Genomic DNA, 91588 nt, shown 5'->3' on the forward strand with positions numbered 1-91588 from the left:
GGCGCTGGACGCTATCGGCAACATCCAGCGGGGAGCATAACCGGTGGGTGCTGAGCTTCGCTCAGGCGGCCCGCTCGTTGACGAAATCCACCAACGAACCAATACGCCACCCGAGCTTCCGGGCACCGAGCCGCACGGGTGTAGGCACCTTGCCCTCACGTGTCAGGCGTAGCCAGTGCGCGAGGCTGTAGTTGCAGAAGGCGGCGGCCTCCGCAGAGCCGACCACCCGGCTCATAGCGATCTGTGAATGTGCATCAGCCGGGGGGCTCGCACTGGCATGTGCCTGATATGACATGGCTTTCAATCCTCACTTGAGCGCCGTAAGAGCGCATAGCGCAGTATAGTTAAGCACTCGCAAAGTCATGTCAATCCACGTTCTTCGATCATCTATTTATTCCTGTCGATTGAATTTCCCGAAATTCAGTTCCTAAATACGGAAATTCAATCCCACATTAATTCGCGTGCTATTTTTTGCACGTGCTCTGCCCAAATATTTAATGCCGCCCGCTTTTCCGTGGCATAGGTCGCACGGTTATATACACCTGCCACACCTGATTTTGCCGCACCAGAAATATGATTTACCAATGCCTCGACCACGTGCGGCGCAATTCCAAGCTCTGAAATTCCTGTCACCATTGTTCGGCGCAAATCGTGCAGTCGCCACGGGGCTATTCTAATCCGGGCATCGAGTGAGGATTTGGCATTCGACCACCCCTGAAATGCACCTTTGCCTTCGCCAAAAATCAAATCTCTTTCCTCAGCACCTGCCGTGCCCGACACCTCCCGCCGCGGGGCATCCTGCAAGATCGCTACTGCTGCTTCTGACAGCGGCACGTCGTGGGGTAGGTTATTTTTTGTTCGTGACGCTGGCAGACGCCACAGTGCTTTTCCTGTCGTCAGGTCTAGTTCACTCCACCGCATTGCGCCGACTTCTTCGCGACGCTGACCTGTAAGAATTAGAAGGCGCACGATGCGTCCGTAATCGTCCTTCCCGCATCCGTGCCAAACGGCTACTAATTCCCGGTCATTCAGAACCCGGTCGCGGCTCTTTTCCTCGACTGCCCTGCCGGTGGCGATGACGGGATTTGCCTCGACTTCCCCCGCTCGCATCGCCCAGGTGAAAAGTGCCGACAGCGTTGCACGGGCTCGATTAGCAGCGAACGGCCCCCGTGACGTTGAGATTTCGGCGATGCGAGCGGCGATATCACGGCGTGTGACGGCATCGATGGGCAAGTCTCGAAATGGTGCCCAGTGCTGCACGATATGGCGCTCGACTTCCTCGAAACTGCGGGGGCGCAATTTCGACTTGGCTTGTGCGAGGTAGCGCGTGGCGACGGCACCAAAGGTCAGTGCCACACGTGCTTGATCCGCGGCTTTCTGGGCCTTCTCAGCCTGAGGATCGGTTCCCAATTGAACGGACGCCAGCACCCTTCGGGCATGCTCACGTGCCTCGTCAGGGGCCAGTGTATCGACCGTGCCGAGGGTAATCCGCCGCTGTTTGGTGCCTGCCCTGTATTGCACGACCCATGTGCGCTTACCTCCAGCCCTGATCCGCACCCCGAACCCTGACAAGGCTTCATCAAATACGAGAAGCTCGGATTTCCCAGGTGGCAGTGCGAGGCGGCTGACGGACTGCCGGGTGAGACGCATTGTGTGGGCTCCATCATTAATGCCGGAAAATTCGGTGCCGGGACTTATGACGGGCTGGGAAGCACATGGGAAGCAGCGATGCGCTACGGTATGCCGGCTTAAAAACCCATATGCTACTGCTCAACTGAGGGTTCCAGGGGGGAAATAACGAAATATCTCAGTCAAAATTCCTATAAAGTTCCAAGCGGCGACATAGCCCGAGACTACGAATCTGGGGGTCAGAGGTTCGAATCCTTTCGGGCGCGCCATTCATTCTCTTGCCGTTGCTTGGCAAAAATTTCAGATAACATCAGGATCTTGAGAGGCGCAGCCAATCCGGCCGCAGCTCCCGGCTCTCTGATGCAGCCGTCGGTCTGACTGAGGGCCCGATCGGGCTGAGGGGAAGCGCAGGCTGGAACCGGCGCGTCCGGCGGCGCTAGCCTCTTCGGAGAAGAGGCCGACGGCCCGGGGGCCGATCACCAGACCATGCCACCGAACATTGCCCATCCGCAGGACGTTTCTTGAAGCCGCCCGAACGATGGCGGCGAGGAAACGCTTCAGGAGATGGCTATGCGAAAGATCGCCTTGGTCGTTGCTGCCGGCGTGCTGGCACTCGGCGGCACGGCTGCAGGGGCAGCCGACAATTCGGCGAAGGGTGAAGGCCGTATGCAGGGCTCGCCGAACGCCGCCGGATTCGACAAGAAGGACACCACGGGTACGACGAGTCCGGGCGCATCGAGCCACGCGCCGGGCCAGGAGATGAAGCAGGACGGGCGCATGCAGGGCTCACCCAACGCGTCCGGCTTCAAGGGTGACGGCTCGGGTTCGTCCTCGGGATCGAGCGGTAGCCGATAATTAGGGCATCGGGTCGGGTGCGGCCGGCGGCGTGCCTGGTCCAGCATCCGGCCGCGAGGAGATCCCGAGAACGTACGCCCACAGGTCTCTGCCTCGCGTGGACCGACCCAAGGGCCAATCGGGCCGAGATACCGCCCGCAATGCGCCTTCCTCGGGCAGAGCGCCATCGCAGCGAGCTCCTGAATGGATCCCGGGCAGCCGCGCCCACCGCTCCGGAGGCGCCCTATTTCTCCTCATCGCGAGACCGGCTTCCTCATCCTCCCGCCGGCGGGGAGGGTGGCTCGGCCCACCGGCGGGCTCGTGGCGGGGAAGCGGACAGGGGCGTGCTTTGCATAATTCATCCGCAAGGCTTATCCCGAGCTCGGCCATATCGGCGGCCGATTCTCCGAGGAGTTTGGATGACCACAGACAAGCAGCCCGATCGCACTGCCGCGTCGCTCGCCTTTGTCTCTGACCGGAACTACCCAGAAAATCTCGATCACACGCCCGATCAACCCATTACCGACGAACAAAACACCGAAGAGCACCATCAGAAGGCGAACGCTTCGCCGACGAATGCCTTCGAAGGTTTCGGCTCCTTCTCGAGCTGAACCGGCGCCGAGGACAGGCCCTGGCGAGACGTTACGAGCGCGACGCGCGCCGCCCGGTCCGGCCCCCCTGCGAGACCATCATCCTGGCGCTGAATGACCCTGCCGCAGATGCGTATCCCTGCGGCAGGTCCGGGGCGCCCCTCGGCAAGGCTTTGTGGACCGCGCTACGCGCGACGGCATCGGGCACAACCGCCGTCACGCGAGCTCGGTGCCGGATGACGAGGGCGGCGCGGTCTCGACCAAGGTGGTGCGGATCGTCCCGTCCGACATCGATCCGGTCAACCGCGCCGTGTGGCCGAAGCCCCGTCCTTTGCGAGATCCCGGGTGTCCCAAGGGCCGCAAGGCCCTTGGCGAGTGTTCAGGGCAGAGCCTGAAACCGGGAAGCCGCGACTACTCCGCGGCACGCGGAAGTCCCTCATCGACCATCCAGACCGCGAGGTCTTCCCGCGCCCGGTCGGTCAGCGCCCGCTTCTTCAGCGCCGCTTTTTCCGGCCCGCGCAGGCGCCTGCCCGTCTCGTTGCGCGGCATCCGCTCGAGCGGCGGGAACAGCCCGAAATTCACGTTCATCGGCTGGAAGGAGCGGGGCGCATTGGCCTCCGCCGCCTCGCTCGCCGCGACGTGGCCGCCGGTGATGTGGCCGATCAGAGCGCCGAGCGCGGTGGTCGGGGGCAGGGGGGCGAGGGCGCGTCCCTCGGCTTCGGCGAGCGCGTAGCGGCCGGCCATCAGCCCGACCGCGGCGCTCTCGACATAGCCCTCGCAACCGGTGATCTGGCCGGCGAAGCGGAGCTGCGGCCTCGCCTTCAGCCGCAGGGTGGCGTCGAGCAGGCGCGGGCTGTCGAGATAGGTGTTGCGATGCAGGCCGCCGAGACGGGCGAACTCGGCGTTCTCCAGCCCCGGAATCGTGCGGAAGATCCGGACCTGCTCGGCGTGGCGCAGCTTGGTCTGGAAGCCGACCATGTTGAACAGGGTACCGAGCGCGTTGTCCTGGCGGAGCTGGACGATGGCGTAGGCCTTCACCGTCGGGTTGTGCGGGTTGGTGAGGCCGACCGGCTTCATCGGCCCGTGGCGCAGGGTCTCGGGTCCGCGCTCGGCCATCACCTCGATCGGCAAGCAGCCGTCGAAATAGGGGGTCGTGGCCTCCCATTCCTTGAACGCCGTCTTCTCGCCCGCGATCAGCGCGGCCACGAAGGCCTCGTACTGCTCCCGGTCCATCGGACAGTTGAGGTAGTCCGCCCCCGTGCCGCCGGGCCCGGCCTTGTCGTAGCGGGACTGGAACCACGCCTTGCCCATATCGATCGAGTCGCGGTGGACGATCGGGGCGATGGCGTCGAAGAAGGCGAGCGAGTCCCGGCCCGTCAGCGCGCCGACGGCCTCGGCGAGTGCCGGGGAGGTGAGGGGGCCGGTGGCGAGGATGGTCGAGCCCCATGCCTCGGGGGGCAGGCCGGCGATCTCCTCGCGCACGACCGTGACGTTGGGGTGCGCTTCCAGCGCCGCGGTGACGGCCCGCGAAAATCCCTCGCGGTCGACGGCGAGCGCCCCGCCGGCGGGCACTTGGTTCGCGTCGGCGGCGCGCATGATCAGCGAGTCGAGGCTGCGCATCTCCTGATGCAGCAGGCCGACGGCGTTGCCGTTGGCGTCGTCCGAGCGGAAGGAGTTGGAGCAGACGAGTTCCGCCAGCCCCTCGGTCTGGTGGGCGTCCGTGCCGCGATGGGGCCGCATCTCGTGCAGCACGACCGGGCGGCCGCCCTCGGCGATCTGCCACGCGGCCTCGGAACCGGCGAGGCCGCCGCCGACGATATGGATCGGGTTCGTCATCGCGACGGGATAGAACCACGCCGGCCCGCGATCAATGCGGCCCGGCGCGAAGTCGTCGATCGGCCGCGGAGCCCGCCTCCGTGCTCAGGCCGCCCGGACGTTCGAGAGGAACTGCCCCATCTCGGCGCGCAGCGCACCCGACTGCTCGGCCAGCGCGTCCGCCGCCGCCGCGACGGCCCCGGCCGCGCGGCCGGCTTCGTCGGCCTCCGCGGCGACCGCGGCGATGCTCGCCGTCACCTCGCCGGTGCCGGCCGAGGCCTGGGCCATGCTGCGCACGATCTCCTGCGTCGTCGCGCCCTGCTCCTCGACCGCCGTGGCGATGCCGGTGGTCACGCCGCTCATGGCCTGGATCTGCCCGGCGATGTCCTGGATCGCCTGGGAGACGCCGCCGGCGGCGGCCTGGATCGCGCCGACCTGCTGGCCGATCTCCTCGGTCGCCCGGGCGGTCTGGGAGGCCAGCTCCTTCACCTCGGCCGCGACCACGGCGAAGCCGCGGCCCGCCTCGCCGGCCCGCGCCGCCTCGATGGTGGCGTTCAGCGCCAGCAGGTTGGTCTGGCCGGCGATGGTCGAGACGAGGCCGACCACGTCGCCGATGCGGTTGGCCGCCGCCGCGAGGGCGGCCATCGTCGCCTCGGTGCGGCCGGCCGCCTCCACCGCCTGCGCCGACATGCCGGCCGCCTGCTCGACCTGACGGCCGATCTCCTCGACGGTGGCGCCGAGTTCCTCGGCCGCCGCCGCCACGGCGTTGACGTTGCCGGCGGTCTGCTGGGCCGCGCCCGAGACGCTGGTGGAGCGGGCCGCCGTGCTCTCGACGGAGTGGCGCATCCGGCCCGACGAGGCCTGAAGTCCGTCGACCGCCTCCGAGACCCGGGCGACGATGGCGCCGACCGATTGCTCGAAGCGGTCGGCGAGGTCGCGCAAGAGGGCGCGGCGGCTCTGCTCCTCGCGCATCCGTGCCGCCTCGGTGGTCTTGAGCTGCTGCGCCGCCTCCTCCAGCGACATGTCGCGGATCGTCACCACGGCGCGGGCGATGTCGCCGATCTCGTCGCGGCGGCGGTGGCCCGGCACCTCGGCCAGGGGCTGGCGGGCGGCCAGCGCCTGGAGCGCGCGGGTCAGCGCGCCCAGCGGCACGACGATGGAGCGGGTGAGCAGCAGGCCGGCGAGGCCGGTGCCCGCGAGCACGCACAGGCCGATCAGGGCGAGCGTGCGCGACAGGGCGCTCGCCGCGCTCACGGCCTCCGCCTCGCTCTGCTCGGCGATCACCGCCCAGGGGGCACCGAGCACCGAGACGGGGGCGCTCGCCGCCATCTGGCCGCCCTCAGGCGTCGCGTAGGCGAAGCTGCCGCTCTCCCGCGCGCGCTCGGCCGGGATGCCGATCTCCGCCAGCGGAGCGCCGGCCCGCACGGCCCGGTCCAGGGGCGGGTTGGAGCGCAGGCGCCCGTCGGCGCCCGCCGCCACGATCTGCCCGGTCTCGCCGAGGCCCACGCGCTTGGACAGCGTCCGGTCGAACAGGGCCGGCGTGACGCGGAGCGCGATGAAGCCGATCCGCTCCGCCGCCTGCCCGGTTCCCATGGCCACGTTCGCCCGCTTGGTCAGCGCCCGGCCGATGAAGGCGGAGGGGCCCTCACCCACCGGATAGGCGGCGAAATCCTCGAACACGACCGCGTCCGCATCCTGCCCCTTCAGCCGCGCGGCGAGGCGGGCGAGGCCGCTGCCGGCGAGCGCCGGATCGTCGAGGGACTTGGCGAAATCCGCGCCCTTGGTGGTGGTGTAGGCGATACGGCCCTGTTCATCGACGACGATGAGGTCGCCGTAGCCCGGATCGGCGAGGAGGCGGCGGGCCACTTCCTGCACCTTGCCGTGGCGGCGGCCGTACATGGTGCCGGGGGCCTCGAAGGCGAGGCGCGCCTCGGGCGTCATCAGCTCGCGCAGGGCCGCCGTCACGGTAGTGTAATCGGCCTTGTCCGGGTCGAGCGCCTCGATCAGGTCGGGGGCGTTCGAGGCGACCTGCGGATGCACGGCGACCGACAGGAAGTCGGCCTGCATCCGGTCGGCGACGAGTTCGATCGCGTCGCGCCGCGCCTCGGCGGCGAGCTGCAGCCGTTCGCCCGCGGCCTGGACGAGGCCCGACTTGGCCGACGACCAACTCAAGCCGCCCATCGCCGTCGCGCTGAGAAGCGCAAGTCCGATCGTCGCCGCGGGCAAACGGGTGCTGATGCGCTGCAAGCTCGGCATGTCGTCGTTTCGGCTCGAATGAAGAGACGACGGGTTGTAAAATCTCGAATGTTAACGAGCCGCGAACTTTGCACATTCTGCCCGGTGTAAACCGAAGATCGACCCGTTCGATTGCCGCCTCAGACGCTCTCCACGCCGACCTCGACGCATTCGGCCCAGGTTTTATATCATATGATACGATCATCTTCGCACAATCTACAGGGTGGATTTCGGGCTCCCTGCGCGGTTCCGGGTGATGGGCGAGGCGGCGCCGAAGGAGTCCGCTCAAAGGATCCACTGGAAGTGGCGTGAACCGAAGCCCGGCCGCACGCCCGCGAACCGGCACGACCACTCCGGAAGACTTAAGCCGCAATTGCCGGCCGCTGCCATATCGCGGCGGGTCCGCCGACACCGCGCCCGCGCTACCGTCGCCCCTCGTTCCCCAAGATCCGGGTCGGCGAGATCCGGCTCAGACAGATGGAGCGGACGGCCATGGCGATCTCTCCCGACGGGGCGCTGCCCTACGCCGTCTACGACGGCTACCTCGTCTCGCTCTATCCCTGGCAGGGCGCACGCGTCGCGCTCCTGACCTCGTCCGGGAACCTCAATGGCGACGTCGTCGAGGACATCCTCCACCGGATCGACGCCGCCTACGACGTCTATCTCGCCATCACCGGGCAGGCCCCGGCGCCCTACAGGCTCTATAACGGCCTGCTCACGATCGCCGAGGTGCCGACGGCGCTCGAGGGGGCGGCGGACGCGATCGGCTTTCTCGGAGCCTCCGGCATCGAACTCACGACCTCCGCCTTCGATCGGCTCTATGCCGGCGCGGCCGAGGGCGGCACCTTCGATCAGACCGTCTTTTACGAACTCGGACGGAACTTCTGGTTCTACGGCCCGCAGCTCGGGAACGTGGATGCCTTCGTCACGGGATTCGCGATCGCCAACCGCTTCGTGTCGATGCAGGAGGCCGATATTCCCGGAAGCGCCTTCGGCGCACTGCCCTTCGGCGAATTCAAGCAGTCCATCCTCGAGGACTTGGCGCAGACGTTCTTCCAGAACGCGGACGTCACGCTCGCCACCACTTTGGGCGCGGCTTCCGGTGTGCCGAACCCCAACAACTGGGGTGCTGCGGACTTGGCCGCTTCCCTGCTCTATCAAGTCTACGAGGATTTCGGCCTCGACGCCTACGCGCGCTTCTTCCAAGAACTCGCCGGCCGTCCGGCCGCGGAGACGCAGGCCGCGGCCTTCGACAATCTGGTCGCGGCCGCCAGCGAAGCGACCGGGATCGACTACGGCTTCCTGAACAAGGGCGAGGGCGTCGCCTATCTCGTCGGCGGCCGGGACGCCGACCGGCTCGAGGCCGACGGCAGCGGCAACCCGGTCCTGGGCTTCGGCGGCGACGACACGCTGATCGGCACGGCCGGCGCCGACCGGCTGTTCGGCGATGCGGGCGACGACGTGCTGCGCGGGGGCGGCGGACGCGACCAGCTCGTCGGCGGGGCGGGCGACGACACCTACTTCGTCGACACGCCGGGCGACCGCGTGTTCGAGGGCGCGGGGCAGGGTACCGACCGGGTCGTGGCGACGAGCACGTACCGGCTCGCCGCCGACCAGGAGGTGGAGATCCTGCAACTTGCGCGGAGCACCGGCGGCGCCCCCCTGTCCCTGACCGGAAATACGTTCGGTCAGACGCTCCTCGGCAATGCCGGCGACAACCGGCTCGACGGCGGCGGCGGCGACGACCGGCTCGCGGGCGGGCTCGGCGAGGATCGGCTCACCGGCGGGTCAGGAGCGGACACCTTCGTGTTCGACACCCCGTCCGGCCGCGGCAATGTCGATCACGTCAGGGACTTCGTGTCTCGGGATGACGGGTTCCAGCTCGACCACGCGGTCTTCTCGCGCCTCGCCATCGGCGTGCTGGCGCCCGAGCAGTTCAAGCAACTCGGCCCGGCCAAGGCGGACGCCGACGACCGCATCCTCTACAGGCAGAAGACGGGCGAGCTGTTCTACGACGCCGACGGCAGCGGCAGGAAGGAGGCCGTCCTGATCGCCGTATTGGACAACCACGCCATCCTCGACCACACCGATTTCCTCATCGTGTGACGATCGTCGGGCAAGAGGCAGAGGGCCGTCAGTGCAGCCTCGGGCCGATCAGGAACCGGTCGCGGTCGACTGACGTGAGCGAGAGCCGCGTCAGGCGCCCGTCCCGGCTGACCGTGAGCGGCACCCGCACCCCCGCCTCGCCGAGTGCCCAGACCTGCCGGAAGAAGCCGGCGAGGTCGGCCACCGGCTCGCCCGCCACTTCGGCCAGCACGTCGCCCGCGCGCAGGTCCGCGGCCTCCGCCGGCCCCTTGTCGGCGGCGCCCATCACCACGACGCCGTCCTCGGTCTCCGTGGCGTAGAGGCCGAGCCAGGGACGGGGCGGGCGGGCGGCCCGGCCGCGGGTCTCGAGATCGGTGAGGATCGGCGGCAGGAGGTCGATCGGCACGACCATGTTGATCGCCCGGCCCGCCCCCGAGCCGCCCTGCTGCAGCTGCAGCGAGCCGATGCCGATCAGCGCCCCGTCCGGCCCGATCAGGGCGGTCCCGCCCCAGTGCGGGTGGGCGGGGGCGGTGAACAGCGCCTCGTCGAGGACGTATTCCCAGTAACCGGCGAATTCCTGCCGGGCGACGAGTTCGACCGCGAGGCTGTGCGAGCGCCCGCCCGCTCCGGCGATCACCGCCCGCTCGCCGATCTGCAGCGCGTCCGCGCTGCCGAGCCTGAGGGCGGGCAGGTCGAGGCGGCCGAGTGCCTGGACGAGGCCGAAGCCCGTCTCGCCGTCGTAGCCGACCACGTAGGCCGGCACGGAGCGCCCGTCCTGGGTGGTGAGCCAGACGCTCTCGGCCTCCAGCACGAGGTAGCCGATTGTGAGCACCAATCCGTCCTCGCGGATCACGACGCCGTTGCCGGCCCGCTCGGTGCCGAGCGTCTCCGCCGTGAAGGCGTCCGCCGGCACTCGGGTCGAGAGCGAGACGACCGAGGTCAGCGCCCGCTCCAGATCGTAGGCGTAATCGCCGGCCTTCGGCTGCAGGGCGGCCGGGATCCTGAATTCGCCGTGCGCGGACATGTCTGCACTTTCCCTGCGCCCCGCCGCCGTGCGCCGGAGGCTTTCCGCGAGGCGGATCGCATCCGGGCTGTCGGGCGGCGCTCCCGACACAGATAGGCGGCGCACATCACCCCGACACCCGTCCGGCACCGCGTCGAATGGCGCTCGCGCCGTGGTCAGGTCGAGGTGCTCCGGTCGGTGCGATCCGGTTGCGGCCGGGCCTGCGGTGAGCCGTCGGGCCGAGATCCGATCGCTTCTTCCGGGATGGCGGACCCGGGCTCGGCGCAGGGGCCGGATCGGGCCGCCGCCCCCCGAAAACAGACGAAGCCGCCCGGCCTTGCGGCCGGACGGCTTCGTCGCGCGGGGCGTGGGGACGCGGCGCGTCCCCGCTCCGATCGATCAGTACTTGCGAACCAGCGGGGCCGGAGCCGGGGCCGGAGCCGCCGCCGGGGTGTAGAGCGGGGCGACGATGCGGAACCAGCCGTCGGTGCTCTCGCGGACGCCGGCCGAGGTCACGACGTCGCGGGCGACGTAGGCCTGAACCGAGAACGGTCCGAAGTCGTAGCCGATGAGGCCGCCGAGGGCGAACCGGCCACCGCGACCGATGCGGCTGGTCGGATCGTTCACGAAGGCGAGCAGGTTCGGGTCGAGGTTGACCGTGCCGTAGCCGATCGCACCGATCTCGAACTTGCCGAACTTCTTGGTCGCGGTCAGGTCGAGGTTGAACGCGTCCGAGATCTGCACCGGGCCGAAGAAGGCCGGGATGCCGTTCGGGCCGTTGAAGCGGCTCGGGGAGTCGTAGAAGTTGTAGGTCAGGTTGGCGGTCAGGTTCCAGCCGTCGCCGGTGTAGCTGATGGCGCCGCCGACGCGGTAGGTGTTGGAGGCCAGGATGTTCAGGCCGCCGCCGCGACCGGCGTTGAGCTCGTTGAGGTACGAACCGCCGAGCAAGCTGACGCCGATGTTGCCGCCGAGATCGAACGCCCAGATCGCGCCGACGAAGGTGCCGACGTTGATCGAGGTGTCACGGCCGCCGGCCGCGCGGCTGAAGGTGAACACGGTCGGGGGGGCCACGACGAACTCGAGGCGGCCGCCGAACGGCACGTAGGGGGTCGCCCACACCAGGATCGGAATGTTGACGGCGGTGTCGACCGCGGTCGCGTTCGGGCCATCCGGGCTGCGATAGGTGAAGGTGTTGATCGCGTAGATGCCCTCGGGAAGCGGCGCACCGACGGCCAGACCGACCTGCTCACCGGGAACCGTGGTCGTCTGCGCCTGGGCGACGGTCGTCGTCATTCCGGCCGTGAGCGCGATCGCGCCCGCGGCGAGCCAGTTCTTCATCATTTTTCTCGTTCCTTCCCAAGGATTTCAGGCGTCCGCCCCGTAGCGCCCGCACCCCCTTACGCGCCCCTCGCTCCCCAGAGCGGGATGGCCGGGCCAGTGCCGGTGCCCCCTACGGCCGCACCTCAAGTCTCGACGTCGGGAACTATTCTACAGACCGGCCGCGAAAGACAGGGGATTGCCTTCAATCTCGGCAGTTCGGATCTCACCGTTGCGCAAAAGTCGCATTTTCGCTGCGGAGCAACGAAGCCCTTAACGATCCCTTAATGCTGACCATCTTCGGCCAACGCAGTGCCGCAAGCTGGATTCAGGTAAAATAGTACATTTTCCTCAAGCAATTGGCTCTCCAACCTGGCCGGGAGGCTTCGGCAGGGCGGGCGGGGCGATTACGCAAGTGCGAATGCGAGATCGGTGCCGGGCCAAGGCGGTCACACCCGGTCGCGGCGCGACGGACGAACCGGTCAGCCGGTCCGAATCGGCGTCCCGGCCCGGAGCCTCGACCGCTCCGGAACCGACCGTCATCGGGGTTGTGCCGTCCCCCTACTCCGCCGCCTGCCGGCCCGCGACCGCGCCGCGGCGGCGTGCGGCTCCTGCGGCTTTCGGCTTACCGTCGTCGGCGCCCTTCGCCGCCGTTTTGGCCGCCGTTTTGGCCGACGCCTTCGGCGGCGTTCCGGCGGGACGGCGCGCCAGCACCTCGCGCAGGAAGCGGCCGGTATGGCTCGCCGTGCTCGCGGCGATCTCTTCCGGCGTGCCCTGCGCCACGACGCGGCCGCCGCCGTCGCCGCCCTCGGGGCCCATGTCGATCACCCAGTCGGCGGTCTTGATGACCTCGAGGTTGTGCTCGATCACGACGACGGTGTTGCCCTGCTCGACCAGCTCGTGGAGCACCTCCATCAGCTTGGCGACGTCGTGGAAGTGCAGGCCGGTGGTCGGCTCGTCGAGGATGTAGAGGGTGCGGCCGGTGGCGCGCTTCGACAGCTCCTTGGACAGCTTCACCCGCTGCGCCTCGCCGCCGGAGAGCGTGGTCGCCTGCTGACCGACGCGGACGTAGTGCAGGCCGACGCGGGCCAGCGTCTCCATCTTCTCGCGGATGGAGGGGACGGCCTTGAACAGGTCCGCGGCCTCCTCGACGGTCATGTCGAGCACGTCGGCGATGGACTTGTTGCGGTAGCGCACCTCCAGCGTCTCGCGGTCGTAGCGCTTGCCCTTGCACACGTCGCAGGTGACGTAGACGTCGGGCAGGAAGTGCATCTCGATCTTGATGACGCCGTCGCCGGAGCAGGCCTCGCAGCGCCCGCCCTTGACGTTGAAGGAGAAGCGCCCGGCCTGGTAGCCGCGGGCCTTGGCCTCGGGCAGGCCGGCGAACCAGTCGCGGATCGGGGTGAAGGCGCCGGTATAGGTCGCCGGGTTCGAGCGCGGGGTGCGGCCGATCGGCGACTGGTCGATGTCGATGACCTTGTCGAGATGCTCCAGCCCGTCGATCCGCTCGAACGGGGCGGGGTGCTCCAGGGCGCCGTTGAGGCGCTTGGCCGCCGCCTTGTAGAGCGTGTCGATGATGAGGGTCGACTTGCCGCCGCCGGAGACGCCGGTGATGCAGGTGAAGGTGCCGAGCGGGATCTCGGCGGTCACGTTCTTCAGGTTGTTGCCGCGCGCGCCGACCAGCCGCAGCATCCCGCGGCCGGGCTTGCGCCGGGCTTTGGGCGTATGCACCGAGAGTTCGCCGGTGAGATATTTCGCGGTGAGCGAAGCCGGGTCCTTCAGAAGCTCTTCCGGCGTGCCCTGCGCGACGATCTCGCCGCCATGGATGCCCGCGCCCGGGCCGACATCGACCACGTAGTCGGCCTGGAGGATCGCGTCCTCGTCGTGCTCGACCACGATCACCGAGTTGCCGAGATCGCGCAGGCGCTTGAGGGTGCCGAGCAGGCGCTCGTTGTCGCGCTGGTGCAGGCCGATCGAGGGCTCGTCGAGGACGTAGAGCACGCCCGTGAGGCCCGAGCCGATCTGCGAGGCGAGCCGGATGCGCTGGCTCTCGCCGCCCGAGAGCGAGCCCGAGCCGCGCGCCAGCGTCAGGTATTCGAGGCCGACATCGACGAGGAAGGTCAGCCGGTCGCGGATCTCCTTCAGGATTCGAACCGCGATCTCGTTCTGCTTGTCGGTGAGCTTTTCAGAAATCTCCGAGAACCAGCGATGCGCCTCGCGCACGGAGAGCGCGGTGACCTCGCCGATGTCCTGCCGGTCGATCTTGACCGCGAGCGCCTCGGGTTTGAGCCTTTTGCCGCCGCAGGCGGCGCAGGGCGTCGCGCTCATGAAGCGGCCGATTTCCTCGCGGGAGGCGTCGCTCTCGGTCTCCTTGTAGCGCCGCTCCAGGTTCGGGATCACGCCCTCGAACGGCTTGTTGACCGAGTAGGAGCGAAGCCCGTCGTTGTAGTCGAAGCGTACCGATTCCTTGCCCGTGCCGAACAGGATCACGTCGCGCGCCTGCGCGGGGAGCGCCGACCACGCCACCGTGGTCTTGAAGCCGAAATGCCGGGCCAGCGCGTCGAGCGTCTGGTCGTAATAGGGCGAGGTGGACTTGGCCCAGGGGCCCACCGCCCCGCGCTTCAGGGTGAGCGCGGGATCGGAGACCACCAGTTCGGGGTCGATCCGCATCTCGTGGCCGATGCCGCCGCAGGTCGGGCAGGCGCCGAACGGGTTGTTGAACGAGAACAGCCGCGGCTCGATCTCGGGGATGGTAAAGCCCGAGACCGGACAGGCGAAGCGTGATGAGAACGTGATCTTTTTGGGCGTTTCCCCTTCCGGGGCATCCGCGAACTCGATGTCGGCGATGCCGTCGGCGAGATCGAGCGCGGTCTCGAAGGAATCGGCGAGGCGGCTGGCGATGTCGTCGCGCACGACGATGCGGTCCACCACCACGTCGATGTCGTGCTTGAGCTTCTTGTCGAGCTTCGGCACGTCGTCGATCGGGTAGTACTCGCCGTCGATGCGAAGGCGCTGAAAGCCCTTCTTCTGAAACTCGGCGATCTCCTTGCGGTACTCGCCCTTGCGGCCGCGCACCACCGGCGCGAGCAGGTAGAGCCGGGTCTTCTCCGGCAGCTCCAGCACCCGGTCGACCATCTGGCTGACGGTCTGGCTCTCGATCGGCTCGCCGGTGGCCGGCGAGTAGGGGATGCCGACCCGCGCCCAGAGCAGGCGCATGTAGTCGTAGATCTCGGTCACCGTGCCGACGGTCGAGCGGGGGTTCTTCGAGGTGGTCTTCTGCTCGATGGAGATCGCCGGCGAGAGCCCGTCGATCTGATCGACGTCGGGCTTCGACATCATCTCCAGGAACTGGCGGGCATAGGCCGAGAGCGATTCAACGTAGCGGCGCTGCCCTTCCGCGTAGATCGTGTCGAAGGCGAGCGACGACTTGCCCGAGCCCGACAGGCCGGTGAACACCACGAACCGGTCGCGGGGGATCGTCAGGTCGACGTTCTTGAGATTGTGCTCGCGGGCGCCGCGCACGGAGATGACGCGGGTGTCGCGGGGCGCCGGCGCCGCGTCGAACAGGGCGGAGAGCCGCGCGTCGGTCTGTTCCTCCGTGGTCCGCCGCTCGGTGGTCCGTTCCTTGGTAGTCCGTTCCTTGGACTTGGCCGCGGTCTCAGTCTTGCGGGCTTTGGCTGTGGCCATGGACGACAAATTCTCTGCGACGATCCGGGCGAACCGATGCTCTGCCCCCGATCCGTTCGGGCGGGCAGAAGGTGTGCCGCGCGAAGAACAGGTTTCGGGAACGGAAGATGGGTTCCGCGCGGTTTGAGACCACTAGAACGGAACGGGTACGACGGCAATGCCGGCCTGAAACGTTCAAGCAACGGTCAAGCTGGCGAGCGTCCAGAACAGGATCAGCAGCGCCAGCCCCCCGAGCCCGATGCGGCCCGCATGCAGGCGGCCCCAGCGTTCGACCAGGGCACGGACCGGCTGGCCGGCGGCGGACGATTCGAGCGCTGACGGTTCGAGCGCCTCCAGCCGCCGGTTGACCGGCATGATGACGATGAGCGTGTAGGGCCAGTTCGCCACGAGCACGAGCCCGCCCGCGAGGAAGCCCGTCCGCCCGGTGAGCCACCACGCCAGGGCGGCGCAGAGGAAGCCGAGGACGGCGAGGCTTCCCTGCATGGCGGTGCCGCCGTGATAGGCCCGGCGCCACTGCACCAGCAGGGCCGGTTCCGGGATCAGCAGGCGCGCCGGCTGCTCGGCGACGAGGATGTAGAGGGCCGCCCCCGTGAACAGGGCGGCGATGACGAGGGCGAGGAGGGCAGGGATCATCGGGGGCTTCCGTGGGAGACCGGACAGGAAACGACGATTTCCCATCCCCGGATAGCCCGCCGTGTTGAGCGTTGTTTGAGCAAAGCTAGCATCGAAATACTGGTTTCTCATCCAAATATTGCTCTGTTTGCACAAAAATTAAGCGATTAACGTCGGGAGAAATCGTTGCTTTACGCTCGCTCCGCACCTTCCGGGCGTTTTCGACCCGGACACCTGTCTCATGTCTCTGCCTCTTTCCCTCTCTGCCGCGCTGCCCTCCTCCCTGCGCGCCCGCATCGTCGCGGTGGCTCTGATCCCCTGCCTCGCCTTCGGCGCCGTTGCGGGGGTGGCGGTGACGGAGCGGGTGGGGCAGGGCCGGGCGATGGCACGGATGGAGGAACTGGCCGACCTGTCGGTCCGGATCGGCGCCTTCGTCCACGAGGCGCAGAAGGAGCGCGGCGCCTCCAGCCTCTATCTCGGTTCGAAGGGCAGCCAGTTCGCCCCGGAACTCGCCGCGCAGCGCCGGCTGACGGACGCGGCGCGCGACGCCCTCGTGAGCGATCTCGAAGCCGCCGGAGCAGGCGCGGATGCGGATTTCGCGGGCAAGGCAGCGACCCTGCGCAAAAAGCTCGGCGGGATCGAGCGTCATCGCGGCGCGGTGGATCGGCTGGAGGCGAGCGTGCCGGCCAACCTCGCGACCTATTCCGGCATCATCGCGGACGCCCTCGGGGTCGTGCGCGGAGTGGCGCAGACCGCCGCCGATCCGGCCATCGGCGCCCGGGTTTCCGCCCTGTCCGCCTTCCTCTCGCTCAAGGAGTTCGCCGGCCAGGAGCGGGCGGCCGCCTCCGCCGTGTTCGCCGCGGGCGCGATCGACCTCGCGGGCCTGCGCCGGCTCACCGGGCTGGCCTCGGACCAGGCGACGTTCGAGGGGCTGTTCCGCGCCGCCGGCTCCGCGGACGAGATCGCCGCGCTCGATGCGGCGAATGCGGCGGAGGCCGCCCGCGAGGTCGCCCGGATCCGCAGCCTCGCCCTCGACACGGCGCCGGGCCAGGTCCCCGCCTTCAGCGACGCCAAGGGCTGGTTCCGGCTCGCCACCCAACGCATCGACGGGTTGAAGGGCATCGAGGACCGTCTGACGGCCGCCCTGGCGCGGGAAGCGGGGGCGGCCCGGTCCCAGGCCGAGCGCACCGTGCTGCTCTGGGCCGGGGCGGCGCTCGCCACCCTTCTGCTCTCGGTGGCGCTGGCCTTCGGCCTCGGCTCGGCCATCGCCCGCCCCCTGAGCCGGATGGCCCGCGCGCTGACCGCGATCGGGCGCGGCGAGACGCAGGTCGAGATCCCGGTGAAGGGTCCGGGCGAGCTGCGCGCCATCGCCGCCGCGGCGCTGGCCTTCCGCGACAGCGTGGCCGAGCGCGCCCGCATCCGCGCCGCGCAGGAGCGCGGCGCGGAGGAGGAAGCCGCCCGCCGGCACGCGGCGATGATGGCGGTGGCCGACGGCTTCGAATCCCGTGTCGGCGGCATCGTCGAGGCGGTCTCGGCCGCCGCGCAGCAACTGGAGGGCGCCGCGCGGGCGATGAGCACGGCGGCGGGCCAGACCTCGTCGCTCAGCGCCTCGGCGGCGCAGGCCTCGGCGCAGGCGGCGCGCTCCTCCGACGGCATCGCCGCGGCGACGGAAGAGCTGTCCGCCTCGATCCGCGAGATCTCGGCTCAGGTCGGCTCCTCGGCGCTGGCGGCGAGCGCGGCCGAGGAGGAGGCCGCCCGCACCGCCGGCGAGGTCGAGCGCCTCGCCTCGGCCGCGAGCAGCATCGGCCAGATCGTCGGGCTGATCTCGCAGATCGCCGGGCAGACCAACCTGCTCGCGCTCAACGCCACGATCGAGGCGGCCCGCGCGGGCGAGGCCGGACGGGGCTTTGCCGTCGTCGCCGCCGAGGTGAAGGGGCTCGCCGCCCAGACGGCGCGGGCTACCGACGAGATCGCCGGGCGGATGGCCGAGATCGAGGCCGCCACCGGCGCTTCGGTCTCGGGGATCACCGGCATCGCCCGCACGATCCGCGACCTGTCGCGGATCTCCGGCGACATCGCCGCCGCGGTCGAGCAGCAGGGCGCGGCCACCGCCGAGATCGCCCGCACCACGGTCGAGACCTCGCAGGGCACGCGCCGCGCCTCGGACGATGTGGCGGGGGTGGCCCGCACCGCCGACGACGCCAGCACCGGCTCCGGTCAGGTGCTCGACGCGGCGAGCGACCTCGCCCGTCAGGCGACGGCCCTGCGCCGGGAGGTCGGCGGCTTTCTCGCCCAGGTGCGGGCGGCGTGACGGCCGCGTGACAGGGGAGGGGGCGGGCGGTGCGCTCGCCCCGCCCGCACGGCCTCAGCGCTTCGCGGCGATCACGAAGACGTTCGAGGGGGCGATCCGCTTCAGGAACGCCGTGCGGTGGTAGCTGATGTTGAAGGCGAGCATCCGGCTCACCGCCGCGTCGAGCGCGACGTAGCCCCGGCGGGCGTAGAGATGGCCCGGAACGACCCTGCGGGCGATCTTCGCCAGCGCGTTGGTCATGCAGGGGGCCTCCCGCACGATGTCGAAGCCGATGCGGTCGAGCCGGTCGTGCAGCCACGGCAGCGGCAGGCCGCGCTCGTTCCGGGTCAGGCCGTAGCGCGCCTGGGTCCAGTCGCCCATCGAGGTGATCGGCTCGCGGAAGACCAGGAGGCCGCCGGGCCTGAGGATGCGGTGCGCCTCGGCGAGCACGTGCGAGACGTTGGGGATGTGGTGGAGCACGCCCAGGCTCACGAACAGGTCGGCACCGTCGTCGGGCAGCGGGATGTCGCCGGAGGGAAGCGGCTTGATGAAGCGGGCCGGGCGTCCGCCGATACGGTCTCCCCACCACTCCTCGGCGGGCTCGATCCCGACGAAGCGCTCCACCCGGTCGGCCAGGGGGGCGACGTCGTCGCCCGCCGCGCAGCCCAGCGCGACGCAGGTGTCGAATCGGCGGTCGCGCAGCCGGTCGAAGCCGTGGAAGGCGTTGAGCGCATCGTACTCGTAGCTGTAGGAGCCGGACGCTTCGAGTTTGTAGACCTCGGTCGCGAGCCGGTAGAAGCCCTGCTCCTCCTGCGCGTACCAGCGCGCGATCTCCCCCGGCGCGAGATCATCGCCGTAGAGAGCCGATCCGTCGAGATACTTGGTATCGACCATCATCGTTCGAACGGCTTCCGGTGTGAGATCAATCGTTCGTGGCGCTCACGATGCAACCGACGACACGCTGACCTTGCATAGCCTTGACCTTGTCTGATCGCGGCCTTTCATAGGTCATCGCCCGAACCTGTGCGAGACTTTCACCGCATTATGGTTCCCGCACCATCCGGGTAGAATACGCGTCGCCCGCGGAACGCGCGTCGCATCAAGACCTTGCCTCTCACGGGATCCGGTGATCACGGGACAGGACTCGGTGTCTCGCCTCGCTCATCGCCTCGTTCAGTGCCGCGCCTCGCCCTGGGCGGGGGTGTTGCCCACGGCGTTGACCTCGTCGCCGGCCCGCGGCTCGACCTTGAGGTTCTGGCGCATGCTCTGGAGATGGTCGGTCACGACCAGCGTGCCGGGCTTGAGGCCTTTGAGCACGGCGGTGTTGTCGCCGTAGACGTCGCCGACCTCGATCGCGGTCATGTGAACGGTGCCGGCCTCGTCCACGGTCCAGACCACCTGCTGGTCGAGCTGGGCCGAGAGGGCGATGGTGGGCACCAAGAGGCGCTCCTGCCGGCCGACCTCGATGCGCGAGCGGACGAAGCGGCCGGGCAGGTAGCGCTCGTCCGCGTTGTCGAGCCAGGCCTGGATCAGGCGGCGGCCGGTCCGGGGATCGAAGCGGTTGTCGAGCCGGTAGATCGTGGCCTCGCGCACGGGCTCGCGCCCCACGTCGAGGAGCTGGACCTTCACCCGCCCCTCGGCTTGCGCCACCCGCACGGCTTCCGCGTCCTCGGAGGAGAGCGCCATCTGCACGTCGATCGGGTTCACCTGAACCACGGAGACGAGCTTGGTCTGGTTCTCGATCACCATGTCGCCGATATTGGCCAGCGACAGGGAGGAGCGCCCGTCGAAGGGCGCGCGGATCACCGCGTAGTCGAGGTTCAGCTGCTGACGGGCGATGGCGGCCTCCGCCTCTTCGAGCTTGGCATTGGCCGTGGCGAGGTTCGACTGGTTCTGCTGGGCGCGCTGCTCGGTGGCGAAGCCCTTGTCGGCGAGCTGCTCGGTGCGGTTCACCTCGGCCTGGGCGAAGTCGAGGGAGGCCTTGGCCTGGTCGCGCAGGGCCCGCGCCGATTTGAGGGCGACCTCGAACGGGCGGGGGTCGATGCGGAACAGCACCTGCCCCTTCTTCACGTGGCCGCCGGGCTCGAACGGGCGCTCCACCACGAAGCCGGTCACCCGCGTCTGCAGCTCGGCGTCGCGGGGCGAGATGATCGTGCCGGTATACTCGAAGGCGACCGGCACCTCCTGGGCGCTGGCGCGCACTGTCCTCACCGCCAGCCGCGGCTCCTCCCGGGCGCGCTTCGTGTCGCCGCGGCTCGCCACCTTGAAGTGATGGGCCAGGAAGCCGGGGATCGGATGTCCCGCCCCCCACCACGCGCCCGCGGCGATCCCGAGCGCGCCGACGACGAGACCGGTGATGACGAAGCCGACGCCTTGGCGCACGAGATCGGTTCTCCGAGAGCGGGACGGGGGCCGGCCGCCCGGCCCGTTCCGGGCGCGGCACCGGAGGGAACACGCGGAGTCTCAAGACGTTGCACGCGGGTCCTTCACGGCCCCGTTGAATTTTCGGAGGCGGCCCCTCGAATGTTCGCCACGTTCGTCGACCGGCCGATCCTCGCGGGCGTGATCTCCGTCCTCATCACGGTGATCGGCCTCGTCGCCGGGCTGACGCTGCCGGTGGCGCAGTATCCCGAGATCGCCCCACCGATCATCAACATCCAGGCGACCTATCCCGGCGCCTCGGCCCAGCAGGCCTACGAATCGATCGCGATCCCGCTGGAGCAGGAGATCAACGGCGCGCCCAACCTCATCTACATCCAGTCGACCTCATCGACCGACGGCAGCGTCTCGCTCGACGCCACCTTCGAGGTCGGCTCGAACCTCGACGCCGCCGCGGCGGAAGTGCTGACCCGCTCGAGCCGCGCCGAGGCGAAGCTGCCGGAAGCGGTGCGGGCGCAAGGGCTGGAGATCCAGAAGTCGTCGCGCCAGCGGCTCGGCAACGTCGTGCTCTACGCCAACGAGGGCACCGGTTTCGACGAGCTGTTCCTGGCCAACTACGCCGAGACCCAGGTCATCAAGCCCCTGCGCCGGGTCACCGGCATGGGCCGCATCCTGAACTTCTCCAACATGCGCTACGCCATGCGCATCTGGCTCGACCCGGCCCGGATGGAGGCGCTCTCCCTCTCGACCGAGACGGTGCTCCAGGCGGTCCAGGCGCAGAACGCGCAGGTGACCACGGGCTCCCTCGGCAAGCTGCCGATGGGCCGCGCCACCCCGTTCGAGCTGCAGCTCGTCACCAAGGGCCGGCTGATGAAGCCGGAGGAGTTCGGCAACATCGTCCTGAGGGCCGACCCCGACGGCTCGGTGGTGCGCGTCTCCGACGTGGCGCGGGTGGAACTCGGCTCGGAGCAGTACGGCGTCACCTCGAACTTCGACGGCAAGCCCTCGGCGACGCTGGGCATCTTCCAGAACCCGGACGCCAACGCGGTCGAGGTGATGAACGGGACGCGCGAGACCATGGCGGATCTCGCCAAGCGCTTTCCTCCGGGGCTGCACTACACCATCGCCCTCGACTCGACCGAGTTCGTCAAGGAGGCGATCTACGAGGTGGTGCGGACCCTGCTCGAGGCGATCCTCATCGTCACGGTCGTCACCTACCTGTTCCTGCAGAACTGGCGCGCCACGCTGATCCCGACCATCGCCGTGCCGATCGCGCTGATCGGCACCTTCGGGCCGATGGCGCTGCTCGGCTTCTCTTTCAACACGCTGAGCCTGCTCGGCCTCGTGCTCGCGGTCGGCCTCGTGGTGGACGACGCGATCATCGTCGTCGAGAACACCGAGCGGCTGATGGCCGAGGGGATGGAGCCGAAGCCCGCCTCCCGCGAGGCGGTCAACGAGATCGGCGGCCCCGTCATCGCGACGACGCTGGTGCTCGCCGCCCTGTTCGTGCCGGTGGCCTTCATCCCCGGCCTCACGGGGCAGCTCTACAACCAGTTCGCGCTCACCATCGCCATCTCGGTGCTGATCTCGGCGGTCGTCTCGCTGACCCTGACGCCGGCCCTGTGCGGCCTGCTGCTGAAGCCCCATGCCAGGGAGGGACAGGCGGACGGGCACGAGAAGACGCGCTGGTGGCGCAAGCCGCTCGACTGGTTCAACATCGCCCTGGAGCGGGCGGCCGACTTCGTCGCCGGCGCGATCGGATGGCTCGCCCGCCACGTCATCCCGACGCTCGTCGTGTTCGCGCTGTTTGCCGGTGCCACGGTCATGCTCCTGATGCAGCGCCCGACCGGCTTCGTGCCGGACGAGGACCAGGGCTATCTCTATGCCGAGGTCGCGATGCCGCTCGGCGCCTCGGTGCAGCGGACGGAGGCGATGAATGCCCGCTTCGGCGCGGCGCTGCGTGCCCGGGACGACGTCGATCACACCATCGGCGTCAGCGGGCGCAGCTTCCTCGCCGACACGGTCGCCCCGTTTTACGGCTTCAACATCCCCGTGATGAAGCCCTGGGACGAGCGCAAGACCACGGTCGACGACCTGATCCGCGACATGGAGGAGCGCTTCCGGCACGACCCCGACGGGCAGGTGCGCATCGCCAACCCCTCGCCGCTGCCGGGGCTCGGCTCCCGCGGCGGCCTGACCCTGGAGATCCAGGATCGCTCCGGCAACGGCGGCCTTGGACTGGCGCGGACGGCCAACGACTTCATCGAGCGGATCCGGGCCCTGCCGGGCGTGTCGAGCGCGACGCCGACCACCGATTGGGGCGTGCCGCAGCTCCGCCTCGACATCGACCGGGCCAAGGCCGAGCAGCTCGGCGTGCCGCTGGCGCGGCTGTTCGAGGCGCTCGGCACCTATGTCGGATCGAGCTTCGTCAATCTCTTCAACCGCTTCGGCTTCGTCTACCAGGTCTATGTCCAGAGCGACGCCTCCGGGCGGCGCCTGTTCCAGGATCTGGAGGCGCTCACCGTCCTCAACGCGCAAGGGGAGCCCGTGCGCCTCGGCTCCCTGGTCCAGGCGAAGTTCACGACGGGTCCGACGGCGGTCCTGTCCTACAACACCTATCCGGCGATCGAGGTGGCGGTGACGGTCGCCCCCGGCTCCAGCTCCGGCACGGTGATCGCGGCGATCGAGGAGCTGGCGGAGGATCTGCCGCGCAACACCTCGATCGAGTGGTCCGAGATCGCCTATCAGGAGAAGATCGCCGGCAACGTCGCGCCGCTGGTCTTCGGCCTCGGCGTGTTCATGATCTTCTGCTTCCTGGCCGGGCAGTACGAGAGCCTGCGGCTGCCGCTGGTGATCCTGCTCGCCACACCGCTCGCCATCTTCGGAGCGGTCGGGTTCCTGGCCCTGCGTGGCATGCCGCTCGACGTGTTCGGCCAGATCGGCCTGCTGCTCCTCGTCGGCCTGGCCGCCAAGAACTCGATCCTGCTCGTCTCCTTCGCCGAGGAGCTGCGCGCCAGGGGGGAGGGCGCGCTGGAGGCGGCCCAGCACGCCACGCGGATGCGCATGCGCCCGATCCTGATGACGTCGTTCGCTTTCATCCTCGGCTCGGTGCCGCTCGCCATCGCCAGCGGCGCGGGGGCGAATGCCCGCCTCTCCATGGGCACGGTGGTGATCGGCGGCCTGCTGGTCGCCACGATCCTGACCCTGTTCGTCACCCCGGTCTTCTACGTCGCCGCCGAGCGGCTGCGGAGGGAGGGGGCCGAAGCGGCAGGGGCGAGGAAGGCGGATGGGACGGGCGCAGGCGTGCCGGCGGAATGACCGAAGCGTCCGGGCAGGCTGAGCGAGGGCCGCCGGAGGCGTGCGCTCCCTGACCGGCCTCGACGCCCTGCTTCGGCGACGCCGCACGGGTGGCTCCTGGGTCCTGCTGCACTTCACCGGAACGACGGTGGCAAGCGCGCGGAAGGTGCCTGGAAGCGTGTGACCCCGCGTTCGGCGCCTCGAAACGCAAGCCGCGCATTGAAGGGAGGCCGAGCAACCGATAGACAGGACGGCATGTGCAGGACGCTCCGCCCGCATCGGCCGCAAGCCCGCCGTCATCCGGCGGCGTTCGTGCGCGCGGGCGATCCGAGTTACCGGTAAAGCCGGGTCTCAGAATCGCGACGCTGCTCTCAACCCCGCCCGATCGGCGGGGTTTTTCCATGCCGGTCAGGCCTCAAACGAAGGACGATCGGCAATCATGCTCTCCGACGACAGCTCGATCGAACGGTTCACCTCGGCCTTCCTCGATCGAAGCCTGCCGCGGCCGGAATGGACGCATGCGGGTCACTACGCGATGGCGCTCTGGCTGTTGCGGCACCGGCCGAGCCTGACGGCGCCGGAGCGGATCCGGCGGCTGATCACGGCGTATAACGAGGCGACCGGCACGGCGAACACCGAGACGAGTGGCTATCATCACACGATCACGCTGGCCTCGCTCCGCGCCGCCGCCGGCGTCTTGCGCGACCACGGGGCGGATGTGCCGCTCCATCGCGTGCTTCAATCTGTGATGCTCTCGCCCCTCGGTGATCGGGATTGGCTGCTGTCCCACTGGCATCGGGAGACGCTGTCGAGCGCGCGCGCGGCGGGAATGGGTCGAGCCGGACCTCGCCCCGCTTCCCGATTCCTGGAAAATCGGTTGACGCTGCGGCTTGGCAGCCTCCGGGCCTCGTCCTGGACATCGGACCGCGGTCGACGGGCCAGCCCCTTGTTTTCGCATGGGTTTCCTAAAGCCGGCCGTCACCTTCGGGGCGATGCTCCAATGCATCCCATACCGCTCGCGCGAGCGCCGGACCGAGCGGCTTCGCAGCGAACCGCACGCCCTCCGGCAGGGTGCCGGGGCCGGGGGCGGGGCCGGCCGAGAGGGCGATGAGGCACAGGTCCGGCCGGTGCCGGGCGATCTCGTGGACCAGGGCGAAACGGGCCTCGGCCCCCGGCAGGTCGGCATCGACGACGACGAGGCGCAGCATCGGATGGCGCTCGATCTGGAGGAGGGCGCTCTGCGCGCTCCAGGCTTCCAGCACCTCGAAGCCGGCTTCCGCCAGCCGGTCCGCCGTCGCGATGCGGGCCTCCGTCTCGCTCTCCACGACGAGAGCCAGCAGCCGCACGTCGCTGTGCGGGGCAGGAGAAGCGGGCCGATCCATAGGGCTTCCCGGATGTCCTTGGAGCGCGCCGTGGGGAGCGCGCCTGGGGCGTCCTGCCGACAAGCGGCGAGCGGCCCGTTCGTTGCCCCGCGCCCCCGTTTTTCGCTCTATTCTTTTTCGAGGAGCCCTTTCAGGGGCGCCCTGATCCGGCAGGTCACGCCCTCGCGGGCGTAGATCATCTGCGTCTGGCCGCCGACCGCGCCCGAGAATCCGCGCTCGATCAGGCGCGAGCCGAAGCCCTTGCGCGTGGGGGCGGTCACCGGCGGCCCGCCGCGCTCGGCCCAGGTCAGGGTCACGACCGGCTCGGTCTCCTGTCCCTCGTCCCGCTCCTCCTCCTGTCCCTCGTCCGGCGCGTCGTCGCGCCAGTGCAGCTGCGAGACGGTCCACGCGATGCCGACGCGGCCGCCCGGCACCGAGAAGGCGCCGTACTTGGCGGCGTTGGTGGCGAGTTCGTGGATCATCAGAGCCAGCGACAGGGCGGCCTTCGGCCCGACCTCCAGGGCCGGACCGGACAGGTGGATGCGGCCCGGCTCGCCGTCGTCGTGGATCGCCAGCGCACCGGCGATCACCGCCTCCAGCGCCGCCCCCTCGCCCTCGCCCGAGAGCAGGATGTCGTGCGCCTTGCCGAGCGCCACCAGCCGGGCCACCAGCGCCTCCTTCACCGCGGCGATGTCGGTGGTGTTGCGCAGGGTCTGCGAGGCGATGGCCTGGGCCATGGTCAGGGTATTCTTCAGGCGATGGCTCAGCTCGCGGTTGAGGAAGCGCTGCTGCTCCTCGGCCTGGATGCGGGCGAGCGACACGGAGACCCGCCCGGCCACCTCGCGGACGAAATCGATCTCGCCCGCGTCCCAGGCCCGCGGTTCGGCGGCGTGGGCGTAGACGAGGCCGACGAGGTCGCCCCGCCGCATCAGCGGTACGCCGACCAGGGCGCGGGCGCCGACGGCCGCGTAGCCACCCGCGTCCGGCGCGAGGCCCGGATCGGCGGCCAGGTCGGCCACCGCCAGGATCGTGCCGCCGCGCAGCCGCGCGAGCGTGGCCGGATACGGCGCGGGATCCGCCCGCCCGCCGGGCATCTCGCGCCCGATCGCGAGACCGCCGGCGGCATCGACGGCCGTGTATCCCGCCTGCGACAGGCCGAGGATGCGCCCGAGGATCCGGGCCGCGATCCCGCGGATCTCCGCGGGTCCGGCGGCGTCGCGCAAGCCGTCGCCGAGCTCGATCAGCGCCGTCTGACGCGCCTCGGCCGCCTTCTCGGCGGTGATGTCCTCGATCATCGCCGTGGCCCGGATCGCCTCGCCGCGCAGCTGCGAGACGAGGTTGACCCGGCCCCAGATCAGCCGCCCGTCCTTGCGACGGTAGCGCTTCTCCAGCGTCTCGCGCACGATCTCGCCCGCGGCGAGCCGGCGGTGCAGATCGTCGCGCTCCGCCGCATCCGCCTCCGGCGTCCATTTGGCGATGGAATGCCCGACGATGTCGGATTCCTCCGCCCCCCAGATCGCGCAGAGCTTCGGGTTGGCCTCCAGCGCGACCATGGTGCGCGGATCGATCTGCACGATGCCGATATTGGCGCTCTCGACCACCGCCCGCAGCTGGGCGGCGGCACGGTTGCGCTCGGTCAGGTCCAGCATGGCGCCGATCATCCGCAGCGGCGTGCCGCCGGGCCCGCGCGCCATCGAGCCGCGGTCGAGCACGTCGGCGTAGGCGCCGTCGGCACGGCGGAACCGGTATTCGTGGCGCCAGTCCTGGCCGTCGCCGTCGATGACGCGGCGGATATCCGCCTCGACCCGGGCGCGGTCCTCGGGATGGACATGGTCGAGCCACCATCGGCCGGTCGGCTCGACCGTCTCCGGCGCCCAGCCATAGGCGGCCTGCAGCGCCTCGTTCCACAGCACGTGGTCGGCGACGAGGTCCCAGTCCCAGATCGCGTCGTTGGTGGCGCGGGTGACGAGGCGGTAGCGCTCCTCGGTCGCGGCGATGGCGGCCTGCGCCGCGCGCTCGGCGGTCACGTCGCGCACCGTGCCGACGAGGCGCCGCGCCCGTCTCACGCCGCCATGCTGCTCGACCACGAGCGTGCCGCGGGCCGCGACCCAGGTGATCGCCGTGCCGGCACGCGTGATCGTGCGGTAGGTCGCGTCGAACAGGCCGGGCCCGTCGGGGTCGAGGGCCGCCCGCACGGCGGCGTCGGTGCGCGCCCGGTCCTCGGGGTGGAGGCGGGCCAGAAAGGTGCCGGCGTAGCTCACGGCCTCGTCCGGCCCGACCCCGAACAGCGCGCGGGTGCGCCCGTCCCAGGCGAGGGTGCCCGCCACGAGGTCGTAGTCGAAGATGCCGACGCCGGCCGCCTCGACCGCGAGCCGCAGGCGCAGCTCGCTATCGGCCAGGATCGCGGCCTCGGTCTTCCGGTCCGCGATGCCCCGGCGCAGTTCGAGCTGCGTCATCGCCGTTCGGGCCAGCGCCTTCAGGCCCGCCGCCTGTGCGGCGCTCAGGCCCTCCGGCCGGGGGACGGTGTCGAGCACGCACAGCGTGCCGATCGCCACATCCTCCGGGGTCACCAGGGGCGCCCCGGCATAGAAGCGCATCCGGGGCTCGTCCGCGACGAGCGGGTTGGTGCGGGTGCGCGGGTCGGCGGCGAGGTCGGCGATGGTCAGGACGTCGCGTCCGGCCAGCGTGTGGACGCAGAGCGAACGGTCGAGCCCGATCTCGGCCGGTGCGAAGCCGAGCCGCGCCTTGAACCATTGCCGGTCGCTCGTCAGCAGGCCGATCAGGGCGATCGGCGCGGCACAGAGCTGGGCGGCCAGCGCCACGGCATCGTCGAAGGCGTCCTCGGGCGGGGTATCGAGAATGCCGTAGCGGGCCAGAACGGCCAGCCGCTCGGCCTCACCGGAGGTTGCGAGATCGTCGGGCAGTCGGCTCATGGACGAACCCAGCAAGGACGAACCCGGCAAGGACGAGCCCGGCGAGCCGGGCGATCGCGGCGCCCTTCCCCTGGAGCCGCCTGCGGTGACCGGCGATCCGGACGGTGGCGATGGTGCATCGGTGTCGGTTCGGGCACAAGACGTCTGCCGGGATCGTCGTGCTTCCCGATGGAAAATCCTGATGGAAAATCCGGGGTGTCCGGTCGCCCTGAGAGCCGCCTAGACGGGCGGCTCGATCGCGACGAGCCGCCCGGCCGGACTGTAGACCGCCCCGAGCACGGTCTCGTAATGACGTTTCACGCAGGCATGACACTCGCAGGCGACCTCCTCGATCGCCGCCCGGTTGACGATGGTGATCCGCCCGCGCCCGACCTCGATCAATCCCTGCTGCTGCAGCATCCGCAGGATGCGGGTGAGATAGGTGCGCTGCACGCCGAGCATCGCGGCCAGCGATTCCTGGGTGATCGGCAGAACGTTGCTGTCGAGCCGGTCCTGAAGCGTCAGGAGCCAGCGCAGGCAGCGCTCCTCGATCGGGTGGAGGGCGTTGCAGGCGACCGATTGCAGCACCTGCGCGAGCAGGCAGTCGGAGTAGCGGGTGAAGAGGTTGCGCAGGGATTCCGAGCGCCGCTTGGCCTCCTGGAGCCGCACCGACTCCATCCGAAGGATCGGACCGGCGATCTGGATCAGGGCATGGGTCGAGGCCGGCAGGCCGCCGTTGCTGACCACGCCCCCGACCGCCCCCTCCCGGCCGATCGTGGCGGTCTCGGCGCTGCGCCCGTCGATCATCGAGATCAGGAGGGTGACGACGGTCTGATCGAGGGGGAAGCTGATGAAGTCGACCTCGCGGCCGGCGGCGAACAGGGTGTCGCCGCGCTGGAACTCCTGCCGTTCCAAGTCGGGCAGAAGCAGGCCGCGATCCTCGGGACTCAGGCATTTCAGGAGCAGGTTGCCTTCGAAGCAGCGCTCTGTGGCCGAAGGCATGTACAACTCGAAGTCCGTAAGGGTCGCCGGAGGCTCCTAGCGCAACGCTCGGCGCACAGTCTGTCTACAAGTAGACAGATTCACCGTCGAATCTCAAAAAATCCAGATCACGGCCAAGTCGTGCCCTGCCTCACTACGGAAGCATGCCGAAAGGCAACATAACATAAGATGCTCTGACTTAGGCAGCCCCCAGCCCAACACGGATCGCGCTCGGCCAATCGGCTCGCTCGACTTACGCCGATTGGTCGCTTGATCCGACCCGCCGACCGGGCTCGTCACCGATCCGGTCGGTCCGCTTCGGGATCGCGAATGCGGATTTCGCCCGCGGGCCGGGCGTTTACTTGCCGGTGCAGAGACCCTGGCTCGACAGGCGCCGGTGTTCGCGCGGATCGCAGTCCGTGGCGAGGAACGAGGCCCACTCGGTCGGGCTGCCGTAGAAGGCGTTGCGGTCGACGTCGCCGCGCACGCCGGGCACGCGGCCGGTCGAGGTGAACTGCCAGAGCATCCATTTGCGGTTGGCGAAGCGCTGCTCGGGCTCGGCCGCCGTGGAGCGGACCCAGTGCGGGTAATCGGGCAGTTCGTTCTCGAGGACGTCCTTGTGGAAGGTGATGTCCGTGTAGATGATCGGCCGCTTGCCCGTGTAGGACTCCATCTCGTCCAGCATGTACTGGATCATGGCGAGCGCCTGGGCCTTGGGCAGCTTCTTCGGGCACTTAGCCGAGTGTCCGTTCCACTCCACGTCGAGCACCGGGGGCAGGGCGGTCGGATCGTTCGGCACGTTGCGCTTGAACCACGCCATCTGGTCCTCGGCCGAGCGGCACCAGAACACGAAGTGGTAGGCCCCCCGCGGCACGCCGGCCCGGCCCGCCCCGTCCCAGTTCTCGCGGAAGCGCTCGTCGACGTGGTCGCCGCCCTCCGTCGCCTTGATGAAGGCGAACTGCGTGCCGGCCGACTTGACCGAGGCCCAATTGATCGGCCCCTGCCATTTCGAGATGTCGATGCCCTGGATCGGGTGGCTCTTGGCCCGCGCCACCCCGGGATGGGGCTTCACGTCGCCCTTGGTGGGGTAGAAGTCGTTCTGCGCGGCGCAGGCGGCGAGCCCGGAGAGCATCAGGGCGGCGAACCCGCGCTTGAGCCAACGGCGCGGAGCCGGTGCGCGCCTCGAGGTAAATTCGGTGTCCAGCGACATCGACGGCCCGCCACTTCTCGCGTGCGACTTCAATGGGTATTCGATGCCCTTGATCGGGTTAACAGAACTTTGCTGGCATTGCGGCGGAATTCCGGAAGGCGTTGCGCCGCAGGCACATAGGCCCCGGCGGGTCTGTCCGATGGCCGGGCCGCCCCCATCTAAAACCTTGCCGATCCTGAATTTTCCCTGAGCCCGCGATGCGCAAGACTCTGTTCACCATCGGATACGAAGGCCTGTCGCCGGACCGCCTGCACGCCGCCTTGAAGGCGGCGGACGTGGCCGTGCTCGCCGACGTGCGCGCGGTGGCCAACTCGCGCAAGCGCGGCTTCTCGAAGGGCGCCCTGAAGGCGGGGCTCGCGGAGGCCGGGCTCGGCTACGAGCATTTCCGCAGCCTCGGCACGCCGAAATCCGGACGCGAGGCGGCCCGCGCCCACGATGCCGGCCTGATGCGCCGGATCTATTGCGAGGAGGTGCTCGACACCGCCGATGGCGGGCTCGCCCTCGACGCCCTGGCGGAGCTGGCAGCCGAGCGGCCGGTCTGCCTGCTCTGCTTCGAGCGCGACCCCGCCCGCTGCCACCGCCGCGTGCTCGCCGAGCGACTGGCGCCGCGCGGCTTCGAGGCGGTCGATCTCTACGGCGACTTCTTGTGATTCTTCTGAAGGGACCGGCCGCGTTCCGCGGCTGCCCCCGAACGTCCGGAAGCGTCAGCGCATGAGGCTGGGGGCGCCGAGGCGCGGCTGCACGCCCTCGCGCATCACGAGGCGGCGCAGCGGCGGAAGGGCTGCGAGGGTGAGGAGCCCCAGCCCCCTCAGGGCATCGACGGGCAGAAGATCGGTGAGCAGCGAGCGGTTGAGCAGGTCCACCGCCGCGCCGCGCAGGCGCGCATCGACGCCCCGCGACCGCCCGAACCCAGCGAGCGATCCCGGCGCGCCGGGATCGCGGTTCGCCTCGCGGGCGGAGAACACCGCGTCCCGCAGGGCCGCCGCGTCGCGCAGGCCGAGATTGAGCCCCTGCGCCCCGATCGGCGGAAAGACGTGGGCGGCCTCGCCGATCAGGGCGAGGCGGTCGGCGACCGGGCGGTCCACCGAGAGACCGCGCATCGGCACGAGCCCGCGCGGTCCGTCGATCCGCATGGCGCCCAGCATCGAGCGGGCCTGATGCTCGACCGCGCCGGCGAGATCGGCATCGTCGAGGCCCGAGAGACGCTTGGCCGCCCGCTCGGCCGTGACCCAGACGAGGCTGGAGCGGTGGCCGCCGGGGAGCGGCACGAGGGTGAAGGGCCCGTTGCGGGTGTGGAACTCGGTGGAGATGTCGTGGTGGTGCCGCTCGTGGGCGAGCAGGGTGGTGAGCGCCGCCTGCGGGTAGGACCATTCGCGCGTGCGCAACCCCGAGGCTGCCCGCAGCGGCGAGCGACCGCCGTCGGCGCCGACGACGAGTTGCGCGGCGAGCCGGCGCCCGTCCTCCAGGTCCAGCACGGCGGCGCCCTGCTCAAGGCGCATCCCGGCCGAATCCGCCTCGAACAGGGTCAGGCCCGGCGTGGTGCGGGCCTGACCGCGCAGGGTCTCGACGAGGCGGGCGCTCTCGACGTTCCAGCCGAAGGCGTCGAGGCCGATCTCGGAGGCCGAGAAGCGGGCGGGCGGCGGCCGGAACAGGCTGCCGGTGTCGTCGACGATCTGGAGTTCGGCCAGCGGATTGGCGTGCGGGGCGATCTCGGGCCAAGCGCCGAGCACCGTGAGGAAGCGCACCGAGCCGTCGAGCAGGGCCACGGTGCGCCCGTCCGCCACCGGCGCGTGCCGTCCGACGAGCGCGGTCTCGACCCCGTCGCGGGCCAGCGCCAGGGCGGCGGCGAGTCCCGCCGCCCCAGCCCCCACCACCGCCACGGCAAAGCGCGGCGGCGAGGCGGCGGTGGGGGTCTGCACCGGGACCGTCACGACGGGAGCCTCCTTGAAGTGCCCATTGAAGTCTCCTCGGGGCGAAGATCGAAGACCGGCCCTCTACAGAGGTGCGGCGGGCGCGGGGTCAAGTGCGGCCGAAGGGTCCGGGGCGGGTGCCGTGAGGAGCGATGGTCCTGCCGCCGGGTGCCGGCGCGCCGGGGAGCGTGTCCGCGAGCATGCGAGGGCACCGGCATCGCCGCTCGACCGTCGGGCCGGGCGGGGCTGCTCGCGTCGAGCGCCCGCCCGGAAGGTTCGGAGGGCGAGGGAGCATTCGATCGCGAATGGATCGGAGCGTAATGAAACCAAATCCCCCCCGCCGCATTGCCAACCTATGTTGAGAGAACTGCGCGCTCACGCCGCACTCTCCGGGAGCCTGAACGAATATTGACGTCCGAGGGGGGCGTTCCATGAAGCCATTCATCACCTCGCAGCCGGAAACCGGACGGACACGGCTCGAGTCCGCCTTCGATCCCGTTCTCTCGGGGGTCGCGCGGGGGCTCGCGCGGCTGTTTCCTCCCGTCCACAACGGCCAGCCGCCGCGCGACGGGAATGGGGGCGTCTCCCCGTCCCGGCGGAACGGGGTGGACGGGCAGGGTGGCCGCGGATGATGAAACCCGAATTGGTCGAGCAGCACATCACGGCGATGACCACGGCGAGCGGCAACCTGCTGCGCCAGATGGAGGACGAGGGGCTGCGCTACCGGGTGACCGTGCGCCCGGAAGATACCGGGACCCTGCACGTCCAGGTGCGCGAGCTGACGCCGGAACTCACCGAGCGCATCGAGCGCTGTCTGTCGGGCATGGGCATGCAGGTCGCGGTGCGGGAGGGCTGACGGGCGAGGGCCCCCGGCAAGGCACTGCTCCGAGCCTCTTCCAAGTCCCTTCCAACCCCCTGTCCCTGTGCCGGCCGGTGTGCTTCGGGCATAAGCGCCCGAGGTGACGGCGCCTGCCCCTTGCTTGTCGCCGCCGGACCGATATCTCGCCCGAAGTTCGAGACTCGAAGCGCCTCGCAAGACGCCCGGCCGATGACCCGATCGCCTTCCTCGGCGACGGCGCGGCGGCAATGTCGAGAGGCATTCAGAACGCGGGAGAACGCGATGAAGGCGATCCGGGTGCATGCCTATGGCGGGCCGGAGGCGATGGTCTACGAGGACGTGCCCTCGCCCGAGCCGGGGCCGGGCCAGATCCGCGTCCGCCAGACCGCCGTCGGCGTCAACTTCATCGACATCTACTTCCGCTCCGGCGCCTACAAGGCGCCCTCGCTCCCCTTCACCCTCGGAAAGGAGGGCGCGGGCGTGGTCGACGCGCTCGGCGAGGGCGTGACCGATTTCCGCCTCGGCGAGCGCGTCGCCTATGCCGGCGCCACCGGCACCTATGCCGAGGAGGTCGTCGTCGACACCAAGGGCGTCGTCCACGTGCCCGATGCGATCTCCGACGAGACCGCCGCCGCGATGATGCTGAAGGGACTCACGGCGCAGTACCTGCTGCGCCGGACCTACCGGGTGCAGCGGGGCGACACGATCCTGTTCCACGCCGCCGCCGGCGGCGTCGGCCTCATCGCCACGCAATGGGCCAAGCATCTCGGCGCCACCGTGATCGGCACCGTCGGATCGGCCGAGAAGGCGGAGCTCGCCCGCGAACACGGCTGCGACCACGTCATCCTCTATCGCGACGAGGATTTTGCTGCCCGGGTGAAGGAGATCACCGGGGGCAGGGGCGTGCCGGTGGTCTATGACGGCGTCGGCAAGGCGACCTTCCCCGCCTCCCTCGACTGCCTGCAGCCCTTCGGCATCTTCGCGAGCTTCGGCTCGTCGTCCGGGCCGATCGAGGCGTTCGACATCGGCATCCTCGCCGCCAAGGGCTCGCTCTACGCCACCCGCCCGACGCTGTTCACCCACATCGCCACCCGCGAGAGCCTCGACGCCAACGCCGCCGAGCTGTTCGAGGTGGTCGCGAGCGGGGCGGTGAAGATCCCGATCCATGCCCGGGCCAAGCTCGCCGACGCGGCGCAGGTCCACCGCGACCTCGCCGGGCGACAGACGACGGGCGCGACGGTGATGACGCCGTGATCCGCCGATCCTAGGACACAGGGGTTCCGGGCGCCGCCCGGACCCGCCGAGGAACGCATCCCTCGGAACCCTCGGACTTTGCCATGCGTCTCCCAAGCACCGACGTTCTGCTGGTGATCGACGTGCAGAACGATTTCCTGCCCGGCGGGGCGCTCGCCGTGCCCGACGGCGATGCGGTGATCGCTCCGATCAACCGGCTGGCGGCGCACATGCCCCACGTCATCCTGACCCAGGACTGGCACCCGCCCGGCCACGCCTCCTTCCACGCGACCCATCCGGGCAAGGCGCCCTTCGACACCGCGGATCTGCATTACGGCGAGCAGGTGCTCTGGCCGGAGCATTGCGTGCAGGGCACGCGCGGCGCCGAGCTGGCCGCGGATCTGAGGGCGGAGCGGGCCGAGCTGGTGATCCGCAAAGGCTGCCACCCCGGCATCGACAGCTACTCGGCCTTCCTGGAGGCCGACCGCCGGACCCGGACCGGGCTCGGCGGCTATCTCGCCGAGCGCGGCCTGACCCGCCTGTTCCTCGCCGGCCTCGCCACCGATTTCTGCGTCCTCTGGAGCGCCCTCGACGCGCGCCGAGCCGGGTTCGAGGTTCTCGTGGTCGAGGATGCCGTGCGGGGCATCGATCTCGACGGCTCGCTGGCGCGGGCCTGGGAGGCGATGGCGCGGGCCGGGGTCGGTCGCATCGCCAGCAGCGACCTCGCCTCGCTCGCCTGACGTCCAGGCATCACCGGATCCCGGATCACGGGTCGAGCGCCTCCGCCTCGATCCCGCACGCCTCCGCCACCGCCGCCCGAACCGCCCCGCACAGACGTTGAAGGGCCGGATGCCCGGCGCTGTCATAGGCCCGCGCACCGAGCGCCGACACCGGCGCGAGCAGGCGCAGGGAGTTGGTGACGAACATAGCCTCCGCGGACTCCAGATCGGCGGGCAGGAGCGGGCGCTCCTCGACCGCGAGGCCGAGGTCCGGCGCGATCTTCGAGAGAATCTCGGCCCGGACGATGCCCGGCAACACGCCGTCCTCCAGCGGCGGTGTGACGAGCGTCCCCTCGGAAACCGCAAAAAGATTGCCGGTCCCGGCGCAGGCCACGCGGCCCTTCGTGTTGAGGAACAGGGCCTCGTCGAAGCCTTGCGCCTGCGCGTCCCGGGCGGCGAGCACCGCGTCGAGATAGCCGAGCGTCTTGAGGCGCGCGGTCGGCGAGGTGTCGTTGCGGGCGATCGACGTGAACGTCAGGCGCAGGGGCGCGAAGAACAGGGACGCGCGGGCCGGCGCCGCGCTGCCGAACAGGAGCGGCGCCGGCTCGGGCGGCGGGGCGAGGCCGCGCGGGCCGGGGCCGCGGGTCAGCGTGGTGCGGATCGCCGCGAGCGGCACGGTGCCGGCGAGCGCCCGCATCGCCTCGATGATCGGCGCGCGGTCGACAACGAAGCCGAGCGCCGCCGCCGCGGCGGTGAGGCGGTCGACATGGGCGGCCTCGAACGCGACCCGGCCCTGGACGCCGAGGGCCGTGTCGAACACCCCGTCGCCGAGCAGCAGGCCGCGGTCGGCCATGGCGAAGGGGAGGGTGCCGCCCTCGACCAGGCGCCCGTCAGACCACAGCATCGGCGAGCCTGTTCGTCCGCTCGGACGCACCCGCCGCCCGCCACGCGCGGGCGCCCTTGAGAAAGTTAGCAAACAGCGCGTGGCCGTTCTCGGTCAGCACCGATTCCGGGTGGAACTGGATGCCCCAGGTCGGGTGCGTCCGGTGCGACAGCGCCATCACCTCGCCCTCCCCCGAGGCGGCGTCGACGGTGAGGTGGCGCTCCATCTCCGGCGTCGGCGTCACGATCAGCGAGTGGTAGCGGCCGACCTGCATCGGCTGCGGCAAGCCTTCGAACAGCCGCTCGCCGCCGTGCCGGATCGGCGTGGCGTGGCCGTGGAGCGGGCGGCCCGCCCGCTCGACCCGTCCGCCGAAGGCCGCGCCGATCGCCTGATGGCCGAGGCAGACGCCGAGGATCGGCACCTCGCCGGACAGGTCGCGGATCGCGGGCAGGCTGACGCCGGCCTCCTGCGGCGTGCAGGGGCCCGGCGAGATCACCACCGCCTCGGGGTTGCGGGCGCGGATGCCGGCGACATCCAGCGCGTCGTTGCGCACGACCTCGACCTGCTCGCCGAGCTCCTCGAAGTAGCGCACCACGTTGAAGACGAAGGAATCGTAATTGTCGACGACGAGGATCATGCGCCCGTCTCCTCGAAGGCCGCCTCGAAGGCCGCGAAGACGCGGGCCGCCTTGGTCAGCGTCTCCTCGTATTCGGGGCCGGGCTCGGACAGCAGCGTCACGCCCCCGCCGGCCTGGAGCACGGCTTGGGCGCCGTCCATGAACACGGTGCGGATCGCGATCGAGGTGTCGAGCGATCCGTCGAAGCCGAGCGCGCCGATCGCCCCGCAATAGAGTTCCCGCGCATCGCCCTCGATCTCGGTGATGATGTCCATGGCCCTGAGTTTCGGCGCGCCGGTGATCGAGCCGCCGGGAAAGGTCTTCTCGATCAGGTCGAGGGCATCCGCCTCCGCTCGGAGGGTGCCGGTGACCACCGATACGAGATGGTGGATGCCGGCATAGGATTCCACCCCGCACAGGGTCGGCACCTGCACGCTGCCGGGCTCGCACACCCGCGACAGGTCGTTGCGCAGGAGGTCGACGATCATGATGTTCTCGGCCCGCTCCTTCGGGTTGGCCTGGAGGGCGGCGGCGATCTCGGCGTCGCGGACGGGATCGGGATCGCGGCGCACGGTGCCCTTGATCGGCCGGGTCTCGACCGACCGCCCCGCGAGCTTGAGGAAGCGCTCGGGCGAGGAGGAGGCGACGGTGAGCCCTTCGAATTCGAGATAGGCGCCGAAGGTCGCCGGGTTGGTCTCGCGCAGGCGGCGATAGAAGGCGAACGGGTCGAAGCCGGGCGGCAGGTCGGCGGAAAAGCGCTGGGCGATATTGGCCTGGTAGATGTCGCCCGCACGGATATAGTCGCGCACCTTTTCGACAGCGTTTTCATATGTTTGTCGTGAGAAGTTCGAGCGCCATGCGAGCTCGGCGCCGGTCCAGGCCGGCGGCTCTTCGCTCCCGGTGGCGAGCAGGGCCGCGAAGCGGTCGAGCCGCTCCCCGGCCCGCCGCTCCCGCGCCGCAGGGCTGGTCTCCGGAAAGCCGGTGGCGATCAGCAGGCAGGTGCGTCGTCCGTGATCGACGGCGAGCAGCGTGTCGTAGAGATTGAAGGCGATGTCGTCGGTGAGCCCCGCCCGGCGCGCCGGCGGATCGACCCGCTCCAGGCTCGCGCCGAGATCGTAGGCGAAGTAGCCGATCGCCGCCCCCGGAAAGGCCGGAAGGTCGGCCCGCGGCGCGAGGTGGTAGGGCGCGAGGCAGGCCCGCAGCGCCTCCAGCGGACGGCCGGCCACCGCGCGCCCGTCGAGGGTGGCGCGGCCGTCGCGGTAGCGGAAGCGCGCGAACGGGTCGGCGGCCAGCACCGAGACGCGGCCCAGCGTGTCGTGCTGCATGGCGCTGTCGAGGAAGGCGAGCCCGGGCAGCCGGGTGAGCCGCGCGGCGGCCGCGACCGGGTCGATGAAGGGAATCTCGCGGGTCCAGACCATGGGTTCGGTTGCCGTGCCTCGTGCGGCGCTCATTCGGACGTACCCAAGGGCGCGCGGCGCGTGTCAGTCAATCGCCACCACCTTCCAGCCTCGCGGGAGAGGTATGCACGGCACCGGCCATGCCGTTCATCCGATAGTTCAGGATAGGATCTTAAATCGCTGGAATAGAATAAACATTTTGTCTCCATACTCTCCTACGTATCCGCTCTGGAATCGATGTCGAGCGACAGACCGACGCCGAGCGCCCCGAGCCGGCCCCCGAGCCGGCCCAGGAGTTCGGGCTCGAACAGGGCGCCGGAATTGCCGCCCGTCATGGACCAGCCCACGAACAACGCGACCGCGCCGCCCTCCGCCACGCCCGGAGCCGGTCGCCGCAGAGCGCGACCCGCTCGGCGGCGGCCGAGACAGCATCGGCGGGTGGGCCGGCGCCCTCGCTCAGCGGGAAGGTGGCGTAGTCTCCGCGTCGCGTCCGGGAAGCGGCAGTCCCTCGCGGCTGGTGCGCGGGGCGCCGCACAGCTCCGCCGCCGGCCGTTTCGGATTCCGGATGCGCAGGCTGATGCGGTCGCGCTCCATCCGATTCCGATCGCTGCTGTTTCCGGCCACGCTCGCAACCGCGCCACGATGCGGTTATATCGGCGCATCCACCGCCATCGATGCAGGACGCACGGCCCTCTTTCAGGGAGGCCGCCCCAACGAGCCGTCATGACCGCAACCGCCTCCCCCTCGGATACCAAGGGCGCCGCCGCGCCGCGGATCTCCTTCGTGTCGCTGGGCTGTCCCAAGGCGCTCGTCGATTCCGAGCGCATCCTCACCCACCTGCGCGCCGAGGGCTACGAGCTGTCGCGCCGCCACGACGGGGCGGACGTGGTCATCGTCAACACCTGCGGCTTCCTGGATTCGGCCAAGGCGGAATCGCTCCAGGCGATCGGCGACGCCATGGCCGAGAACGGCCGGGTGATCGTCACCGGCTGCATGGGCGCGCAGCCCGACGAGATCCGCGAGAAATACCCGAACCTGCTCGCCGTCACCGGCCCGCAGGCCTACGAGTCGGTGGTCGCCGCCGTGCACGAGGCGGTGCCGCCCGCCCACGACCCGTTCCTCGACCTGATCCCGCCGCAGGGGGTCAAGCTCACCCCGCGCCACTACGCCTATCTGAAGATTTCCGAGGGCTGCAACAACCGCTGCACCTTCTGCATCATCCCCTCGCTCCGCGGCGACCTCGTCAGCCGCCCGGCCGGCGACGTGCTGCGCGAGGCCGAGAAGCTGGTGAAGGCCGGGGTGAAGGAGCTGCTGGTCGTCTCGCAGGACACCTCCGCCTACGGCATCGACACCCGCTACGCCACGAGCCCGTGGCGCGACCGGGAGGTGCGGGCCCGCTTCTACGATCTGGCTTCCGAACTCGGCGAGCTCGGGGCCTGGGTGCGGCTGCACTACGTCTACCCCTACCCGCATGTCGACGAGGTCATCCCGCTGATGGCCGAGGGCAAGATCCTTCCCTATCTCGACATGCCGCTCCAGCACGCGAGCCCCTCGGTGCTCAAGCGCATGCGCCGGCCCGGCAACCAAGAGAAGCAGCTCGACCGCATCCGGCGCTGGCGCGAGATCTGCCCGGATCTCGCCATCCGCTCGACCTTCATCGTCGGCTTCCCCGGCGAGACGGATGCCGAGTTCGAGGAACTGCTCGACTGGATCCGCGAGGCCAAGCTGGAGCGCGTCGGCTGCTTCGAGTACGAGCCGGTCAAGGGCGCGCCCGCCAACGATCTCGGCCTGCTGGTGCCGCCGGAGGTGAAGGCCGAGCGCAAGCGCCGCTTCATGGAGGCGCAAGGCCTCGTCTCGCTCAGGCTGCAGCGGGCGAAGGTCGGCAAGCGCCTCCAAGTCATCATCGATGAGGCGGGCCCGAGCGTCGCGCGCGGCCGCTCCAAGGCCGACGCCCCGGAGATCGACGGCAGCGTCCACGTCGCCTCGCGCCGCCCGGTGCGGCCCGGCGACATCGTCACGGTGAAGATCGAGCGGGCCGACGCCTACGACCTGCACGGCATCGCGGTCTGAGGGCAGGGCGAACCGCTGCCCGTACGGAAACGTTGCCCCGTCACGGAAACGAAGCGAACGAGGCAACGATGGCGGACGAGCAGCGCGACCAGAGCAACGAGGCCGCGGTCTCGCCCAAGGATCCGGCCACCGGCCGGCTGAAGTCGCAGGCCGGCCCGATGGAGCGGGCCGGCACCGAGGCCGAGGAAGCCGCGCGCGGCAACACGAAGTCGGGCGAGAGCAAGCGGCCGGCCGGGGACGACCGTTCCGCCTGACGCATCCCAGGATGCGCGGCGACCGCCGCTGGCTGCGCCTCGGTCTGATCGGGCTCTACGGCTTCATCGGCGTCGTCCACCTCGCCGCCACCGACCGCTTCCTGCCGATCATGCCGGATTGGGTGCCCGCGCCGCGCCTCGTGGTGATCGGCACCGGCCTGTGCGAGATCGCGGGCGCCCTGGCGCTGCTCGTGCCGCGGCTGCGGCGGCTGGCCGGCCTGATGCTGGCCCTCTACGCGGTCTGCGTGTTCCCGGCCAACATCAAGCAGGCGGTGGAGGGGATTTCCGTGCCGCCGATTCCCGACACGTGGTGGTATCACGGCCCCCGGCTGGCGCTTCAGCCGGTGATGGTGTGGTGGGCGCTCTACGCCGTCCGCGCCATCGACTGGCCGTTCGCGGCGAGATCAACGGACACGCACGGAGCACCTCGTTAAGATTAACCCGGAATCGCAAAAGGCTTTTCGCTGAGGAAAACGGCACCGGCAGCGTATCCGGGCGGGCTCAACCGGTGGTCTTCGGCGTGCAACCCTGTCTAGGCTCGCACCCATGCCGAAGAGCCGCGACTCGAACCCGAGGAATCGCCCGCAGGACGGCGCCGCACCGCCGGAGCAGGCGGCGGTCGAACGCGCCCTGGAGCAGGTCGTCGAGCGTCTGAAGCCGAAGACGCCCTGCCCGACGCCGGCGAAGAAGGGCGAGCCCCGGACGAAGAAGTAGAGGTTTCGAGAGGATACGTCCTTTCGCGGGTGCAGGGCGGAGCCCTGCCGCTCGGCTTCGCCGATCCCGGGGTTTTCCGCCGTGAAGACCCGCCCCAGGGCCTGAGGCCCTTCGGGATCCCCGGGACCGGGCTTCAGCTTTTCTCGGTGCGCTTCACCGCCTGCCAAGCCGCTTCCATGGCGGGGAGGGGCGTGCCCTGCAGGGCGTGGCCTCCAGCGGCGAGCCGGTCCGCCATGGCGGTGAAGCGGCGCTCGAACTTGAGGGTGCCGCGCCGCAACGCCTCCTCCGGATCGACGCCCGCGTGACGGGCGAGGTTGGCGACCGAGAACAGCAGGTCGCCGATCTCCTCGAACACCGCCTCCGGTTCGCCCGCGCCCAGGCTCTCCTCGACCTCGTCGACCTCCTCGCGCACCTTGGCGAGAACCTGGGCCGCGTCCGGCCAGTCGAAGCCGACGGCCGCCGCCCGCTTCGAGATCCGGTCGGCCCGGGCCAGGGCGGGGAGGGCGCGGGAGACCCCGGCCAGCGGTCCCGCCGCCTCACCTTTGCCGGCCCCCTTGTCGTCCCTCTTGCCGGCCGCCGCCTTGTCCGCCCGCTCGCGCGCCTTGATCGCTTCCCAGGCCGCCTGGATCGCCGCCGGATCGGTCGGACGCCGCTCGGGCGGCAGGATGTCCCCGGACGCGTCGAAGACGTGGGGGTGGCGCCGGATCAGCTTGGCGCAGATCGCCTCGGCGACGTCGTCGAAGCGGAAGGCACCCTCCTCCTCGGCGATGCGTGCCTGGAACACGACCTGGAGCAGGAGGTCGCCGAGTTCGTCGCGCAGGTCCGCCCGGTCGCCGCGCTCGACCGCGTCGGCGACCTCGTAGGCCTCCTCGATCGTGTAGGGGACGATGCTTTCGTAGCTCTGCGCCACGTCCCAGGCGCAGCCCCGTTCGGGATCGCGCAAGCGCGCCATCAGCGTCAGCAGCCTGTCGATCGGCGCTTCGTTCATCGCTCTTCCGTTCCGCATCGGTCGTCCGGGTCTCGGCCGAACCCCCGCTCCGAGACCGACTCATCACCCGTCTCATAGACCGTCCGCCATCCGGGCGCAGCGCCGGTTCGGGCGCCCCGAGCGGGGAGGGAAGGGGCAAAGCCTGTGCAAAATTCCTTTTATTCCTTTTGAAAAGACGAGAAGAAAGCCCCGTTCGGTTTGGCGAACGCAGCTCCACCCTCCCTAGGAAAGCTATCTGTTAAGGATTCTCAGGGAGTCAGTTCTGCAGGTTATAGGGTGGGCGGAAAAGCCTCGATCCGACCGTGGCTTAGGACCCGATCGCGCATCGAACTCTGCGCGAAACTGCATCGAACTCTGCGCGGCCTCGCATCGGATTCTGCGCGCGGGGCCGGGCTGTGCGCATCGGATTCTGCGCGCACCCGTACCGGATTCGGCGTGCAAAACCGGTTCGAGCGGGGAAGAGCGGGGACAAGTCGGCGGCCGGGGGGCGTATCGAACTCTGCGCAGGCGGATTCGGGCCGGCCCGCGGGCGTATGGAACTCTGCGCGCCGGTTCGGCCTCACTCGACCTCCCCTCTGGCCGCCCCCCAGGCCGGGAGCGACGCGCCTGTGCAGGATTCGGGGCGCCAAGCGTGGATTCCCGGGAAAACTCCGAAAGGTCACGGGACTCCGCGGAGCCGAATCGTGACAGATCGGTTGCGGCCCTGTGGTCCCCGGCGCCTTTCGTCCGGGGCCCGTGCTCGAGAGGCGGACGACGTGACACGCAGCGGGAGGTCTTGAGGGCGCGCCATGTCGGGGCTGGAGGCCAAGATCGCCGCGATCCGCGACCCGGATCTGCAGGCGGAGCTGGAGGCGGCGCGGGGCGGGTTCCTGTTCGCGCCGATCGTCGAGCACCTGCTGTACCGGCAGCGCGAGCGCGACGCCGCCCGGGCGCAGGCGGGGGAGGAGGCCAGGGCCCGCGAGGCCATGGGCCGCGACCGCCGCCGCCGCGACGCCGTGCGCGAGGTGATCGAGAACGAGCCCACCGGCCCGGAAAACCTCCAGCACCTGCACTCGGTGCTGGCGCTGTGCGGCCTGCCCTACCGCGATCCCGGCGATGCCCGCGACTTCGTGCGGGAATACGGCCGCAACTCGCTGAGCCTGTCGGCAGGGCGCCTCAAGAACCCGGTCACCGGCGAGATGGAGCTGCAGGGCCTGCCCTACGGCCCCAAGGCCCGGCTGGTGCTGCTGCATCTCTGCACCGAGGCGGTGCGCCAGAGGAGCCCCACCATCGAGGTCGCCGACAGCCTCTCCGGCTTCATGAAGGCGATGGGCTTTGCCGTCACCGGCGGCGAGCGCGGCACCATCGGCGCCTTCAAGGAACAGCTCAACCGACTGGCCGCCTGCTCGATGCAGATCGGCCTGTGGGACGGGGAGGGGCAGGCCTCGACCCTCAACGTGCCTCCCTTCCGCCAGCTCGAATTGTGGCGGCGCGGCGAGGACGGCCTCGTCTGGCAGCGCACGGTCTCGTTCCACCAGGATTTCTACGACAGCCTGATCCGCCACGCCCTGCCGGTCGATATCCGCGCCGCGCGCGCCTTCTCCGGCTCGGCGCGCAAGCTCGACCTCCTGTTCTGGACCGGCTACCGCCTCCGCGCCCTGCAGCGCCCCCTGCGGCTGACCTGGGACAACCTGCACCGCCAGTTCGGGGCCGAGAACGCCAGCCTGCGCAGCTTCCGCCAAGCCTTCAAGGCGGATCTCGCCGGCCTGCTGGAGGTGTTTCCGCGGCTGCGGATCGACCTCGACGAGGGCGGCATGCTGCTGCACCCGGCCGATCCCGGCAGCCTGCTGGTGCCCCCCAAAGCCGCCCGCGGCGCTCGCGCGGCGACAGTCGCGGCCCGGGCCTGACGGCCGGACTCGGACACGGCCCGAATCGGAATATTCCCTCTGGGATCCCGTTCCTTCGGATCGAGAACGATGTTCCGACAGAACCGATCGGAATTTTCCCAGCCCCTTCGGAATAGGGCATTATTCCCTTCCTTCGTAGCGGATTGCCTCGAACACGATGCGCCATCGGACGTTCGGGAGGAAGGGAAGATAGAATATTCCGGTCTGGTTTTTTCTTCCATTCCGTGCCATTCCCTATTCCGGACTCAGTCCCTCATGGGAATAGGCGAACGGGAAGCCCAGCATGGTCCTGTCGGAAGCGGAGGCCGTGGCGCGGCTGGAGGCGCTGCGTCGGCAGCGCGACGTGATCGAGCGGCAGATCGCCGACCTCCTCCTCTACCTCGATCTCGGCCGCCGCCTCGGCGGTCCGGCCGCTCCCGCCTCGGCCGTGCCCGATGAGGGCGGGCGAGCGGAAGCGCCCGCCCCCGACCCCGATCCGCCGTCCACCCCGCCGCACACGCCGCAGCCGGCTCAGGCGCCGGCCGTTCCACCGGCTCCCCCTCCCGCCGAGCGCGAAAAACCGCCGGCTCCGGCCTTCGCCGCTCCGGCCGAAGGGGAGACGGGTCTTTCGGAGACGGTGCTCGCCCGCCGCTACGGCCGGGCGGTGATCGAGGCGGCGCTCGCCGTTCTGGAGGAGGCGGGCCGCCCGCTGCATGCCAGCGAGATCCTGGCGCGGATCACCGAGCGGGGGTTTTCCCTGCCGGGGCAGGATCCGGTGGCGGCGCTCAACACCCGGCTCTGGAAGCGCTCCGGCCCCGGCGGCCCGCTGAAGCGCCTGGGCGAGGCCGTCTACGCCCCGGCCGATGCCGAGGAGGCATAAGCTGCGGTCCCGTCCGCCGCTGGCTCGAAACACGAGGAGGCGGCCCGCGCCGAGCCGCCTGTGAACCCCGCCTCCCCCGTGTTTCGGCGGGACGGCCGCGCCGTCAGCGCGAGGCCGTGACGGAGCCGGTCGATTCCGTCACGTCGCGCCGCTCCCGGCCCAGGGCGGTCGCGGGCGGATGGGCCTGGACGAAGGCGCTGCCGTCGCGGGCCAGAGCTTCGCCGTGGGCGAACAGCGCCCGCATATAGGGCTGGTCGAAGGGCTTCTCCGAGGTCTTGGCGAAGCGCCCGTCGATGAGCGCGATCCGCAGGTCGAGGCCGGTGCGCGCCGCATAGGCCTTGGAGAGCGCGAGCGCCGCGCGGGTCTGCGCCTTGATCGCCGCCGACATGGTGCGGCCGAGCACCGAGAGCGTGGTGCGCGAGGCCATCTGGAATTCCGGTTCGAGCCGGTTGTTGACGACGAGGTAGACCCGGTTCGTCGGCAGGCGCAGCCGCGCCTCGCCCTCCAGGGCGGCGGCCGGCGCGAGGTAGAACGGGGCCATCGCCCCGCCATCGTCGTGCAGCTCCGCGAAGGGCTTGGCCTTCGTGCCCGCCCCGTCCGCCGCTTCGGCGGGGATCGCCACCGGCGGGAACACGCCGGGCACCGCGGTCGAGGCGAGCACGATCGCGCGGAACAGGGCCAGCGCCCGCGGGTCGCCGGTCTCGGCGCCGCGCTTCGCGATCGCGCCCATGTCCCACACGACCGGCCGCTCGCTGTCGACCTGCGTCGTGACGATCAGCAGGCGGCGGCCCTTGGCGTGCTCGGCCGCCACGGCCTTGAGCAGGGCCGGCGTCACCGCGCGCCCGATCCGCTCCTTGAGCGGCCAAGTGTCGGTCAGCGAATCCGGCGTGCCGCCGAACTCGAACACGTCGGCGGCCGAGATCTCGGTGTAGTTCTGCTTGAGCGCCGCGTCGGCCGTCGCCCCGAGCGTCGGCGCCGCGAAGGCGAAGGGCGCGATCAGCGCGCCGGTCGAGACGCCGGTGACGACGCCGAATTCGGGACGGTCGCCGCGCTCCGACCAGCCGGACAGCAGGCCGGCGGCGAAGGCGCCGTTCTCGCCGCCGCCGGAGAGCACCAGCCAGGGATCGGCGGCGCGCGGCGCCCCGTCGATCAGGGCCTGGAACGCGCCGACGTCGTCGCCCGCGATCCGCACCGAGGCCGGCAGGCCCTCGGGCCGCGCGGTCGCGGCCTGGGCGGCGGTGTAGTCCGGCCGCGCGTCGGCCGGCTTCTTCGTTCGCTCGCCCGCGAGCGCCCCCTGCGCGAAGGCCCCTTGCGCCAGGGTCAGCGCGACGAGGAGGCCGGTCAGGGGCCGGCCGATCCGCCGGCCGAAGGGGTGGATCTGCAGGGTCGGTTCGTTGAACAGTTTCGGCATCGACGCACGTCTCCCGACGGTGTTCGACAGCCCGCCTCGGCCGGAAAACACGGGTCGTGGCGGTCCGTTCCGTCCTGCCGGCCCGGCGCCGAATGCTTCGCCGGGCAAGCTTTGCCGTTCTGCGCGTTCCGCGCTCACGCTGCGGAAGGCCCCGAACCTGTCTTGGCGGCCGGGCATCCGGCGCGAAGACGCGCGACGTCTTGATGAAAACGCCTGAACCTTCGCGGATCGTCTTCCAATTCGCTTGGGGGTGCAATCTGAACTTTCGGATCCTCCACCGAAGGATGCGCGGCATCCTATGTGCGCGGGCGCACGATCCGACCCGGCGGGAGCAGCGCGCGGACAGGTGAAGAGGGGGCGACCAAGGTCGGCTTTACGCCGGGGGGCGCCGTGCTCTAACGCCAGGAACATCGACGCCAGGGACAACCATCGACCCCGAGGACGGAGGCGGAGGGCGGACGCCGAGCCCATCGCCAGAAATCCTTCACCCAGAAATCCTTCATGAAGCCGGAGATCGAGAGCCGATGAAACTGCCGCGCCGCTTCTTCCAGCCGCTCGCCGCCGGTGCGCCCGAGCCGTTCCGCGAACTGCCGATCAAGCTCGAGCGGATGATCCACTTCGTGCCGCCGCACAACGAGAAGGTCCGCGCCCGCGTGCCGGAACTCGCCAAGACGGTCGACGTGGTGCTCGGCAACCTGGAGGACGCGGTGCCCGCCGACCAGAAGGAGGCGGCGCGCAAGGGCTTCGTCGAGATGGCCAAGGCCACCGATTTCGCGGCCTCCGGCACCGGCCTGTGGACCCGCATCAATGCCCTGAACTCGCCCTGGATCCTCGACGACCTGTTCACCCTCGTCGCCGAGGTGGGGGACAAGCTCGACGTGGTGATGGTGCCCAAGGTCGAGGGGCCCTGGGACATCCACTACATCGACCAGCTGCTGGCCCAGCTCGAGGCGCGCCACGGGGTCAAGAAGCCGATCCTCGTCCACGCCATCCTCGAGACGGCGGAGGGCGTGGCCAACGTCGATGCCATCGCCTGCGCCTCGCCGCGCATGCACGGCATGAGCCTCGGGCCCGCCGATCTCGCGGCGTCCCGCGGCATGAAGACCACCCGCGTCGGCGGCGGCCACCCGGATTACCGCGTCCTCTCCGACCCGAAGGGCGACGCCGAGCGCGCATCCGCCCAGCAGGATCTGTGGCACTACACCATCGCCCGGATGGTCGATGCCTGCATGGCCAACGGCATCAAGGCCTTCTACGGCCCGTTCGGCGACTTCTCGGACGCGGCGGCCTGCGAGGTACAGTTCCGCAACGCCTTCCTGATGGGCTGCGCCGGCGCCTGGACCCTGCATCCGAGCCAGGTGGCGCTGGCCAAGACCGTGTTCGCGCCCGATCCGGCCGAGGTGAACTTCGCCTCCCGCATCGTCGAGGCGATGCCCGACGGCACCGGGGCGGTGATGATCGACGGCAAGATGCAGGACGACGCCACCTGGAAGCAGGCCAAGGTCATCGTCGATCTCGCCCGGCTGGTGGCCGAGAAGGACCCGGACCTGGCCAAGGTCTACAATCTGCCCTGATCGTCGCGGAAGGTGGCCTCGCGTTGGAACGGAAGGGGCGCGAGGCCTATCTATCGGTCATGACCCAGACCAGCATGAGAACCGCCAAATTCGGCCTCGGGGCGGTGGTCCGGCACCGGATCTACCCGTTCCGCGGCGTCGTGTTCGACGTCGATCCGGAATTCGCCAACACCGAGGAATGGTGGCTCGCGATTCCGGAAGACGTGCGGCCGCGCAAGGACCAGCCCTTCTACCACCTGCTCGCCGAGAACGCGGACAGCGAGTACGTCGCCTACGTCTCGGAGCAGAACCTCGTGCCCGACACCTCCGGCGAGGCCCTGCGCCATGCCGGCATCAGCGAGGTGTTCGAGCGCAGCGCCGACGGCGCCTACCGCATGCGCATCGGCCACGCGAACTGACCGCGCGCGGATCGGCCCGGACATCGGATCGAGGCCCGGGTACATCGCATTCGCGCCGCGGAACGCTTTGTTCAACCGTGGTTGCTATCGGATAGGGCAACGTCACCGTTGCCCGGATGTCTGATCGCGATGGACGTGGTCACCATGCTGTTCATGAGCCTCGTGGCGGCCGCCGCCGCCGCGGGCTTCCTGGCGTTCGAGTGGTGGACCCTGCGCAACCGGGTGCTGCTGTTCTGGAGCGCCGGCTTCGCCGTGATCGTCCTCGGCAGCTCGCTGTCGCTGCTGCGCGCCACCTCCTTCCTCGTCGGGGTCTGGTTCGCCAACGGCCTGCTCGTCGTGGCCCATCTCCTGTTCCTGTTCGGTGTCGCCCGTTTCACCCGGCGCCGGGTCGCGCCGCTCTGGTGGGGCCTGCTGCTGCCCTGGGCCGGGCTCCTGCTCCTGCCTGAGGGAATCGATCCCACCCCGGTCTTCGCGGTCACGAACTCCGCCCTGGTCGCCCTGGTCGCGCTGAGGGCCGCCCACGGCCTGCTCTCGCGCGCGGGGCCCTCCTTCGCGGAGCGGACCGCGGCCTCGGACGGCCTCGGCTTCGTCCTGGCCATCCACGGCGCCTTCTACGCCGCCAAGGCGCTGCTGGTGCCGCTGCCCGGCGCCTTCGTCAGCATCGTCGGCTTCAAGGGCGTGCTGATCCAGGTCTCGCTGGTGGAGGGCATCGTCGTCGAGGTGCTGCTCGCCCTGATCATGGCCGCCGCCGTGCGCCGCCGCCGCGAGGAGGCGATGGCCGCCTTGGCCGAGCGCGACGCCCTCACCGGCCTCTACAATCGCCGCGCCTTCGAGAGCCGGGCGAATGCGGCCCTCGGCGCGATGGCCGCGCGACGCCGGCCGGGGGCGCTGCTGCTGCTCGACATCGACCGCTTCAAGACGGTCAACGACAACTTCGGCCATGCCGCCGGCGACCGTCTCCTCGTGGGGCTCGCGGAGGGGCTCGCGGCGGTGCTGGCCGAAGCGTCCGAACCCGAGCTGGTGCGGGAGGCGATCCCGGCACGGCTCGGCGGCGACGAATTCGTGATCCTGGTGCCGGGGTTGGACGAGGCGGCGGTTCGCGACCTCGGCGCGGCGATCGGCGCGCGCATGGCCCGCGCGAGCCGCCGGGATCTGCCGGCCGGCGCCACGGTCAGCATCGGCGCCGCCCTGTTCACCGGCGGTTCGGCCAGACTTGACACATCCCTCGAGGCCCTGACGGCCTTGGCGGACGCGGCGCTCTACGAGGCGAAGCGTCAGGGCCGCGACCGGCTGCACGTCCGCCGCCTGATGCAGCCCGTCCCGGAGCGTGGCTCCGGGAAGCGCCAGCCGAACACGGTGCCGTCTCCGCTCTCCTCTGAGAAGGGTTGCTGCGCCTGAGGCGCCCAGGCCCGATCCGAGGTTCGATCGAGGTTTGGTCGAGGCCCCACGACGAAGGGGCGCCCGCATGGCGGACGCCCCCGTCGATCGATCCGTCGATTGTGGGTTGAGGCCGGACCGATCTCGGTCGGCCTCAGGAGATCAGGCTCAAGAGATCAGGTCGAGCTTGGCCGTCTCGAAGCCCGCCGCCCGCAGGGTGTCGGGCAAGGCGGAATAATCGGGATAGCCGGCCTCGCGGGCCATCGCGTCGAGGGCGGTGTGCTCGTCGTCGGCGCTGCCGGTCCAGAGGATCGCGCCGCTCGTCTTCTGCCGGATCTGGAAGATGCTCATAGAAGCCGTCCGTCGTCGGGTATCTCTCGATCAGACAACCCGGCGAATCCGACACGGTTGCACCGAGGATTGGTTTCGGGGCGGCTCCTCCGCACGGCGACTGGCGAGAACGCTGTTCCGGTGATGCGGGATCGCGCCCCGAGCATTATGTTGCCCCTATGCAACGCGTCCGGCCGGCCTCCCTGCGAACCGAGGCGGTGGGACGACCGCGCCACGAAATCGCCGGCTGCCTTCCCGATGCAGGCTGCGGCGCATCGGCGCGCCCCGTGAGGCGATTCGCAATGCCGGCCCGTCTGTCCCTTCGTCCCGCCGCGCTCTGCCTCGCGACCCTCCTCGTCGCTCCTCTCGCCGCGGTGCCGCTCCGCGCCGCCGAGGAACCGCCGGCGGCCGGCCTTCCCGATCCCGCCGCGCTCCTGCCGGCGGTGAGCGTGGTCCCGGCCGAGCGCCGCGAGATCGTCGAGCGGGCGGTGGTGACCGGGACGCTGGTCCCGCGCGACGAGATCCTCGTCGCCCCCGAGATCGAGGGCCTGCGCATCGTCGCCCTGCTGGTCGAGGAAGGCGACCGGGTCGAGCGCGGCGCGGTGCTGGCGCGCCTCTCCCTGGAGATGATCGAGACGCAGGAGGCGGCCAACCTCGCCGCCACCGCGAAGGCCGAGGCCGCCATCGTCCAGGCGAGGAGCCAGATCGTCCAGGCGCAGGCCGTCCAGACCGAGGCGCGGCAGGCCCTGGAGCGGGCGCAGGCCCTGGTGAAGACCGGCAACGCCACCGCCGTCACCCTGGAGCAGCGGGTCTCGGCGGCGCAGGCCGCGGCCGGCCGCCTCGACGCTGCGAAGGCCGGGCTGGCGCTCGCCGAGGCGGATCTGGCCGCGGCGCGGGCGCAGGCGCGCGAGATCGGCCTGCGCCGGGCCCGCACCGAGATCCGGGCGCCGGAGGCCGGCATCGTCAGCCGCCGCACGGCGCGGGTCGGCGCCACCGCGACCGCCGTCGGCGAGCCGCTGTTCCGCCTGATCGCCCGCGGCGAGATCGAGCTGGAGGGCGAGGTGCCTGAATTCGCCCTGCCGCAGCTGAAGCCCGGCGCCCCGGCCCGCCTCGAATGGGAGGATGGGCGCGTGACGCAGGGCGCCGTGCGCCGGGTCTATCCGGAGGTCGACCGGGCGACCCGGCTCGGCCGGGTCCGCATCCGCCTGGATGCCGACCCGGCGCTGCATATCGGCGCCTTCGCCCGCGGCCGGGTTGAGGTCGCCCGGCGCGAGGGCGTGGCGGTGCCGCTCGCCGCCGTGCTCTACGCCGCCGACGGCTCGGCCAGCGTGCTCGCCGTCTCGGATGGCCGCGTCTCTGCCCGGAACGTCGAGACCGGCCTCTCGGCCGAAGGCTTTACGGAGCTGCGCACCGGCCTCGCGGCGGGCGAGGCGGTGGTGGCCCGCGCCGGCTCGTTCCTGCGCGACGGCGACCGGGTGCGGCCGGTCCTCTCCGGCGCGGCTCAGGCCGCCGCCGGGCTGCGCTGAGGATCGCGCCAGAGGAGATTGCCATGCGCCTCAACGTCTCGGCCTGGGCGATCCGCAAGCCGATCCCCTCGCTCGTGCTGTTCCTCGTGCTGATGGTGCTCGGCCTCGTCAGCTTCCGCGCCCTGCCGATCACCCGGTTTCCCAACATCGACATTCCGATCGTCTCGGTGACGATCACGCAGTCGGGGGCCGCCCCCGCCGAGTTGCAGACCCAGGTCACGAAGTGGGTCGAGGATTCGGTGGCCGGGGTGAAGGGGGTCAAGCACATCCTCTCGACCATCTCGGAAGGCTCATCGATCACGACGATCGAGTTCCGCCTGGAGGTGAACCAGGACCGCGCCGTCAACGACGTGAAGGATGCGATCTCGAAGATCCGCATCAACCTGCCGCGCACCATCGACGAGCCGATCATCAGCCGCGTCGAGATCGCCGGACTGCCGATCATGATCTACGGCGCCTCCGCCCCGGCCATGGCGCCGGAGGATCTGTCGTGGTTCGTCGACGACGTGGTGGCCCGCCAGCTCCAGGGGGTGAAGGGGGTGGGCGGCGTCGAGCGGCTGGGCGGCGTCGCCCGCGAGATCCGGGTCACCCTGAAACCCGCTCGGCTGCTCGCCCTCGGCATCACCGCGGCCGACGTGAACCGGCAGTTACGCCTCACCTCCGCCGACATGGCGGGCGGGCGCGGCGAACTCGCCGGGGGCGAGCAGTCGATCCGTACGCTGGGCGCCTCGGCCAGCCTGGAGACGCTGGGGGCCACCTCCATCGTCGTGCCCGGCGGGCGCAAGGTGCGCCTCGACGAACTCGCCACGCTCATGGACGCGGCCGAGGAGCCGCGCACCTTCGCCCGCTTCAACGGCGAGCCGGTGGTGGGCTTCGCCATCTCCCGGGCGATGGGGGCGAGCGATGCCGAGGTCGCGACCGCCGTGGCCCGGCGCATCGAGACGCTGCACGCCGAGAATCCGGGGGTGCGCTTCGACCTGATCGACACCAGCGTCGTCAACACCATCGGCAACTACCACTCGGCGATGATGGGCCTGCTCGAGGGCGCCGCCCTCGCCGTGATCGTGGTGTTCCTGTTCCTGCGGGACTGGCGCGCCACCCTGATCGCGGCGGTCGCCCTGCCGCTCTCGGTGCTGCCGACCTTCTGGGTGATGAGCGCGCTCGGCTTCTCCCTCAACGCCGTCAGCCTGCTGGCCATCACCCTGGTGACGGGCATCCTCGTCGACGATGCCATCGTCGAGATCGAGAACATCGTCCGCCACATGCGGATGGGCAAATCCGCCTACCGCGCCGCGCTCGAGGCCGCCGACGAGATCGGGCTCGCGGTGATCGCCATCACCGCAACCATCATCGCGATCTTCGCCCCCGTCTCCTTCATGCCCGGCATCGCCGGTCAGTACTTCAAGCAGTTCGGGCTCACCATCGCGGCCGCCGTCTTCGTGTCGCTGCTGGTGGCCCGCCTGATCACGCCGCTGCTCGCCGCCTACTTCCTGCGCGATCACGGTCCGGACCACGCGCGCGAGGGCCCCGTGATGCGCGCCTATACCCGCCTCGTGGCGTGGTCGGTGCGCCACAAATACCTGACGCTGATCCTGGGGCTGGCCTGCTTTGCCGGCTCGATCGCCTCGACCCGACTCCTGCCCGCGGGCTTCATCCCGGCCGAGGACGCCGCCCGCACGATGTTCGTAGTCGAATTGCCCCCCGGCGCCCGGCTCGACGACACGAGCCGCGTCTCCGACCGCATCGTCGAGACGCTCCGCGCGATGCCCGAGGTCAGAAGCGTCTTCGTCGATGGGGGGCGCCAGCTGCCCGGCAAGAAGGAGGTGCGGCTCGCCAGCCTCACCGTCAACCTCGTGCCGAAGAGCGAGCGGGCGCTGACCCAGAAGCAGGTCGATCACAAGATCTCGCGCGTCCTGAGGCAGGTGCCCGACATCCGGTTCTGGTCGCTGCAGGAGGGCGGGCAGCGGGAATTCGCGCTGATCGTGTCGGGGCCCGACAAGGCCGTAGTCGCGGACGTCGCCGCCCGGCTCCAGCGCGAGGCAGCGGGCGTGCCCCACCTCGTCAACGTGATGTCGACGGCGCCCCTCGACCGCACCGAGCTCCGCATCACCCCCAAGGCCGGCGTGGCCGCCGATCTCGGCGTCTCGACCGACGTCATCGCCGAGACGGTACGCGTCGGCACCATCGGCGACATCGCGGCCAACCTCGCCAAGTTCAACGCGAAGGACCGCCAGATCCCGATCCGGGTGATGCTGCCCGAACGCTTGCGCGGACAACTTCCCGAGCTGGCCAGCCTGAAGGTGCCGGTGAAGACGGGCGCGGCGGTGCCGCTCACCACCGTCGCCGACCTGACGCTGGGGCGCGGCCCGACCGCCATCGAGCGCTACGACCGCACCGTGCGCGTCGCCGTCGAGGGCGACCTCCAGGGCTCGGACGCCCTTGGCTCGATCATCGAGCAGGTGATGGCATTGCCCGCCGCGACCCATCTGCCGGAGGGCGTGACCATCCGCCAGACGGGTGATGCCGAGATCATGAGCGAGGTGTTCGAGGGCTTCGCGCTCGCCATGGGTGCCGGGCTGATGATGGTGTTCGGCGTCCTTGTGCTGCTGTTCGGCAACTTCCTCCAGCCGCTCACCATCCTGTTCTCGCTGCCGCTCTCCATCGGCGGAGCGATCCTCGGCCTGCTCGTGTTCCAGATGCCGATCTCGATGCCGGTGGTCATCGGCATCCTGATGCTGATGGGGGTGGTGACCAAGAACGCGATCATGCTGGTCGACTTCGCCATCGAGGAGACCGCCCGCGGCGTGGATCGCGTCACGGCCATCGTCGATGCCGGGCGCAAGCGGGCCCGGCCCATCGTCATGACCACCATCGCCATGGCCGCCGGCATGGTGCCCTCGGCGATGGCGCTCGGCATCGGCGGCGAGTTCCGTGCGCCGATGGCGGTGGCGGTGATCGGCGGGCTGATCGTCTCGACGGGCCTGTCGCTCGTCTTCGTGCCGGCGATCTTCCTGCTGGTCGACGACCTGTCGCGGCTGTTCGTGCGCCTGTTCGGCCGCTTCGTCGGCGAGGCGGACGAGCCGGAGGCCGGGTGGGAGGGTGGGGAGGATGCCTACCGGCCGGGCCCGCCCGCCAATGCCGGCGGGCTCGACCGCCGGCCGACCGCCGCCGAGTGATCCCGCTCGCGCGAGGCACGAAATCTGCTTTTCCAAACAACTCGGACGAATTGTATCGGTGCCGGTCTGGACCGGGCGGGGGCGGGCGGCGCGGCGTCTTGAGTTTTCTTGACGACACGATGACCTAGAGTATCAAACTCGGACCCGCGGCCGGACCGAGGCGCGGTGAAACTGGCCGGAGGCTAGAGGCGGATCGGCCGTGAGGCTCTGACGAGGCTCTGCATTGTGCGAATACGTCGGGGTTGTACGGGTGGGCGGCGCGAAGCTTTTCGAAACACTTTTGATGTATTCGAGCCAAGACACCGCTTCGCGTCCACCACGGGCCTTGCGGCCGATGGATGACCGATGCGGGACTCTCGAGACCGAGACGCACGCCGAGACGCGAGCCAGGGACAGCGGCACGGACGCCCCGAGGATGTCGTCGTCCTCGTCTCGGATCGCCGCGAGCGGGCGGAGCGGCTGGCCCGCGGCATCGCCCTCGTTCTGCCCTGCCGCGTGATCGAGCCCGGCGCGGGCTTACCGGCCGGCCGGCCCATCGCCTTCGTCGTCGATCTTGCCACCGACCTGACCGCCGGCGCGGCCGCCGACATGACCGCGAACCGGGTCGGCGAACGGAGCCGGGCCTGGGTCATGTGGCTCGCCCGAAATATCCGCGAGAGCGGTCTGCCTTGCCTCTATCTCGCCCGCGGCAACGCGGCCAAGGATGCGGCGGCCGTGGCCTTGCTCGGTACGCCGACGGTGATCGATCCGCGCCGGCCCGCCGGCATCGTGCCGACGCTCCAGCGCCTCGTCGCGGAGGGGAGGGGCGCGCGGGGCGGCCTGCACGAAGCGGGCGGCGGACCTCCCGCGGTGCGGGTGGAGCGGGCCACCGCCCTGGTCACCCACCTGTTCGACAAGGCCGCCGCCGGCCGGCCGCCGAGCCCGGACGAGGCCGAGGAGGGCACGCGGATCGTGCTCGACACGGTGTCCGAGATCGGCATCCGCGCCTGGCTCGACCTCGTCTGGCGCCACGACATCCAAGTCTACCAGCATTCCCTGAGCGTGGCGGGTTTCGCCGCCGCCTTCGCCGCCGAGCTCGGCTTCTCCCGGGGCGACCGGCAGCGTCTGGCCAAGGCCGCGCTGCTGCACGATGTCGGCAAGGCGCTGATCCCCCACGCCATCCTCAACAAGCCGGGGCCCCTCACGCCGGACGAGATGGCGGTGATGCGCACCCACGCCGCCCTCGGCGCCGACCTGCTGGCCAAGGAGGGCGCCTTCGGGTCCGACATCCTCGACGTGGTGCGCTACCACCACGAGCGCCTCGACGGGTCCGGCTATCCAGAGGGCCTGACGGCGGAGCGGATCGGCGATCTCGTGCGGCTCGTGGCGATCTGCGACGTGCATTCGGCCCTGACCGAGCGCCGGGTCTACCGCCCGCCGCTCTCCGCCGCCGAGGCGGCCGCGATCATGGAGGCCCAGGCCGGCCCGCTCGATCCCGACCTGCTCCGGGTCTACCGGCCGATCATCGCCCGCGCCGGGGGCGCCGCGGGCGGTCCGTCCGTGCTGGGCTGAGCCGCGGTTCCCAGAGGGCAGGCCCTCTCGAAACCCGGTCGTTCACGGGTCAAGCCGCCGGCTGCCGTGCGGCGACTCCTTCGGCGAGCAGGCACAGGATCTCGAAGGCGATGCCGGCGCCGGCCAGTGCCGTGATGCCGGCGGGGTCGAGGGAGGGCGCGACCTCCACCACGTCCGCTCCGACGAGATCGAGACCGCGCAGGCCCCGCAGCAGGTGCAGCGCCTCCCGCGTGGTGAAGCCGCCGATCTCCGGCGTGCCGGTGCCGGGGGCGAAGGCGGGATCGAGGGCGTCGATGTCGAAGCTGAGATAGGTCGGGCCGTCCCCGGCCACGGCGCGGGCCTCCGCGGCCACCTCCGGCAATCCGCGGGCGCAGACCTCCTCCATCGCGAGAAGGCGCATGCCCTGCGCCAACGCCCAATCCCGCTCGTCGGCGGCGTCCATGCTGCCGCGCAGGCCGATCTGGATGCAGCGGCGCGGATCGAGCACGCCGGCCTCGACCGCGCGGCGGAACGGCGTGCCGTGGGTCAGCCGCGACCCGTCATACTGCGCGTCGTCGGTATCGCTGTGGGCGTCGATATGGATCAGCCCGAGCGGCCGGGCGGCCCCGAGCGCCCGCAGCACCGGATAGGTCACGAAATGGTCGCCGCCGACCGTGAGCGGCACGATCCCGGCTTGCGCGAGCGGCCGGTAGAACGCCTCGATGCGCCGGTCGGTCTCGGCGGCGTCCACGGGATTGACCGGCACGTCGCCGAGATCGGCGCAGGCCGCCAGGGCGTAGGGCGCCACGCCGGTGGCGTGGTTGAGGGCCCGCGTGCCGGTGGAAGCCTCGCGCACCGCCCGCGGTCCGAGCCGCGCGCCGGGCCGACCGGTGGTGGTGCCGTCGAACGGGATGCCGATCAGGCCGATCTCGGCCCGGCCGGCGCCCGCCGCCTCGGCCGGAGCGAGCACCGGGAGCCGCATGAAGCTCGCGAGCCCGGAGAAGCGCGGCGTCGCCATCCCCGAGGCCGGCTGGAACCGCGCCAGGCGCTGCGCCCGCGTCTCCCCCCTGTCCTCCGCCCTCTCATCGGCCATGACGATCCTCTCCGGCGCGGCGTCCTATCGCGTTCCGCATCAAGCCGTCCGGATCGTTCGCCCGCAAGCCTCCCGCCCGCAATCCTCCGCCCACAAGCCTCCCGCCCGCCGTCGGGCCCGGATGCCGGGGCCCGGTCGCGCATCCGGCGCTCGGGAATCCGGCGCGGACTACGTAGAGGGGCCCGGCCTGCGGATACATTCGCTTTCGATGGCGTTGGGGACCCGGGCCCGTGATACGGCCACGCTTTCCGACGCGCCTTCCCAGAGGGATGGATCGTCGCGCGAAGCGGATCGGGAATCGGCGGCCGCTCGGACGAAAACGGCCGGCTCGATCAGCGCGGAGGGCCGCGCACACGAAGGATGACGGTTCATGGCAGCTCAGGTCGCGGTCATCGACCGTTCGGAGGCCGCGGATTGGGACGAGGCTCTCTGGCAGCAGCCCGCCGCCAACATCTACGCCTCGCGAAGCTGGGGTGATTACAAGGGGCGGCTCGGCTGGGCCGTCCGCCGGCTCGCCCTGTGCGACAACGGCGAGGATCTCGCCTACATCCAGTGTCAGGAGCGCCGTGCGGGTCCGCTGCGCCGGGTTCTCGTGCAGGGCGGCCCGGTCCTCACCACCCGCGGGCAGTCCCGGGCGGAGGCGGTGCTCGCCGCCTTCCTCGACCATCTCGCCCTGCGCCCGGCGGACCTGCTCGCGGTGAAGAGCTACCGGCCCCAGGATCCGGAGGGGATCACCGCGCTCCTGTCGCACGGCTTCGTCCCCGTGATCGGGGGCAAGGATCACACGATCGAGCTCGACCTGACGCCGGGCGCGGAGGCGATCCTGGCCGCGGCGGACCGGCGCTGGCGGCGGGAGGTCAAGAAGGCGGAGGGGCAGCCCGACCTCACCGCCGTCTTCCTGACGGATCGGGACGAGCGCCTGCGGGCCTTCGACACCTTCGTGCGGATGTACGCCGCCCTACAGCAGCGCAAGGGCTTCTCGAGCGACCTCGACACCGCCGCCTATCGCGACCTCGCGGCCTCCGATCCGCACCTGCTCTTCCTCGAGATCCGCGAGGGCGGGGAGCCGATCCTGGTGCGCATCGTCCACACGGCACGGGAGCGCTGGACCGATTTCTTCACCGCCTCGAACGAACGGGCCCGGGCCACCGGCGCGGCGAGCTTCGCCGTGTGGCGGATCGTCGAGCGCGCCTGCGAGGCGGGGGCCGGCCGCTTCGATTTCGGCGGCGTCGACCCGGCCGGCAACCGCGGCGTCTTCGACTTCAAGCGGACCCTGAGCCGCAACGTGGTCCAGGGCGGCCCGACCTGGATCTACGCGCGCAACACCTTCGTCCGCCGCGCCGCCGCGACGGCCCTGTTCCTGCGCCGGATCTGACCGCGGGCGCTCCGAAGGGCAGGGGGAGTTCGGGTCCCCTGCCCTTCGGATCATGAGCTCGCCGCCACGGCTCAGCTGCGCTGCTTGGCGCGCAGGCTGCTCGTGTCGCCCGAGGTGTTCGTCATCGGGCCGGCCGGGCCGATGGAATTGGCCGACGCCTCATCCGCGTCGTCGCTTTGGCGGGCGCCGACATGGTCGTGATACTGCTCGGTCTGGACGTGGCGGCTGTCGAGGCCGCGCGCGTCGGAGTGCCGGGACTTGTCGCGGTTGCTCAGCACCTCGTTCTCGCCGAGGACGCCTTCGGGCAGCTCGGTCATGGCGCCGCTGCCGTCGCCCTTGCCCTGCGCACCGGGACCCATGCTGTGCCGGTCGGCCTTGGCCATGATGTCGCTCCTGTCGCTCATGATGACGTGGAGAACAGATCTGGGCGTGTGACCGAAGAGGGCAAGCTGAGCAGGGAGAAACTTAAAAGGTCTTCGCCGAGGAACATTTCTGCCCCTCCGGCGATCGGGGCGCTGTCGAGACGAGAGCGCCGCCGAGCTTCGAGCTGGGAGTGCGAATACGCTTCGGAGTGGTGGCGATGCTCAGCGCGACGGTGCCGTGAGGGGGGCCGCGAGCCGCTCCGCGAACCGCGCCACCAGCCGTCGCCCGACCTCCTCCTTGCCGAGCCTCGGCCAGGTCTCGACGCCGCCGTCGCGGGCGACGAGGTGGACGGTGTTCTCCAGCCCGCCCATGACTCCGCCCTCCGCCGAGACGTCGTTGGCCACGATCAGGTCGCAGCCCTTGCGCGCGATCTTCCGCTGCGCGTTCGCGATCACGTCGTCGGTCTCGGCCGCAAAACCCACGACGAGGGGCGGGCGCCCCTCGCTGCGGCCGGCGATGGTGGCGAGGATGTCCGGGTTCTCGACGAGCTGCAGGGGAGGCGGCGTGCTGCCGTCCTTCTTGATCTTGCCCGCCCGGGTCTCGGCCGGGCGCCAGTCGCCGACGGCGGCGGCGAAGATCGCGAGGTCGGCGGGCAGGGCCGCCTCGACCGCGGCGAGCATCTCGCGGGCGCTCTCGACCCGCACCACGGTGACGCCCGCCGGATCGGGGATTGCCACCGGCCCCGAGACCAGGGTGACCCGGGCGCCGGCCTCGGCCGCGGCGGCGGCGACCGCGTGGCCCTGGCGGCCCGAGGAGCGGTTGGCGAGGTAGCGCACGGGGTCGATCGCCTCGTGGGTCGGCCCCGAGGTGACGAGCACGTGCCGCCCCGCCAGCGGTTTTTTCGGGGTTTCGCGGCCGGCCAGGAAGCCGAGGCCCTGGCCCTCCGAGCGTTGCGCCAGGAGGTTTTCGAGGGCGTCGGCGATCTCGTGGGGCTCGGCCAGGCGCCCGGGTCCGAACTCGGCCTCGGCCATCGCCCCCTCGTTGGGGCCGACCACGGCGACGCCGTCGGCCTTCAGGGTCGCGAGGTTGCGCCGGGTCGCCGGATGCAGCCACATCCGCACGTTCATCGCCGGGGCGATCAGGATCGGCAGGGTGGTGGCGAGCAGCACCGTCGAGGCGAGGTCCGGCGCGTGGCCGGTCGCCATCCGCGCCATCAGGTTGGCGGTGGCCGGCGCCACCACGATCGCGTCGGCATCCCGCGCCAGCCGGATATGGCCGATATCGGCCTCGCTCTCCCGGTCGAACAGGTCGGTATGCGCCCGCTCCCCCGCGAGCGCGGCGGCGGCCAGCGGCGTGACGAATTCCTGGGCCGACTCGGTCAGCAGCGGGCGCACCTGCGCCCCGCGCTCGCGCAGGCGGCGGATCAGGTCGAGCGCCTTGTAGGCGGCGATCCCGCCGCCGACGATGAGCAGGACGCGGCGGCCGGCGAGGGATTTTGGGGACGACGGACTCATGGGCGCAGAACGGGGACTTGCGGGCCGCGCGTCAAGGGGCGGGAACGGCTCTCACCGGAACGCCAGCACCAGCGCCCCCGCCGCGATCCCCCACAGGGCCAGGGTGGTCATGATGGCGTGGCGCCGCTCCAGCTTGACCAGCCGCTCGATCGCCTTGGTGTCGCGGGAACCCTCCTCGTCGAGGCGGATCATGATGCGGCGGATGCGCTGGGCGATGTCGGGGATGTCGGAGACGACCTCGGCCAGCGTCATCGCGGCGCGCGCCCCGCCTTCGAGCCGGCCGACCGGGCCGAGATGGCGGGTGATCCACGCGCGCACCACCGGTTCGGCGCCGGTCCACATGTCGAGCTGCGGATCGAGCGAGCGGGCGACGCCCTCCACCACCACCATGGTCTTCTGCAGCATCACCAGCTCGGTGCGGGTGCTCATGTCGAACAGGGCGGTCACGTCGAACAGGAGGGTCAGCACCTTGGCCATCGAGATCTCGTCGGCCCGGCGCTGGTGGATCGGCTCGCCGATCGCCCGGATGGCCTGCGCGAAATCGTCCACCGAATGGTGGCGCGGCACGTAGCCGGCCTCGAAATGCACCTGGGCGACGCGGCGGTAGTCGCGGGTGATGAAGCCGAGAAGGATCTCGGCGAGGAAGCGCCGCTCGGCGTGGCCGAGCCGGCCCATGATGCCGAAATCGACCGCCACCAGCCGTCCCTGCGGATCGACGAACAGGTTTCCGGGGTGCATGTCCGCGTGGAAGAAGCCGTCGCGGATCGCCTGGCGCAGGAAGGACTGGATCACCACCCGGCCGAGCGCCTTCGGGTCGTGGCCCGCCGCGACGATGCCGGCGCGGTCGTTGAGGCGCACGCCGTCGATCCATTCGGAGGTCAGCACATCCCGCGCCGTCAGCGCCCATTCGGGCCGGGGCGTGCGGAAATCCTCGTCGCCCTTGGTGTTCTGGGCGAGTTCCGACATCGCCGCCGCCTCGAGCCGGAAATCCATCTCCATGGTGACGGAGCGGGCCAGGATCTCGACGACCTCGCGCGGCCGCAGGCGCTCGGCATCGGGCAGCAGCGCGTTGACGACGCGGGCCATGAACCGCATCGCCTGCAGGTCCTTGGCGAAGCGCTCGCGCACGCCCGGGCGCATCACCTTGACGGCGAGCGTCCGCTGCGTGCCGTCGGCGTCGAGCACCGTCGCCTTGTGGACCTGGGCGATCGAGGCCGCCGCCACCGGCTCGCTGAAGGCGGTGAACAGGGCCGGGATCGGCTTGCCGAGCTCCCCCTCGACGACCCGCATCGCCACGTCCTGCGGGAAGGGCGGCACCCGGTCCTGAAGTCGCTCGAGGTCGCGCGCGGCGGCCATGCCGACGATGTCGGGACGGGTCGCCAGGAACTGGCCGAACTTGACGTAGGAGGGGCCGAGCCGGGTCATCGCCCGTTCCAGCGGGCTCGCGCCCGGCGCCTCGGCGATGCCGCGCCGCTCCAGCATGCGGCCGAGCTTGAGCGCGAGCCGCAGGTGCGGCGGCAATTGCGCCGCGTCGATCAGCGCGAGCCCGCCCTCGCGGGCGAGCACGAAGCCGACATGGGCGCCGCGGGCGAGGTGGAAGACGGCGCCTAGCATCCGCGAACCCTGTCAGGTGTTTCCTCGAAGAGGGCCGGTGTGTCTTCGAAGAGGGATCGCGCCGGATGGCGGGCGCGAAGAAGGCCCCGCGCCGCAGGCCTCGGCCGTGCCGGGGCGGCCGCCGGGATGCGAGACCGGAAAGCGATCAAGAAATCTTCCAGCCGGAATGGATCGCGACGATGCCGCCCGAGAGCCGGCGATGGCTGACATGCGAAAAGCCCGCCGCCGCGATCATCTGGGCGAACGCCTCGGGGGAGGGGAACTTGCGGATCGACTCGACGAGGTACTGGTAGGAGTCGCGGTCGCCCGCCACCCGCTCGCCGATGCGCGGGATCACGTGGAAGGAATAGGCGTCGTAGATCTTCTCCAGCACCGGCAGGTCGACGCGGGAGAATTCCAGGCACAGGAAGCGCCCGCCGGGCTTGAGCACCCGGTGCGCCTCGCGCAACGCCACGTCGATGCGCGGCACGTTCCGGATGCCGAAGGCGATGGTGTAGCTGTCGAAATGACCCGCCGGCAGCGGCAGCGTCTCGGCGTTGCCGGTCACGAAATCGATGCGGCCGTCGTAGGTGTGCCCGGCCCGCTCGGCGCCGACCCGCAGCATCGCCTCGTTGATGTCGAGCACGGTGACGTGGGTCTCGGGGCCGCCCGCCTCCAGGGTACGGAAGGCGATGTCGCCGGTGCCGCCGGCGACGTCGAGATGGCGGTGGGGCCGCGTGCGCGAGGGGCGCAGCATCGAGATCAGGTGCGACTTCCAGGCCCGGTGCAGCCCGCCCGACATCAGGTCGTTCATCAGGTCGTAGCGGCGCGCGACCGAGCGGAACACGTCGTCGACGCGGGCCTGCTTCTCGGACAGGCGCACGCGCTCGTAGCCGAAATCGGCGGTGGCTTCCGTGTCGCCGGCTCCGGTCTGCGTTCCGCTCATCCGATCACATCCTGCGCTCGCCCGCAGCCGTCCACGGCTCCGGCCGAGCCTCCTTAGCGAATGCCGGATCGAACCGCCATGCGGCAGCGGGAATGCCGGGGGCAGGGGAGGTGTTCCGTCGCGCGGGCCGGCTCGGACAGACCGTCACGAGGCGACGGCGATGATCCTGTCGGCCAGATGGTTGGCATTCCGGATGGCGTACCGCGTGGAGAAGGCCGCGGACTCCGACGGCGTCAGGTCGTCCTTGATCGAGAAGTATTCCGCGTGTCCGCCGCAGACGCGATCGAGAAGCAGGAAGTTGCTGTTCAGGAGGTCGTCCAGCGTCAGGATGACCCGTCTCGCCGACATGTGGGGCACCAGCGCGAGCGTGTGGAACGCCGACCCCGCCGTCCCCACGATGAGTTCGGCCCTCCGGAAGAGGTTGACCTGCTCGGCGAGACCGAGGGTTTCCGGGTGGATGACCGCGAAGCCGGCCTGCCGCATCTTGAGGTCGATGAACGCCTCGCCATCCATCCCGGTCACGCCGGAATGCAGGCGGGATTTCGAGAGATAGACCTTCTTCGGCACGGAGGCCGCGGCCGGTGCGACGCTGCGCCCGATCGCCGACATGGGGATCGCGTAATCCGTCCAGACACTGTGCTGCTCGCAGAGTGCCGGCTCGGGCACAACGACCCGCCTGATGCGGGTCGGCCGATCGAAGGAGAAACTGCGGTTCTCCAGCCCGGCATGCCGGAGAAGTTCGACGATGTGGCCGGCCCCGTGGTCCTGAACCGCGGGAACGGAGTGGAAGAGGACCGGGATCGAGCCGTCGATGGCCCAGCAGCGGGCCAGGGTCGTGAGCAGGAAGTGGCCGTAATGCTCCAGCAGGGGCCCGCCGTAGATCATGGTGTCGAAGGGCGCGTCATCGATGGCCCCGCGGTCGATGTCGATCCTCTCGCTCTGGCCGACGAGAGCGAGGTCGGCCCCCCGACGATAGGCCGCCTCCGGAATGAGGGAACCGTCGCCGGTATAGAGGCCCCAGTGGGGATCATGATCGAGCAGGATCCCCGCAGTGAAGGGCAGGTAGATCGCGTCGTGGTACGTCGTCGCTGAGACGGTCTCGCGCGTCTGGCTGGTGCCCCACAGGCGCTCGCAGCGATCGAGGGGAGCCTCGGGACCGGAGGCGAAGAAGGCGAGGATCTGATCCTCCAGGGCGCCGAGGGCGATGGGATGGAACGTCCCCCGCATCTCGGCCATCAGGGTCAATTCGCCGCGATCGAGAGGCGGAAGGGCAGGGAGCAGAAAGCGGTACCCGTGGTCGCCGGCGACGCCGATGGCGTTGACATCGTGCCGGGCGAGGTTCGCCGGCACGCGCATCAGCATGGTGCCCCGCCGATGCACCTCGACATAGGCGTTCTCGCCCTGATGCAGGAAGTCGCAGATCCAGCCGTGCAGGTGTCCGTTCGCGAAGCCGTCCAGGCTGCCGATGACGACGGGCGGGGGCTCGGCTGTTCTGCGCCTGCGAAACATGGCCATCCCCTGCACGACCCCGCCCGCGCCCGCGCGAAAGCGGAAGCGTCAGCCGGCCCGCAGCTTCCCGCCGACGAGCCAGGCCGGGTCGAACCAGCGGTCGGCCTCGCCGTCGTAGGGCAGGCGCGTGATGTCCCAGTGCTGGATGTACTTCGCGTAGACGTTCCAGACCGCGATGCCGCCGCCGACGAAGATGCGCCGGCCGGGATAGCGCTTCAGCACCTCTTCCGGATCCTCGTGCGAGCGGATCACGTCGATGGTGCGGTCCTTGAACGCGAATTCGGGCACCGAGGCCACGGTCTTGGGGCCGGCGATCAGCACGTGGCCCATGGTGAGCGCGAAGAAGCGCGTCACGTCCTCGACGAAGAGCGGATCGGTGTTGCCCTCCCAGGGGAGATGTCCGTTGAGGCCGAGCTGGCCCCGCTGGCCGATGGCGCAGATGCAGCGGACGTCGATCATGGCACGGAACCCTACAAGCTCAAGATAAGCGGGCTCTGCCCGCAACCCCGCCGGGGCCTGAGGCCCCGGACCCCCTTACTGGGGTGCGGAGAAGGCGAGAACCCGGTCGCTGGGGAAATCGTAGAGCTTGCCCGTCTCGTTCCAGTCGGGGGAGGCGAGGCGCACGAAATGCGGCGCCAGTTCTTCCGGGGTCTTCAGCGTCGCCGGGTCCTCGCCCGGCATCGCCGCCGCGCGCATGCTCGTGCGCAGGGGGCCGGGGTTGAGCAGCATGGCGCGCACCCCCGTGCGCTCGTTCTCGGCGGCGTAGGTGCGCACCATCGCCTCGAGCGCCGCCTTCGAGACGGAGTAGGGGCCCCAATAGGCCCGGCATTTCGCGGCCGCGCCCGAGGAGACGAAGACCGCCCTTCCCGCATCCGAGCGCTGCAGGAGCGGATCGAACGAGCGGATCAGGCGCCAGTTGGCGGTGACGTTGATCGCCATCACCTGATCCCAGACTTTGGGCGTGACGTGGCTCACCGGCATCAGGTTGCCGAGGATGCCGGCATTGCCGATCACCGCGTCGAGCCGGCCCCAGCGCTCGTGGAGCGCCGCGCCGAGGCGGTCGATGGCGTCGAAATCGGTGAGGTCGAGGGGCACCAGCGTCGCGTGGCCGCCGGCCTGCCGGATCGCGTCGTCGAGCTCCTCCAGGCCGCCCTGCGTGCGGGCGACCGCGACGACGTGGGCGCCGGCGCCTGCCAGCGCCAGGGCGGCGGCCCGGCCGATGCCGCGGGAGGCGCCGGTGACGACGGCCACCCGACCGTCGAGGATCTTGTCGGCCATCATCGTCTCGATCACGGGCTTCAGTCCGCCTCGGCCAGCATCGCGAAGCGCTTCGGCCCGGCAATCGCCAGGTCGGTCAGGCCGGTCGGGTAGTCGCCGGTGAAGCAGTGATCGGTGTATTGCGGGCAGTCGGCATTGCGCGCCTCCTCGCCCATCGCCCGGTAGAGGCCGGGGATCGAGAGGAAGGCCAGCGAGTCGGCGCCGATGTATTTCCGCATCCCCTCCAGGTCGTGGGTGGCGGCCAGCAGCTTCTCGCGCTCGGGCGTGTCGATGCCGTAGAAGTCGGGATAGGTGATCGGCGGCGAGGCGATGCGGAAATGCACCTCGCGGGCGCCGGCGTCGCGCATCATCCGCACGATCTTCACCGAGGTGGTGCCGCGCACGAGGCTGTCGTCGACGAGCACGATGCGCTTGCCCTCGACCGCGGCGCGGTTGGCCGAATGCTTCATCCGCACCCCGAGCTCGCGCACGGTCTGGGTCGGCTGGATGAAGGTGCGCCCGACATAGTGGTTGCGGATGATGCCCATCTCGAAGGGCAGGCCGGCCTCCTGCGCGAAGCCCAGCGCCGCCGGCACACCGGAATCCGGCACCGGGATCACCACGTCGGCCTCGGGGGCCGCCTCGCGGGCAAGCTCCTGGCCGATCGCCTTGCGCACCCCGTAGACGCTCTTGCCGTTCACCACCGAGTCGGGGCGGGCGAAGTAGATGTACTCGAAGATGCAGGGACGCATCGGCCGCGCTTCCGCGAAGCGGATCGACTCGACGCCCTCCTCCGAGATCACCACCACCTCGCCGTTCTCGACGTCGCGGATGAAGCGGGCGCCGATGATGTCGAGCGCGCAGGATTCGGAGGCGAGGATGTAGCGCCCGTCGAGTTCGCCGAGCACGAGCGGACGGATGCCGAGGGGATCGCGGGCGCCGATCAGCTTCTTGTTGGTGAGCGCGACGATGGCGTAGGCGCCCTGGATCTGCTGCAGCGCGTCGATGAAGCGCTCGACGATGCGCGGTTTGCGCGAGCGGGCGGCCAGATGCAGGATCACCTCGGTGTCCGAGGTCGATTGCGTGATGGCGCCGTCGCGCACGAGGTCGCGGCGGATCGAGAGCGCGTTGGTCAGGTTGCCGTTATGGGCCACCGCCAAGCCGCCGCTGGCGAGTTCGGCGAACAGCGGCTGCACGTTGCGCAGGATGGTGCCGCCGGTGGTCGAGTAGCGCACGTGGCCGATGGCGGAGCGCCCGGCCAGCCGCTCGATCGTGCCGCGGTCGGAGAAGTTGTCGCCGACGAGGCCCTGGCGGCGCTCGGAGTGGAACACCCCGTCGTCGTAGGAGACGATGCCCGCCGCCTCCTGGCCGCGATGCTGAAGGGCGTGCAGGCCGAGCGCCACGATCGCCGAGGCATCGTCATGCCCGTAGATGCCGAAGACGCCGCATTCCTCGCGAAGCGTATCCCCGTCGATGTCCAGGTCGCGGACATCGGCGCTCGCGCTGACAGCTGACATGTCGATCTCGAATCCTGGAGGCGCGCGGGTCTCGCGGGCCACGCATCCGGCACGGCGGGAACGGCCGAAGGCGCCGCTCGCCCGCAGCCTCTGCCGCGAGGGATGACGCCGGGACCGTCGTGAAACCGTTACCTAGGCGCGGATTTCGTCGCAACCAAGACCGATTCCAGCATATCCTTCGTCATCCGCGCGCATTGCTTGCGCGGCCCGGATGTTCGGTGAGCGGCCGGTGGAGCGCCTTCCGGCGAAGCGGAAGGCCGGCTCGTCGTCGGAAAACGCGTCGAGTCAGAGGCTTAGAGAGGCCGACCCGATGCGGTCCGGTCGGCCGCGGATCCTAGCGCTTCGGCTCGGGCCCAGCGTCGCTGCGGCGCTGGGCAGGGAGATCGGTCTCCGGCGGCGGCTCCTCGGCCGGCCCCTCGCCCTTCGGCTTGCGGAACTGCTTGAGGAAGCCTTCCGGATTGTCGGGCAGCTGCGCCACCAGCGCCTCGCCCGAGCTCTCGAGCAGCGAGCGGCTCTTGGCCTGCGCCGCCCAGTCCGGAACCTTGCCCTGGACGAGCCAGGCCAGGAACACCCAGCCGATCACGCAGATCAGGAAGCCGCGGCCCGCGCCGAACAGGAAGCCGAGCGAGCGGTCGACGGCGCCGATGCGCGAATCGAGCACGAGGTCGGAGACCTTCACCGTCACCAGCGAGACCACGATCAGGGTGGCGAGGAAGATCGCGGCGATGGAGGCGACCAGCGCCACGGTGTCGCTGGAGATGTGCTGCTTGACGGTGGGCAGGAGCAGCGGGTGCAGCGACCACGCCACCGCGGCGGCGGCCACCCAGGCAATGATCGCGAGCACCTCGCGCGTCACGCCGCGCACGGCGGCGAGCAGCGCCGAGACGAGCACGATGCCGAGCACCACGAGGTCGAGGACGGAAAACGGCATCGCAGGATATGGTTCGCTGGGGCGGGACGGGGCAGCCTTGCCCGGACGACGACGGCTCCCCCGGGCCGCGCCTCCGTTCTGGTCTTTAACCATATACCCCGGTGAACCTCGGCCGTCACCTTCGGGGCGCACGCTCCCGTGCGGGCGCATTCAGGTGTCCCCCGGGCGGGTCGGGGCAGCCTCACCCCGGGGCAGCCTCGCCCTTTGCCGGCGCGGTCCGGCGCGCCGCCGCCCGCAGGGGAAGGGCGCCGGCCTTCGGGCGCGGCATTTCGGCTCGGCGCGGTCCTCGCAGGGAGATCCGGCGCGAGAGCCGGATTCCCGCCGCCGCCGCAGGGCCGCGCACAAAGTTCCACGAATGGGTCGAAAGAGAAAAGCATCTTTCGGTCAACCTCGGCTATAAACGAAGTATTCAAGATGCAGTCGGAGTCGAAGAGGATGGCCGGTTCGATCGACAGGCGCGGTTTTCTGCGGGGATCTGCGGTCTTCGCGGCCGGTGCCGCCGCCGGATTCTCCTGTATCGAGATCGCCAACGCTGCGCCGATCGCGGTATCGACGGTCGATAAGCTGTCCCTGCGCGTCCTGATCGATTCGGCCCACGACCAGTTCCTGAAGCCCGCGACCGTCCAGGGCGTGTTCCATCAACCGCCGGGCAATGGCCGCGGCAGCGACTACCGCCGGGTTCTGCACAATCAGTGGGGCCTGTCCCTGTTCGCGGAATCGTGGCGGGCGGAGGAGGCCCGCACGATCCTGCTCGATTTCGGCTACAGCCCGGAGGCGCTCCTCAACAATATCGAGATCCTGAAGGTCGATCCGACCAAGGTCGATGCGCTGATCGTCAGCCACGGCCACCACGACCATTACGGCGGCCTGACCGGCTTCCTCGACAAGTACAGGAGCGCGCTCGCGCCCGACCTGAAGCTCTATGCCGGCGGCGAGGACAATTTCTGCCACCGCCTGTCCCCGAGCGGCGTCCCCGGCCAGTTCACCGATTTCGGCCAGCTCGACCGGCGCGAACTGACGGCGCAGCGGATCTCGACCGTGCTGTGCGAGGCGCCGACGGTGGTGGCCGGCCACGCCTTCACCACGGGGCAGATCAAGCGCGCCTCAATCGAGCGCATCCTGCCCAACACCTTCGTCGAGCGGGGCATCAAGGAGGGGCTCGGCTGCGATGCCAGCCACTATTCGCCCGCCGAACTTCAAGGGAAAATCATTCCCGACGAGCACGTCCACGAGCACGCCACCTGCTTCAACGTGCGGGGCAAGGGCCTCGTGGTGATCTCGTCCTGCGGCCATGTCGGCATCGTCAACTCGGTGCGGCAGGCGCAGGAGGTCTCGGGCATCGAGCGCGTCCACGCCATCGTCGGCGGCTTCCATCTCGGCCCCGCGCCGAAGGAATACCTGACCCAGGTCGTGGCCGAGATCAAAGGGCTCCGGCCCGACGTGGTCGTGCCGATGCATTGCAGCGGCCTGAACTTCGCGCTCGAGGCGCAGGCGCAGATGCCGGAGAACGTGATCGTTCCGACCACCGGCAGCCGGCTCGTCTTCAGTGCGTAGCCGGAGGGCGGCGGCCGGACTGCTCTGCCTTCTCGGGGCCCTGGGACCGGCGCGCGGCGAGCCCCCGCCCCGCCGCTCGGCCGCCGCGCTGATGGACGTGCTGATGTGGAACCGCGAGCCGGTCGGCGGCCCGTTCGCGCTGACCGATCAGGCGGGACGGCCCCGCACGGAGGCGGACTTTCGCGGCCGCCTCCTCCTCGTCTATTTCGGCTACACCGCCTGCCCGGATGTCTGCCCGACGGACCTGATGGAGATCGGCCGGGCGCTCACGCTGCTGGGCCCGGACGGCGACGCCGTCCAGCCGATCTTCATCACGCTCGACCCCGAGCACGACACGGCCGGGCTGCTGGCGGAGTACCTGCCGAACTTCCACCCGCGTCTGGTCGGCCTGACCGGCAGCGAGGCGGCGGTCCGCCGCGCCGCCGACGCCTACAAGGTCTATTACGAGTCGAGCCCGCGCCCCGGGGGCGGCCGGGCCGTCGAGCATTCCGCTTTCACCTACCTGATGGATCGCTCGGGGGCCTATCTCGGCTTCTTCCCGCCCGGCACGGCGGCCGAGCGGATGGTGACGATCCTGCGGCCGCATCTCACCGCCCGTCCCGCTGCGGAATAGGCCGCGCTACACCTCCTCCTCGTAGCGTACGGCCCGCGGGCGTCCGCCGCCGCGCCGGGGCGCCCCCGAGGCGATGCCGGCGACGAGGTCGGCGATGTGGCGCAGGGCCTCCGTCGGCAGCGCCCGCTCGCCGCTCTCGCCGCGCCCCTGCGGGGTGATCGCCTTGCCGAAGCCGAGCTTGAGCGCTTCCTTCAGCCGGGCGGGCGCCTGCGAGACCGGCCGCACCGCGCCCGACAGGCCGAGCTCGCCGAAATAGACCGAATCGGAGGGGAGCGCCGCCCCCGAGAGCGAGGAGACCAGCGCCGCGGCGACCGCGAGATCGGCGGCGGGCTCGGAGATGCGCAGGCCCCCCGCGACGTTGAGGTAGACGTCGTGGCCGCCCAGCCGGATGCCGCCATGGGCCTCCAGCACGGCGAGCACCATCGACAGGCGGTTCGGGTCCCAGCCGACCACCGCGCGGCGCGGCATGCCGAGCGAGGAGGGCGCGACCAGCGCCTGGATCTCGACGAGGAGCGGGCGCGTGCCCTCCATCCCGGCGAAGACCGCCGTGCCCGGCGCGGCGTGATCGCGGCCGGCCAGGAACAGGGCGGAGGGGTTCGGCACCTCGGCGAGCCCGGCATCGGTCATCTCGAACACGCCGATCTCGTCGGTCGGCCCGAAGCGGTTCTTGACCGCGCGCAGGATCCGGAAATGGTGTCCCTGGTCGCCCTCGAAGGAGGCGACCGCATCGACCATGTGCTCGACCACCCGCGGTCCGGCGATCTGCCCGTCCTTGGTGACGTGGCCGACGAGGATCACCGCCGTGCCCGTGGTCTTGGCGAAGCGGATCAGCGCCTGGGCCGAGCTCCGCACCTGGGTGACGGTGCCCGGCGCCGATTCCACCGTCTCGGTCCACATGGTCTGGATCGAATCGATGATGGTCAGGGCCGGCGGGTGCCCCTGCGACAGGGTCTCGACGATGTCCTCGACGTTCGTTTGCGCGGCGAGCTCCACCGGGTGCTTCGCGAGTCCCAGCCGCTCCGCGCGCAGGCGCACCTGCCCCACCGCCTCCTCGCCGGAGATGTAGGCGACGCGCTCGCCGCTTTTCGCCATGGCGGCCGAGGCCTGCATCAGCAGGGTCGACTTGCCGATGCCGGGATCACCGCCGAGCAGGATCACCGAGCCGCGCACGAAGCCGCCGCCGGTGACGCGGTCGAGCTCGTTGATGCCGGAGGCCGTGCGCGGCGCCTCCTTGGCCTCGCCGGTCAGACCCTCGAGGGGAAACACTCTTCCGCGCGCCCGAGAGGGGCGGGTCGCCGCCGGGCCCGATTGCGGGCCGGCGCTGGGCACCTCCTCCTGGATCGTGTTCCAGCCGTTGCAGGCCTCGCAGCGCCCGCGCCAGCGGTTGTAGACCGCCCCGCAGGACTGGCAGACGAAGGTCTGTTGGATCTTGGCCATTCGGGAGCAGGGCGTCGATGGAGGGGACCGGCGGGTCGGCCGTTGGTTACTCTACATAAGAGCGAACATAACGGGAACCCAGCCCGGTCAGGATCTCGTAGCCGATCGTGCCGGCGGCGCGGCCCACCGTGTCGATGTCGAGACGATCGCCGATCAGCGTGGCGGTGCCGCCGCGGCGGGCTTCGGGTGCGTCGGTGACGTCGAGGATGATGAGGTCCATCGAGATCAACCCGACGATCGGGCAGGGCACGCCGCCGACCAGCGCATGACCGCTGTTGCTGGCGGAGCGGGGGTAGCCGTCGGCGTAGCCGAGCGAGAGGGTGGCCAGCCGCCGCGGGGCAGGGGCCCGCCAGCGGGCGTTGTAGCCGCAGGTCTCGCCGGCCGCGACGTCGCGGACCTGCAGGATCGCCGCCTCCAGCCGCACCACCGGCCGCATCGGGTTCGGCCGGCCGGGCTCTGGATTGCCGCCGAACAGGGAATAGCCCGGCCGCAACAGATCGTGGCGCGCAGCGTCCGCGAGGCAGGTGCCCGAGGAATTGGCGAGCGAGGCGCGCACATGCGGAAGGGCGGCCCGGATGCGGGCGAAATCGGCGGCCTGCCGCGCATTGAGCGGATCGGCGGGGGCTTCCGCGCTGACGAGATGGCTCATCACGAGGTCGATGCCGGCCCGGGCGATCACCGGATCGCGGGCGAGCGCCAGCGCCGCCTCGACGGGGAGGCCGAGCCGGTTCATGCCGGTATCGACGTGGAGCGCGGCCGGATGCGCGCCTGCCGCGGCTTCGGCCCATTCCGAAAGTTCGCTGCGGTCGCCGAGGACGGGGCGCAGGGCATGGGCGCGGAAGGCGTCCGCGTGGCCGGGCGGCAACCCGTTGAGCACGTAGATCGCCGCCTCCGGCAGGAGGTTTCGCGCCGCGATCCCCTCGGAGAGGTGCGCCACGAAGAACGTCCGGCACCCCGCCCGCCACAGGGCGGGGGCGACCGCGGCGAGGCCGCAGCCATAGGCGTCCGCCTTCACCACGGCGCCGCACTCGGCCTGCGGCGCACAGGCTCCGAGCGCGTGCCAGTTCGCGACGAGGGCCGAGAGATCGACCGTCAGGCGGGCACCGTGGCCGGTCGGGGAGGGGCAGGCGGCGGTCGCGTCGTCTGGAAAGGATGTTGCGGGCGCTATGATAGGCTCCTGCGGGGAAGCCCCGTTGGAGGCGGGACCGGTGATCCGGTCACCGATATCACATCTGTTCGGGCATCCGGTCGCTTTGCGCCAGGTTCGAGAACCGGGTGATGTTGGCGTCGAACTGCAGCTCCACCGTGCCGGTCGGGCCGTGGCGCTGCTTGCCCAGGATCACCTCGGCCTTGCCGTGGACGCGCTGCATCTCGGCTTCCCAGGCGAAGAACTCTTCCGTGCCCTCGCGCGGCTTCTTGTTGCCGACGTAGTATTCCTCGCGGAACACGAACATCACCACGTCGGCGTCCTGCTCGATCGAGCCCGATTCGCGCAGATCCGCGAGCTGCGGGCGCTTGTCGTCGCGGTTCTCGACCTGGCGCGAGAGCTGCGACAGGCCGATGATCGGCACCGCCAGCTCCTTGGCCAGGGCCTTCATGCCGGTGGTGATCTCGGTCATTTCCTGCACGCGGTTGTCGCTGCGCTTGCCGCTTCCTGACAGGAGCTGGAGGTAGTCGACGATGAGGAGGTCGAGGCCCTTCTGCCGCTTGAGGCGCCGGGCGCGCGCGGCGAGCTGGGCGATCGAGATGCCGCCGGTCTGGTCGATGTAGAACGGGATCGTCTGCATGTCCCGGGCGGCATCGGTGATCTTGTAGAAATCCTCCGGGCGGATGTCGCCGCGGCGGATCTTGTAGGAGGGCACGCCGGACTGCTCGGCGATGATGCGGGTCGCCAATTGCTCGGCCGACATTTCGAGCGAGAAGAAGCCGACGATGCCGCCGTTGACGGTCTGCATGGTGCCGTCGGGCTGCCGCTCGCCGCGATAGGCCTTGGCGATGTTGAAGGCGATGTTGGTCACGAGCGAGGTCTTGCCCATGGCCGGGCGCCCCGCGAGGATGATGAGGTCGGAGGGCTGCAGCCCGCCCATCTTGGCGTCGAGGTCGGTCAGCCCCGTGGAGATGCCCGACAGCTTGCCGTCGCGCTGGTAGGCTTTCGCCGCCATGTCGATGGCCGCGGTCAGCGCGTCGGAGAATTTCTGGAAGCCGCCGTCGTACTTGCCGGATTCGGCGAGTTCGTAGAGCCGGCGCTCGGTGGCCTCGATCTGGTCGCGCGGTCTCGACTCGACCGGAGCCTCGAAGGCGCCGTTGACCAGATCCTCGCCGATGGTGATGAGGCGGCGGCGGATCGCCAGATCGTAGATGGTGCGTCCGTACTCGCCGGCATTGATGACGGTGGTGGCCTCGGCCGCCAGCCGCGCGAGGTACTGCATCGGGGTGACGCCGCCGAGATCGGCATCGCCCAGATAGGTCTTGAGGGTGATCGGCGTGGCGAGCTTGCCGGCCTTGATCAGCGAGACCGCGACTTCGAAGATCTGGCGGTGGACCGCCTCCATGAAGTGCTCGGGCAGCAGGAAGTCCGAGACCCGATAATAGGCGTCGTTGTTGACCATGATCGCGCCGAGCAGGGCCTGCTCCGCGTCGATGTTGTGCGGCGGCACCCGGTATTCCGGCTGCACCGCCTCGAGGTTGGCCGTGAGGGCGTTGGGCAGGGCCATGGCGCTTGTCCGTCGCTCCGTTTCGATGGGCGGCCCGGTCGGCCGCCCTGTCTGATGCCCGCCGGACCTTGCCTCGGGATGGTGAAGCCTTCCTTAGCCGGCCCGCCGTGAGCCGGCTGCAACGCCCGCGCCATAGGCCGGAAGCATCGTCTTCGCCCGAAAGCCGGCTGCCGGCTTTCGGGACGATGCCTCGCGAAACGCGAGACGCCCGCGGCTCCCGGGGCACGGGAATCGCGGGCGTCATGCTGGAACGGATTGGGAACAAGTCAACGCCGGAGGCCGGCGCATCCCCGTTCTCCACCGCTTATGCGGCTGACGTCACAGGTTTCGAAAGGACGAGTCCTTTCGCGGGTCCAGGGCAGAGCCCTGGAAAGCCCCGGCTCAGCCGCGGTCGTCGGCGCCCTCGCCGGCATCGGCCAGAGCCTGGCCGACTTCCAGGCCGAGGTCGTCGAGGTTGAACTGCTCGCGCTCGGTGACCGACTCGCCGCGGGCCTGGCGCTCGGCCTCTTCCGGCGAGCGGGCGACGTTGACGGTGATGTTGACCTCGACCTCCGGGTGCAGGGTCACCGGCACGGTGTGCAGGCCGAGCGTCTTGATCGGCTGGTTGAGCACGAACTGGCCGCGCTCGACGGTGAAGCCCTCCTTGGTGACGACGTCCGCGAGGTCGCGGGTCGAGACCGAGCCGTAGAGCACGCCGGTCTCGCCGGACTGGCGGATCAGCACGAAGCTCTGGCCGTCGAGCTTCTCGGCTACGGTCTGGGCCTCGTTGCGGCGCTCGAGGTTACGCGCCTCGAGCTGGGCGCGCTGGGCCTCGAAGTGCTTCTTGTTGTTCTCGGTGGCGCGCAGGGCCTTGCCGCGGGCGAGCAGGAAGTTGCGGGCGTAGCCGGGGCGCACGTTCACGGTCTCGCCCATCTGGCCGAGCTTGGCGACGCGTTCGAGCAGGATGACTTCCATCTGACTTCTCCTTGAGTGGGTTGGAAGATTGGTCTCAGGCGTCGCCGCGGGGTTTCGGGCGGCGCCGGTCGAGGGCGGTGTCGGCGATGCCGAACAGGATCAGGGCGAGCATGGCCACCCCTTGTGTGAGGAACAGCAGCACGTAGAGGCCGGCGAGCAGGGCGAAGCGCCCCGGCCGGCCGCGGCTGCGGTCGTGGAAGGCGGCAAGTCCCTGGAGCGCGAAGGCCGCGCTGAAGGCGCCGATCAGGGCGATGCCGAGGGCGCCCGGATAGCCGGGCACCATCGCCAGCGTCAGGGCGGCGGCGAAGACCAGGAGCGCGGTCCGCGGCATCACGGTCGAGGGGAGGTCGGGCCAGGGCCGGAGCAGGCGCCCCGAGATCTGCACGATGCGGGCGGCGGCCCAGAGATAGAAGGTGAACAGGATCGTCAGACCCTGGGCGGCGATCGCGGGCGCGACGGTCGCCAGGGCATCGGCCACCTCGCTGGCGAGATCGTCGGTCTTCTCGCCGGTCTGAGCCTCGCCCTGCGACTGCGGAGCGGCGGGCTCGGCAGGCTTCTCGGCGGATGGATCGGTGGTGCCGGTCGGGGCCTCGTTCGTGGGGGCGGTCTGGGCCGGCGGCGGAATCCGGCCGCGCTGCACCTGGACCTGCACGACCCGGCGGCTCATCGCGGTGAGCTGCGCGCGGAAGGTGTCGTAGTCGGGCGAGGCGATGACGGCGATGGCGATGAAGGCGAGCGCGGCGGTGCCCGCGACCCAGGCGAGCAGGCGCCCCGTGGGATACCACTCGATCGTGCCCTCCGCCGTCCCGTCCGCTTTGGGCCGGCCGAGAAGGGCGAGGTAGGCGAGCCACCATGCGGGGATGGCGAGGTAGGCGGCGAAGGCGAGGCCGAGCGAGGGCGCGATGAAGAGGGCGAGCGCCAGGGCGCCCGAGACGACGGCAGCGAGCGCCGCACGGTGGCTCCAGCCCAGGCCGACGATCAGGATCGGCAGCGGGGCGAGCAGGTAGAGCAGGATGGCGAGGGCCGTGGCCTTGAGCAGCACGCCGAACAGAAGCGCCGCCACGAGGCCGGCGCCGGCGCCGACGGAGAGGTCCTTGGTCATGAAGTCCGCTGTCCCGCTGTCCCGAGGATGGGCAGGGTTAGGGGCTGAAGACGACGCCCCAACGATCGGGCGGCCCCTCGAGAGCCGCCCTGGCGATGATGGCCGGCCCGCGCGCGGCGGGCCGGAGGTCCTACTTGATGACGTAGGGCAGGAGGCCGAGGAAGCGCGAGCGCTTGATCGCCTGGGCGAGCTCGCGCTGCTTCTTAGCCGAGACCGCCGTGATGCGCGACGGCACGATCTTGCCGCGCTCCGAGACGTAGCGGGAGAGCAGCTTCACGTCCTTGTAGTCGATCTTGGGAGCGTTCTCGCCCGAGAACGGGCAGCTCTTGCGACGACGGAAGAACGGACGACGGCCACCGCCGCCACCACCAGCACCGAAGGCCATGATCAGTTCTCCCCGCCGAAGTTGCGCTCGGGACGGTCGCCGCGGTCGCCGCGGTCACCACCGAAGTCGTCGTCGCGCCGGCGCGGACGGTCGCCGCGGTCGCGATCCTTGCGGTCGTCGCGGTCGCGCTTCTGCATCATCGCGGAAGGCTCGGCCTCCAGCTGCTCGACGCGGATGGTCATGAAGCGCAGCACGTCCTCGGAGATCTGCATCTGGCGCTCCATCTCGGCCAGGGCGGCCGGGGGGGCGGAGATGTTGAGGAGCGTGAAATGCGCCTTGCGGTTCTTCTTGATGCGGTAGGCGAGGGACTTGACGCCCCAGGACTCGATCTTCTCGACCGTGCCGCCGCCCGCCTCGATGACGCCCTTGTAGGTCTCGACCATGGTCTCGACCTGCTGGGCCGTCACGTCCTGGCGCGCCAGGAAGACGTGCTCGTAGAGAGGCATTTTTGGGCCTTTCCTTGCCATAAGGAAGCCCGCCCGCGGATTGCGGGTTAAATCGGGCCGGTTCGTCCCGCATTCTCTCGGCGCCAAGCCCTTCGAGCCGTGATGATGGCCCGAGCGGTTGATCGAAGGCGGAGACACCGGACGACGGGTTCTTTTGCGGAGAAGCCCTGTGCCGTAGGACGGCACCGTCCGTTCAGCCCCCGGCCGGAGCGAACGCGAAGGCCGCGCCTTTAGAGGGTTTCTCGGCCTATGGCAAGGGCTATGACAAGGGCTGTGGCACGGGCTACGGCAAGGGCGGAGCGCCGACGGGCAGGTCGAAATGCAGGACGTCCTCGCGGGCGCCGAGCCGGTCGTAGAGCGCGAGCGCCGGGCCGTCGCCGGGGTCTCCCTGGACGAAGATGACCCAGGCATCCCGGCGCGCGGCATGCGCCTGCAGGTGCCGGATCAGCGCCGTGGCGATGCCGCGGCGGCGGTGCTCGGCATCGACGGCGAGATCGTAGATGTAGATTTCGCGCCGGGCCTGCTCGAACTTGTCGAGTTCGTAGGCGACGAGTCCGCCGAGAACGGCGCCGTCCTGCTCCGCCACCAGCACCGCGACATGTTCCCGGGCGAGCAGGCCCGCCAGATAGGCGTCGTCGGGCGGGGCGGCGCCGTAGGTCGCGGGCTCGGCGAAGGCGCGCCCGAACAGCGCGTTGAGGGCGCGCATCGCCGGGACGTCGCCGGGACCGAGGCGTCGCACCGAAGAGGCGGGCCTGGTTCGATCCTTCGACGCCATACGGGAAGGACCTATTTCAGCGAACCGGCGATGGCCTGTTGGATCCCCAAGATGTCGGCGCCGCGCCTGAGGGTGCGCTGGATCGGCTCGGGCCGGCCCGAGATCCAGATCTTGAGCTCCGAATCCATGTCGAAGCTGCCCGCGGTCTCGACCGAGAACGAGGTGATCGCCCGGTAGGGCACGGTGAGGTACTCGACCTTGCGCCCGGTCATGCCCTGGCGGTCTACCAGGATCAGGCGCCGGTCGGTGAAGACCATGAGGTCGCGGATCACCTTGAAGGCGACGCGCACGGTCTCGCCGGGCGCCAGCACGCCTGCGATCTGCCGGTCCACCTCGTCGGCGGAGAGGTCGCTGCCATGCCCGAGCAGCCCGTCGAGAATGCCCATCGTTCGCCTCCGGTCCGTATCCGGCACAGGGGCCGGCAAGTCTCCGGCAGGGATGTGGGGACGGTCCGGCTTCCGCGCGAGAGCGCTGCGGCTCAGCGGTGACGGCGCTTGCGGGATTTCTGTCCCTTGCCCTGTCCTTTGCCCAGCCCCTTGCGCTGGGTCCGCTCCATGCAGCTCGCCCAGATGCGGCGGCCGATCTCGCGCAGGCCCAGATTGAGCGGATCCGGCGCGGAGAAGACCTGCGCCCGCGCCTCGCTGCGGCAGAACGCATCCTCCGCGCTGCGGATCGGCGGCTCGCTCTGCGCGGCGGCGGGCGACGGCGCGAGACCCAAGCCGAGACCTGTGCCGAGACCTGTGCCGAGGCTCAAACCGAGCAGCGCGCCGAGACACAGGCCGGTCAGGGACGGGGCGTGTCGCCGCCGATCCGGCGAACCGAAGTGGTTGCCCAGGATACGCACGGTCTGGCCTCCCTGTTTCGCCCCGGCGCGCATCGGCGAAGCGTCCGGCACTCTAACGTCGGGGGAAGCGGACTTGCCAAGCGTGGCCGGACGATCCCGGCCCCGAACTGCGTCATCTGCCCACAAGCAATGCCGCCGGGCGGCGAGTCTGGCGTCGCGATAGGGGCCGCGGTGGGCAAGAGGCAACGGAACAAGAAGCAAAGGAACAGGAGGCAAAAGAAAACGCGCCGGGCTTGAGGCGTCCGGCGCGTGGGTCGGTCTTGAAGGAGCGATCGCTTCGGGCCATCGCTCGGCCGTGCGTTCCGCACCGCTCCCGGAGGCCGGGAGCGGCGGGCGGCTCAGCGGCGGATCTTCACCTTGGCCTTGCGGGCGGCGTAGCGCGCGTCGCGGGCCGCCTTCTTCTCGGCGGCTTCGGCGGCCTTGCGCTCGGCAAGGGCGGCGGCCTCGGCCGCTTCGCGGGCGAGTTGGGCGGCGAGTTCCGCCTCCTCGCGCAGGCGCTTCTCCTCAGCCGCCTTACGCTCGGTCTCGATCCGGATGCGCTCACGCTCGCGGGCGCGCTCCTCGCGGGCACGGGCGACCTCGGCGCGGGCCTGGGCCTTGGCGATCATCTCCGGATCGTCCAGAGGCGTACGGGCCTTGAACTTCTCGAGCAATGCCGCCTTGGCGGCTTGGGAGTTCTGGCGGCGGTCTTCGAAGTTCCTGAAGTCGAATGCGCTCATATGACCTTTCTCATGCGGTGACACGACCGACCGCCGGATCAATCCTGGTTCCGGACGGTCGGGATTCGGCGCTGTGATCAGATAGACCGGCGCAGTCGATGCACGAGTGCGCCGCAACACGCAACAGATGTCGCCCCTGTTCGGGGCGGCTCCGATAACATTTTTGGGCCTGTTGCGATACGGAAGCAGATGTAGGGCCGAGATCCGGACAGATCCAGACTCAGGAGGCCTGCAGGTTGACCGCAGCCGGCTTGCCGCTGCGACGGTCGTTCTCGACGTCGAAGGTCACCTTCTGTCCCTCGACGAGGCCGCGCAGACCCGCCTGCTGGACGGCGGAGATGTGGACGAACACGTCCTTTCCGCCGGTATCGGGCTGGATGAACCCGTAGCCCTTGATTTCATCGAACCATTTGACGGTACCAGTATTCATCCGGGTTCCTCCTGCGCGCCGCGGCACCCCGTGTGAAATGCGTCCCGCTCCCGGCCGAAAAGGCCGTCCCGTTCGTCAGAGCGACCGAGGAAGTAAGCCGGTGCCGCGTCCCTTCCGGGGGCATCGAAGGCCCCGTGAAAGGCGGCCGCCGATCGACAAGGCATAGTTACGTTCGGTGAGGCAAACCCGCAAGCGGCGCAAAGGTTTCCCTCCGTCGCTGCTCGTCATTCAAGACGAAAATTCGTGGCAGAAACTTGGCCATTTGGTACGAGTACGTGCGCAGTGCGGTGAATTCGATCCTATGAATGGTGCTTAACATTGTTGTGAGGACAACATTTGTTGCGGATCTGTGCGGTAACATCCTTCGATTCGGATGATTCGCGAATTCGACGCGCAGGCATCGTGCGCCCGCGGCAACGAGTGACGCGCTGGCGTCCGGCACCGCCCATCGCTCCGGTTCCTGAAGCCGCGCCGTGACCGGCAGCGGTCACGGCGCGCTCCCGACGGTGCGGGACAGGCCTTGATCAGTAATCGTAGCCGCGACGGCTGTAGCCGCCCCGGTCGAACCGGTCCCGGTCCCGGAAGCGCTGTTCGCGGTAGTAATCGTCCCGGTCGCGCATGCGCATCTCCCGGCGGTAATCGCGCTCGCGCTGGCCCCGGGACCGGAGATCGATGCCCGGGCCGTCCGGTCCGATCGTGATCGACTGCGCGGAGGCCGGTGCCGCGGCGACCATCGTCGCTGCCACGACAGTGCCAGCGAGCAGGGTCGTCATGGACTTCATCATGATAGCGTGCTCCTTCTGGAATCCGGGTCCAATGCATTCATGCTGTCCGGGTTCCAGCATTTGCGTGGTCCAATCGATCTGCGCGGATAGACTGGAACTCGATCCGCGAAAGCCTTCGCCGAGGCGGATTGTCCCGGTTTCGCGTCCGATCGGGAGCCGCCCCAGGACCGGCTTGTGCGACGGGAGGGTTCGCCGCGCAGGGCCTCCGCCGCCGGTCACGAAGGGGCGTGTGCTCGCCGACGCGGAGGCTTCGGACCGGCCGCCTTCTGGTATGGGAGAGCCTCCATGTCCGCCCCGGGATCGTCGCCCGGGGCGGACATCGTCCAGCCCTTCCCGGCTCAGATCCCGGAACCCGCCCGCATGCCCGTCCGCCCGCTCGTCCTCTATCCCGATGCGCGCCTGCACCGGGCCGCCGGTCCGATCGCCGCCCCCGCCGCGGCGGTGCGCGCGCTCGCGGCGGACGTGCTCGACACCCTCGGCGCCGTCTCGGCGATGGGACTGACCGCCATCCATATCGGGCAGCCGGAGCGGGTGGCGGTGATCCGCCTCCAGCCGGACGAGCCGCACGCGGTCTACGTCGATCCCGTCGTCGCCTGGGCCTCGCCGGAGCGGGCCTCGCATCCGGAGGGCAGCGTCTCGATGCCGGGCGTGGTCGAACCGGTGGAGCGGCCGGCCCGGATCCGGGTGCGCTACCGCGACCTCGACGGTGCCGAGCGGGAGGAGGCCGAGGGCCTGCGCGCCGCCTGCCTGCAGCACGAGATCGATCAGCTCGACGGCATCTTCTGGATCGACCGGCTGAGCCGGCTGCGCCGCGACCGGGTCCTCAAGCGCTACGCCAAGCTGCGGGCGCAGCGGGCGCGGACGGAACCGTGAGGGCGGGCCGTCATGCTATGACTTCATGCTATGACCGCGCTCCTCGCCCGTGAGCCGCCGATGCCTCGCCCGCCATCCTGTCTTTTCCGGTCCGCCGCCCTGATCCTCGGGCTCGCGGGCCTCTGCGCCTCCGGTCCGATCGGAGCCGCAGCGGCACAGGGGGCGGCGCAGGGAGCGGCGTCCGGCGCCGGCAACCGCTCCGGCGATCAGAAGGGCCCGACCCGGCCCGCCTCCGTGATCGGCTGCACCTCGCTGGCCAATCTGCGCAGCCTCCTGCGCAGCACGGGGGACGACCGGGCCGCCGCGCTCGCGGTCGCGACCGATCCGAAATCCGATCTCGGCTGCAGCCCCGTCGACCGCGCCGCGGTCACGGGGCTCGCCGACCACGTCGTCCTCAACGGCCGTGCCTACGACTGCCTCACCCTCAAGAGCACCGCGGTGTGCCACTGGACGGTGGCGGGCGCCGTCACGCCGCCCGAGCGGCCGGCGGGAAAGCCGGCCCGCACCAAGTAGGGGTGCGGCAAGTAGGATTGCGATTCGGTTCGGGGGAGGACGCCTCAGAACCGCGCCGTCAGGAACAGGCGCAGATTGCGGCCCGGCAGCAGGATCTCGTCCTTCTTGAACGAGGCCGAGTTGCGGATGTCGTCGTCGAGCAGGTTGCGGCCCTGGAGGCCGAGCGTGACCTCGGTGGCGCCGTAGACCGCGGGATCGAGGGCCTGGGTATAGGCGAGTTCGGCCCGCAGATCGTTCCAGCCCGGCGTCACCGTCTCGAACGGGGCGATCTCGGTGTGGTCGAAGGCGTGGAGCAGGTTGATCCGCGCGAACCAGCCGTTCGCCCGCACGAAGGCGCCGCCGCCGAGCCGGTGCGGCGGGATACGCGGCACGTAGGAGCCGTCGTCGAACTGGGCGCGGACGAAGTCGTACTGCGCCTCGATCCCGGCCCAGCCGTCGCCGACGGGCAGGAGGTCGAGCTGCGCCCCGATCTCGGCGCCGTAGAAGGTGGCGTTGGCCTGCGAATAGACCACTTGGCGCAATTCGTCGCCGCTGCCGCAGGAGGCGAAGTCGTCGTCGCAGCGATTGCCGGTGTCGCGCTTGTAGATGAAGCCGGTGTAGCGGGTGTAGTACCCGGTGGCGTCGAGGCGCAGCGGGCCTTCCGCCCGGCGCAACGAGATCTCGACCGTGCGGGCGCGCTCCAGCCGCAGGGTCGGGTCACCGATCTCGAAGGTCGCGGTGGCGTCGTGCGGCCCTTGCGAGAACAGCTCGTAGCCCGTCGGCGCGCGCTCGACGTAGGAGCCGTTGAGGCTGGCCACGAAGCCGTAGGGCAGATCCTGCAGCGCGCCGATGCTGGCGCTCTTCGGGGCGAAGCGGCGGGTCAGGGCGTAGCTGAACGGATCGGTGCCGTCGGGCAGGTAATCGTTGGGAAACAGCGTGGCGATGCTGTTGACCCGGTCGCCCTCGATCCGGCCCGCCGCCTGGAAGCGCAGGCCGCCCCCCACCGCCAGCTCCTCGAACAGGTAGCCGGCGAGCATCCGCGACTCGGTCGGTGGCAGGAAGCTCTCGAGCTGCGAGTTCAGCACGCGCCGGCCCGCCTGCACGCCGACCGCGCCGGTCAGCGTGCCGAGCGCGGTGAAGACCGGAACGTGCTGCGCCTCGAAGCGGGCCTCGACCTCGCGGTTCTTGAAGATCGCCTGGACGCCCTCGATCCCGTCCTCGCCGATGCCGATCTCCTCGTGGCGGTAGACCGAGCCGCCGGCCCAGAACCGCAGCACCTCGAACGGCCCGTTCAGCGGCCGGTACTCGCCGCGGGCGAGCAGCCGGTCCTGGTTCGGGGTCAGGCGGGTGCGCGCCTCTTCCGCCTCGCCGCCGGGGATCTGATAGATCGCGTCGTAGTGGCTGTAGGAGAGGCCGACGAAGCCGCGGTCGCCGATCGCCGAGATGCCGACCGAGCCGCCCTGCGATTCGGTGGCCGAGTTGCGCTGGATGCCGCCGGGAATCGCGTAGGAATCGGTGGCGGTCCTGAAGCCGTCGGCGTGGACCGCGATCCCGTCGGCGCCGGCATCGACGCTGGCCGCGCCGGTCCGGCCGTTGTCGACGGTGGTGTAGCCCGTCGTGACCTGCCCGGTGATCCCGCGGGCGGGGATGAAGGTGGGCACCTGGTTGTTCTCGGCCGAGACCACGCCGCCGATCGCGCCCGAGCCGTAGCGCAGCGTCGCGGGGCCGCGGATCACCTCGATCCGGCCGGAATTGAGCGGGTTGACCGGCACCGCGTGGTCCTCGCCGAGATCCGACACGCCGCCGTTGACGATACCGTTCTCCTGGATGCGCACCCGGGCGTTGTCGAGGCCGCGGATGATCGGGCGGGAGGCCGCCCCCGGCGCGTAGGTCGAGGCGGAGATGCCGGGCCGGTCGAACAGTGCGTCGCCGAGCGTGCGCGGCTGGTCACGGGCGATCCGCTCCTGCGGCACCACGGTGACCGGCGAGAAGGTGTTCGCCACCACCAGCAGTACCTCGGCCGCCCGGATGGGAGGAAGGGAGGCGGGGAGTTGAGCGGGGGGCTGGGCGGGCGGGGCGGCGGCCCGGCCCTGGATCGGGCTCACCGAGGTCACGCTGATTTCCTCCAGCGTGGTCGCCTGCTGCGCCCGCGCCGGTGCGATGGCCGCGGCCGTCAGCATCGCCCCCGCCGACAGCAGCATCCGTTTCGAGCGCCCGCGCCGCATTCCCACCGATCCAGACTGATGACGTTACAATGTTTCATCTGTGAGATGTTACAATGTTGCAAGCCCTATCCGCCGCGCGTCCCGTCATCGATCCGGGGTGTGACCGGCCTGCATCAGGCGCTCTTCCCCGGTGCGCTGCTGCACGGCGCCTGCGGCCTGCCCCGGTTCACGGCGTCGCGGGCGCTTGTGCCGGGCGGAACCGAGCCTGACATTGGACGTCCCGGAGGAGCGTGCCGCCTGTCGGGATCTGCCGCCTCTCGGAACCCGATGCCTGCCGACGTGCTTCTCGACGTGCTTCTGCCCGCCCTCCGCTTCCTTCTCCTCGGCCTCGGCCTCCTCGTCCTTCTCTTCCTCGTACCGCTCGCGACCCACGCCCTGTGGTGGAGCGCGAAAGGCGGGCGTGCGGAGAACTGGTCGACGGCGGACTGGTCGAGCGCCGGCCTCCTGCCCCCGGCCGCCGCCGTGCCGGGGGCGATGGTGCGGGTCTACGCCGCCCGGGTCGGGCGCTGGCGGGGCATCTTCGCCCATCACAGCTGGGTGGTGATCAAGGAGGCGGGTGCCGCCCGCTACACCCGCTACGACGTGGTCGGCTGGGGCACGCCCGTGCGCACCGACGCCTACGCCCCGGACGGGCGCTGGTTCGGCAACGCGCCCGAGATCGTGCTCGGGCTCGACGGCGAGGCGGCGGGGCGGGCGATTCCGCAGATCCGCGCGGCGGTGGCGGACTATCCCTATCGCAGCCAGGGCTCGTACCAGGCGTGGCCGGGGCCGAACTCGAACACCTTCGCCGCCCACGTCGTCGCGCGCATCCCCGACAACGACGTGCCGCTGCCCCCCACCGCTCTGGGCAAGGACTGGACCCCGTCGGGGCGCTACGCCGAGATCACCCCGAGCAGTACCGGACTGCGCCTGTCCTGGCGCGGCTATCTCGGCCTCACCGTCGGCTGGGTCGACGGGCTCGAGCTCAACCTGCTCGGTGCAGTGGCCGGCCTCGACTGGCGCCGTCCGGCCCTGAAGCTGCCGGGCTGGGGCCGGATCGCGCTGATCCCCGGCGGCGACGTCGACAAGGCGCGCCCGACAACGGGGCCGGAGCGCCGCCCGGCCTCCGGTCCCGTCTCGGGCTGAGGTCCCTCCGGGGGGGCTTCAACGCTTCGAGGATTTCTGGCCCGGCAGCGTCACCTCGCCCTGCCACTGGCCGGCGAAGTCCGTCTTCGAGGAATAGGCGAGGGAGAAGGTGCCGTTGCCCTTCGTACCCGCGAACTCGCCGGTGGCCGGGCCGTCCCGATAGGTGCCCGATGCCGTGACGCGGCCCTGCGCATCGGTCGTGACGGTGCCCTTGTAGCGGCTCGACGTCGAGCCGCCGGGGGTCGTGAAGGTGATGGTGCCTTCCACCGGGCCCTGGCCGTTCTTGAGCGTGACGGTCTCCACCCACTGGACCTGAGCGCCGTCGAGCGGCGTGCCGGGGCCGGTATTGATCCCGGAGGCGGTCTGCCGGAGCTTGACCTCGTTCGGACCCAGCACCTGCGGGGTCTGGCTGTCGACGCGGCCGGTGAAGCTGCCGCCCATCGGCATCGCGATGGAGGCGGCCGAAAACACCGGCGCGAGCGACAGGACGGCAGCAAGGATCGTCGATCTTCGAGACATCGCGTTCGCTCCCTCGAATACGTCTTGGTTCGGCCGCGCGACGCGGCCGCCACGAAGTCTCAAGGCGGAAGAATCACGCCGTCAATGCCGGGACCGGGCCGGTGCGATGCGGGGGTTTGTCATGTTTTTCCGCGGCTTGAAGGAGATTCGCCGGCTTGCCGGGACGGGAGCCCCCGGATGGGGCAAGCCTCTACGCCGAAAGACCCGGCCGCGCCCGACCACGGCTCCGGCGGGCTCCCATCCGTGCTACCAGCACCGGGAGCGGCTTCGAGCTGCCGACACGTCTCCACGGACACGATGACCGACCTCACCCTCCGCCCGGCGCACCATCACGACCAGGACGCGATCTGGTCGATCCTGGAGCCGATCCTGCGCGCGGGCGAGACCTACGCCCTGCCGCGGGACTGGGACCGGGAGCGGGCGCTCGCCTACTGGTTCTCCCCGGCCCACCACGTCTTCGTCGCGCAGGACGCCGGAGCGGTGCTGGGCAGCTACTACATCCGCGCCAACCAGCTCGGGCCCGGCGATCACGTCGCCAACGGAACCTTCGCCACGCATCCGGCCGCGCGGGGCCGGGGCATCGCCCGCGCCATGGGCCTGCATTCCTTCGAGACCGCGCGGGCGCTGGGCTTCTCCGCGATGCAGTTCAACCTCGTCGTCGCCACCAATGCCCACGCCGTCGCCCTGTGGACGAGCCTCGGCCTGCGGGAGGTCGGCCGCCTGCCCGGCGTGTTCCGCCATCCCGTGCAGGGACCGGTCGACGCGCTGGTGATGCACCGGAGCCTGTAACCCCGCCTCCATTGAACACGGCCGCGCTTGGGACAGATTGATCACCGCGCACCGTGAGAGGTGCGGGGAGGGCGCGTCCTTGAGCTTCCTGATCTGCCTCGCGGCGCTCTTCTTCCTGATGGGGATCGCCTATCGCGGCTTCTCGGTGATCCTGTTCGCCCCCGTCGCCGCCATGGGCGCGGTGCTGCTGACGGACCCGGCGGCCGTGCCGACCCTGTTCTCCGGCCTGTTCATGGAGAAGCTCGTCGGCTTCCTGAAGCTGTACTTTCCCGTCTTCCTGCTCGGCGCCGTGTTCGGCAAGCTCATCGAGATCTCGGGCTTTGCCCGCTCCATCGTCGGCGCCGTCACCGGGCTCCTGGGCGAGGGGAGGGCGGTCGTCGCCATCGTGCTGGTGGGTGCGATCCTGACCTATGGCGGCGTCTCGCTGTTCGTCGCCGTCTTCGCGGTCTACCCCTTCACCGCCGAGCTGTTTCGCCGCTCGAACATCCCGAAACGCTTGATCCCGGGAACGATCGCGCTCGGCGCCTTCACCTTCACCATGGACACCCTGCCGGGCACGCCGCAGATCCAGAACATCATCCCGGCCTCCTTCTTCAAGACCGACGCCTACGCCGCCCCCTGGCTCGGGATCATCGGCGCGCTCTTCGTGTTCTGCGTCGGCGTCGCCTATCTCGAATGGCGCCGCCGCCGGGCCGGGGACGAGGGGTACGGCGAGGGCCACAGCAACGAGCCGCAGGCGGTCGAGGATCGGGTCGTCATCCATCCCCTGGTCGCGATCCTGCCGCTCCTCATCGTCGGGATCGGCAACAAGCTGCTGCTCGCCTGGATCACGGCGGCCTACGGCGAGCAGGCGAGCGCCGCGCTGACCCCGGAAATGGCCGCCCACCCGGTCACGGTCCAGGTCAAGACCGTGGCGGCGATCTGGGCGGTGCAGGGCGCGCTCCTGCTCGGCATCCTCGCCACCGTGATCCTCGGCTTCCGCAACCTCGCGGAGCGTTTTTCCGAGGGGTCAAAGGCGGCGGTGGCGGGCTCGCTCCTGGCCGGCATGAACACCGCCACCGAGTACGGCTTCGGCGCGGTCATCGCCGCGCTTCCGGGCTTCAAGGTGATCTCGGACGCGCTCTCGGCGATCCCCAACCCGCTGATCAACGAGGCGGTGACGGTCAACGTGCTCGCTGGCGTCACCGGCTCGGCCTCGGGCGGGCTCTCGATCGCGCTCGGAGCGCTGTCCGGCCGCTTCGTCGAGGCGGCGCAGGCGGCCGGCATCCCGCTCGAGGTGATGCACCGCGTCGCCTCCATGGCGAGCGGCGGCATGGACACCCTGCCCCATAACGGCGCGGTGATCACCCTGCTCGCCGTCACCGGGCTCACCCATCGACAGTCCTACGGCGACATCTTTGCCATCACGATCATCAAGACCGTGGCCGTGTTCTTCGTCATCGGCGTCTACTATCTCACCGGCTTGGTCTGAGCCCTCCGCTCATCGCCGGGTGTTCGAGCGAGGGCCGAGGCTGTCGAGGGCGTCGGCATTGGCCCGGCTCCAGGCGTAGAGCAGTTCCACCGGCTCCACGAAGCGGCACCCGAGCGGGGTGATCCGGTACTCCACGGCGGGCGGCACCGTGCCCTCGACATGGCGGGTGACGAGGCCGCTGCCCTCCATTTCCCGCAGCGTCTGGGTCAGCATCTTCTTTGAGATGCCGGGCAGGCTGCGGTGGAGCACGCCGGTGCGGGCGCGTCCCCCGTGAAGGGTGTGGAGCGTGTGCAGGACCATGCTGGTCCATTTGGTCGAGAACAGCGCCAGGATCCGGCGCGGCGCGCAATCCTCCCGCCCCTCGTGGTCCGGGCTTCCCGGCTCCATGGTGGTAACCTTTCGGTGCCTATGACCCCAAAGGGTGCCGTCTAGCGCCGTCCGGACGGGACGCCTAGCTCCGTGGCGACGGGTCTGCGGAAGAGAGCGGAGACAGACATGACCGGAACGGCACTGATCGCGGGCGTCGGCGGCATCGTCGGCAACAACCTCGCCCGGCACCTCGTCGGGCGGGGCTGGACGGTCGAGGGGCTCGCCCGCCGCCCGCCGGACATTGCCGGCGTCTCGCCGGTCGCCGCCGACCTGCTCGACCCGGAGGGGCTGGCCCGGGCGCTCGACGGGCATGCGCCCAGCCACGTCTTCCTCGCCACTTGGCTGCGCCAAGCCACGGAGGCCGAGAACATCCGCGTGAACGCGGCGATGGTCGCAAATCTGCTCGAGGCCCTGCGCCCGGCCGGCAGCGTGCGCCACGTGGCGCTGGTGACGGGCCTCAAGCACTATCTCGGGCCGTTCGAGGCCTATGGCAAAGGCAGCCTGCCGCCGACGCCGTTTCGCGAAGACCTGCCGCGCCTTCCGGTCGAGAATTTCTACTACGCGCAGGAGGATGCGGTGTTCGAGGCCGCCGCGCGCCAGAATTTCACCTGGACCGTGCACCGCCCGCACACCATCGTCGGCTATGCGCTCGGCAACGCCATGAACATGGGCGTGACGCTGGCCGTCTACGCCACGCTCTGCCGGGAGACCGGGCGCCCCTTCCGCTTCCCCGGCTCGGCGGCGCAGTGGAACGGGCTCACCGACGTCACCGATGCGCGGCTCCTGGCTCGCCACCTCGAATGGGCGGCGCTGACGGAGGCGGCGCACAATGAGGCCTTCAACGTCGTCAACGGCGACGTCTTCCGCTGGCAATGGATGTGGGGGCAACTCGCCCGATGGTTCGGGGTCGAACCCGCGCCCTTCGACGGGGAGGTCAACCCGCTCGAACACCAATTGGCGGGCGCCGCCCCGCTCTGGGCGGAGATCGCGGCGCGCCACGGCCTGATCGAGCCCGACCTCAACCGCCTGGCGTCGGCTTGGCACACCGATGCCGATCTCGGCCGCCCGATCGAGGTCGTCACCGACATGAGCAAGAGCCGCCGCCTGGGCTTTCTCGACTACCAGCCCTCGGACGACGCCTTCTTCGACCTGTTCGCCCGGCTGCGGGCCGACCGGGTCATCCCGTGACCGACGGTGAGGCTCATTCCACCGTCCCGGCCTTCTGCCGCCGGGTCGGATGGGTCATGGCCTCGAGTTCCAGAAGCCCATTGAGCTGGGCCTCGGTGAGGAGGCCCTCCTCCAGCACCAGTTCCGCCACCGTGCGGTTCTCCCGGAGCGCGCGGCGGGCGATGCGGGAACTCGCCTCGTAGCCGAGCGTCGGCGCCAGCGCCGTGACGAGGCCGATCGAGCCCTGGACCAGACCGCGGCAGCGCTCGCGATCCGCCTCGATTCCCTCGACGCAGCGCTTGGTCAGGGTGTCGATCGCCGCGCTCAGCATCCGCAGGGAGCTCAGCACGCAGTAGCCGATGGTCGGCTCGAAGGCGTTGAGCTGGAGCTGGCCCCCCTCGGCGCAGAGCGTCACCGTGAGGTCGTGGCCGATCACCATGTAGGCCACTTGGTTGACCACCTCCGGGATCACCGGGTTGACCTTGCCCGGCATGATCGAGGAGCCGGCCTGCACCGCGGGCAGGCGGATCTCGCCGAAGCCCGCACGGGGGCCGGACGAGAGCAGGCGCAGGTCGTTGCAGATCTTCGAGAGCTTGACCGCGACGCGCTTCAGGGTGCCGGAGAACAGCACGAAGGCGCCGAGATCCGAGGTCGCCTCGATCAGGTTGGAGGCCAGCACCATCGGCTGGCCGGAGAGCCGCGACAGCTCCTCCACCGCCAGCGCGGCGTAGCGCGGGTCGGCGTTGAGGCCGGTGCCGATCGCGGTGGCGCCGAGGTTCACCTCGCGGAAGAGGCCGACGATCTCGTTGAGCCGCGCCACATCCTCCTTGATGGTGGCGTGGAAGCCGTCGAATTCCTGGCCCAGCGTCATCGGCACCGCGTCCTGGAGCTGGGTGCGGCCCATCTTCAGCACGTCGGCGAACTCCACCGCCTTGCTCTTGAAGGCGTAGGCGAGGTCGTCGAGCGCCTTCACCAGCGGTTTCGTGGCGAAGATCACCGCGAGCCGCAGGGCTGTCGGGTAGGCGTCGTTGGTGGATTGCGCCATGTTGACGTCGTCGTTGGGGTGCAAAGCGGCGTAGTCGCCCGGCGCCCGTCCCATCAGCCTCAAGCCGACATTGGCGATGACCTCGTTGACGTTCATGTTGGTCGAGGTGCCGGCCCCGCCCTGGATCGCGTCGACCACGAAGGATTCGGCGTAGACCGGGCCGGTCGCGACCAGGGTGCAGGCCTCGTCGATGATCGCGGCCTTCCCCGCCGGCAGGTAGCCGAGGCGGTGGTTGGCTCGCGCGGCCGCCTGCTTCACCAGGGCGAGCGCCCGCACGAGATCCGGATAATGGCCGACCGGCACGCCGGTGATCGGGAAGTTCGCCACCGCGCGCTTGGTGTGGATGCCCCACAGCGCGTCCGCCGGCACCTCGGCATCGCCGAGCAGATCGTGCTCGGAGCGGGTCTTGGCGCCCTCCATCGCCACCTTGCGCACGGTGGCGACGGCGAGATCCTCCTCCTGGGGCGCCGCCGTGCCGGGCGTGGCCGGGCGGCCGGCCTGCTCGGCCGCGGCGATGGCGCCGGCCTTGGCCGCTGCCTTGTTTGCGGCCTTGGCCCCCGCCTTGACTGCAGACTTGCCTTTCACCTTGGCCCCGGCCGCCTTCTTTCCCGTGCCATCCGGGCTCCCGGCCTTCCCGGCCGTGTCCTGGCGGCCGGGAGCATCCTCGCCTCCGGCCGCGACCCCGGCGGAGCGTTCGAGCCTGGAACGCTCCGCCTTGGATCGTTCAGCCG

The 91588-nt window shown here is 70.3% G+C and carries 80 protein-coding genes; 31 read left to right on the forward strand and 49 right to left on the reverse strand.

The window, feature by feature from the left end:
- Positions 1 to 61: 61 nt before the first annotated feature.
- Together HNR01_RS04930 and HNR01_RS04935 are read right to left on the reverse strand one after the other, a co-directional pair.
- A complete protein-coding gene (locus HNR01_RS04930; RefSeq protein ID WP_183666961.1) occupies positions 62 to 226 on the reverse strand; it encodes a helix-turn-helix transcriptional regulator in 165 nt (54 codons plus the stop codon).
- A gap of 215 nt (positions 227 to 441) precedes the next feature.
- Positions 442 to 1650 carry a tyrosine-type recombinase/integrase gene (locus tag HNR01_RS04935; RefSeq protein ID WP_183666963.1) on the reverse strand — a complete coding sequence of 403 codons (1209 nt, stop codon included), beginning with the start codon at positions 1648 to 1650 and terminating at the stop codon, positions 442 to 444.
- Positions 1651 to 2199: 549 nt separating this feature from the next.
- Between HNR01_RS04935 and HNR01_RS04940 the strand changes: the two genes are divergently transcribed.
- The gene (locus HNR01_RS04940) at positions 2200 to 2484 is read left to right on the forward strand and encodes a hypothetical protein (RefSeq protein ID WP_017484284.1); all 285 of its coding nucleotides are present in this window, start codon (positions 2200 to 2202) and stop codon (positions 2482 to 2484) included.
- 398 nt (positions 2485 to 2882) lie between these two features.
- The gene (locus tag HNR01_RS04945; RefSeq protein ID WP_017484283.1) at positions 2883 to 3074 is read left to right on the forward strand and encodes a hypothetical protein; all 192 of its coding nucleotides are present in this window, start codon (positions 2883 to 2885) and stop codon (positions 3072 to 3074) included.
- A gap of 390 nt (positions 3075 to 3464) precedes the next feature.
- Here the strand turns inward: HNR01_RS04945 and trmFO are convergent, their stop codons facing one another.
- Both trmFO and HNR01_RS04955 read right to left on the reverse strand, forming a co-directional pair.
- The gene (gene trmFO / locus HNR01_RS04950; protein WP_183666966.1) at positions 3465 to 4889 is read right to left on the reverse strand and encodes a methylenetetrahydrofolate--tRNA-(uracil(54)-C(5))-methyltransferase (FADH(2)-oxidizing) TrmFO; all 1425 of its coding nucleotides are present in this window, start codon (positions 4887 to 4889) and stop codon (positions 3465 to 3467) included.
- An 84-nt stretch (positions 4890 to 4973) separates the two neighbouring features.
- Entirely contained in the window at positions 4974 to 7124 is a 2151-nt protein-coding gene (locus tag HNR01_RS04955; RefSeq protein WP_183666968.1) for a methyl-accepting chemotaxis protein, read from the reverse strand.
- A 471-nt stretch (positions 7125 to 7595) separates the two neighbouring features.
- On the opposite strand from HNR01_RS04955, the gene HNR01_RS27870 reads away from it, so the two are divergent.
- Positions 7596 to 9209 (forward strand): calcium-binding protein, encoded by a 1614-nt coding sequence (locus HNR01_RS27870; protein WP_183666970.1) that lies wholly within the window; start codon positions 7596 to 7598, stop codon positions 9207 to 9209.
- 28 nt (positions 9210 to 9237) lie between these two features.
- On the opposite strand, the gene HNR01_RS04965 is transcribed toward HNR01_RS27870, so the two are convergent.
- The 4 genes from HNR01_RS04965 to HNR01_RS04980 form a co-directional block, all read right to left on the reverse strand.
- Entirely contained in the window at positions 9238 to 10212 is a 975-nt protein-coding gene (locus HNR01_RS04965) for a S1C family serine protease (RefSeq protein ID WP_183666972.1), read from the reverse strand.
- Positions 10213 to 10590: 378 nt separating this feature from the next.
- Positions 10591 to 11532: a transporter family protein gene (locus tag HNR01_RS04970; protein WP_017484279.1), complete on the reverse strand. Its 942-nt coding sequence runs from the start codon at positions 11530 to 11532 to the stop codon at positions 10591 to 10593.
- Positions 11533 to 12069: 537 nt separating this feature from the next.
- Positions 12070 to 15195, reverse strand: coding sequence for an excinuclease ABC subunit UvrA (gene uvrA / locus HNR01_RS04975; protein WP_183666974.1), 3126 nt, complete (start codon positions 15193 to 15195; stop codon positions 12070 to 12072).
- A 174-nt stretch (positions 15196 to 15369) separates the two neighbouring features.
- The gene (locus HNR01_RS04980) at positions 15370 to 15828 is read right to left on the reverse strand and encodes an anthrone oxygenase family protein (protein WP_183666976.1); all 459 of its coding nucleotides are present in this window, start codon (positions 15826 to 15828) and stop codon (positions 15370 to 15372) included.
- Between the two features lie 220 nt (positions 15829 to 16048).
- Here HNR01_RS04980 and HNR01_RS04985 point away from each other — a divergent pair, with 220 nt between their 5' ends.
- Complete coding sequence (locus tag HNR01_RS04985) at positions 16049 to 18118, forward strand: methyl-accepting chemotaxis protein (protein ID WP_183666978.1); 2070 nt, start codon at positions 16049 to 16051, stop codon at positions 18116 to 18118.
- Between the two features lie 54 nt (positions 18119 to 18172).
- Here the strand turns inward: HNR01_RS04985 and HNR01_RS04990 are convergent, their stop codons facing one another.
- Together HNR01_RS04990 and HNR01_RS04995 are read right to left on the reverse strand one after the other, a co-directional pair.
- Positions 18173 to 18994, reverse strand: a complete 822-nt coding sequence (locus HNR01_RS04990; RefSeq protein WP_183666980.1) for a class I SAM-dependent methyltransferase — start codon at positions 18992 to 18994, stop codon at positions 18173 to 18175.
- Between the two features lie 276 nt (positions 18995 to 19270).
- Positions 19271 to 20479, reverse strand: a complete 1209-nt coding sequence (locus tag HNR01_RS04995; protein ID WP_183666982.1) for an efflux RND transporter periplasmic adaptor subunit — start codon at positions 20477 to 20479, stop codon at positions 19271 to 19273.
- 141 nt (positions 20480 to 20620) lie between these two features.
- Here HNR01_RS04995 and HNR01_RS05000 point away from each other — a divergent pair, with 141 nt between their 5' ends.
- A complete protein-coding gene (locus HNR01_RS05000) occupies positions 20621 to 23794 on the forward strand; it encodes an efflux RND transporter permease subunit (protein WP_183666984.1) in 3174 nt (1057 codons plus the stop codon).
- A gap of 944 nt (positions 23795 to 24738) precedes the next feature.
- Here the strand turns inward: HNR01_RS05000 and HNR01_RS05005 are convergent.
- Positions 24739 to 25155 carry a response regulator gene (locus HNR01_RS05005; RefSeq protein ID WP_183666986.1) on the reverse strand — a complete coding sequence of 139 codons (417 nt, stop codon included), beginning with the start codon at positions 25153 to 25155 and terminating at the stop codon, positions 24739 to 24741.
- 107 nt (positions 25156 to 25262) lie between these two features.
- The gene (locus HNR01_RS05010; protein WP_183666988.1) at positions 25263 to 28067 is read right to left on the reverse strand and encodes a PAS domain S-box protein; all 2805 of its coding nucleotides are present in this window, start codon (positions 28065 to 28067) and stop codon (positions 25263 to 25265) included.
- On the opposite strand from HNR01_RS05010, the gene HNR01_RS05015 reads away from it, so the two are divergent.
- Positions 28066 to 28290, forward strand: coding sequence for a hypothetical protein (locus HNR01_RS05015; RefSeq protein WP_183666990.1), 225 nt, complete (start codon positions 28066 to 28068; stop codon positions 28288 to 28290). The genes HNR01_RS05010 and HNR01_RS05015 overlap by 2 nt on opposite strands.
- Here HNR01_RS05015 and HNR01_RS05020 read toward each other — a convergent pair.
- The gene (locus HNR01_RS05020) at positions 28287 to 29048 is read right to left on the reverse strand and encodes a Crp/Fnr family transcriptional regulator (RefSeq protein ID WP_183666992.1); all 762 of its coding nucleotides are present in this window, start codon (positions 29046 to 29048) and stop codon (positions 28287 to 28289) included. The genes HNR01_RS05015 and HNR01_RS05020 overlap by 4 nt on opposite strands.
- Positions 29049 to 29385: 337 nt before the next feature.
- A complete protein-coding gene (locus tag HNR01_RS05025) occupies positions 29386 to 30237 on the reverse strand; it encodes a glycoside hydrolase family 25 protein (RefSeq protein WP_017484267.1) in 852 nt (283 codons plus the stop codon).
- A 197-nt stretch (positions 30238 to 30434) separates the two neighbouring features.
- On the opposite strand from HNR01_RS05025, the gene HNR01_RS05030 reads away from it, so the two are divergent.
- Positions 30435 to 30887, forward strand: coding sequence for a DUF488 domain-containing protein (locus tag HNR01_RS05030; RefSeq protein ID WP_017484266.1), 453 nt, complete (start codon positions 30435 to 30437; stop codon positions 30885 to 30887).
- 54 nt (positions 30888 to 30941) lie between these two features.
- Here the strand turns inward: HNR01_RS05030 and HNR01_RS05035 are convergent, their stop codons facing one another.
- Positions 30942 to 32168, reverse strand: a complete 1227-nt coding sequence (locus HNR01_RS05035) for an FAD-dependent monooxygenase (RefSeq protein WP_183666994.1) — start codon at positions 32166 to 32168, stop codon at positions 30942 to 30944.
- A 607-nt stretch (positions 32169 to 32775) separates the two neighbouring features.
- Here HNR01_RS05035 and HNR01_RS05040 point away from each other — a divergent pair.
- The 3 genes from HNR01_RS05040 to pncA all read left to right on the forward strand — a co-directional run bounded on the left by HNR01_RS05040 (position 32776) and on the right by pncA (position 34958).
- A complete protein-coding gene (locus HNR01_RS05040; RefSeq protein WP_017484264.1) occupies positions 32776 to 33003 on the forward strand; it encodes a hypothetical protein in 228 nt (75 codons plus the stop codon).
- Positions 33004 to 33267: 264 nt separating this feature from the next.
- Complete coding sequence (locus HNR01_RS05045) at positions 33268 to 34239, forward strand: quinone oxidoreductase family protein (RefSeq protein WP_183666996.1); 972 nt, start codon at positions 33268 to 33270, stop codon at positions 34237 to 34239.
- An 83-nt stretch (positions 34240 to 34322) separates the two neighbouring features.
- Positions 34323 to 34958 carry a bifunctional nicotinamidase/pyrazinamidase gene (gene pncA / locus HNR01_RS05050; protein WP_183666998.1) on the forward strand — a complete coding sequence of 212 codons (636 nt, stop codon included), beginning with the start codon at positions 34323 to 34325 and terminating at the stop codon, positions 34956 to 34958.
- 25 nt (positions 34959 to 34983) lie between these two features.
- Here pncA and HNR01_RS05055 read toward each other — a convergent pair whose 3' ends face one another.
- From HNR01_RS05055 to HNR01_RS05070, 4 genes are all read right to left on the reverse strand, one after another.
- A complete protein-coding gene (locus HNR01_RS05055) occupies positions 34984 to 35841 on the reverse strand; it encodes an aminotransferase class IV (RefSeq protein ID WP_183667000.1) in 858 nt (285 codons plus the stop codon).
- Complete coding sequence (locus tag HNR01_RS05060; RefSeq protein WP_017484260.1) at positions 35828 to 36457, reverse strand: anthranilate synthase component II; 630 nt, start codon at positions 36455 to 36457, stop codon at positions 35828 to 35830. The genes HNR01_RS05055 and HNR01_RS05060 overlap by 14 nt, the downstream gene beginning before the upstream one ends.
- Complete coding sequence (gene pabB, locus HNR01_RS05065) at positions 36454 to 37887, reverse strand: aminodeoxychorismate synthase component I (protein ID WP_183667002.1); 1434 nt, start codon at positions 37885 to 37887, stop codon at positions 36454 to 36456. Before pabB ends, HNR01_RS05060 begins: the two co-directional genes overlap by 4 nt.
- Positions 37888 to 38048: 161 nt before the next feature.
- Entirely contained in the window at positions 38049 to 38210 is a 162-nt protein-coding gene (locus HNR01_RS05070) for a hypothetical protein (RefSeq protein WP_183667004.1), read from the reverse strand.
- Between the two features lie 346 nt (positions 38211 to 38556).
- On the opposite strand from HNR01_RS05070, the gene rimO reads away from it, so the two are divergent.
- The 4 genes from rimO to HNR01_RS05090 all read left to right on the forward strand — a co-directional run bounded on the left by rimO (position 38557) and on the right by HNR01_RS05090 (position 40871).
- Entirely contained in the window at positions 38557 to 39903 is a 1347-nt protein-coding gene (gene rimO, locus HNR01_RS05075; RefSeq protein WP_017484257.1) for a 30S ribosomal protein S12 methylthiotransferase RimO, read from the forward strand.
- Positions 39904 to 39971: 68 nt separating this feature from the next.
- The gene (locus HNR01_RS05080; RefSeq protein WP_017484256.1) at positions 39972 to 40157 is read left to right on the forward strand and encodes a hypothetical protein; all 186 of its coding nucleotides are present in this window, start codon (positions 39972 to 39974) and stop codon (positions 40155 to 40157) included.
- A gap of 11 nt (positions 40158 to 40168) precedes the next feature.
- Positions 40169 to 40591, forward strand: a complete 423-nt coding sequence (locus HNR01_RS05085; RefSeq protein WP_183667006.1) for a DoxX family protein — start codon at positions 40169 to 40171, stop codon at positions 40589 to 40591.
- A gap of 112 nt (positions 40592 to 40703) precedes the next feature.
- Positions 40704 to 40871 (forward strand): hypothetical protein, encoded by a 168-nt coding sequence (locus HNR01_RS05090; protein ID WP_017484254.1) that lies wholly within the window; start codon positions 40704 to 40706, stop codon positions 40869 to 40871.
- A gap of 133 nt (positions 40872 to 41004) precedes the next feature.
- Here the strand turns inward: HNR01_RS05090 and mazG are convergent, their stop codons facing one another.
- Positions 41005 to 41859 (reverse strand): nucleoside triphosphate pyrophosphohydrolase, encoded by an 855-nt coding sequence (gene mazG, locus HNR01_RS05095; protein WP_183667008.1) that lies wholly within the window; start codon positions 41857 to 41859, stop codon positions 41005 to 41007.
- A 788-nt stretch (positions 41860 to 42647) separates the two neighbouring features.
- Between mazG and HNR01_RS05100 the strand changes: the two genes are divergently transcribed.
- Together HNR01_RS05100 and HNR01_RS05105 are read left to right on the forward strand one after the other, a co-directional pair.
- A complete protein-coding gene (locus tag HNR01_RS05100; RefSeq protein WP_017484252.1) occupies positions 42648 to 43745 on the forward strand; it encodes a replication protein RepA in 1098 nt (365 codons plus the stop codon).
- Positions 43746 to 44028: 283 nt separating this feature from the next.
- Complete coding sequence (locus HNR01_RS05105; RefSeq protein WP_017484251.1) at positions 44029 to 44604, forward strand: winged helix-turn-helix domain-containing protein; 576 nt, start codon at positions 44029 to 44031, stop codon at positions 44602 to 44604.
- 103 nt (positions 44605 to 44707) lie between these two features.
- On the opposite strand, the gene HNR01_RS05110 is transcribed toward HNR01_RS05105, so the two are convergent.
- Complete coding sequence (locus tag HNR01_RS05110; protein ID WP_183667010.1) at positions 44708 to 46015, reverse strand: patatin-like phospholipase family protein; 1308 nt, start codon at positions 46013 to 46015, stop codon at positions 44708 to 44710.
- Positions 46016 to 46539: 524 nt separating this feature from the next.
- On the opposite strand from HNR01_RS05110, the gene HNR01_RS05115 reads away from it, so the two are divergent.
- From HNR01_RS05115 to HNR01_RS05125, 3 genes are all read left to right on the forward strand, one after another.
- A complete protein-coding gene (locus tag HNR01_RS05115; RefSeq protein WP_096486714.1) occupies positions 46540 to 47589 on the forward strand; it encodes an HpcH/HpaI aldolase/citrate lyase family protein in 1050 nt (349 codons plus the stop codon).
- A 59-nt stretch (positions 47590 to 47648) separates the two neighbouring features.
- Positions 47649 to 47987: a heat shock protein HspQ gene (hspQ, locus tag HNR01_RS05120; RefSeq protein WP_026105486.1), complete on the forward strand. Its 339-nt coding sequence runs from the start codon at positions 47649 to 47651 to the stop codon at positions 47985 to 47987.
- A 129-nt stretch (positions 47988 to 48116) separates the two neighbouring features.
- Complete coding sequence (locus HNR01_RS05125; RefSeq protein ID WP_183667011.1) at positions 48117 to 49385, forward strand: GGDEF domain-containing protein; 1269 nt, start codon at positions 48117 to 48119, stop codon at positions 49383 to 49385.
- A 147-nt stretch (positions 49386 to 49532) separates the two neighbouring features.
- Here HNR01_RS05125 and HNR01_RS05130 read toward each other — a convergent pair whose 3' ends face one another.
- Positions 49533 to 49715 carry a hypothetical protein gene (locus HNR01_RS05130; RefSeq protein WP_012456101.1) on the reverse strand — a complete coding sequence of 61 codons (183 nt, stop codon included), beginning with the start codon at positions 49713 to 49715 and terminating at the stop codon, positions 49533 to 49535.
- A 281-nt stretch (positions 49716 to 49996) separates the two neighbouring features.
- Between HNR01_RS05130 and HNR01_RS05135 the strand changes: the two genes are divergently transcribed.
- The 3 genes from HNR01_RS05135 (at position 49997) to HNR01_RS05145 (ending at position 55947) form a co-directional block, all read left to right on the forward strand.
- The gene (locus HNR01_RS05135) at positions 49997 to 51220 is read left to right on the forward strand and encodes an efflux RND transporter periplasmic adaptor subunit (protein ID WP_183667012.1); all 1224 of its coding nucleotides are present in this window, start codon (positions 49997 to 49999) and stop codon (positions 51218 to 51220) included.
- Between the two features lie 23 nt (positions 51221 to 51243).
- A complete protein-coding gene (locus tag HNR01_RS05140; RefSeq protein WP_183667013.1) occupies positions 51244 to 54396 on the forward strand; it encodes an efflux RND transporter permease subunit in 3153 nt (1050 codons plus the stop codon).
- 345 nt (positions 54397 to 54741) lie between these two features.
- A complete protein-coding gene (locus HNR01_RS05145; protein WP_017484242.1) occupies positions 54742 to 55947 on the forward strand; it encodes an HD-GYP domain-containing protein in 1206 nt (401 codons plus the stop codon).
- A gap of 49 nt (positions 55948 to 55996) precedes the next feature.
- Here the strand turns inward: HNR01_RS05145 and speB are convergent, their stop codons facing one another.
- Positions 55997 to 57019 (reverse strand): agmatinase, encoded by a 1023-nt coding sequence (speB, locus tag HNR01_RS05150; protein ID WP_017484241.1) that lies wholly within the window; start codon positions 57017 to 57019, stop codon positions 55997 to 55999.
- Between the two features lie 370 nt (positions 57020 to 57389).
- Between speB and HNR01_RS05155 the strand changes: the two genes are divergently transcribed.
- On the forward strand, positions 57390 to 58394 hold the full coding sequence (locus HNR01_RS05155; RefSeq protein ID WP_183667014.1) for a lipid II:glycine glycyltransferase FemX: 1005 nt from the start codon (positions 57390 to 57392) through the stop codon (positions 58392 to 58394).
- A gap of 71 nt (positions 58395 to 58465) precedes the next feature.
- Here the strand turns inward: HNR01_RS05155 and HNR01_RS05160 are convergent, their stop codons facing one another.
- From HNR01_RS05160 to HNR01_RS05200, 9 genes are all read right to left on the reverse strand, one after another.
- A complete protein-coding gene (locus tag HNR01_RS05160) occupies positions 58466 to 58777 on the reverse strand; it encodes a hypothetical protein (protein WP_183667015.1) in 312 nt (103 codons plus the stop codon).
- Between the two features lie 201 nt (positions 58778 to 58978).
- Positions 58979 to 60271 carry a bifunctional phosphopantothenoylcysteine decarboxylase/phosphopantothenate--cysteine ligase CoaBC gene (coaBC, locus tag HNR01_RS05165; protein ID WP_017484238.1) on the reverse strand — a complete coding sequence of 431 codons (1293 nt, stop codon included), beginning with the start codon at positions 60269 to 60271 and terminating at the stop codon, positions 58979 to 58981.
- A 51-nt stretch (positions 60272 to 60322) separates the two neighbouring features.
- A complete protein-coding gene (gene ubiB / locus HNR01_RS05170; protein WP_183667016.1) occupies positions 60323 to 61885 on the reverse strand; it encodes a 2-polyprenylphenol 6-hydroxylase in 1563 nt (520 codons plus the stop codon).
- 145 nt (positions 61886 to 62030) lie between these two features.
- Positions 62031 to 62810, reverse strand: a complete 780-nt coding sequence (ubiE, locus tag HNR01_RS05175; RefSeq protein ID WP_183667017.1) for a bifunctional demethylmenaquinone methyltransferase/2-methoxy-6-polyprenyl-1,4-benzoquinol methylase UbiE — start codon at positions 62808 to 62810, stop codon at positions 62031 to 62033.
- A 144-nt stretch (positions 62811 to 62954) separates the two neighbouring features.
- Positions 62955 to 64319 (reverse strand): glycosyltransferase family 61 protein, encoded by a 1365-nt coding sequence (locus tag HNR01_RS05180; protein WP_183667018.1) that lies wholly within the window; start codon positions 64317 to 64319, stop codon positions 62955 to 62957.
- A 48-nt stretch (positions 64320 to 64367) separates the two neighbouring features.
- On the reverse strand, positions 64368 to 64778 hold the full coding sequence (locus HNR01_RS05185) for a dihydrofolate reductase (protein ID WP_017484234.1): 411 nt from the start codon (positions 64776 to 64778) through the stop codon (positions 64368 to 64370).
- 75 nt (positions 64779 to 64853) lie between these two features.
- The gene (locus HNR01_RS05190) at positions 64854 to 65597 is read right to left on the reverse strand and encodes an SDR family NAD(P)-dependent oxidoreductase (RefSeq protein ID WP_183667183.1); all 744 of its coding nucleotides are present in this window, start codon (positions 65595 to 65597) and stop codon (positions 64854 to 64856) included.
- 20 nt (positions 65598 to 65617) lie between these two features.
- Complete coding sequence (gene purF / locus HNR01_RS05195; RefSeq protein WP_017484232.1) at positions 65618 to 67093, reverse strand: amidophosphoribosyltransferase; 1476 nt, start codon at positions 67091 to 67093, stop codon at positions 65618 to 65620.
- A gap of 334 nt (positions 67094 to 67427) precedes the next feature.
- Positions 67428 to 68024, reverse strand: a complete 597-nt coding sequence (locus tag HNR01_RS05200; protein ID WP_017484231.1) for a CvpA family protein — start codon at positions 68022 to 68024, stop codon at positions 67428 to 67430.
- 435 nt (positions 68025 to 68459) lie between these two features.
- On the opposite strand from HNR01_RS05200, the gene HNR01_RS05205 reads away from it, so the two are divergent.
- Together HNR01_RS05205 and HNR01_RS05210 are read left to right on the forward strand one after the other, a co-directional pair.
- Positions 68460 to 69578, forward strand: coding sequence for an MBL fold metallo-hydrolase (locus HNR01_RS05205; protein ID WP_183667019.1), 1119 nt, complete (start codon positions 68460 to 68462; stop codon positions 69576 to 69578).
- A complete protein-coding gene (locus HNR01_RS05210) occupies positions 69571 to 70191 on the forward strand; it encodes an SCO family protein (protein ID WP_026105483.1) in 621 nt (206 codons plus the stop codon). Before HNR01_RS05205 ends, HNR01_RS05210 begins: the two co-directional genes overlap by 8 nt.
- Before the next feature lie 6 nt (positions 70192 to 70197).
- Here HNR01_RS05210 and radA read toward each other — a convergent pair whose 3' ends face one another.
- The 13 genes from radA to HNR01_RS05275 all read right to left on the reverse strand — a co-directional run bounded on the left by radA (position 70198) and on the right by HNR01_RS05275 (position 80779).
- Positions 70198 to 71628, reverse strand: a complete 1431-nt coding sequence (radA, locus tag HNR01_RS05215; protein WP_017484228.1) for a DNA repair protein RadA — start codon at positions 71626 to 71628, stop codon at positions 70198 to 70200.
- Positions 71629 to 71674: 46 nt separating this feature from the next.
- Positions 71675 to 72796, reverse strand: coding sequence for an alanine racemase (gene alr / locus HNR01_RS05220; protein WP_157228174.1), 1122 nt, complete (start codon positions 72794 to 72796; stop codon positions 71675 to 71677).
- A 58-nt stretch (positions 72797 to 72854) separates the two neighbouring features.
- The gene (locus HNR01_RS05225) at positions 72855 to 74342 is read right to left on the reverse strand and encodes a replicative DNA helicase (RefSeq protein ID WP_017484226.1); all 1488 of its coding nucleotides are present in this window, start codon (positions 74340 to 74342) and stop codon (positions 72855 to 72857) included.
- A 381-nt stretch (positions 74343 to 74723) separates the two neighbouring features.
- Positions 74724 to 75296, reverse strand: a complete 573-nt coding sequence (gene rplI / locus HNR01_RS05230) for a 50S ribosomal protein L9 (protein ID WP_017484225.1) — start codon at positions 75294 to 75296, stop codon at positions 74724 to 74726.
- 34 nt (positions 75297 to 75330) lie between these two features.
- Complete coding sequence (locus HNR01_RS05235) at positions 75331 to 76398, reverse strand: DUF2232 domain-containing protein (RefSeq protein ID WP_183667020.1); 1068 nt, start codon at positions 76396 to 76398, stop codon at positions 75331 to 75333.
- Between the two features lie 130 nt (positions 76399 to 76528).
- Positions 76529 to 76783 carry a 30S ribosomal protein S18 gene (rpsR, locus tag HNR01_RS05240; protein ID WP_004446294.1) on the reverse strand — a complete coding sequence of 85 codons (255 nt, stop codon included), beginning with the start codon at positions 76781 to 76783 and terminating at the stop codon, positions 76529 to 76531.
- Positions 76784 to 76785: 2 nt separating this feature from the next.
- The gene (rpsF, locus tag HNR01_RS05245; RefSeq protein ID WP_017484223.1) at positions 76786 to 77229 is read right to left on the reverse strand and encodes a 30S ribosomal protein S6; all 444 of its coding nucleotides are present in this window, start codon (positions 77227 to 77229) and stop codon (positions 76786 to 76788) included.
- Positions 77230 to 77512: 283 nt separating this feature from the next.
- The gene (locus HNR01_RS05250; protein WP_183667021.1) at positions 77513 to 78004 is read right to left on the reverse strand and encodes an AAC(3)-I family aminoglycoside N-acetyltransferase; all 492 of its coding nucleotides are present in this window, start codon (positions 78002 to 78004) and stop codon (positions 77513 to 77515) included.
- 11 nt (positions 78005 to 78015) lie between these two features.
- On the reverse strand, positions 78016 to 78390 hold the full coding sequence (locus HNR01_RS05255; RefSeq protein ID WP_017484221.1) for a PH domain-containing protein: 375 nt from the start codon (positions 78388 to 78390) through the stop codon (positions 78016 to 78018).
- 92 nt (positions 78391 to 78482) lie between these two features.
- Positions 78483 to 78848 carry a hypothetical protein gene (locus tag HNR01_RS05260; protein WP_026105481.1) on the reverse strand — a complete coding sequence of 122 codons (366 nt, stop codon included), beginning with the start codon at positions 78846 to 78848 and terminating at the stop codon, positions 78483 to 78485.
- 338 nt (positions 78849 to 79186) lie between these two features.
- Complete coding sequence (locus HNR01_RS05265; protein WP_017484219.1) at positions 79187 to 79567, reverse strand: DUF6481 family protein; 381 nt, start codon at positions 79565 to 79567, stop codon at positions 79187 to 79189.
- A 220-nt stretch (positions 79568 to 79787) separates the two neighbouring features.
- Positions 79788 to 79997 carry a cold-shock protein gene (locus HNR01_RS05270; protein ID WP_017484218.1) on the reverse strand — a complete coding sequence of 70 codons (210 nt, stop codon included), beginning with the start codon at positions 79995 to 79997 and terminating at the stop codon, positions 79788 to 79790.
- Positions 79998 to 80521: 524 nt separating this feature from the next.
- Positions 80522 to 80779 (reverse strand): hypothetical protein, encoded by a 258-nt coding sequence (locus HNR01_RS05275; protein WP_183667184.1) that lies wholly within the window; start codon positions 80777 to 80779, stop codon positions 80522 to 80524.
- Between the two features lie 363 nt (positions 80780 to 81142).
- On the opposite strand from HNR01_RS05275, the gene HNR01_RS05280 reads away from it, so the two are divergent.
- Both HNR01_RS05280 and HNR01_RS05285 read left to right on the forward strand, forming a co-directional pair.
- Positions 81143 to 81655 carry a peptide deformylase gene (locus HNR01_RS05280; protein WP_183667185.1) on the forward strand — a complete coding sequence of 171 codons (513 nt, stop codon included), beginning with the start codon at positions 81143 to 81145 and terminating at the stop codon, positions 81653 to 81655.
- A gap of 30 nt (positions 81656 to 81685) precedes the next feature.
- A complete protein-coding gene (locus HNR01_RS05285) occupies positions 81686 to 82168 on the forward strand; it encodes a hypothetical protein (RefSeq protein WP_183667022.1) in 483 nt (160 codons plus the stop codon).
- Positions 82169 to 82212: 44 nt separating this feature from the next.
- On the opposite strand, the gene HNR01_RS05290 is transcribed toward HNR01_RS05285, so the two are convergent.
- Positions 82213 to 84348 carry a TonB-dependent receptor gene (locus HNR01_RS05290; RefSeq protein ID WP_183667186.1) on the reverse strand — a complete coding sequence of 712 codons (2136 nt, stop codon included), beginning with the start codon at positions 84346 to 84348 and terminating at the stop codon, positions 82213 to 82215.
- A 291-nt stretch (positions 84349 to 84639) separates the two neighbouring features.
- Between HNR01_RS05290 and HNR01_RS05295 the strand changes: the two genes are divergently transcribed.
- Positions 84640 to 85497: a DUF3750 domain-containing protein gene (locus HNR01_RS05295; protein ID WP_183667023.1), complete on the forward strand. Its 858-nt coding sequence runs from the start codon at positions 84640 to 84642 to the stop codon at positions 85495 to 85497.
- 18 nt (positions 85498 to 85515) lie between these two features.
- Here the strand turns inward: HNR01_RS05295 and HNR01_RS05300 are convergent, their stop codons facing one another.
- Positions 85516 to 86016, reverse strand: coding sequence for a hypothetical protein (locus tag HNR01_RS05300; protein ID WP_017484212.1), 501 nt, complete (start codon positions 86014 to 86016; stop codon positions 85516 to 85518).
- Between the two features lie 297 nt (positions 86017 to 86313).
- Here HNR01_RS05300 and HNR01_RS05305 point away from each other — a divergent pair, with 297 nt between their 5' ends.
- Entirely contained in the window at positions 86314 to 86805 is a 492-nt protein-coding gene (locus HNR01_RS05305; protein ID WP_017484211.1) for a GNAT family N-acetyltransferase, read from the forward strand.
- A gap of 79 nt (positions 86806 to 86884) precedes the next feature.
- Positions 86885 to 88276: a GntP family permease gene (locus HNR01_RS05310; protein WP_183667024.1), complete on the forward strand. Its 1392-nt coding sequence runs from the start codon at positions 86885 to 86887 to the stop codon at positions 88274 to 88276.
- Positions 88277 to 88285: 9 nt separating this feature from the next.
- On the opposite strand, the gene HNR01_RS05315 is transcribed toward HNR01_RS05310, so the two are convergent.
- Entirely contained in the window at positions 88286 to 88663 is a 378-nt protein-coding gene (locus HNR01_RS05315; RefSeq protein ID WP_183667025.1) for a winged helix-turn-helix transcriptional regulator, read from the reverse strand.
- A 108-nt stretch (positions 88664 to 88771) separates the two neighbouring features.
- Between HNR01_RS05315 and HNR01_RS05320 the strand changes: the two genes are divergently transcribed.
- Positions 88772 to 89833, forward strand: coding sequence for an SDR family oxidoreductase (locus tag HNR01_RS05320; protein ID WP_183667026.1), 1062 nt, complete (start codon positions 88772 to 88774; stop codon positions 89831 to 89833).
- Positions 89834 to 89846: 13 nt separating this feature from the next.
- Here HNR01_RS05320 and HNR01_RS05325 read toward each other — a convergent pair whose 3' ends face one another.
- A complete protein-coding gene (locus HNR01_RS05325; RefSeq protein ID WP_183667187.1) occupies positions 89847 to 91373 on the reverse strand; it encodes an aspartate ammonia-lyase in 1527 nt (508 codons plus the stop codon).
- Positions 91374 to 91588 lie beyond the last annotated feature (215 nt).

The organism is Methylorubrum rhodesianum (assembly GCF_014199985.1).
Lineage (GTDB): Bacteria > Pseudomonadota > Alphaproteobacteria > Rhizobiales > Beijerinckiaceae > Methylobacterium > Methylobacterium rhodesianum.

What these genes read in the sequence shown, in the direction of transcription:
- HNR01_RS04935 (WP_183666963.1), bottom strand. Translation starts at nt 1,650, where the DNA reads ATGCGTCTCACCCGGCAGTCCGTCAGCCGCCTCGCACTGCCACCTGGG.
- HNR01_RS04940 (WP_017484284.1), top strand. Translation starts at nt 2,200, where the DNA reads ATGCGAAAGATCGCCTTGGTCGTTGCTGCCGGCGTGCTGGCACTCGGC.
- HNR01_RS04945 (WP_017484283.1), top strand. Translation starts at nt 2,883, where the DNA reads ATGACCACAGACAAGCAGCCCGATCGCACTGCCGCGTCGCTCGCCTTT.
- trmFO (WP_183666966.1), bottom strand. Translation starts at nt 4,889, where the DNA reads ATGACGAACCCGATCCATATCGTCGGCGGCGGCCTCGCCGGTTCCGAG.
- HNR01_RS04955 (WP_183666968.1), bottom strand. Translation starts at nt 7,124, where the DNA reads ATGCCGAGCTTGCAGCGCATCAGCACCCGTTTGCCCGCGGCGACGATC.
- HNR01_RS27870 (WP_183666970.1), top strand. Translation starts at nt 7,596, where the DNA reads ATGGCGATCTCTCCCGACGGGGCGCTGCCCTACGCCGTCTACGACGGC.
- HNR01_RS04965 (WP_183666972.1), bottom strand. Translation starts at nt 10,212, where the DNA reads ATGTCCGCGCACGGCGAATTCAGGATCCCGGCCGCCCTGCAGCCGAAG.
- HNR01_RS04970 (WP_017484279.1), bottom strand. Translation starts at nt 11,532, where the DNA reads ATGATGAAGAACTGGCTCGCCGCGGGCGCGATCGCGCTCACGGCCGGA.
- uvrA (WP_183666974.1), bottom strand. Translation starts at nt 15,195, where the DNA reads ATGGCCACAGCCAAAGCCCGCAAGACTGAGACCGCGGCCAAGTCCAAG.
- HNR01_RS04980 (WP_183666976.1), bottom strand. Translation starts at nt 15,828, where the DNA reads ATGATCCCTGCCCTCCTCGCCCTCGTCATCGCCGCCCTGTTCACGGGG.
- HNR01_RS04985 (WP_183666978.1), top strand. Translation starts at nt 16,049, where the DNA reads ATGTCTCTGCCTCTTTCCCTCTCTGCCGCGCTGCCCTCCTCCCTGCGC.
- HNR01_RS04990 (WP_183666980.1), bottom strand. Translation starts at nt 18,994, where the DNA reads ATGATGGTCGATACCAAGTATCTCGACGGATCGGCTCTCTACGGCGAT.
- HNR01_RS05000 (WP_183666984.1), top strand. Translation starts at nt 20,621, where the DNA reads ATGTTCGCCACGTTCGTCGACCGGCCGATCCTCGCGGGCGTGATCTCC.
- HNR01_RS05005 (WP_183666986.1), bottom strand. Translation starts at nt 25,155, where the DNA reads ATGGATCGGCCCGCTTCTCCTGCCCCGCACAGCGACGTGCGGCTGCTG.
- HNR01_RS05015 (WP_183666990.1), top strand. Translation starts at nt 28,066, where the DNA reads ATGGACGAACCCAGCAAGGACGAACCCGGCAAGGACGAGCCCGGCGAG.
- HNR01_RS05010 (WP_183666988.1), bottom strand. Translation starts at nt 28,067, where the DNA reads ATGAGCCGACTGCCCGACGATCTCGCAACCTCCGGTGAGGCCGAGCGG.
- HNR01_RS05020 (WP_183666992.1), bottom strand. Translation starts at nt 29,048, where the DNA reads ATGCCTTCGGCCACAGAGCGCTGCTTCGAAGGCAACCTGCTCCTGAAA.
- HNR01_RS05025 (WP_017484267.1), bottom strand. Translation starts at nt 30,237, where the DNA reads ATGTCGCTGGACACCGAATTTACCTCGAGGCGCGCACCGGCTCCGCGC.
- HNR01_RS05030 (WP_017484266.1), top strand. Translation starts at nt 30,435, where the DNA reads ATGCGCAAGACTCTGTTCACCATCGGATACGAAGGCCTGTCGCCGGAC.
- HNR01_RS05040 (WP_017484264.1), top strand. Translation starts at nt 32,776, where the DNA reads ATGATGAAACCCGAATTGGTCGAGCAGCACATCACGGCGATGACCACG.
- HNR01_RS05045 (WP_183666996.1), top strand. Translation starts at nt 33,268, where the DNA reads ATGAAGGCGATCCGGGTGCATGCCTATGGCGGGCCGGAGGCGATGGTC.
- pncA (WP_183666998.1), top strand. Translation starts at nt 34,323, where the DNA reads ATGCGTCTCCCAAGCACCGACGTTCTGCTGGTGATCGACGTGCAGAAC.
- HNR01_RS05055 (WP_183667000.1), bottom strand. Translation starts at nt 35,841, where the DNA reads ATGCTGTGGTCTGACGGGCGCCTGGTCGAGGGCGGCACCCTCCCCTTC.
- HNR01_RS05060 (WP_017484260.1), bottom strand. Translation starts at nt 36,457, where the DNA reads ATGATCCTCGTCGTCGACAATTACGATTCCTTCGTCTTCAACGTGGTG.
- pabB (WP_183667002.1), bottom strand. Translation starts at nt 37,887, where the DNA reads ATGAGCGCCGCACGAGGCACGGCAACCGAACCCATGGTCTGGACCCGC.
- rimO (WP_017484257.1), top strand. Translation starts at nt 38,557, where the DNA reads ATGACCGCAACCGCCTCCCCCTCGGATACCAAGGGCGCCGCCGCGCCG.
- HNR01_RS05080 (WP_017484256.1), top strand. Translation starts at nt 39,972, where the DNA reads ATGGCGGACGAGCAGCGCGACCAGAGCAACGAGGCCGCGGTCTCGCCC.
- HNR01_RS05085 (WP_183667006.1), top strand. Translation starts at nt 40,169, where the DNA reads ATGCGCGGCGACCGCCGCTGGCTGCGCCTCGGTCTGATCGGGCTCTAC.
- HNR01_RS05090 (WP_017484254.1), top strand. Translation starts at nt 40,704, where the DNA reads ATGCCGAAGAGCCGCGACTCGAACCCGAGGAATCGCCCGCAGGACGGC.
- mazG (WP_183667008.1), bottom strand. Translation starts at nt 41,859, where the DNA reads ATGAACGAAGCGCCGATCGACAGGCTGCTGACGCTGATGGCGCGCTTG.
- HNR01_RS05100 (WP_017484252.1), top strand. Translation starts at nt 42,648, where the DNA reads ATGTCGGGGCTGGAGGCCAAGATCGCCGCGATCCGCGACCCGGATCTG.
- HNR01_RS05105 (WP_017484251.1), top strand. Translation starts at nt 44,029, where the DNA reads ATGGTCCTGTCGGAAGCGGAGGCCGTGGCGCGGCTGGAGGCGCTGCGT.
- HNR01_RS05110 (WP_183667010.1), bottom strand. Translation starts at nt 46,015, where the DNA reads ATGCCGAAACTGTTCAACGAACCGACCCTGCAGATCCACCCCTTCGGC.
- HNR01_RS05115 (WP_096486714.1), top strand. Translation starts at nt 46,540, where the DNA reads ATGAAACTGCCGCGCCGCTTCTTCCAGCCGCTCGCCGCCGGTGCGCCC.
- hspQ (WP_026105486.1), top strand. Translation starts at nt 47,649, where the DNA reads ATGACCCAGACCAGCATGAGAACCGCCAAATTCGGCCTCGGGGCGGTG.
- HNR01_RS05125 (WP_183667011.1), top strand. Translation starts at nt 48,117, where the DNA reads ATGGACGTGGTCACCATGCTGTTCATGAGCCTCGTGGCGGCCGCCGCC.
- HNR01_RS05130 (WP_012456101.1), bottom strand. Translation starts at nt 49,715, where the DNA reads ATGAGCATCTTCCAGATCCGGCAGAAGACGAGCGGCGCGATCCTCTGG.
- HNR01_RS05135 (WP_183667012.1), top strand. Translation starts at nt 49,997, where the DNA reads ATGCCGGCCCGTCTGTCCCTTCGTCCCGCCGCGCTCTGCCTCGCGACC.
- HNR01_RS05140 (WP_183667013.1), top strand. Translation starts at nt 51,244, where the DNA reads ATGCGCCTCAACGTCTCGGCCTGGGCGATCCGCAAGCCGATCCCCTCG.
- HNR01_RS05145 (WP_017484242.1), top strand. Translation starts at nt 54,742, where the DNA reads ATGCGGGACTCTCGAGACCGAGACGCACGCCGAGACGCGAGCCAGGGA.
- speB (WP_017484241.1), bottom strand. Translation starts at nt 57,019, where the DNA reads ATGGCCGATGAGAGGGCGGAGGACAGGGGGGAGACGCGGGCGCAGCGC.
- HNR01_RS05155 (WP_183667014.1), top strand. Translation starts at nt 57,390, where the DNA reads ATGGCAGCTCAGGTCGCGGTCATCGACCGTTCGGAGGCCGCGGATTGG.
- HNR01_RS05160 (WP_183667015.1), bottom strand. Translation starts at nt 58,777, where the DNA reads ATGGCCAAGGCCGACCGGCACAGCATGGGTCCCGGTGCGCAGGGCAAG.
- coaBC (WP_017484238.1), bottom strand. Translation starts at nt 60,271, where the DNA reads ATGAGTCCGTCGTCCCCAAAATCCCTCGCCGGCCGCCGCGTCCTGCTC.
- ubiB (WP_183667016.1), bottom strand. Translation starts at nt 61,885, where the DNA reads ATGCTAGGCGCCGTCTTCCACCTCGCCCGCGGCGCCCATGTCGGCTTC.
- ubiE (WP_183667017.1), bottom strand. Translation starts at nt 62,810, where the DNA reads ATGAGCGGAACGCAGACCGGAGCCGGCGACACGGAAGCCACCGCCGAT.
- HNR01_RS05180 (WP_183667018.1), bottom strand. Translation starts at nt 64,319, where the DNA reads ATGTTTCGCAGGCGCAGAACAGCCGAGCCCCCGCCCGTCGTCATCGGC.
- HNR01_RS05185 (WP_017484234.1), bottom strand. Translation starts at nt 64,778, where the DNA reads ATGATCGACGTCCGCTGCATCTGCGCCATCGGCCAGCGGGGCCAGCTC.
- HNR01_RS05190 (WP_183667183.1), bottom strand. Translation starts at nt 65,597, where the DNA reads ATGGCCGACAAGATCCTCGACGGTCGGGTGGCCGTCGTCACCGGCGCC.
- purF (WP_017484232.1), bottom strand. Translation starts at nt 67,093, where the DNA reads ATGTCAGCTGTCAGCGCGAGCGCCGATGTCCGCGACCTGGACATCGAC.
- HNR01_RS05200 (WP_017484231.1), bottom strand. Translation starts at nt 68,024, where the DNA reads ATGCCGTTTTCCGTCCTCGACCTCGTGGTGCTCGGCATCGTGCTCGTC.
- HNR01_RS05205 (WP_183667019.1), top strand. Translation starts at nt 68,460, where the DNA reads ATGGCCGGTTCGATCGACAGGCGCGGTTTTCTGCGGGGATCTGCGGTC.
- radA (WP_017484228.1), bottom strand. Translation starts at nt 71,628, where the DNA reads ATGGCCAAGATCCAACAGACCTTCGTCTGCCAGTCCTGCGGGGCGGTC.
- HNR01_RS05225 (WP_017484226.1), bottom strand. Translation starts at nt 74,342, where the DNA reads ATGGCCCTGCCCAACGCCCTCACGGCCAACCTCGAGGCGGTGCAGCCG.
- rplI (WP_017484225.1), bottom strand. Translation starts at nt 75,296, where the DNA reads ATGGAAGTCATCCTGCTCGAACGCGTCGCCAAGCTCGGCCAGATGGGC.
- HNR01_RS05235 (WP_183667020.1), bottom strand. Translation starts at nt 76,398, where the DNA reads ATGACCAAGGACCTCTCCGTCGGCGCCGGCGCCGGCCTCGTGGCGGCG.
- rpsR (WP_004446294.1), bottom strand. Translation starts at nt 76,783, where the DNA reads ATGGCCTTCGGTGCTGGTGGTGGCGGCGGTGGCCGTCGTCCGTTCTTC.
- rpsF (WP_017484223.1), bottom strand. Translation starts at nt 77,229, where the DNA reads ATGCCTCTCTACGAGCACGTCTTCCTGGCGCGCCAGGACGTGACGGCC.
- HNR01_RS05250 (WP_183667021.1), bottom strand. Translation starts at nt 78,004, where the DNA reads ATGGCGTCGAAGGATCGAACCAGGCCCGCCTCTTCGGTGCGACGCCTC.
- HNR01_RS05255 (WP_017484221.1), bottom strand. Translation starts at nt 78,390, where the DNA reads ATGGGCATTCTCGACGGGCTGCTCGGGCATGGCAGCGACCTCTCCGCC.
- HNR01_RS05265 (WP_017484219.1), bottom strand. Translation starts at nt 79,567, where the DNA reads ATGAGCGCATTCGACTTCAGGAACTTCGAAGACCGCCGCCAGAACTCC.
- HNR01_RS05270 (WP_017484218.1), bottom strand. Translation starts at nt 79,997, where the DNA reads ATGAATACTGGTACCGTCAAATGGTTCGATGAAATCAAGGGCTACGGG.
- HNR01_RS05275 (WP_183667184.1), bottom strand. Translation starts at nt 80,779, where the DNA reads ATGAAGTCCATGACGACCCTGCTCGCTGGCACTGTCGTGGCAGCGACG.
- HNR01_RS05280 (WP_183667185.1), top strand. Translation starts at nt 81,143, where the DNA reads ATGCCCGTCCGCCCGCTCGTCCTCTATCCCGATGCGCGCCTGCACCGG.
- HNR01_RS05285 (WP_183667022.1), top strand. Translation starts at nt 81,686, where the DNA reads ATGACCGCGCTCCTCGCCCGTGAGCCGCCGATGCCTCGCCCGCCATCC.
- HNR01_RS05290 (WP_183667186.1), bottom strand. Translation starts at nt 84,348, where the DNA reads ATGCTGCTGTCGGCGGGGGCGATGCTGACGGCCGCGGCCATCGCACCG.
- HNR01_RS05295 (WP_183667023.1), top strand. Translation starts at nt 84,640, where the DNA reads ATGCCTGCCGACGTGCTTCTCGACGTGCTTCTGCCCGCCCTCCGCTTC.
- HNR01_RS05300 (WP_017484212.1), bottom strand. Translation starts at nt 86,016, where the DNA reads ATGTCTCGAAGATCGACGATCCTTGCTGCCGTCCTGTCGCTCGCGCCG.
- HNR01_RS05305 (WP_017484211.1), top strand. Translation starts at nt 86,314, where the DNA reads ATGACCGACCTCACCCTCCGCCCGGCGCACCATCACGACCAGGACGCG.
- HNR01_RS05315 (WP_183667025.1), bottom strand. Translation starts at nt 88,663, where the DNA reads ATGGAGCCGGGAAGCCCGGACCACGAGGGGCGGGAGGATTGCGCGCCG.
- HNR01_RS05320 (WP_183667026.1), top strand. Translation starts at nt 88,772, where the DNA reads ATGACCGGAACGGCACTGATCGCGGGCGTCGGCGGCATCGTCGGCAAC.